Source organism: Saccharothrix sp. NRRL B-16348 (assembly GCF_001280085.1).
Lineage (GTDB): Bacteria > Actinomycetota > Actinomycetes > Mycobacteriales > Pseudonocardiaceae > Actinosynnema.
The window spans coordinates 1-83039 of the sequence record NZ_LGED01000227.1 but is presented as its reverse complement, the minus strand read 5'-3'; the positions used below and the strand labels follow the sequence as shown (position 1 = coordinate 83039).

Sequence of the window (83039 nt, the reverse complement as noted above, 5' to 3'; positions counted from 1 at the left end):
GCGTCGCGTCGCCGACTCACGGTCAGGCCCGGGCTCGTCCTGGAGCAGTCGTTCGACGCTGTACGCGTTGAGCAGGTCGTGCCGTGTGTATCGGTCGTGCGCCACCTGCTCGATCAACCGCACCGATACCAACTCGTCCAGCGACCTCCCCGCTTCGTCGACCGGGACGCCGGACAGCGCCGCGGCGACGTGCGGACCGAAGGCGGCACCGGTGTGCAGCCCCAGGAGACGGAACAGCTTGGCGGCGCCGTCTGTGAGCGCCCGGTAGGACCAGGAGAAGACCGCCCGCACCGTCTCGTCCTCAGACGACAGCGCGTCCAGACGCTTGTCCATCGCGGACAGGTCGTCGGCGAGTCGGTCGAGCGAGAGGTGCGGATGCGCCGCCACCCGCTCCGCCGCCACCCTGATCGCCAGCGGGAGGTAGGCGCACAACGTCGTGATCCGCCCGGCCGCGTGGAGTTCCCGGTCGACGCGCTCCTCGCCGAGCGTCTCCCGCAACAGGCTCACCGCCTCGTCACACGTGAACGGCTCGACACCCACCAGGCGGGCACCTTCGCGCATCGCCAGACCCGACAACCTCCGACGACTGGTGACGATCACCAGACAGCCGGCCGTGCCGGGCAGAAGCGGGCGCACCTGCTCGGTGCTGAACGCGTTGTCCAACACGAGCAGCGTCCGCGTCCCCGCCAGCCGCGTCCGCAGCAACGCCGTCCGCCGGTCCAGCGTCGAAGGAAGATCGGCAGGACCGACACCGAGATCGCGAAGAAACGCCTCAAGCACCTCGAAGGGCGCGATCGGATCCACGGTGGGCGCCCAACCGCGCAGGTCGTAGAACAGCGTGCCGTCCGGGAAATCCTCCCGGATGTGATGTGCCCACGAGACTGCCAAGGCCGTCTTGCCGACACCTGCCAGCCCATCCAGCGCGAGCACACCCGCAGACACACCGCGCCTCAGGTCTTCAGTGGCGAGTTCCAGTTGCGCGAGCACTCGACGGCGGCCCACCAGCCGCCCCGATGGCGGTAGCTGCGATGGACCGAGGGCCGGGCGATGACGGCTTCTCCCAGCTTCGTCCCACACCATGCCAAGGAGGGCGCCACCGGTTCCGAGCACCTGGTCGCACGCGCGGGCGAAGTCTTCCGTGGCCGGCTTGACCCCGTTCTCGACGTTGCTCACATGCCCGACGCTGTAGTGGCACCGCTCGGCGAACTGCGTGAGTGTGTGACCCGCTTCGACGCGCAGCCGCCGGAGCTTCTCCCCGATTCTCTGGCTGTTATTCGTTATTCCCTTCAAGCGAATACACCGCCCCCCTTGCCATCCCCCAGACGGCCAGGTCACCGTGATGTCAGCCGGGTTGGAACCGGAACCACCACGAGAGACTGAGGATATGCGGATCAGACGCGGGCCACTGGTCCTTTCGATCCCATGAAGCCCCTATCGAGTGAACAGTGCCGGGATTGATGTACGTGCTGTAGTGACTTCTGTAGACGAGGTGGGCCGCGATGCGGATCGGAGTGGCGTGGGTTTCTTCTTCCAGCGGGCCGGTACGCAAAATCCTCTTTCGGGTTTGTGTCCGACTAGAGGGTGAAGCCGTTCGGCGAGGATTGTCACCCTGCGTACTGAGGGGGTGCTATGTCGCCGGAATGGTGCTGGACGGTCATCGGCTCAGCGTTCGGACCTCTGCTGACCGCGGTAACGGCGCGTGCCGCAGCCGGGCAACGGTTGTTCCCGACGGGGTGGTGGAGAACGGCGTGGTCGAGCGATGCACTGGTGACCACATCGGTCCTGTGTGCACTGCTGGTACTGCTGACCTACCGGTTCGAGGGCTCGCCACTGTTGCCTGCCGTGTGCTGGCTGGCGATCACCGGCACCCAGCTCGTGTTGATCGACCTGACGTGTCGCCGCCTTCCTCACGTGATCACGGGCGCGATGTTGCTCGGCGGGCTGGTCCTGCTCGGGCACGCCGCGCTCCGGATCGGGGAGACCGGTGCGTTGCTGAGGGCGGTGACCGTGTCCGGCGTGCTGTTCGTGGCGATGTTGGTCGCAGCGGTGTTGGTGGCGCCGCGGATCGGGGGTGGCGACGTCGCGCTGGTCGGTGCGGTCGGCCTCTATCTCGGCTGGGTGAACTGGCCGCGCGTTGTGCTCGGGCTGTTGGTCGCGCTGGTGCTGGCGGGCGTGACGGCAACCGTGCTCCTGGCAGTTCGTCGGATCGGCTCCGGAGAGCGTCTCGCGATGGGGCCGGCGATCGTCGGCGGCGCGCTCATGGCACTCAGTCTTCCCTGACCGACCGCTACGGGGGTTCGACATGTGCGTCCCCTTCCGCCATGACGACCACGACTTGAGGACGGACATGCAGATCTTCCACAGCACGGCCACGGCCCTGGTCATCTTGATCGCGGTCGCCGCGTGCAGTGCACCGGGCTCGGGCACGTCTGCCGGACCTGGGGAACCGGTCAGTGTCGACGCATCCGTTCTCCTCGAGGCGTCGAGCCTGCCGTCCGACCCGGCCGGGGAAGCCGGGCGGCTGGCGACGGACGCTTACCGGGGCATGTGGCTCAGTTTCGCCGAAGCCGCCACGACGTCCGATTGGCAGTCGCCGAAGCTGGGTGAGTTCGCGACCGGCACGGCGTTGAACACACTGACTCGTGGGTTGTACGGCGACCGCTACAAGGGTGTGGTTTCGCGTGGCCGGCCGGTCCTCAACCCCGCCGTGTCGTCGTCCGAGCCTGTCGGGGCGCCGACCAGGATCATCGTCACCGATTGTGGTGACTCGACGAACTGGACCAGGCACTACGCCGACAGCGGGCAACCGGCGGACGACGAGCCGGGCGGCAGGCGTCACATCGACGCCATCGTGGAGGAGCAGGCCGACGGCACGTGGAAAGTCGTCGAGTTCGGAGTCCAGGAGGTCGGGACGTGCTGAAGCAGACCGCCGCCATTCTGGCGTTGCTGCTCCTCGGCAGCGCCTCACCGGCCTTCGCGGATCCATGGGGAACCGTCGACTGCGGCCGAGTGCTCGCACCCGTCTGCGACCTCGGTGCGGGCAACAGCCACCAGCCGAACCAGGGCTTGAATCCCGACCACCCGGCCGGCGCGGACCAAGTCGGGGGAGACGACGAGGATCCGTTCGTCGACTGCGGCTACAAGCCGATCGACTACGAGGCGCCCGGCGGGCAGCCGCAGGAGGCAGGCGGTTGGTTCATGGTGCTGTGTTCGCCGGACGGCAAGGACCCGTTGTCCCACGGGCCGGTCTGGGTTCCAGCTGGTGGTGCACAGCCTGCGCTCTCGCCGGAGCAGGTGGCGGAGGTCGCGCGCAACCGCTTGCGCCTGCCGGAGGTGACGATCGCCGCCAGTCCCGCCGAGGACCAGTTGGTCAACCTGCCCACGTGGTTGTGGTTGAGCGGTGGCTGGGAGGAGGTGTCGGCGAACGCGTCGGTGACCGGTGTGTCGGTGACGGCCGTGGCGAAGCCGAGGTCGGTCACCTGGTCGATGGGGGATGGTGGCTCGGTGACGTGCACGGGTGCCGGCACTCCCTACGGGCCGCATGCCGAGCCCACGTCGCCTTCACCGGATTGTGGCCATATCTACCGTCGTTCATCAGCGGACCAATCCGGGCATGCCTTCCCCGTGTCGGCGATCGTGCGCTGGATGGTCACGTGGTCGGGTGCGGGGCAGGGTGGGACGTTCCCGGACATGACCACGACGGGCACTGCGAGTTTCCGTGTGGCGGAGTCCCACGCGCTCAACAACGGCGGCTGACCGGCACCGGTCACCGGCGGTTCTGATCGGGCCGACACCCACCGCGCGACCACATGTTCCGCTCGCTGCTCGCCTTTCGGCGACGCGGCGTACTACTCCTTTGCCTTCTGGAGGTACCGGTATGACCACCAACACCACGAACCGGCCGGTCACCGACCACTCCGCCGGCCCGGCGGACGGTCTCTGGGTCGGGGACGGCACGCGACCGTCCGCTTCCCGCCTGCGGGAAGGCGGTCGCCGCCGCAGCGTCCCGTACCTGTTGCTCGGCGTGCTGTTGGTGCTGGCCTGTGCAGGCGGGTTCGTGCTGGTGTCGATCAGCTCCGGGGACCGGCAGGCTGTCCTGGCGTTGGCCCGCGACATGTCGGTGGGCCGGGTGTTGACCGCGCAGGATCTGCGGCAGGTTAACGTCGCGGTCGATCCCGGCGTCGCCGTGGTCGGGGCGGATCGGGTGGCCGCGGTGGTCGGCAGGCCGATGGCCACCAGCCTGTCGGCCGGGGCGCTGCTCACCCCGGATTCGGTCGGTGGGGCGGTGCTTCCGACCGCGGGGCAGGCGATCGCCGCGCTGGCGCTCAAACCTGGTCAGTTCCCGCCGGAGATCGTTGCGGGGACACCGGTGTCGGTGGTGTTCGTGTCCGGCCAGGCGGGCACCGCGAGCAGCCCGTCGACCGACGGCGGCACGGTGTGGCCGGCGGTGGTCACGGGCGTGACCACGCCGGTGAACGAGCAGACCACGGTGGTCTCGGTGCAGTTGACCGAGGCGGCCGCGCGTCAGGTCGCCGCGGTGCCGGCGGGGCAATTGGCGGTCGTGATGCTGTCGTCGGGCGGTGGTCGATGATGTTGGTCTCGGTGCTGTCGTTGAAGGGCTCGCCGGGTGTGACGACGTTCGCCGTGGCGTTGGCGGCCCGCTGGCCGGCCCCGACCCGCGCGCTCGTGGTCGAGGCCGACCCGTCCGGCGGAGACCTGGCCCTGCGGTTCTTCCTGCCCGCGGCACCGGGCCTGGTCGGCCTTGCCGCCGCCGCACGCCACGGCGGTGACGCGGACCTGGTGTGGCGGCACAGCCACCGACTACCGGGCGGCCTGCCGGTCGTCACCGCCCCATCGGATGCCGACCAGGCGCGCGCGGCGTTGTCCGCTGTGCTGCCGGACCCGGACGGCGGGCTCGGAGTGCTGCGGGCGGCGGCGAACGAACCGGGAACGGTGCTCGTCGTCGACTGCGGGCGGGTGGATCCCGGCTCGCCCGCCCTGTCGATCGTGCGTTGCTCCGACGTGGTGGTGCTGCTGTCGCGGGCGCACGCCGAGGATCTCGCGCATCTGCCCCGTCGGCTGCCGGTGGTCGGTCGGTGGAGCCCGAACCCGGTGCTGCTGTTGGTCGGTGACGGCTTCTCCACCGCCGAGGTCGCCCGTGAGCTCGGTGTGGCGCCGTTGGGCCGGATACCCGAGGACCCGATCGGCGCGGCGGTGCTGTGCGGGCGACCGAACATGGTGCGCTGGGGCCGTACCGGTGACCCGGCGCATTCCGTGTTGGGCCGCTACGCCCACAAGGTCGCCCTCCGGCTCGCCGCACACGAACAACCGCCCGTGGCCGCCTCCGGGGAAGCGGAACCCGCTCCGCCGCCGACGCTGCGCGCGGTCCTCGATGTCCCGCCCGAGCGGCCCTCGCTCGACGGCACCCGACCCGCACCAGGCTCCGGCAGCGACCCGAACGGGCCTCGGCAAGGAGGGCAGGCGTCATGACGTTCCCGACCGAGCACCATGCCGTTGTGCCGCTGCGTCTCCACCAGCGACTCGGTGACTGCACGCCGCGGTCCGGCGGGCCGGGCCAGGAAGTGCCGCCACCGGGCCGGGGCGTAGAGGACGACGACTCGGTGGACCTCTCGGCCGCCGTGACCGGGCTGCACCAATATTTGCGGGAGCGGTTGAACGTGGAACTTCCGCGGCGGGTGGCCGACCGGCAGGACCGCACCGGAACGACCACCACCCGTGAGGCGCGCCGTGAACTGGCCCGCGGCATCATCGAGGAGGCGCTGCGCGCCCACACGGAGAACGAGCTGGCAGCGGGCCGCCGGCTGCTGCCCCGCGAGGCGGAGCAGCAGGTCGTGGGCGAGGTGGTGAACGAGCTGTTCGGCATGGCCGGTTTGCAGCCGCTGCTGGACGATCCGACCGTCGAGACGATCAACGCCAACCGGTACGACCGGGTGTTCGTCCACTACGACGACGGCCGCCGCGCCCAGGTCGGGCCGATCGCCTCCTCGGACGAGGAGCTGACCGATCTCGTTCGCCTGCTCGCCGCGCGCGCCGGCAGCCAGGAACGGCGGTTCGACCACGGCTCGCCGGCGCTCAACCTCCAACTCCCCGGCGGCGAGCGGCTGTTCGCCGTCATGGGACTGACCGCCGGGGGAGTGACGGCGCTGTCGATCCGCCGTCATGGCTATCTCACTGTCGCGCTGCCGCAGCTGCGCCGGCGCGGCACCCTGGACCCCGGCTTGGAACAGTTCCTGCGGTCGCTGGTCAAGGCCCGCAAGAACATCCTGATCACCGGCGGCACCGGGGCCGGTAAGACCACGCTGCTGCGGGCGCTGGCGTCGGAGATGGACCCGTTGGAGCGGATCGTCACCATCGAGGACGCCTTCGAACTCGGCCTGGACCGCGACCCGGACATCCACGCCGACGTGACCGCGTTCCAGGCCCGCGACCCCAACGTCGAAGGCGAAGGCGCCGTCTCCCAGGCCGAACTGGTCCGCTGGGGCCTGCGCATGAGCCCGGACCGGGTCATCGTCGGGGAGATCCGCGGCCCCGAGGTCATCCCGATGTGCAACGCCATGTCGCAGGGCAACGACGGCTCGATGGCCACCCTGCACGCCTCCAGCTCCCGGATCGCGTTCACCCGGCTCGCCTCCTACGCCGCCCAGAGTGTGGAACGGCTGCCCCTGGAGGCGACGAACCTGCTCGTCGCCTCGGCGGTGCACTTCGTGGTGCACCTGGCCCGCGCGCAGGATCGCCGCACCCGAGTGGTGTCCTCGATCCGCGAGGTCGTGGGCGCCGACGGCCCACAGGTGATCTCCAACGAGGTCTACCGCCCCGGCACCGACCGCCGCGCCCGCCCCGTGGCCGGGGCGATGCGCGGCGACACGCTCGACGACCTAATCGACGTCGGCCTCGACCCCGGCGTGCTGGAGAACCCCGAGGGCTGGTGGTCACCGTGACCACCCTCGCGACCATCGCCCTCGGCACGGTCACCGCGACGGCCGCGTTGTTGGGCGGCGGCACCGGGCTCGGCCTGGTGCTGGTGATCCTCGGCCGGCACAGCTCCCGGGCCTACCGTCCGCGTCGCGGTCGAATCCGCGCCGGTGGTCGAGCCGACCGACAGCGCACACTACGGCTCGCGTCCGCCGTGGCGGTCGGGCTGGTGACCGGCCTGCTGACCGGCTGGGTGGTCGGCGCCGTGCTGGCCGGGCTCGCCTGTCGGGCGCTGCCGCGGGTGCTGGGCAGGGATCCCGGGCAGGCCCGCAGGGTGGCGCGCATCGAGGCCGTGGCGACCTGGACGGAGATGCTGCGCGACACCCTGTCCGCCGCCGCGGGCTTGGAGCAGGCGATCCTCGCGACCGCGCCACTGGCCCCGGCGGCGATCCGCCGCGATGTCGGAGACCTCGCCGCCGACATCGGCAACGGCGAGCGCCTGGCACCCGCGCTGCGCAGGCTCGGGGAACGGCTGGACGACCCGGTCGGCGACCTCGTCGTCGCCGCCCTCCTGCTCGCCGCCGAACAACAGACCCGCCGCCTGGCCGAGCTGCTGGGGTCGCTGGCCGACGCCGCCCGCGGACAAGCCTCGATGCGGATGCGCGTGGAGGCCGGACGGGCCCGCACCCGCACCTCGGTACGGGTCATCGTCGGCACCACCCTGACCTTCGCCGCCGCCGTGGTGCTGCTCAACCGCGACTACACGGCCGCCTACGACAACGCGACCGGACAGATCATGCTGCTGGGCATCGGAACCCTGTTCGCAGCCGGGTTCGGCTGGCTTGCCCGTATCGCCCGCGTCACGCAACCCGACCGCTTCCTGACCGAAGTTGGTCAGTTCACGAGAACCGAAGTGTCGGTTGGCCGGAACTCCGGGTGGGGTGAGCGCTGATGGTGTCACTTCACGCGTGGGTTGGGCGAACCGAGGTGGTCGTTGGTCAGGTCTGGATGCTCCAGGACGGTGCCGTAGTGGACGGCCGTTGCCATCGTGACGCCGAAGAAGTCGCACACCCTGCGGAGGTCACCGCCGGTGGAGATCACTTCGTCGACGATGCGGTCCCGGCGGATGGCGGTGGGCGCGGTGCCGAGGCGTTTCCTGGGCCAGTTGGTGTGTACCGGGTCGACCGTGCAGGCGGACTTGTAGTTGACGAACAGGTGCGGGTTGAGGCTGTTGGGCCACCGTCGGTACCGGTGGTCGAGGTAGTCCGCGAGGCGTTGCAGCACGAGCGGTGCCAGGGGCACGGTGCGGTCGGTCAGGTACAGACGACTGTCGCGGAAGTCGTTGAGCTGCAGGGTGCGCAGTTCGGCCGGCCGCAGGCCGTGGAAGGCGGTGAGCGCGGCGAGGGCTGCGGCGGTGGGGTCGGGCGAGTCGAGCAGGACGCGCATCTGTTCCGGGTTGATGGGCAAGGGTGTGCGTCGGGTGTACTGCTCGAATCTCATGCGGGCCATCGGATTCTGGAAGATCAGCTTGCGGCCCTTGAGAATTGTGAAGATCGACCGAAAGGCCCGCCCCGCCTGTGTGCGGGGGTTGCCCGTGGTGGGCAAAGCCTCGAGGACGTCCTGGCGGCCTATCTGGCGAAGCGATCGAGTTCCTGTCGAAGCCCAGGCGTGAAGGATCGGCATCGCCGATCGGGTGTGATAGCGGATGGTGATCTCGGAGCGGTGCCGGCGGCGCGGTGGTGTCGTGCTGCCGTGGCGCATCACGTCGAACCAGATACGGAGCTCGTCGGCCAGGACGTCGGGCAGGTCGCGGATCTGATCGTCGAACCACAGTCGCAGGCTGTCGGGTCGGTCGTCGTGCAGCAGGTCCGCCGAGGTGAGGATGGCGGAGACCGCCTCGACCGGCAGGGCGACGGTGCGCAGTCGGTCGACCTCGTGGGTCGTGATGGGCATGTCGGTGGTGTCCCGCATGCCGAGCAGTACGCGGATGGCCACGCGGGCACGGTAGGTCCGATAGGTGCTCCAGCCATGCAGTACGGCGTGTTCGACGGCCAGACGGTCGAGGTGCGCCGCCTGTCGACCGTCACCCGGGGCTGGGAATCCGTAGCGTCGTGCCGTGTCCACGACCGGCACCCTGGCGAACAGGTCCAGTTGGCCCGGCACTTCCGGCTGGACCGGCTGCTGTGGCAGGAGTTCTGGAACGTCGTCGGATGGCCGGTTGCGTCGTATACGCGGGTGCGGGCGGTGCCCGTTCTTGGACGAGGACATGTCGGCGAACATGAGCTGCTGACCGAACCGGTTGGCGGCGGGAACGTCGACGCGATCGCCGGGTCGCCGGACGCGTTTGGTCTGCAGCCAGCACAGCCGGCACGCCTGGTGCTCGTTGAGCGTCTGGTCCCGTCGGCAGCCGAGGCATCGGCCTGTGCGGGACTGCCACTGTCGCCAGCCGCGGCAGCCCTGGCAGATCCATTTGTGGATGCGTTGGGCGCCCCAGGCGTAGCAGTCTCCGCAGGACTCGGGGAGTTGCGGCGCGTACTGGTGGCAGCGGCGGCACAGCCGAGAGGCCCAGTAGTCCTGTGTGGACCCGCAACGGCGACACGGCCGCGGTCGTCCCTTGCTGCCTGCCTTGCAGTCGTAGCACCATTGGCGCCGCGAGTAGCCTTCGGGTCTGAGGCCGCAACCCTCGCACAGTTTCGGCGGGGTCATGCCGGTGGGACCGATCGTCGCCGTCCGGGCCTCGGCGCGGGCGTCGAGGTGGGCGCGTTTGCGGTCGCGGTCCTGGCCGGTCGGCGGGCGGCGACCAGTTCGGGTTCGCAGATCAGCAGGTCGCTGGGGACGCAGTGGAGCACCGAGCAGATCACGTCGAGGTCGTCCAGGCGGATCGTGGTCGGGGTGCCGGTCCACAATGCGGACATCTTTCCGGCGCTGATCTCCAAGCCTGCCTCGGCGAGCCGTCGGCGCAGCTCGGTGGATTTCCAGATCCCCTGCTCGGCGGCTTTCATCCGCATGTTCCACCGCATGGTCTCAGTGCTCCTTCTCGCTCAGCCGCGCCGTCACCCGTTGGTTGGCCGTCGTCCAGGCGTGGTCGATGTGTCCGCTGTGGACGTGGATGTACGAGGTCGTGGTCGAAAGCCAGGCATGGCCGAGCAATTCCTGGATGGCCTTGAGGTCCATTCCCCTCTCGTACAAGGACGAGGCGCAGAAGTGCCGCAGGCCATGCGGGGTGAGCCGTCCTTTCCACGCCGGAAGCCACGTGGCCACCGCGTCGGACAGTCCCGACCGCAGCGACTCGTGGCCGATGCGTTCGCAGTGCCCGGTCAAGGAGTCGTAGCGTTCGCTGGGGAACAGGGGAGCGTCGGGGTTGGCGTAGTCGTCGTCGAACTGGTGGCGCACTTCGTTCAGCCACCAACCGAGCAGCGCGTCGGCGGAGTTGATCGCGGGCACGAGCCTGATCTTCGGCCCTCGTCGGCGGCTGCCCTTGCCGAACCTGACATGAAGCTTGCCGTGCTCGCCCAGCTCGGGGTGCCAGTCACGGATGTCCAACATCACCGTCTCGCCGATCCGCAGGCCCACCCGGCGCCACAGGGAGGCGGCCACGTAATCCCGTGCGGCGGTCAGGAACTTCCGCTTGTGGGCGAGCGAGTCACGCCAGCCCGTGAACAGCGTGTCCACCTCGCCGGTCGTGGGCGGGACCCGCGGCGAGGCGCGACTGTCGGTACAGGCGGGGCGGTTGAACTCGTCGATCGGATGCGCGAGCACGTGTCCGGTCAGAGCGTGGACGTCGCCCTGGTAGCGGACCGTCAGGAAGTCGAAGAACCCGGTGAGTACCACAGCCTTGTTGTAGATCGTGGAAGCGGCCAGGCCGCGTTTGCGCTGAAGGGCGAGGAAACGGTCGGCGTCCTCCACGGTCGTCGTCCATACGTGCCGCCCCAGAAGGGTGATGAAGTCGAACAACACCGACCGCTCACCGGCGACCACCCGGTCGGTCACACCCGCTCCCACGAGCGCCAGCGCGTACTGATCCACAAGCTCCTGTTCGAAGTCCTCAAGCTCTCCAGGCGCGAGCTGCCGCCTCGCTTGTCCCAACGACCGCACCTCAGCCAGCAACGCCAGCACCTCAGTTCATCGGGAATCACCATGCAGTGCGAATATCGGCAGGCCGTCGGGAATCTCGACCATTGGTCGACGGATTCACACCATCGAGTGCACCCGCGTTCACCTGGGCAAGCCCGCCATCTGGAACTTCGAGGCGATCACGAACTCGGGGCAATGGGGACAGCCCCCGACGCCCAGGCGAACCACACCGTGCCCGTCACCGAAAGGCAGGTGTAGCAGCATGATCACCCCGATCGCGCTGGGAGCCGGTCTCGGTCTCGGGCTGTGGGCGCTGACGGTCGGGATGTTCCCGCCACGCCCGACGCTCGGCGCCGTCCTGGCCCGCGCCACCACACCACCCGCCCCGGCACCGACCCCCGCCACCGACGACACCGGCTGGGCCGCGCGGCTCGGCCGACCCGCCGTCGCCCCGCTGCGCGCCCTGGGCCTTCCCGGCCCACGCCTGGCCCGCGACCTGGCGGTCATCGGCCGGGCGACCTCGACCCACCTGGCGGAGAAAGCCACTCTCACCGTCGCCGGACTGCTACTGCCCGTCCTGCCCACCGTCGCCCTCACCGCGGCCGGCCTCGGCCCCGGCGTCGAAGCGCCGATCATCGCCGGGCTCGTCCTCGCCGCGGCCGGGTTCGTCGGGCCGGACCTGCACGCCCGCACCAGGGCCGCCACACTGCGCGTCGGGTTCCGCCACGCCCTGTCCGCCTACCTGGACCTGGTGTGGATCACCCTCGCCGGTGGCGCCGGGGTCGACAGCGCCCTGGGCGGCGCGGTCACCATCGGCCGCGGGTGGGCATTCGACCGGATCCGCCGCGCCCTGGACACCGCCCGCCTGACCCGCACCACCCCATGGACCGCACTGCGCCGCCTCGGGGAAGAACTCGACGTCACCGAACTCGCTGAACTCGCCGCGTCGGTCAGCCTGGCCGGCACCGAGGGCGCCAAGGTCCGCGCCTCGCTGGCCGCCAAGGCCGCCACCCTGCGCACACACCAGATCACCGAGGCCGAGAGCCAGGCCCAAGCCGCCACCGAACGCATGTCGCTGCCGGTCATGCTGCTGTTCCTCGGATTCCTGACATTCATCGCCTACCCGGCACTGACACAAGTCCTCAATGGACTGTGACGCCGTGCCGTAACACGACAGGGGAGGAGAACGTGATGCACTCGCACATGGAGGCGTTGTGGACAATTCTACAAGCACGCTGGGAGACGTTGCGCCGCGAACCGGACGCCGGGTACTCGACCGAGACCGTCCTGGTGACCGCACTGCTCGTTCTCGCAGCACTCGCGGTCGTCGCGATCGTGGTCGCCAAGGTCACCGAGAAAGCCAACGGCATCACCATGTGAATCCCGTGAACCGCAGAGACAAGCGGTCCGGGTGCGGACGGTGGGCCCTGTGGGGTCGACGTGCCGGACGGACGCTGGGAGGCGAACGCGGTTCGGTCACCGCCGAGTTGGTGATCGCCACACCGCTGCTGTTGCTGATGCTGCTGGCCATCGTGCAGTTCGCGCTGTGGTCGCACGCCACCCACATCGCGCAGGCCGCCGCCTCGCAGGGCCTGGCCGCGGCACGCGTGCAGAACGGGACCGCGGCCACCGGCACGGCACGCGCGCACCAGGTCCTCGACCAGTTCGCCGGCGGACCTCTGACCGGCGCCGAGGTCACCGCCGACCGGGGCGTGTCGGCGGCGTCCGTGCGGATCTCGGGCACGGCCACCACGGTGGTGCCGTTCCTGCGAGGCCTCCCGGTCCGCGCCGAAGCCGCCGGTCCCGTCGAACGTTTCGTCCCCGACACGGCAGGCGGGTGACAACCATGACCTTCCACCGGAGGACAACGGCACCGCGCGGCACCCCGGACCGGCGCCACTGCCGGGAACATCCCACACGGTGCGGGCGGGCGGCGTGGTGGCACGACGACCGCGGCTCCGTGGCCGCCGAAGTCACCATCGCCGCACCGGTCCTGGCCATGCTGCTGGTGTTCGTCGGCGTCGTCGCCCACCGGGGCGTGGACGCCCGCATCCGTCTCGATGACGCCGCCCACCAAGCCGCCCGCGCCGCCAGCATCGAACGCACTCCCGCCGCGGCGACCCTGGCCGCCCAGATCACCGCGACGGGCGCGTTGGCCTCGGCAGGGGTGGCGTGCCGCTCGGTGAGCGTGGACACCGCCACCGGCGGCCTCATACCCGGTGGCACGGTGACCGTCACCGTGTCGTGCGCCGTCGACTTCGGCGACGCGCTGATCCTCGGTGTGCCGGTCGGGAAAACACTCTCCTCCAGCGCGGCCGAGCCCGTCGACGTGTGGAGATCGACCACCGGGATCAGCCCGTGAACCGCCGCGGCCGGTCCAGCCGGTCGGCGTGGTGGAACACCCGGGAGTGTTCCCGACATGGTTGGTGGCGAGCAGACGAGGGACAGGTGACCGCGTTCGTCGTCGTACTCGCCACCGGCATCCTCGCCCTGGCCGGACTCACCCTCGACGGCGGTCTCGCACTGGCCGCGAAAGTACGGGCCAACGGCCAGGCCGAGGCCGCCGCCCGCGCCGGAGCCCAGGCCATCGACCTGACCACCTACCGCGGCAGCGGAACCCTACGACTCGTGCCCGCGCAGGCGGTCGCGAACGCCCAGGCCCACCTGACCGCCGAAGGCGCCACCGGAACGGTGACCGTCTCCGGCGACACCGTCACGGTCACCGTGACCGCGTCCCGACCCACCCAACTACTCGGCCTGGTCGGCATCGGCTCGCTGTCGGTGCACGGCACAGGAAGCGCCCATCCACAACGAGGGGTCACCGCGATCGAACCCTGACCTCCACCATCCCGACCGCATCCGATACGGACGCGTCACCGGAAGGAAGAAACAGCATGGCGACGCCCGAAGAGATCCGGCAGCGCGTCGAGCAAGCCGACACCGCCCGTAGCGCCCGCAGGGCCACCGCGGCGCAGCAGGTCGGCGAACTCGCCCACCGCCGGGCCGCCATCACCGAACGACTCGAGGACATCGAACGTCAACTCGGCGACATCCTCGCCGCCGCCCAGGACGTCATCGACATCGACGAACTGGCCGACTTCACCGACCTCAAGGCCGCTGACCTCACCCACTGGCTCGCCGGTCGCAGGACCACCCGCACCAAACGCAAGAAGCCCACACCCGCCATGCCCGCCACGCAGGGCGACGCGAGCCGAGAACCCACCGGGTCCCGCCCGTCCCCGAACGGCGAAGCACCGGCACCTGGTGAGCCTGCCGCGGTCTCCCTCGGAGCTTCGGCGACCGCCTGATCACCTCGCCGGGTGAATCCGACGCGTCCGCCCCACCGCGACCCCTGTGACGTCGAGCAGTGAACCTCGTACCGGCAAGGAATCGAGCACGCCATGGCCGCAGCACCACGCCAACGGCAGCCCGGTGCGCGCGAGCGTGTCCGGCGCGGTGTCGGGCGCCTCACCGGGTGGGTCGGAAGGTTGCTGCGCGGGGTGCTGGCCACCGTGGTCCTCATCGGGCTGCTGGCGGGCCTGCCGTGGGCCCTCACGCACTTCGTCGGCTGGCCCCTGCCCGACCATCCGCCGTCGTGGGCGGAGATCGAAGGCGTGCTGCTCGGTCCGATGACAACGGGGTTCCTGCTGGACTTCCTCGCCTGCACCGGCTGGCTGGTGTGGGCACTGTTCACCCTCGACGTGGCCGGCTGCGCGATCGAGATCGTCCGCGACGTGCGACCGCCCAACCCCGCGGCGACGGCCGGACCGGTGCACCGGGTCGCAGCCGTGCTCGTCGGCGCCACCCTGATCTCGGTCCTGGGACACCGCGCCGCCCTGACCCAACCGAACCCGCCATCCGCCGGACCCGGCACCGGCTCCGAGGTCGTGGCCACCGCCACAGCCTGGAACCACCCGTCCGACCAGAACGCCGCCACCGTCCGCGCCGCCACCTACGCCGCACCCCACCACACCACACCCGCCACCACCGACCAGCCCGCCTCCGCGAAGGCGGCCGTGGCACTGGCGCCGGACCCCATCACAGGCGTGCACGACTCCCTGTGGCGCATCGCCCAACGCACCCTCGGCGACGGCAACCGCTGGCCCGAAATCTGGGAACTCAACAAGGGCAAACCCCAACCGGGCGGCGGCACCTTCACCCGACCCAGCCTGATCTTCCCCGGCGAGGAGTTCGCACTGCCAGCAGGCGCCACCGTGCCGTCGCCACCGCCCGAGAAGCACGTCCCCCCGCCGCCGGTGCCCGAAGAACCCGCACCGACGACCTCGATGCCGCGACCCGGCGGCACGGTGACGCCGGCTCCGTCGACGCGACAAGCCCCGCAGACCACCCACACACCCCAGAGCACCCCGACGACATCGCCGTCGACCCGGCAGCCGCCACCGACCACCGAGACAACACCCGAGCCGGCGATCGGCTGGGGTGTGCAGCTGTTCGTCGGGCTCGGGCTCGCCTCGGCGGTCAGCACAGCCCTGATGATCGCCCGCCGCCGCCACAACAGCCGCTACCGGCCCGGCAGCGGCGACCGCACCGACCTGCCGGTGGCGCCGGTGGTCTACCAGTTGCGGCTGGCGCACCTGCGCGCCGAACAGCACGACGACGACGGCTGGGAAGAGGGAGAGGAGCGTGTACCACCGCCCGCGGTGCTCGTCGTAGGCGCATCCGGGACAGGCTCCGGCGAGCGGGCCGCGTTCGCTCCGGGACTGGGCATCCGCGACGGTCGTGAGATCGCCCTGGACCTCGCCGCCTCACGCGGTGTCGGCCTGGTCGGCGCCGGTGCGCCCGCGACGGTCCGCGCGTTGGTGGTCGCCACGCTCACCACCTCCGCGCAGCGCCCGGCGACCAGCCTGTCGGGGCCGGGAACCCGCATGTTCATCCCGGCGGTTGACCTGGCCTGGTTGCTCGGGCACGGGATCCGCCGGGCGCGTCTGCCCGCTGCGCTCCGCGTTGTCGCCGACCTCGACGCCGCGCTCGACGCGCTGGAGGCCGAGACCCTCGTGCGGGCCGGGACCGGTCGCCGCCAGGGCACGGCGTCGGGCTCGTGGCCGCCGCTGGTGCTGGTGGCACGAACGCCGGAGCACCGGCGGCAGCGGCTGCAGGCGGTCCTGGACAACGGCGCCCCGTTCGGCATCACCGGGTTCCTGCTGGGGCAATGGCAGCCCGGAGTGACCGCCTACGTCCGCGAGGACGGCACCGTCTCGGCCACCGGCCCCGGCCTGGGAGAGGCCCTGCGGGGAACGCGGATGTTCCACCTCGGCGACGACGACACCACCGAGCTGCTGACGCTGCTGCACCAAGCCCAACCAGACACGCCCGGCGGTGCCGATGTGCCCGTGCCGCCGATACCGCGCTCCCGGATCGTGTCCGCGGAACCGACCGCGAACCACCGCACGGCCTCGCCCGGAGGCGGACCGTCGACGACGAGCGGCGTCGACGGCGACGCCACCGAAGCGGAACGCGATATCCGACCGGAAGCCACGATCGCCGCAGGGATGGTGGGGCCTACTGACACCGAGTTGGAGATCCTCGGCTCGTGCCGCGGCACGACGTCCGGCGTTCGTCTGCGCCCAGCGGCTGTTACGGAACCACAGCTGGCAGTACCGCCTCCGCCCGAGGCCGTCGATGTCCTCGACAGCGGCGACGGCAAACCGGAGCCGACCGGAGACCACATCACGACCGCGACCGACCCGACGCCGGACCCCGACACCGAACCCGCCTGGGCGCCGCCGATCACGGTCACGGTGCTCGGCGCGCTCCGCGTGCACTGGAACCCCGGACCCGACGGAGCGGACACCGATCGGCGAGCGCGGGAGATCACCGGGGCATTGCAGCCCAGGACACGGGAACTACTGGTACTGCTGGCGTTGTACCCCGACGGCGCCACCCGTGACGCACTCGTGTCCGCGTTGTGGAACGACGATCCGCCTGCCCGACCAACCAACGCCCTGCACACCGCACTGGCCCGGATGCGCCACGCAGTGGCCACCGCCACCGACCAGACGGTGACTGACATCGTCGTGGTCGGCAACGGCCGCTACCAACTCGATCCGACGGTAATCACGGTCGACTACTGGCGGTTCGCGGACGCGGTGACCACACGCCGCACGGCGACCACCGCCCAGAAACGCGTCCACGCCTACCAGCAGGTGGTCGACAACTACGGCGGGCCGCTGGCCGACGGAATGTCGACCGCATGGATCGAACCCGCACGCGAGGCGATCCGCCGCGACGCGATCGACGCCGTGGCCGCGCTCGCACGCGCCCTGGTCGAGTCCGACCCGCAGCGGACGCTGGACCTGCTGGAGGTCGCGAGGGCGTTCGACCCCCACAACGAACTGCTCTATCGCGACATCATGCGCCTGCAGGAACGACTCGGACAGCTCGACGCGATCCCTCGAACGCTGAGCCTGCTGACCACCCGGTTGGCCGAGGTCGACGAGGCACCTACCCCGCACGCTCGTGAACTCGCGGCCGGGCTCCGCCAGCGCCGCGACAGCACGATCACCGACACGCCATCTGCAACGCGAGGTCGCCGCACGCGAGTCACACGGCGGTGAGGGACGCGTCCGCGCCGCCCGGTTCCACAGCTGCGGAGGTCCAGTTGGTGACCGCGTGCACGCTTACCCCGACCTGGCAGTTGCCGCGCTTGCCCAACGGCCCGCAGTACATCCAGGTGCCGGCGCGGGGTAGCGGCGCGGGGGTCGGCTTGCGAGATCGGAGGCGGCACCGAAAGCTCTGTAGGTACGAATAGTGCGGCCCTTCGACCGGCAGTCGCGATCTAGCATTGGCCGACTGTGGAGGCGGAGGTGTCCTCGACCTCCCACGCAGCCTTCCTGACGGACGAAGGGCGGATCGAGTGCGCAATGAGGTCGGCGGAGTTGTTAACGGCCCCGTCTTGCAGGCAGGCACCATCACCGGCAACGTGCACGTGTACCCCGGTCCGGGCCCATCGGAAGCACCCTCCGCACATCGCGGCCAGTACTTCACCCTGGGCTGGACCCTCGGTGATCAGCTTCCGCTCATGCCCGGGCACGCCCACGAACACATCACCTGGAGCACGTTCGTCGAGGCCCTGCTGGCAGTGGGCTTCACACAACCCGAGGTCGCGACGGTGCTTGCCACCAAGCAGCAGCTGTCGCCGGATCGGTCCGAGTCGTCGGGCCGGGCCGATCGGAGCGTGGTTCTGGAGGCCTACGCCGGCGCGTTGGACGACTTGCATCGACAGATCGAACGGCGGGCCGACCAGGATCAACACGTGTGGTTCATGATCGGGAAGCTGACCGGCGAGATCCGCATGTCCCGCACCTTCGACGAGCACGGCTACACCGAGTCGACCGGGCGCTACTCGGGGTCGGTCTACGAGGCGCACGCCACGCTGGCGAGCCTGGTCGCATCGGTGGACCTGCCACCCACCGCGAGGGTGGCGCTCGATGGATTTCTCGCCGCGGTCGAGAACGGTGTCGAGCTGAAGGATCTCTACAACCGCGCGGACGCGGTCCAGCGCGCCTGCACGATCGGATCCCTGTGAGGCCGCCGATCCTCAAGCACGCCCCATGAGGCAACCGGTCATGCCGGGTACCTGAGCCGTGACGTCCAGCCTCGCCCGATCGAGCCGCGCAGAACCCAGGCGCGGCCGGTCCGAGCCACCGAGCGCTGCCACCGTCAACGCCGGAGCCGGCCTCCCGCTCGCGCACCGCATCGCCGACCGGGTGATCGGGATGAAGCATGGCGTCGGCGGTCGCGTGTCACGTTTGCGCCACTTCGCCTTCACGGTTCCATCGCGGCCGTGGCAGCCATTACCTGGGCCGGCTCAGGCGCCGACATGCTGGCCGGTTTGAACTAACTGACCCGACCGAACAGCACCTCGGGCAGCATGATCCACAACCAACGTCCCCGAGCAATACAATCTAGTCGCGCGCAGGCGGTGTCGCCCACAGGTGTCGGCGAGGTGGTGCGAACGAATGACTCATCCGATCGGCCTAGACAGGGCCTTCTCGCGAGCCCATACGAAAGAAATCCAATGGATTCGCATCGGCACCGTGTCATGCGGCCCTGAACGCTTCCTGAACCGAACGCTTCCTGAACCGGGCTGAAGTGTTCTTCAGGAAACCGTCGACCGATGGGGCATAGTAGGTTCATGCGAGTCCTAGTTGTGGAGGATGATCGACGCCTGGCCGGCTTGCTCGTCCACGGGCTCAACGCAGAGGGTTTCGCGGTCGATTCGAAATGCGTCGGGTCGGCATTCGCGCTGTACCTGCTGTTGGGCGGCCAGGGTATCGTGCCGCCAGTCGTGGTAGAGCCGGAGGCGTTGCCGGAGTATGACGGTCTTGACGGATTGTGGTGGGCTACTGGGTATCCCTATAAGGTGATCAGGTTGGGTCTGATGCCGCCAGGACTGAATGATCACCGGATACGTCGACAGCGGTGGGCGGCAAAGGTGTCGACGCCGATCCTGAAGCGCACCGCAAAGGGCGGCGAGCGCGGCCAGGCCGAAGGTCTCGCCCACAGTGCCGACGATTACCTGACCAAACCGTTTTCCCGGCCGGTACTGGTCGTACGTTTGCGGGTCCCGGCCCGCCACGGTGGCGTGCCCTTCCCAACGGTTCCGCGTGCCGGCGACCCGGATTCGGACCTCGCCGCCCGACTGCGCTACCGCAGGCGGCATCCAGTGGCGCTGACCGCGAAGGAGTTCACGATGCTGGAGTTTCTGCTGCGCCGAGCCGATCGGGCGGTGCCCAGGATGGAGATCGCCGCCCGGGCATGGGACGAGGCCGGCGACCCCGACCCGAATCTGGTCGAGGTCTACATCAGCATCCTACGCTGCAAGATCGACACACCGCTCCGCCGGGATACCGCCACGACGGTCCGTGGCTACGGCTACCGGCTGTGCTGCGACGGCGGAGTCGGCGCATGACCCGCGGGCGGTGGAGGTCGCCGTCGATGCGCGTCCGGGTGACGCTCCTGGCTGCCGTGGCGATCGGCGCGCCGCTGCTCGCCTTGGCGGCTGGTGCGGGGGTGTTCCTCCACAGCCAGGCAACTCGGCCCGACACGGCGCCCAAGATGTACAGCATCTGCATCGAGGCGAGCGTGCTCGCCCGGCCACCTCGACCGCAGCAGCCTCCGGACCCGCATGCGTCGGACCTCGTGCGGTTGGCGTCCCGGTGCGAGGGTGGCTCGAGCGAGATCGAGATAACGTCCGCGAGGATGGGCGACGTCCTCGTGGTCGGAGCCACCGACGCCGACAAAGTGGTGTCGGCCAAAGCCCACTATTTGTCCCAGGCGTGGGTTGCGGAGTTGTCGCTGTGGCCGTTCACCGACCCCGCCGGCATCGACTACCACCCGGTGTCCGACAACGGCAGGATCGGACCGAGTCGACCCGTCTCGCAGCTCCTCCACCTGGGGGACGACCTGGTCGACGCCCAACGGACGATCAACAGACAGGTGCTCGTATTGGCCGTCGGATGGCTGGCACTGGTCGGCATCATCGCCTCCGTGGTCTGGCTTGCCATGGGGCGAGTGCTACGACCGGTGGAGGCGATCCGGCGGGAAATGGCCGACATCACCGAGCACGATCTGACCCGCAGGGTGCCCGTTTCCCACGCTCGGAACGAGATCACGCTCCTGGCGTCCACGGTCAACGCCACCCTGGACCGGTTGCAGCACGCGGTAGACGAGAACCGACGATTCGTGGCTGACGCCTCGCATGAACTGCGCAGCCCGATCACCGCGCTACGGACGGGGCTGGAGATCGCTACCGCACACCCCAGTATGACCGACTGGCCCGCCGTCGTGGACGCTGCCCTTGCCGACACTGAACGCCTTCAGCACCTGGCCACCGACCTGCTCCTGCTGGCCCGCCTCGACCATGTCCCCACCATGACCGGCCACGATACCGCCGTCGACCTCACCCACCTGGTACGCGAACACGCCGTCCGCCGCCGCAGCGAGCACATCCTGACCGCCACCCTGCCGCATCGCCCGGCCCTCGTGCACGGCAGTCGCGCCCTGCTGGAGCGTCTGCTGGGCAACCTGCTCGACAACGCCGAACGCCACGCCACCACCAGCATCGCCGTGCATCTGGACACCACCGATCGGCACGCGATCCTGGAAGTCGTCGATGACGGCCCCGGCATCCCACCCGAAGACCGCGACCGCGTCTTCGACCGCTTCACCCGCTTGGACGACGCCCGCGCCCGTGACAGCGGCGGCGCTGGCCTCGGACTGGCCATCGCACGCCGCATCGCCACCGCGCATGCGGGAACACTCCACGCCACCAATCACCCCACGGGCGGCGCGCGACTTGTCGCCACCCTGCCCCTGGCCCTATAGGTGTCGAGGGTCCATTCCGCGATCGGCTGCGACACATCTTCGGTGAAGGGGTAATTGATCTAGAGGAGTGCGGGGCGCCGGTTCGATGGCGTGCGGGGCAGGGTGGCGACGAGTCGCGCGCCGTGTCGGTTGGGGTGGTCGGTGGCGTTGAGGGTTCCGCCGTGGGTGGTGGCGATGCGGCGGGCGATGGGCAGTCCGAGTCCGGTGCCGCCGCTGTCACGGGTGCGGGCGTCGTCGAGGCGGGTGAAGCGGTCGAAGACGCGTTCGCGGTCTTCGGGTGGGATGCCGGGGCCGTCGTCGACGATTTCCAACACGGCGTGGTCGTCGGTGGTGGCGAGGCGGATGGTGACGGTGGTGGTGGCGTGGTGTTCGGCGTTGTCGAGCAGGTTGCCCACCAGTCGTTCCAGCGCGGCGTGGCGGCCGGGGACCGATACCGGGTAGTCGGGTAGGTCTGCGATGAGGGTGTGGCGGGTCCGGCGGCGGGCGATGTGGTCGGTGGCGAGGGCGGTGAGGTCGACGGTGCCGGCATGGACGGCTGCGGGCGTGGTGGCGGTCTGGTCCAGGCGCGCGAGCAGGAGCAGGTCGGTGGCGAGGCTTTGCAGGCGCTGGGTGTCGGCCAGTGCGGCGTCGACGATGTTGGGCCAGTCGGCCTGGTCTGGGTGGGCGGTGGCGATTTCCAGTTCTGCGCGCAGGGCGGTAATGGGGCTGCGTAGTTCGTGGGAGGCGTCGGCGACGAAGCGTCGGTTCTCCTCCACTGCGGCCTGCAACCGATCCAGGGTGGTGTTGACCGTGGTCGTGAGGCGTGCGATTTCGTTGTGGGCCCGCGGCACGGGTACGCGTCGGGTCAGGTCGTGCTCGGTGATGTCGGCCATCTGGCGCCGGATCGCCTCTACCGGCCGCAACACCCGGCCGGTCGCCACCCACGCCACCAGTGCGAACAACCCGATCAGCGACAACGCACCACCGCCCAGCGACATGATTTGAAGATTCAGGGTTCGCTGGGCCTGCGTGAGTTGGTTCCGTACTTTCAGCCACCTCGCCTCGTAGACTGGGCCTAGGTCTTTCATCGTCGTTGGGTCGTCTGGGTCCAGGCTTAATCCCAGTCTGGAGAGCGGATACCGGCCTTCCACCGTGCCGTCGGTACGCCATCTTCCAAACTCGATGGAGTCGGTGTCCGTGAATGGCCACAGCGAAAGGTGCGGAATGTACGGACCGGATGTGCGCTGGGCGAACACCGAGATGACCGTTTCCGAGGTTCCGACTCCTGGAAGTCTGAGGTCGTCGACTTTCACCGGCGGCAGCTGCAGACTGTCGCCGTCAGCGACGCACTCACTCGCCCAACTCGGCCCATCAGCTACCAGATTGGTCTCGGGGCGAATGTATACGCCGAAGGCACAGATTTGACTGGCCTGGCCATCCGGTGATACCCCGTATCGCATGGCCTGGTTCTTGAGGAAGACGGCGGCCAGCGCCGCCACGGTGATGATCGGCACGGCGACGACCAGGGTGGCGATCAAGGTGACTCGCCTGCGTAGTGAACGCCGTCTGGGCATCCGCCCGCTCATGCGAGTAACCCTTCCCGGCTACCCAGGCGATAGCCCGTGCCGCGGACTGTGATTATGGTGCGCCGGCCGAAGGGTGTGTCGATCTTGCGGCGCAGGCTGCTGATGTAGACCTCGACCAGGTTGGGTTCCGGCTCACGGGCCTCGTCCCACACGCCGGCGATGATCTCGGCCTTGGAAACCACCCTGTCCCGGTGGCGCAGCAGGAACTCCAGCACCGCGAACTCCTTGGCGGTCAGCATGATCGGCGTGTCGCCGCGGCGGCAGGTCCGCATCGCCGGGTCCAGTTCCAGGTCGCCGGCGCGCAGCACGGCCGGTCGCGGCGTGGCGCCGCGGCGCGCCAGTGCCCGCAGTCGGGCGACCAGCACCAGGTAGGAGAACGGTTTGGTCAGGTAGTCGTCCGCGCCGATGTCCAGGCCCTCGGCCTCGTCCAGCTCGCTGTCCATGGCGGTGAGCATCAGGATCGGCGTCCACACCTGCGCGGCCCGCAGTCGCCCGCACACCTCGTAGCCGTTGAGTCCGGGCAGCATCACGTCCAACACGATCACGTCGTAAGCGTGCTCGCCCGCCCGCCACAACCCGTCCAGACCGTTGTATTCCACGTCGGTGACGAAATTCTCCGCCGCGAGCCCGCGCACGAGCAGCCCGGCCAACCGACGATCGTCCTCCACCACCAGTACCCGCATAGCCGCACTATGCCCTATTGCGATCAATGACCCTGAAAGACGCTTCAGGTTGCTTCAGTCTCCTTTCAGGGACTGCCCGGCACTGTGGCAAACGCATCACAGGTGAAGAACATGCCGATTCAATCACCACACGGAGGAAGAACATGGCGTTGCGTAAAGCGTTGGCTGCGCTTGGCGTCGTCGCGGTCGGTCTCATTTGGATGGCACCGTCGCCCGCGGCCGCCGTGCCGGTCGAGGGCGGCGTGTCGGCATCGGCGGCGTGTCGTCCGCACTCGCACTCGGCGAAGGACACGTTCAACAACGGCTACCCGTCCAAGGGCAGCGTCCCGGTCCGCTCGGCGGGCCCGTACGGGGACTGTCCGATCGACGGCTCTATCGACAGCAGCACGCGGCTGCACTACCACTGCTACACGGTCAACGACTACGGCAACACCTGGACGTGGGTCCGGGTGGTCGGAGAGGGCATCGCCGGCTGGGTCTGGGACGAGAACCTGGAAGGTTACGGCTCAGCCGTGCGCTGCTGACGCGCCTCCCGTGTGGCGTCACCGCACGACCGGACGGAGACGCCACACGGGAGGGATCAACCCATTCACGAGGGAGGACGATGACGAGACCCTTACGATGGGCGATCGCCGTATCCGTGGCCGCCGTGCTGGCTGGGTTCACCACCGCCTCGGTGGCAGATGCGACTCTCGTGAACCCAACGACGACCAGCACGACGGCTGCGCTTCCGCCGAAGGGGGACGCGGACGTCCACGGCGTGTTCGACGGCAACCTCGACCACCCCGAACGCCGAAACTGGCAAAACGATCTGCGCAAAACAGAGGTACTCGCACCCAAAAGCAGATCAGATGTCCTCTTAGGTCTTCCTCCGCAGCCGATCGCGTCGACACGCCGAGACCTACAGCGGCGCCCGCGTCCGTGAACTCCGCAACTTCAATAGCCGGGGTTACCAACACGACCCGACGGGTTCGATGCGCCAACCAGACACCGGCGTGCGCCGAACGTGACGCCAAGCCGATAGCAGGTGACGCCCGGCCGGTCAGCTCCGCCGAACGTCTCGATGGTCCACATCGCGCAGGTCCGCCTTCGTCAGGTCGGCTTTGGTGATGTCTGCGTTGGTGAGTTCCCCGCCGGTCAGGTCCCCGCCGGTCAGGTCCGACCTCGCCAGATAGGCGTGGCCGAGCCTGCTGTGCCTTAAGGAACTCACGCACCCTTGGTGTTCTGATAGTCGCTGGACAGCGCGGTGTGGATCGCGGTGGTCACAGCGTGGGAGTGGCCGAACTGCTCGGTGACGAACCGCGCGTCGTAACCGGCCTCTATCAGCCTGGTCACGTACGTATGGCGCAGGCAATGGACACAGAGGCAGTCCGGCAACCCCCGCCGCAGCGCGCCAGTGCGCGAGCCGGTCGTCGACCGACCGGTTGGAGATCGCCTGCCCCGCCCGGTCGGAAACATCACCCCGTCGTCGGGCCGGTCGTTTAGAACAGCGGCCGGATCTGCGCGACGTAGTACTCCAAGGTAATCACCGCCCACGGCCAGACAGAGACCACCATCCGGCGGTGCGGCGGCTGACCGGGCAACGACTTCCCCACCGCACTGCCAGTTCGGCGAGGTCGCCGAACTGCGCCAGCTCGGCCTGCCGTCGTCAGTCGTGGATCTCCAGGCACGGGGTCAGCGCCGGGTCATATCTGGCCAGGTCAGCGGCGACTGCCCGTATCCCGGCCTGGCGGCCTTCGATCGGGCACAGGCGGGGTGGTTCTTCGGGCGCGAGGGGGTGGTTGCCGACGTGGTCGCGCGCCTGGATCGATGGGTCCGGACCGGTGGTCTCCAAGTGGTCATGGCGCCCTCGGGCGCGGGCAAGTCGTCGTGCTGCGCGCCGGTTTGCTGGCCGGTCTCGACACGGGCGTGCTGCCCGCCTCGAACGAGTGGCCGAAGCTGTTGCGGCCGTTCACGTTGGCCAGGCGGTTCATCGGCTCGGACCGGTCGCCGTGGTGTGCCACACCGGTTCCCGTGCTCAGGTCCGCCCGGCCCGCTGTCGGATGGCCAGCCAGGCCTCGTGTTGGTGGGCGGTCTTCTCCCAGAGCGTGGTCAGGTGTCCGGGTTCGATGTCGTCCAGCGGGATTCGGAACTCCGTCAGCGCCGCGGCGAATTCGTCGAGGGTGGACAACGTGCGTTGGTCGGTGCGGTAAGGGCCGGTGCGGGTGATCGTGCGTGCGCGGAGGGCCAGTTCGTGGTCGTCGCGGTGGTGTTGAGCCACGAGCACCCTGGCGAACGGGGAGTCGGCCGGCTTGTCCGCCGCCCTGTTGGCGTACTCGGCGAGTTCGCGTGGCGCGGTGCGGAAGTCGTAAGAGGAGACCGTGCCCTCCGGGTGGTGGTGCACACGCCACGTTCCAGTGTCGAGACGTTCCATCCGGTAGGCCAGCCTCTCCTGGCGGTGCGTGCCCTCCCGCAGCGGCAGCGGTTCGAGGAACGCGTCTCCGATCCCCGTGTCGGCCAGCCACCGCTGTCCCTCGACGTCCACCAGCAGGGCGATGTGGTTGCCCCACTGCCCCTCGCCGCGGGTGGCGCGGAGCACCGCCGCCTCCACGATCGTCACAGTGAACCCGACCGCCCGTAGCAGCAGGGCGAGCGCGCCGTTCATCTCGTAGCAGAGACCTCCGCGCCCTCGACGCGCGAATTTGTCCACCAGCGCGTCCGTTGTGAGCAGGACCGGCCGGGCGAGCTGGATGTCGATGTTCTCGTACGGAACCCGCAGCCGCCACGCCCGGTGCAACCCGCGCAGCGTGACCAGATCGGCCCGGACGGGCTCGCGGTACTCCAGTCGCCTCAGAAACGCCTCGATCGCCATGTCCGCCCCTCGCTACATGAACTCCAGATTTAGAGTGACTCTAACATTACGGTCACTCCAGTACCATGACCGCATGACCGAACCGACGGGGTTGCGAGAGCGGAAGAAGCAGCGCACCCGGAGGGCGCTGGTCGAAACGGCGTACCGGCTCTTCGCGCAGAAGGGCTACGACCGGACGACCACCGCCGAGATCGCCGCCGCCGCCGAGGTGTCCAACGCGACGTTCTTCAACCACTTCGCGACCAAAGAGGACCTGGTCCTCACCGAGGACGGCGAGCACATCCTGCGCGCCGGGCTGGACGTCATCGCGGAGCGCCACTCCGGCGACACGGCGCTCGACGTCCTGCGGCGCGCGATGCTGCGGATGCTGGCCGAGGCCGGGGCAGGACTCCGCGACCCGGCCGGCGACCTGGAGATGATCCGGCTGGACCTGATCACCTCGGTGCCGGCGCTGCGAGCGACCATGCTGCAACGGGCATTCGACGCCCAACAACAACTGGCCGCCGCACTCCGACACACCTGCGCCGACGAACTCGACGACATCGACGCCGCCGCGATCGTCGGCGGCGTCACCGGAGCCGTTCTCGCCGCCGGACAGGCAGCTCTGCGGACCGGCCAACCCCTCGGGACGGCAATGCGGCGTGCCATCGACATCGCAACCAGGCAACCGAAGTGACCACGCAGGCAACGGCGACGTCCGAACCCCACGTCCTGACTACTGCGATCCCCGAACCGAACGTCCGCTTCTGCCGCTGATCGGGTGCTCCGGGTTGCGCGCTCATGTCGATGTCCGGTCGTCGGCGGCGTTGTCGAGTCGGTTGGTGTTGCATGTCCCTGTGGTCGGGGAGGCGTGCTCAGTCGTCCGTGACGGCGTTCAGTTTCTGGCGGACGATCCTGGTCTTGGGGTGCTCGGGCCCAGCACCCGCTCGCAGTCCGCGAGGGTGGCTTCGTACAGCGGGATGACCCGGCCCAGGTCACCCGCCGCCTGGCAGGCGTAGGCCGGGAGGTCAGCGTGCAGGGGTGGTCGGGGCCGTGGAGGCGTTCGCTGCTGCGGGCGTCGCGTGTCGTGTAGGCGATGGTGGTCGAGGTGTCGCCTTGGTCGTCGAGTTGGGATCGCGATCTGGCTGAGCAGTAGGCAGGTCTGTGGGGTGTCGGTCGCTCGGTCCACGAAGTGGCGACACGGGATGGTGTTCAACCATCAGAGTTGCCCGCGAGGGCACCTCCTCCCTACCGGCCTTGGACTCATGCCGCCGAAGCGGGCGGAAACATCCGCTTGACCCGGTGACTCCGGGCACACGGCAGCGCGAAGCCGGTTTACTGCTCATCGCACGCGGCGGAGGAGGAACATGGCGGAGCGGTTCGGGCCCTACCTGGTCGGGGAGTTGTTGGGCCGTGGTGGCATGGGGGTGGTGCACCGGGCCCACGACACCGTCAACGACCGCACGGTGGCGCTCAAGCGGCTGTTGTCCGACGACGAGGAGTTCGAGGCCCGGTTCCGACGGGAGTCCCGGATCGCGGCAGGGCTCTCGCACCCGCACGTGGTCCCGGTGCACGCGTACGGCGAGATCGACGGCACGCTCTACCTCGACATGCGGCTCGTGGAGGGCGTCCACCTCAACCGGCTGCTGGCCGACGGCCTGACGCCGGACGCCCTGCTCGCGCTGCTGCGGCAGGTCGCCGAAGCGCTCGACGCCGCGCACTCCGCCGGGCTCGTGCACCGGGACGTCAAGCCCTCCAACGTCCTGGTGGACCGGTTCGGGCACGCCTACCTGGCCGACTTCGGCATCGCCCTACCCACGGCGGCCACCGCGATCACCCGGACCGGGCAGTTCATCGGTTCGCTGGACTACATCGCGCCCGAACGGCTCGGCGGCGAGGTGGACGGCCGCGCGGACGTCTACTCGCTCGCCTGCGTGCTGTTCGAAGGGCTGACCGGCCGGCTGCCGTTCGACGGGGTCGAGCCCGCCGCGAAGCTGGCCGCTCACCTGCTGGAGCCGCCGCCCGTCCCGTCCCGGCTCGACCCGCGCATCGGGCCCGGTCTGGACGCGGTGCTGGCCCGTGGCCTGGCCAAGGAGCCGGACCACCGCTACCCGACGGCGTCCGCGCTGATCTCCGCCGCCGCCGAGGCCGCCCGGCTCAACGGCACCATGACCGTGGCCGCCGACACCGCCGAGCGCGAGCTGTTCGTCCAGGCGGTCATCCGCTCGGCCGCCGGCACGGTCACCCGCGCGCCGGGTGAGGGCTGCCCCTACCCGGGGTTGCGCGGGTTCACCGAGCAGGAGGCCGGTTGGTTCCACGGCCGGGCGCACGTGGTCACCGAGCTGGTGGTGCGGCTGGCCGAGCAGGCCGTCCAGCCGGAGCCGACGATCGTCGTGGGCGCGTCGGGCGCGGGCAAGTCGTCGCTGCTGCGCGCGGGGCTGCTGCCGGCGGTGCCGGACTGGCCGCACGTGGTGCTGACCCCCGGCGCGGACCCGATCGGTGCGCTCGCCGGCGCCGTCGCGGGCGTCATCGGAGCCGATCCCGCCGTGCTCGCGGACGGCATCCGGGCCGGCAGGCTCGCGCTGACCCGGCGGGTGCTGATCGTGGTGGACCAGTTCGAGGAGCTGTTCACGCACGACATCGGCGACCACGAGCGCGTGGCGTTCACGTCGGCCCTGGCGGACGCGGGCTCGGGTCTTGTGGTGCTGTCCGTGCGGGCGGACTTCGTGGACCGCTGCATCGGTCTGCCGCCGCTGCGCCGCGCCCTGGCCCGCGCGGTGATCGTGGGGCCGCTCGGCGTGGACGAACTCGGCCGGGCGATCACCGCGCCCTCCGAGGCGGTGGGCACGTCCGTCGAACCCGGGCTGCCCGCCCGGCTGATCGCCGACCTCGGCGGCGCCGACTACGACCCGGGTGCACTGCCCCGCCTGGCGCACGCGCTGCGCGAGACCTGGCACCACCGCCAGGGCGACACCCTCACCCTGGCCGCCTACCTGGCCACGGGCGGGATCGACGGCGCCGTCGCGCGCACCGCCGAACAGGTCTACGCGCAGCTCTCTTCCTCCGACAAGCACGCCCTGCGCACGATCGTGCTGCTCATGACGAGCGTGCACGACAGCGGCGCGGTCACCCGCAGACGCGCGGTGCTGCCGCCGAGCCCGGTGTTGGACCGGCTCGTCGAGGCCCGGCTGGTCACCGTCGACCGGAACGGCGCGCAGCTCAGCCACGAGGCGCTGCTGTCCGCTTGGCCCCGGCTGCGCACCTGGGTGGACGAGGACCGCGACGTCCTGGTGGCCCACCGCAGGCTCGCGGACGCCGCCCGGCGCTGGGTCGACGCGGGCCGCCATGCCGGTGACCTGCCGCGTGGGCCGCGCCTGGTGACGACCCTGTCGTGGGCCTCCGGGCACCCCGCCCTCACGCCCGTCGAGCGGGACTACCTCGACGCGATCCGCCGGGCGCGCCGGCGGTCCCGGACCGCCCGGGTGACCACCGCCGCCGCGTCCACCGCGCTGGTGGTGGTCGTCGCGATCGCCGCCACCATGGCGGTACTGGCCCGTGACGAGTCGGCGCAGCAGCTGTCCCGGCAACGCGCCACCGAGTCGTTGACCACCCTGGACCCGGTGCAGGCGATGCGCGACGCCCTGCGCGCCCAGCACGCCGCCCCGACCCCGGAGGCGCGTTCGGCGCTGCTCACGGCGCTGACCCGGACCGCCCCGCTGACGTTCACCGGGCAGGACCACCCGACCTTCGCCACCGCGCGGGCCATCGCCGTGGACCCGGAGGGGCGGCGCATCGCCGTGGGTGGGTACCGGGGCGAGTTCCTGGTCTGGGACGTCGTCGAACGGCGGGCGCTGATCTCGGTCGAGGACAGCGGCAACAGCGCCGACGAGGACGTGGCCGGTCTCCGGTTCTCCCCGGACGGTGCGCGCCTCGCGGTCTCCGCCGGCGACACCACCGTGTGGAACCTCGGCTCGAAGTCGAAGGAGTACGGTGGCCCGCGCACCGGCGGGTGGCCGTCGGGCGCGGTCGACTGGAGCCCGGACGGGACGCTCGCGGTCGCCGTCGGCGGCGGGCTGGAGTTGTGGCGCGACGGCACCCGCATCCGGTCGGCGTTCGCGCACGGTGCGCTGGTCAGCGACGTGAAGTTCCGCCCGGACGGGCGACGGCTGGCGGTCGGGCGGTCCGATGGTGTGCTGGAGGTGTGGGACCCGACCGGGGAACGGATCGCCCTGCGCACCGAGCACCGCGACGCGCAGCCGGACTCGAACCACCTCGTGCGCCTGGACTACGCCTCCGCGTTCCTGGCGTCCACCCGCCACCACGGCACCGTGCGGCTGTGGAACCCGGACACCGCCGAACCGCTCGGCTCGCTGGCGACCGGCGACGGCGCGATGGCCGTGCTCGGCGACGGTGAACGAGTGCTGGTCACCGACACGGGAAAGGTGACCGCGCACTCGCCCGTCGACGGTGCCGTCATGGCCGAGTACCCGGCCGACGTCAGCCCTGTCTCCGTACTGGCCTCCTCCGGCGGCACCATCGCCGCCAGAGCGACGGACAAGGCGGCGGACACGGCGACGGCGAGGGTGACGCCGGTCGACATGGTCGTGGTGTGGCGGCCCACCCCGCACCGCTACGACGGCCTGTACGGCGCCGCCCAGAGTCTGGCCGTCGATCCCGCCGGCACGCCGTGGGTCGCCGACGAGCACCGCGTGGTGCCTGTCCGGAAGGGCGAACCAGTGACGGGCGTGGACGTCCGGTTCGGCCCGCGCGGGCACCGTGCGGTGACCCGCGAGCTGACCACGGGAAAGGAGATCGCGGTAACCGACCCGGACGGCGAGGAGCGGACGGTGCCACTGGCGGCGGGCACCGAGGTCAGGGACGTCGCGGTGGCGGCGGACCTGATCGCGGCCGTACTGCGTCCGCCGGGGGCGAAGGACTACTCCGAGATCCGGGTCTGGACGCTGGACACCTTCGCCGAACGCGCCCGCGTCGAGACGCCCTACCCGGCGCGAGACCTGCTGTTCTCACCGGATGGAAGGTGGCTCGCCGGCGAGATGCTCGGCGACGTCAGCGTGTGGTCACAGGCGTGGGACACCGGATCGTTCACCCGCCAGGAGGGCCGTGTCGAGGACAAGGATCTGCTCGCCGTCACCTTCCACGGCGGATCGCTGGTCGTCGCGGCGGGCGGGACCGCGAAGTTCACCGACCCCGCCACGGCGCGCGTCGAACGGGAGATCGCGATCGGCCCCGACGTGACCGACCTGGCCATCGCCCCCGACGGCAAGACCATGGCGACCGCCTCCTCCGGCAGCGCCGAGGTGCAACTGTGGGACGTGGCGACCGGGGAGAAGCTGGCCGGCGTCCAAGGCCACAGGTCGAGCCCGCGCCCGAACCCACCTCGCCTCGCCTTCACCGCCGACGGGCTGGTGAGCGCCGGTGACGAGGTGCTGATGATCCCGACCGACACGGACACGGCCGTCACCCGACTGTGCGCGCTGCTGACCGCCGTGCCCAGGGCCGACACCACCGACACCGGCTGCACGTGATCCGGGATCACCCGCCACGGTGGAACGGGCCAACGGAGGCACCCGGCAGGCGCGCGGGTCCACGTCCACCAGCACGGCAACGACGAGCAGCCTGGCGGGCACCGCCTGCGCCCTGTCATCGGTACCTCCGCGTGATGCCATGCTCGAGCAGCGGTGGACGCAGCACCTGGACGACGTGGTCGCCGCCGTGCAGGCAAATGCGTCGGTCAACGGCGACACCTCGATCGAGCTGTACCGACTGGCGTGGCAGGCGCTGCCCGATGACATGTCCGGGCTGGGCCGGTCGGCCTCGGTGAGCTTCCGATGGGCCGGGACAGGATGTCGAGGGCTGTGGCGGACGCCGGGCAGGAACGACGTGTGGTGTGCCGGGCCCAGGGAAACGGGCCGGACAGCGCGGTCTGGCTGGCGACCGCCGACACCGTCGGACGCGACCTGACGAACATCCGCTTCTGCCGCGACCGGTGCGGCCGGGCTCGCGCCGTGGGGATCGTGGCTCATGGATGTCGTATCGGATGTTGATGATGTTGTAGTGCGGTTGGCGACCTCGGCCTACCTCGGGCGGTTCACCGGGGCGTCGCGGGTCCACTCCGAGTCCGACCTGCGGCTGTTCTTCGCTTGGTGCACGGAGCGCAGGCCAGCCCCACTGTCGGTCGAGCGGGCGCAGGTGGAGCTGTACGTGCGGTGGATGCAGGAAGTCCGCCGTTTCAAGCCCTCCACCGTGCCCTGGCGAGTCCCCTCGCTGCCGGGGCTGTATGGACGGGTTTCGGCGGGCACTACGCCTATCAGGACAACCGGCTGCGCAACAGCACGAGGTTGCTGCGGGTTATCAGCGTGTCCGGGTGTTGGGGCCCGAGGACCCGGTTCCGTTCTGACAGCACCGCCTCCAGATCCGCGACCGCCTCTGCGACGTCACCGGCCCGGCCGCGCCAGTGAGCGAGGTTCGCCCGGGTGAGCAGAGTGTCGGGGTGGTCGACTCCCAGGACCCTCGTGTCGTCGGCCAGCACGGTGGTCAGGTCGGCGACGGCGCCAGCGATGTCGCCCGCTGTGCCGCGCCACACTGCGAGGTTGTGTCGGGCGGTGAGCGTGTAGGGGTGATCGGGTCCGAGCGCCCGGATGTGCTCGGACAACAGTTGCTCCAACTCGACGACGGCATCGCCGGGCGTCGAGCCGGTTGTCGTGCGCCATCGGGCGAGCGTTCCGCGGGTGGCGAGTGTGCTGGGGTGGTCGGGGCCCAGCACACGCTGCCTGCCTGCCAGCACGGCCTCGAGATCCGCGACTGCGCCCTGTGGGTCGCCGGCCTCCCGCCGCCAGCGCGCGAGGCTGCTGCGGGTGGCCAGCGTGTCGAGGTGGTCGGGGCCTAGGATGCGGACCTTGGCTCGCAGGACGCCTCGCAATGCGGCCACAGCCCTGTGGGGTTCTCCGGCTTCGCCTCGCCAGGACGCCAGGTTGCCGCGGGTGCCGAGTGTGTCGGGGTGGTCGGGGCCGAGTAGGCGGGCTTGGTCGGTCAGCAGGGTTTCGAACTCCCGCACCGCATCGTGCAGGCCGCCGTTCTCGGCCAGGAGCGCAGCGATGTTGTGCCGGGTGACCAGCGTGTCGGGATCGTCGGTGCCCAGCACGTGTCCCTGGTCGGCGAGCAGGGCCCGGAACTGGGCGAGCGCTCCGATCGGGTCTCCTGCCTCGCCGCGCCATGTCGCGTAGTTGTGGCGGGCGTTGAACACCGCGCGGTGTCGCGGCCCCAGGTGCCGCGCGGCGGCATCGTGCAGCCGGAGGTACCAGTCGCGGGCCTGCACGACCAGGCCGCCGTTGCCGAGGCTCTGTCCGGCGCGGAACAGCACTTGGTGGCCACCGTCGTGCCACAGGTGCACACCGGCTGCGTGATGGAGCGCCTCGGTGTTGGCCCGCAGGACTTGGGAGAGCACGCTGTCGCCCTCGATAGCTGGCCACACCTCCAGCAGGGCCTCGGCGACAGTTCGAGTGACGGTGCGATGCAGGTCCTCGGGCATGTTGTCGCGTGTGGCGCGCTGCACCAGTGCGTGCACCCGCACCGCGCGGTGCGGTTCGGCTGGATCAAGCGTGACCAGGCTCAATCGGCGCAGGCAGTTCAGCGCGTCACGGGTGTCGTCCGTCGTGACGGACCGGCCGGTGGTGTGCGACAGCCACCGTGTCACGGCGGCGGAGGCGAAGATGTCGATCGGAATGCCGTTGGCGTCCATCTGGGCGGCCGCTTGTAGCAGCGGCTCGGCCAGCCCGGCGGGTTCGAGGTGATTGGCCTGCTCGATCGACAGCGCCCACGTGGCGGCGACCGTCACACGGTGCCCGTCAGGCAGGGCCTCGTTGTCCGGAAGCAGCGCCGCAAGCCGTCGCCTGGCCGCCCATCGTGCCTCGTAGGCCGAACAGGTCAGGTCGCGGTCCAGCATGTAGGCGGCGGCTTGGGCCAGCGCCAGCGGGAGATAACCCAAGTCCTTGGCCAGGTCGTCGACATGGTCGAGCAGTTGCGGTTGGTCGACCAACGCAGACCGCAGATACATCCCGGCTTCCTCCGGGGTGAACACGCCGACCTCGACGACCTGGCGGTCGTGTCCACGCAGAGCGGCGTCCTGGCGGCGCGTTGTCACCAGAACCTTCCCGGTCGGATTGGGCGGCGGCCACAACCCGTCGATATCCCCGGGCCGGCACACGTCATCAAGCACCACCAACCAGTTGGACCGGGTGCGCGCCAGCCACTCCAGCAGCCGCCGCGCGCCCACCTCGGAGTCCGGCTCGTCGAGGCCCGTCAGATCCGCGGCGACTCGCGCGTACTCCGAGACGACCGCATCACGCGACGCCGCGGTGATCCACACCAACAGGTCTATCTTGCCTGCGCCCCACAACCGTTCCGCGTGGTCTATCGCCAACTGGGTCTTGCCGACCCCGCCAAGGCCCGACAACACCCGCACCGCTGTCGAGGCTCCGGTCGCCCTCCCAACGGCCCCGAGCACCGGAAAAGTCACACGGCGAACCTGGAACGCCCCGGCCCGCGGCGGCACCACACCCGCACGGTAAGGCAGGGCGACACGGCGAGTCGTACCATGGTGGTGTTGATGGACACCGCCCTCGATCGTGTGCGCCTGCACCATGGGCGCGGCGACGACACCGAGGATGGCGTTGGACACCACCGATGGTCCCTCACGCCCCGACGTCATGGGACCGAGTATGCCGATCCCCCATTGTGCGGAGGGCGCACAAATGCGGCGATCATCCTCCTACCTGCTTCCTACCGGGCCAGAGGCGACCGCTGCGAGGATCGAACGCGTACATCCTGCTCAGCGGGATATTCTGCTCGCAGAGCGGGCTGCCCAGGTCATCTGAACCCCACTCGGGCCGTGACACTCGGCCGCGGTACGTGTGTGAACGTCCGGTCATGCCGCTGATCGGGTGCTTCGGGTTGCGCGCTCATGTCGATGACGCTGCTCATGATCGGTGTCTGGGATGATGGAGCGGTGAACGGGACGGCCCGGAGCCTGTGGGTACTGGCTCGGTCCGAGGTGCCCAGGTGGCCTGACGTTCGGTCGTTCGTCGATTAATCTTTCGATTCGGCGCTGCGCGATCGAGTGGTGGTATACCTCCGCAGCGGGAGCGTGTTCATCGCGGCCGCCGGCACGTCACCGTGTCGCCTCTGCGGGAAGGCGAACGGTTGTGCGGAGCTGACCGACGGCGTTCGGTTTGTCTGGCGGAAAGGGTTGCGGACTACGTCGAGGCGCACAACGTCAGGCGGCCTGGGCCTGCCGGAGTCACTGCCGCGATGGACGTCGCCCGCCGCCGGTGGACGTCGCCGGGTTCGAGCGCCGCATGCTCGATACGAACGACACGCGCGTTACGATGCTATTGTTCGGCATAATGTGCTACCGAATGACGTCGCTGGTTGAATGTAGCCGCTCACGAAAGGCTATTTCTCGTGCAAGTCGATCCAAGCGACCCTCTGCGCCGCTGCGGTCGTACGGTGCGGACTCCTGCTCGCCGGTTGCCCGGATCGGGAGGCGGAGTTCCGGCCGTTGCTCTGCGCGAAACGTCCAGCCTTGTTTCCCTCGACCATGGGCATCATTACGATGCGTGACAAAGAAAGAGATCGTCTGCACGTACAGCCAGTTCCGTCGGGGGTTCACACGGGGGTTCAGAATGGGGTTCACACGGGGGATCACGTTAGACGACCACCCCTTACAAGTCATGTAAGACCAGCTCGCGGGGGTGGAACGGGATCCGCTGGTGTCCCAGACTCGCTTGCCCGCAAGCCGGTGGACACATCGGGACGGATCGCTGGGTCATGGCCCCCCAGATCCCTGTGGTCACCGCTGTCCGCATCTCCTGCCCCGTGTTCGCATACCCGGGTTTCTGGCCTCCGGCTTTATTCCGTGATTATCCTTTCCTTGTCCTCGTGCTTTCCGTCTCGTCGGGCGTAATTGTTGCATAGTGCGCGATCGTCGGGCTCACGGCTGGGCGGCCGACCTGCACGAACGGCGCCTGCCGCCGTGCATCTCGACCGGTCTGAACGATCCTCGGCTCATCGGTTGCGACACGCGATCGAATAAAGCGGCGAAAGAGTCTTGAAAAACTGCGTGTTTCGCATAGCGCGCACCGTGCGGCAGAGTTATCTTTGAATTGTCACAAGGGATTGAAAACGCCGCGAATGCCACCCCCGGCGTGAGTAATGTCCGATGAACGGAGCCGATCATGCAGATCATCGAATTGCGGAACTCGGCGGCCAAGTCCGAATACGCCACGACCGGACGCGGGCCGCCTTCGTCGACGCCTACGGCGGAAATCCGCACGCCGAGCCGGTCATGCCGCCGCGCTTCGTCACCGCCTACCGCACTGCCGCCCACTCCGACGGCGTGACCGCCTGCGCCGACGACGTCAAGTGACGACACCGCCCGACCGACGACCTCGACCAACCGGAAGGACCACCACCGTGACCGCCACGACCACCTCACCCGCCATCACACCGGCCGCCGCCGTGTCCGCCTCCGGAGCGACCTCCCGGTTGCGCAACGGGGAGCTGCGCGCGATGGTCGCGCGGATCCTCACGGACCGGGCGGGCACCGCCCTGACCCCGCGTGCGATCGCCGCCGAGCTGAACGGACGGTCCTCGGGCGCGGTGGGCAACGCGCTCAAGACGCTCGCCGGGCGCGGCGAAGCCGAGGTGGCGTCGACCACGCCGCTGAGCTACCGGGCCACCACGACCACCGCTGCCGCCGCCGGGCCTGCCATCGCGCCGGCCGCGCCCCGACCATCCGGTACGTCCCACCGGAAGAAGACGCCCGCGTCCGCCTCGGCCGGTGCCCTCCCGCCTCGCACGACCGGACGAGCCGAGCCTCCGGCCACCGCGACGCCCGACCCCGCCCCGGCGTCGGGTTCGGTGGTGGTGACCGGTCCGGTGATGCGCCCCAACGGCACGGCCTACCACCCTCGCCTGTTGTCCGGAGTGCCGGACGTGACCGCGCTGCGGCGGTTGCGGGACGCCGGTGTCGCCGCCCTGTTGTACGGGCCTCCCGGCACCGGCAAGACGTCGGTGGTGGAGGCGGCATTCCCGGACTGCGTCACGGTGCAGGGCGACGGGGACACCGTGGTGGCCGACCTCGTGGGCGACTACACGAAGACTCCGGACGGCGAGTTTGTGTTCGTGCACGGCCCGCTGGTCCGCGCGATGCGCGAGGGCGTGCCGTTGTTCATCGACGACGCGACCCTGATCCCGCCGACCGTGCTCGCCGTGGTCTACCCCGCGATGGACGGCCGCCGCCAGATCGTCGTCAAGGCCAACGGGGGAGAGGTCGTCGACGCCGCCCCCGGCTTCTACGTGGTCGCCGGCCACAACCCCGGTGTGCACGGCGCGGTGCTCACCGACGCCCTTTCCAGCCGGTTCTCCGTACAGGTCCAGGTCTCCAGCGACTACGACCTCGCCGACCAGTTGGGCGTGGACGGCAAGGCGGTCAGGGTGGCGCGCAACCTCGCCAGCCGGCAGGCCAGGGGCGAGGTCGGCTGGACACCGCAACTGCGCGAGCTGCTCGCGTTCAAGAAGATCGCCGCCGTGCTCGGCACGGATGCCGCCGCCGCGAACCTGGTGGGCATCGCGCCGGAAGAGGACCGGGACACCGTCGCCACCGTCGTGCGCACCGTCTTCGGCCGCGCCGTCACCCCACTGGCCCTCGGTGCCCGCATCACCCCGACCAATCCCTGACACCCGGATCCCGTCCCGACCCGCGACCATCGCGAAAGGACAGTCACCATGAGCACCCACCTCACGACCGACCCCGATGCCACCGGTGCCGTCGTGTTTCCCGCCCTTCCCGAATGGCTGACCTTGTCCGTCGCCTTCGCCGACGAGGTCCCCGTGATCGCCGAGCGGGATGATCTCGTGGTCACCGTCGCACCCGGCGCGGGCGGCGGTGCCCCGGCGTGCTTCTACCCGGCCCGCGCCCTGATCGAAGTCGACGGCACCCACCTCGGCGTCGACCCCGCCACCGTCGATCCCGCGAACCTGTCCGACCGGTCCCGCTACGCCCCGACGTGGGGCGCGCTGACCCACGAGTGCGGACACGCCAAACACACCGCCTGGGAACCACTGCCCGACGCCCCGCCCGGCGTGGTCGCCGCCGCCATGCTGCTGGAAGAGCCCCGCATGGAAGGCCGCCACATCCTGCGCCGCCCCGACGACCGGCACTGGCTGCGCGCCTGCGTGCACAGCATCGTCGCCGCCGACCTGCACCTGTTCGCCGGCCCCGCCACCGCACCGAAGATGACCAAGGCCGACGCCGCCCGCAGCGCCGCGCTGCTGCTGGGACGGGCCGACGCCGGCGTGCTCACCGAGATCGAGGTCGGCCCGGTCACCCGAGTCGTGCAGGACGTACTCGGCGTCGACACGCTGATCAAGCTGCGGGCGGTGTGGACCACGGCCGTGCGCACTGCCGACGACGACGGCGACACCATGCTCACCCTCGGACGGCAGTGGTGCGAGATCCTCGGCACCGACCCCGACGCCCCGGACCCCGGCGCGGCACCCGACCCGTCCGCCACCTCCGACCCGTCCGGCGGCCGCCCCGGCACTCCCGGCGTGCCCGGTGCCCCGTCGCCGTTGGCGGGCGCGGTCGCCGCCGTGCTCAACGGCGTGGCGGCGAACGTGGCGCGTGAGCAGACACCCGAGGACCCCGCCGCCATTACCGCCGCCGAGAAGGCGCGCGAGGCCGCCGCCGACAAAGCCGCACAGAAGGCGGCACGGTCGGTGTTCGTCCTCGGCGGTCCCCGCACCGGAACCACCGCCACGGCGGGCACCCGTCGGCCCACACCCGCGGAGCGGACCGCCGCGCGGGCGTTGGCGAGGGCGTTGGACACCGCCGGAGTCCGGGAACGCGTCGCGGTGAAGTCCACCTCCGACGTGCCGCCGGGACGGTTGCGGATGCGCGGCGTGCTCGCCGCCGAAGCCCAACGCGCCGCCCGTGCGACCGTCACCGCCGAACCGTTCACCCGCATCACCCGCACCCCGGTCACCACCCCACCGCTGCGGGTGGCCGTGGCCTGCGACGTGTCCGGCTCGATGGACTGGGCACGCGCCCACGTGGCCTCGGCCGCGTGGATCCTCGCCGACGCCGCCCGCCACACCAGGGTCCCCACCCAGACCGCGAGCGTGATCTTCGGCCGCCACGTCCGCCCGCTGACCCGCCCCGGCAAGCACCCCGCCGAGGTCACCGAGTTCGCCTCCCGCGACAACTGGGAGGACATCCCCACCGCCATCGACGCCCTCGACGGTGCCCTCGGACTGGCCCGTCCTGGAGCGGCACGGCTGCTGGTCGTGGTCTCCGACGGCCGGTTCCGCGATCAGCCCCGTCGCGCCGGGCAGCGCAAACTCGACCGGTTGTGCGCCGCCGGTTGTGCGGTGCTGTGGCTCACCACCGACACCGACGACACCCCCCTCGACGGGGCGACCGTGCACCTGTTGACCGACCCCACCACCACCGCCCAGGCCATTGGACGCGCCGCCACCGCCGCCCTGCGCGCAGCCCGCTGACCGGGGCGGACAACCCACCCGGACCTTTCCCACCGCCACCACACCGACCACAACGCACGAAGCGAACCACGATGACCAACACCACCGGACTCGCGACCGTGGGCGACGCGATCGCCGCCCTGTCCGCCTACGATCCGACCACGCCCCTGCGGGTCGCCGTCCAGCCCGGCTACCCGATGCGACACCTCCTCGCACGGGTGGTGTGCACCCCCGACGACGCCGAAGCCGACGGCACCCCGCCCACCGACCCGCCCATGGTGTGGCTCGGCGTAGGCGAACAGGTCGGTCACCTGCCCGAGTCCGCCGCCGACGCCCTCGGATGGTCGCGATGACCACCATGACGCACGGACTCGCCGAACGCGCGGTACGCGCCGCGCACGCCCACCGCGCCTCCGACCCCGACGGATTCCACCGCCGCCACGACAACCCCGAGACGTGGAACCGGTGGGCACGCCGCGCCCGCGTCGCCCGCACCGTCGCCACCGCCCTGCACGTACCCGCCGACGCCGTGCTCGTCACCGACGACCCCCACCGCCCCTATCCCACCCGAAGCGGACCGGTTCCCGGCGACCTGATCACCGTCACCGACCCCACCACCGGGCGGGCGTGGCGGTTCATCCCCGACCACACCACCCCCGGACAGGCATGACTGCTGCTCGACCACTGCCCCGACTGCGCCGCCCGAATCCCCGCCTTCCGCATCGCCACACTCGCCGACCTCGGCGAGTACCTCCAACCCCATCACGACATCCGCCTCACCGACGAGGCCCGAGACGAGTCCAACCACCGACCCGACTGCACCATGGACCACGTCACCACACCGGTACACCGCCGATCCCCGTTCGACCGGATCGGCGACACCGACGAACAGTGCACCGTCTGCGGCGCGACCAACACCCAAGACAGGGACTCGTCCCGGGCTTCGCCGGCACCACCGAACGATAGGAACGCTGCACCGTCTGCGGCACCTCCGCCGGCGGCCGCGACACGTCCGCCGTGCGCTGACACCCCATCGCGCGGCACACGCGACACGCCCTGGTAACCCGCCAATCGCTACACCACCTGGCGGACATCCGTCCGACTCAAAGGAGCCCGGTGATGAGCACTTCCGTGATCGAACGCGACGAGTCCGCGGGAGCCTCCGCGTACCGCTACCACCACACCCGCGTCGTGGAGATCGCCGGGCGCACCGTCCGAGCCCGTGTCGAACGCGACTACTACCTCGACTACCAGCTACGGCTTCGACGCCGAACACCGCATCGACCCCGACGACATCGCCTGGGCCTACACGTGGGGCGGCGCGCTGCACGTCATCGAGCACCCCGACGGCAGCGTCACCTTCACCAAAGCCCACCGCGACGACTGCCCGTTCATCACCAGCGCAGGCACGCAGGACTGCGACGTGGACTGCCGCTTCCCCCACCCCGCCGACCGGAACCAATGGCTCGACGGGTGAGTGCAACCACCGACGACCGCGAGGTCATGATCAGCGACGAAGACAACCCGAACTCGAGCCCGCAGCCCGCACTGCCCCTCTGATGGATTCCCGGGGCGGTGCCCTTACTGCGATGCGGCGGTGGGCGAAGCCCACGAAATCAACGAGCGCGACGGCGGGTGCGATGTCGCGCGCTGCCTCGTGACCGATTACCAGCGGTTGATGTGCAATGTCGACCACGATTGCGGCGAGACGGCCGGCCGGTTGGTGACCAGGCCACACGTTCTCTGAACCAAGGCCCCTGGGGAAGGGTTGACATCGAGCGTTGCCTGCCGCCTGCGGGACGTGCTCCCAGCGGCTGCTGAGACGTCGAAACGCCTGTTGGTCGATCGACGCCGGTGTTCCGCATCGCGGTGACGGTCGCGCGGGCACCGTCCGAGTAGAGGCCGAGGGCTTTGCGCCCGGCGGGTCCGATGACGGACACGACTGCGTCGTGTCCGTCGATGACGTCTGCATGCTGTGGGAGTCGCGGACGTCGGCGCGGACGACTCGCAGTCCGAGCCCGACTACGAGTCCCGCGGCGGCGAAGGCCCGTGGTCGTCGCGCTGGGTGGCGACGACGACGGCGAGCCCGGCGACACCAAGGAGTTCCACGTCGAGGCCCGCCTGCAGCAGTGCACGGCCCAACCGGCCCGCGAGGGCGGGTTCTCGGTCCATTGTGGACTTGAACTGCGGTGCGAGTACGGGTGGCTTGGTATTGCAGGCCGTGGGTCCGCCTTTCTGCGGAGTGGGTTCAGGCGGGCGGGTGAACTCCACCGACACCCGCCGGTGGTCCGGTCGTGTGGTGCAACGCTGGGACCCCCAGTACCACCGGATCGGGGAGGTGTCCAGACGGTGACGCCCGAGCCTGAACAACCCGATGACTCCGCGCCCTCGGCCCGCCACCGTGGAGGCGAACTGCGGGTGCGCAACACGGTGTCCGGTGCCACGGGCGGAGCGGTGCAGGCCGGTGTGGTGCACGGTGACGTGCACCTGCACGCGGCACCGCCGCCGCCCGCGCCGGTGATGCCGCGCCAACTGCCCGCCGCGCCGGGGGTGTTCGCCGGCCGGGTGGCGGAGTTGGCAGAGCTGGACGGCGCCCCGTCCGCCGCCGCACCGGCCGGCCGGGACACGGCCGCGCCGGGAATCGTCTCCGGCGCCCCGGCGGTGGGCACGGCGGTGATGATCTCTGCGATCGGCGGGACGGGCGGAGTCGGCAAGACCTGGCTGGCACTGGCCTGGGCGCACCGCAACCTGCGCCGGTTTCCCGACGGGCAGTTGTTCGTCGACCTGCACGGGTTCAGCCCCACCGGCATGCCGGCCGAACCAGGCGACGCGGTGCGCGGCTTCCTCGGAGCCCTCGGCGTCGATCCCGGCGGGTTTCCACCGGATCTGGACGCGCAGGCCGCGCTGTACCGCAGCCTGGTCGCCGGGCGGCGGATGCTCATCGTGCTGGACAACGCCGCCACCGCCGAACAGGTCGTCCCGCTGCTGCCCGGCAGCCCGACCTGCACGGTGCTGGTCACCGGCCGCACCACACTGCCCTCACTGATCGACAGGTACGGTGCCCGCCACGTGCAGCTGGACGTCCTCACTCAGGTCGAGGCCCGCGCCCTGTTGGCCGCACGCCTCGGCGACCACCGGGTCGACGCCGAACCCGATGCGACCGACGAGCTGATCGAGCTGTGCGGACGCCACCCGCTGGCGTTGGCGATCACGGCCCGACACGCCGCCACACGCCCCACCCTCCCGCTCGCCGAGTTCGCCGCCGAACTACGCGACCTGGGCCTGGAGGCGCTCGACCACGACACCGACCCCGCCGCCAGCCTGCCCACGGTGCTGTCCTGGTCCCTGCGTCACCTCACCGACGACCAACGGCGGGTGTTCGCGCTGCTAGCGATCGCTCCCGGCCCGGACATCGGCCTGTCCGCCGCCACCTCCCTCACCGGCCTACCCGAAGCGCAGACGCGCCAAGCCCTGCGCGTCCTGGAGGATTCCTCCCTGCTCGACCGGCGCCCGCACGGCCGCTACTCGATGCACGACCTGGTCCGCGCCTACGCTGCCACCACCGCCCACGACAACCTCCCGGAACCGGTGCGAAGGGCGGCGCTGGAACGAGTGGTGGACTTCCATCTGCACACTGCCCACACCGCCGACCAACTCCTGAACCCCCATCGCCCGCCGATCCGGCTCGACCCGCCCACCTCCGGCGCGCGCCCGCACCCGCTGCCCGATCTTCCAGCCGCGCTGACGTGGATGGACACCCACCACCCCCATCTGCTGGCCGCCCAACGCACCGCCGCCACCCACCGCCGCCATCACGTCGTGTGGGACCTGGCCTGGACACTGCACACCTTCCACACGTGGCGGGGGCACCGCCAAGACGAGCTGGCCGTGTGGCAGGCCGCCGCCGATGCCACCGACCACCTACCCGACCTCACCACCCGTACCCTCGCCCACCGGCTCCTCGGTCGTGCCCACGCCGAGATGGGGCGGCACGAGCAGGCCACCGAACACCTGGGCCGGGCCCTCACCCTGGCCGAACAGCACCACGACCCCACCCAGCAAGCCCACACCCACCGCATGCTCACGCGGGTATGGGAGCGGCGGGGGGACGACCGACGGGCCTTGGAGCACGCCCACCACGCCCTGGACCTCTACCGCGCCCTCGACCGGCCGGTGTGGGAAGCCGCCGCGCTTAACAACGTGGGTTGGCATGCCGCCCGGCTCGGCGACTACGACACCGCCCGCCTGCACTGCCAGATTGCCCTCACCCTGCACAGACGCCACCACAACGCCGCTGCCGAAGCGGCCACCCTGGACAGCCTCGGCTACATCGACCACCACACCGGCCACCACCACCAGGCCATCCACCACTACCAACTGGCCGTCAGCCTGCTCCGCACCCTCGGCAACATCACCGAGACCGCCGACACCCTCGACAACCTCGGCCACCCCCACACCGCCCTTGGCCAACACCCCCAGGCCCGCATGGCCTGGCGGGAAGCGTTGGAGCTGTACCGGCAACAAGGCCGCGAAACCGACGCCGAACGCATCCAACGGCAACTCGACGGCCTCGATCCAGAGCAGACATCGGGCACGACGTCACAGAACACAGGTGGACACGAGACGAGCGGGCAAGGCGGCGAATGAACCTTGGCCCGATCAAGCTGGGCGACAGAGCCGTCCAAGACGATCGTCTTCAAGACCCATGAGCGTGCAGTGGATCACCCCAGGTAGCCGGAGTCTCCAGAAGGGCTGTCTCGCCAACAACGTCGTCCCATAAAGAGGTGTTGGGCGAGTTAGGAGACTCGTATCGCGCGGTACGGACACGCGCGGGCATCCACCGCGACAGAATCCGATCCCAGGTCGACGCGCTGCTCGCCGCCGACGTGCCCGAGGAGAACCTGTTCACCGAGAAGGTCTCCGGCAAACCTCGCCTCCCGCAAGAAGCTCGACGCGATGCTGGCCGAGCTCCAGACCGGGAACGAGGTGATGGTCACCCAGCTGCGCCGCATCGGCCACTCGCACCAGCACCTGCTCGAACTGGTGCGCGGCTTCGGTGAGACCGGTGTGGACTTCGTCGTACTGGAGGAAGGCATCGGCACCACTACCTCCGGTGGCCTACTGGTGCTCCATTTCCTCGCCGCGATGGCTGAGTACGACCGCGAACTGATCGTGGATGGCCGCTCGGCGCCCGAGGTAGGGTCGGCGGACGCCTGAGGCGCTCATCCAACGCCAGCTCGACCAGGCCCAGATGATGTACGACCCCGGCGAGCACACCGTGGACGAGATCGCCCAGGCCTTCAAGGTCGGCCGTGCCACCCTCTGCCGGAGGCTCAACGCCTACGCCTACACCTGGGCCTGACCCGTTCTGACGGACATCCTGATCCTCACCCCGTTTGGCGGAGTCGGGTTGCTGGAGTTCAGGCTACTGGAGCGATCCTGGCGTGTCGGAGTTCGTACTCGATCGGTGTGAGCATGCCGAGTGCGGTGTGGCGTCGGCGGCGGTTGTGGAACATCTCGAGGTACTCGAACAGGGCGTTGGCCAACTCGAGGCGGGTGCGCCATCGTCGGCGGTCGAGCAGCTCGGTCTGCACGCGTCCCCAGAACGATTCGATCATGGCGTTGTCGTAGCAGTCACCGATCGAACCCATCGAGGGTAGAAGGCCGGATTCCTTGGCACGCCTGGTGAAAGTCCACGATGTGAATTGGACTCCGTGGTCGGAGTGGATCACCGTGTCCGACAGCGGGGACCGGTTCGAGATCGCCATGCCGAGCGCGTTCGTCGCCAAGGCGGCGGTCTGGCTGGAGTCGATCGACCAGCCGACGACGCGACGGGAGTGCACGTCGAGCACGACCGCGCAGTACACCTTTCCCTCCCGGGTGGGATGTTCGGTGATGTCGGTGACCCACAGCTGGTTCGGCGCAGGTCTGGCGAAGACGCGGTCGACCAGGTCCACCGCGGTGGGCGTGTCGTGTTTCGGCCGTGGTCTGCGCCGGTTGGGCAGGCCCTTGATTCCGTTGCGGCGCATGAGAAGCGCGATGGTGTTGTGTCCGACCGTGATCCCGCGGCCGAGGGTGAGTTCGGCGTGCACTCGTGGGGCGCCGTAGACCTGGAACGACTCGACATGGATCTCGCGGATCAGGTCGACGAGCCAGGCCTGACGGATCGCCCGTGGTGAGGGCGCGCGGCCTCGCCAGTCGTAGAAGCCGGATTCGGACACTCCGAGCACGCGGCAGGCGAGTTGGATCGACCGCCCTTCGGAGGCGATCACCGTGACCGCCTCGTACCGTCTTTTGGGGTGCTGCCCTCCTTGAGCAGTTCGGCGGCGCGCCGGTGGACGGCGATCTCGGCCTCGAGTTCGGCGATCCGCCGACGAGCGGCGATCAGCTCGGCGTTGTCGGTGCTGGTGGTGCCGGGTAGTTGCCCGGAGTCGATGAGCTCCTGGCGGCGCCAGGCGTAGATGGTCTGGTCACTGACGTCGAGGTCCGCCGCGACTTGTGCGACGCGGCGGCCGGACGCGACCAGGTCGAGCACCTTGCGCCGGAACTCGGGTGGGTACCGCTTGGGCATCGTGGGTTGTCCTCCGGGCTACTGAGATGAGTGATCATCCAGTAACCCGACTCCGTGCAACCAGGGGAGGATCACCCTGTCCGTCAAAACGGGTCAGCCCCAACCTACGTCGGCGACTGCGTGTTGGTGGTGTACCGCAACACCCGTTATCCACCTGATCTACGAACATAAGACCCGATGGTCTGCCCTCCCGACGAGAGAGTCGGTGATTTCCGTTCGGTCGCCCGCGCGGTCGCCACGCCATGGCCCGGCCCATATCGCGGGTGCGAACGCGGTTGTGCCCCAACGACCTACCGTTGGGGCACGAACCACCTCGCCCATCGGAGTCCGGCTAGCTCGTGGCTGTGTGGGATGACGTCTGCTCCGCCGTGGCAAGCGTGAAGCGCCTGGGCGACTCCTTGGTCTTCACAGCGGTTCCGTCTCCTGTCAACTTGTCGAGTGCGTTGCTCACCGCGCCCGATGACTTCCCGCCTAGGGCCTTGGCGATCGCGGTGGGACCGAACTCCTCACCGGGGTGGTCGCGCAAGTAGTCCTCGACCATTCCGCGCAAGGACCCTGATGCCAACCGGGCCGCCTTCACGTACCCGCCGCGCTCGGCTTCCGTCCCTGGGTCGGTCGCCACCCTCTCATCGACGGGCTCGGTCATCTCGGTACCGGTCGTCGCCGGCGTGCGAGCTGCAGTGTCGGTCGGTGTGGGGTTCGTCGGCTCGGCCGGATCATCGTCGATGGGCGCGGCGTCGCAGGTGCCGGACGTGTTCTGTTCGATCGGTGCAGGGGGATCCGGCTGCGCGGCGTCCTCCACGTCGACGTCACCGGTCGGAATCTGGTGGTCCGCGTCGGTCGGGTCGGTGTCGGCTTCGGTGATCGCCCACAGGTCGGCGGCGCGCCGACCACCCTTGGCGATGCCGACGGTGCGTGTGAGGCTGCCGTCGCTCGCCCACTTGACGAGAAGCTTCTGCGCTGTCGACCTTCCGATCTCCGCTGCCTCGGCAAGGTCGGTGGCGGTGCTGTTCGGGGCTGCGTGCAACGCCGCCCACAGCTTGTCCTCCGCGTCCGTGCGGACCTTCACGACGGTCGTGTGATCGGGAACCGATCGCAGGATCGGAGTCGAGCCGGACCCAGGGGTGGTACGGGTTTCGCGCGTGCGAGTCTTGCTGGACACGACTACCTCGATTCGAGTGCGTGATCGATATGGCGGTCATGCCCCGGCCGGAGCGGGTACGGCCCCCGGTGCGCATCCGATGGGTTCAGGGCCGCACGACTATGAACGCTTCCTTCGCGCCCTGAAGTCAAGCCGGCCCCGCGGAGAACCATGACCGTCTCGTGTGGACACGCGTCCACCGACTTATCGCACCCACACCGGTCAATTCCACCGGAAATCCCGCACACCGGGTTGACACGATCGGCATACCCAGCGTCCATACACACGGGCACCACAGCCAGTGACCACAGAACCGAAGGGGCGCCGAACAAATGTCGACCAGTGAACCGCGCCGACGTACACAGATCCCAATCCGACCGCCCGTCGGGCAGAGGCCCGTCAACGCCCAGACAGCTCCGACACGGCCGGACCAACCCGACGGCGGGCCGTCACGTCACGACGAGTCGTCGGCGGACGCCGGAGATGCGCAGCCGGACGCTGCTGTCATCGATCCTCTCGGACGCCGCCGCACGCATGCGGATGCCGCCGGGAAACAGGGCGATATCAGCGACGGCAGTAAACCCCGACCAGTACCCGACCCGGCAGGAACGGCCACCCCGCCAGGACTCGCCGAACGAGCGGTTCGCGCCGCACGCGCCTACCGCGCCGTCGACCCCGACGGATTCGACCACCGCCACGACGACCCCCTCCGATGGGCACGGTGGGCCCGCCGCGCCCGTGTCGCCCGCACCATCGCCGCCGCACTCCAGATCCCCGCCGACTGGGTGATCGTCACCGACGACACCCACCGCGACCACCGCACACGGGACGGACAAGTGCCCGGCGACCTCGTCACCGTCACCGACGCCACCACCGAACAGACATGGCTGTTCATCCCCGACCCCACCGCCCACGGCAACGGCTGGCTCCTGATCACACCCTGCCCCGAATGCGGCATCGACGTACCCGCCACGCCCGTCGCCACACTCAGCGACCTCGGCGAACACCTCGACCCCGACGCCGGCATCCACCCTTGCGCCCAGTTCCGCCACGACCCGGCCCACCTACCGGGCTGCACCCTCGGCCCCCACACGACCCGACCCGACACCATCCGCTGACCACACCGGACACCAGTCGCCCTCTCCCGGGACAGGCCCACGACGCGCCACCGGAACCCGCCGAGCCATGGAAGGACCGTGCGATGCCCACCGACCGCCCCGTCGACGACCACGCCGTACTCGGCCAACGCGCCGCATTCGGCCCCGGCCACACCCTCGAAGCCACCGCCACCCGACTGGTCGACAGCATCGGCGAACTGCGCGCCGACGGCTGCCTGCCGCCGGCAATCCGCACCACCGTCACCGTCCTGCCCCACCAACGACGCCTCGACATCCGAGTCGAAGGACTGTCGCCCCACACCGACCCTGACCGCACACAAATCCGCACCGTCATGAACGTGCTGTTCGAACTCGCCAGCTTCCACAACATCGTCGTCCTCGACGACCACACCCCTCCGCTGTTCACCCAACGCATCCTGCTGATCGGAACCGACGGCCTGCCCTTCGCCGGACTGATCGGTGCAGCCGTCGGCGACGTCGAACCCCTGGCCGGCCTCATCTTCGACGATCCCCACGACACCGCTCGCGACCCGTCGTCAGACCGCCCACCCACCACCGGACACCAATGACGACGGCGGCCAGGAGTGTCATAGGCTCCGTCTTCAGTTCCGCGCCAGCGGACAAGCCGACGGGAAAGGCGGCTCCCGGCACACGCGAGCAATTTCTGCACCCGCTCGAAACAGCAGGGCTCCCGTAACCGCGCGACCTACCCGGCTGCCCGCAAGCGGACACCGCCGCCCACGTCCCCCGCAGCGTTGCGGCACGACACCCCACCCGGCGAGCCAGTGAAAGGCGTACTCCTGAAGCGCCGGAATCGGGTCGAACGGGTACCTGGTGGCAAGCCCGACGCGGATGCGGAAAGCTACGCGTGATCGGGTCTGACCGCCTGGAGCGGCCCGGCACGCCATGGCGTGCAAAGCTGCGGCACACGGGCGTGCGACGACGGGCGCAGGCATCGGAGGAAACGCGATGACGACCGGGAAGGCGGCCACGGTGACGGTGGCGCACGTGCGAGCGCTGTGCGCCGGCTCGCAGGGGCGCACCGTCCTGGTGCTCGCTGCGGAAGGCGACCCGAAGGTGGTGACCCCGATGGCTGCGTTCCACGGCCTGTTCGACGGGATCTACACCGCGGTGCTGTGCACCAGCAGCGACCTGCTCGATGACGGACTGCGCTTCCACCGCGACGGCTCCGGCCGGCTGGTCGGGCCCACGATCGAGGTCTGCACGCGTGTAGCCGACGAACTCAACACACTGCTGCTGGAAACCGCATGAACGAGATCCTCCAGGCCGCGTCCGCGTTTTGCGGTGGAACTCGACCCGACCCGGCGACGGTCGTGACGCTCGTCGATCAGCTTCGCGGCCGCTTCGGGGTCGATTTCGTCCTCCGGGTCCTGTGCATTGCCTCCTCCACCTACCACGCCTGGATGGCCCGACAGGCCGACCCGTCCCGCCGCGAGCGCGAAGACCGGGCGATCACCTCCGAGATCACCGACATCGCACCGCCCTCGGGCGGCACTACGGCAGCCCGCAGGCACACCAGGTCCTGCGGCGTCGGGCATCCGCGTGTCGCGCAAGCGGGTCGAGCGGCTGATGCGCCAAGCCGATTTGCAGGGCGCCTTCCTGCGTAAACAGTGGCGCACTCAGTCGGCCAGGCGGGATCCGCGAGCCGCACCGGCATGCCCGATCGGGTGAACCGGGACTTCATTGCGTCGGACCCGTTGTGGGTGGCCGACGCGACCCGCATCCGCACCGGCGAGGGCGCCTTCTGGCTCGCGGTCGTGCGCGACGCATTCTCCAACCGCATCGTCGGCTGGAAGACTTCCGACCGCTGCGACACCGACTGGTCCTGGGCGCCCTGGGAGTACGCCATCTCGTCCCGCGACGTGCGTGACGGACAGTTGATCCACCACCGTGACCGCGGCTCGGCCTACACGCAGGTCCTCACGTGTTCGTGAACAAGTGGGCAGCGTTCCGAACACATTCGAACGATCTCGAACGGTGTTGTGGCTTGTTCCCGATGCCCGATGGTCGACACGCTGACACCGTCGACATTTCATCGACTTCAGGGGGACGAACCATGGCAGCATCCGTTCTGCGTAGACCGGCAGCATGTGCGGCTGCGCTCGTCAGCGTCTTCGCCGTGATCGTCGCGGCACCTGCGGGTGTAGCGGCGCCGCGACCCGGGGTGGAGACCTCGAAAGGCACGCTGGCGATCATATTGGCCGCGGAGGACCGGCCTGCGGTCAGTCGGCCGACGCTGAACCGGTTGGAGATGGACGCGTGGGCGAAGGGTGTGCCTTTGGCTGACGCGCTGCGCACTTACGCGGAGACCGTAGTCAGGAACAACCCCGCCCTCGTGGCGAAGTTGCCCGACGGGCCGGTCTCCGACCCGGATATCACGATCGACGGAATACGCTACGCCGAACTGATCGACCTCCAGCGCGTGGCGGAGTCGAAGAAGATCTCGTTCGAGGAGGCCATCGCCAGGTACGCGTGGACCCCGGCGATCAACGCAGTGGCAGCGCGCCTGCGGGCCGAATACTCCGGCGACGTGGCGGACATTGCCATCGTGGACGGCGGACGCGGAGTCCGGATCGGATTCAAGAACGGCATCCCGGCCGGAGTGGTCGAACTGGCCAGGAAACTTCCGGTCGAGGTGCGACTGTTCCGAGACCGGGGGTTCTCCGAGGCCGAATTGCAAGCCACTCTCAAGGTGGCGCGTGACAACGTCGAAGGCCAAGGGCTCGCCGCTCTCATCGTTGCCAGGTACGACGCGGAACACGGCCGGGTGAAACTCGCCGTGCGACCGAAGACGGCACTACGGTCCGACACGGAACGGGCGAACCTGGTCTCGCGCCTACGTCCCGCACCGCCGCGCAATGCGGCGATCGATGTCGTCGTGGAAGTCGACGAGCGCCTCGGATTGGCCAAGTACGATGGCTACCTTCGAGGTGGTGGGCTCCTCGACGGCGACCACATCCTCTGTACGAACGGCTTCAACCTCATCAAGGCGTCCACCAATGAGAAGGGCACACTGACCGCCCGTCACTGCGCCGACAAAGACCAGTACTTCCTGTACCGCAACCATTCGAACTACGCTACGGACATCACCACGGTGTCCCGCTGGGCGCGCGCTGTCGACTTCGACATCGCCCGGTTTTCCGGCGGCAGCATGACCTACACGCGCACATTCTACTACGACTTGAATAAACCACGATACGTCCACGACGTGGGCACTTCACCGGTGATCGGGCAACCGGTCTGCAAGTTCGGCAGGAAGACCGGCGCAACCTGTGACGACATCGTCGACGTCAACGTGGACATCACGGACATCATCGACAACGGGAAGCGCTACCTCGGCAATATCGAGACCGACAACATGGCCGATCACGGCGACAGCGGAGGCCCGCTGTACTACGGAAACCGTGCATGGGGACTGACCTCGGCCGGCCTTGACCCCGTGATCGGCGACACCACCACCTGGTTCGTAGCGGCGGACCGGGTCAACGACGCGGGCGGACTGGGCGGCAGTTGGAACATCTGGACCTGCACCACCTGCTGAATCGTGCTGAACCAGTCGCCTCCGACCCCCGCGAGGAGTCGCAATTCTGCGGTAAGACTCCGGAGGGCCGGGGGGAGGTTGTAACGGTTCAGGGCACGTACCTCGGGAGGCGACCACGTGGTGAGGCACGAGCCGGATCGCAGCACGAGTCGGACGCCAACGGGACACCGTCGGAGGTGCTCACGCCAATACCGGTGGCGGGCCCGCTCTGCGGCGGGAGGGGCCCGAGCAGGCCCGCGCCGGGTCTCGCGTGGCTGCAACGGCTCAACCTCGCGGTCACCGCGGCCTGAACCGCGCGGCCCGCGCTACGAGCAGGGCAGGGTCAGTCCCACGCGGCATGTAGACACCTTTCGACGATCTCGGCGCTCATCACAGGCAGCCCCACCCGTCGTCACAAAACCCGATTACACCCTGCCGGGACCAACCATGCCGCGATGCAGGGAACGACGACGAACCCGGCCACGGACCGACCCCTTGACATAAAAGACTTACGCTACGTCCCTACGGCGTCGTGAGCGCCACCGACCGCTGAGTGGTGTTCATCGACGATGTGAGAACGGGCCCATGGTCGTGCCGTACAAGCCCCGGGATTCCAGATTTGTCCCAGAGCCCAGTGGCAATATCGCCTCGGCTACGGACGACTTCGCGGCGAGCATCAGGCGATGCCGTCGATCGGTGCGTCGCTCGGGTTCGTGGTGAGCACATTGACAACGGATGAGATCAACCGGGAGAAGCGTGCCGGCTGTCCGGTTGATCGACACCAAGAGGAGGACAAGTGCGGAGAGCACTGCAGATGAGCGCGTTCCTTGCCGCGCTCGCGACGGCGAGCCTCGTGGCGTCGCCGACAACGGCTGCTGCGGCGGTCGACGCGCCGAAGGCGATTCCGGATGCCGCCAAGTTCGCGCTCACCGTGGACTTGACGAGTATGGCGGAGCAGGTGGCGCAGTTCGAGCGGCGGCTCGGTTCGGCTCCGGTACCGGTGAGCCGGTTGGTGGCGAGCACGGGCACACGTAGTTGTGACACCAGAGTGGAACGCAGCGTGGTGCGAAGCATCACTCCGGCTCCGGTCGCCCTGCGGTGCTGGAGTGGGCGCAACCGGACCGAAAACTTCATGCCCCAAGGCATTACCAGCACCTCTGACGCCTCACCGACCAACTTCTACGACGGCCGCCAAGCACTCGCGGTTACTTCTTACCAGCGGGGGACGAACGAGGCCCGGGTCTCGTTCCTGCCCAACTTCGGCAACGAGAGCCACCTGAACATCCGCCTCGTCACGCCGACCGGCCCGGGCGGCGGCAACGCCCGGTGCCACGCCGGCGGCTCGGTCTGGTACCAGCACCACCTGATCGTCGCGTGCACCGGCACCATCAAGGTGTTCGACTGGCGCAAGATCTACCAAGTCGGCAACCAGCACATCATGGTGCAGGTGGGCACGATTACCGGCGGTGCGGTCGGCCGATTCTCCTCGGTCGGGCTGGATCGCGCGTCCGACCCGGACCTGTTGGTGGTCTCCCGGTGGAGCACGAGTTGCGCATCGCTGGACAGTCCCCAGGGCAACCGATGCTCGGTCTTCCGCTTCGCGTTGCCGGATTCCGGTGCGTTGACAAGCGGAACCCTGCCCACCTACGACGCTTTCAACACGGCGTTCACGTCCATGCAAGGAGCTGTGAGCAGGGGCGACTTGCTGTGGTTCTCCAGCAGCGCCGGCGAACAGGGGACGGGCACGTTGCGCTCCTGGACCAGGGGCGACGGCCGGCCCGTCCGAGAGAAGCCGTGGACCGTCGGGGCGGAGAGTGTGTCCTACTGGAACCGCGGCGATGGGACCGGTGTGCTGCTCAACGTCACCGAGTACCCGTCCAGGCGTGTGATCCTCGCGGTGGAGGCATCGAACTACCCGTAATCGGCGCGAGGATGGGCCGGGCGCTCAGGAGTCCGGCCCATCCCGGAACTTGTCCTGTTGGCCGGAACGAATCGTCCAACAGGCAGGCAGGTTACGGCGAGCGACTCGATTTCGACCCGATCGCCGACGGCCGGTCATCGGCAGAAGCAGGCGTTCTTCGCCTTCCCTCTCGTTCATTTCGCACCCCTACCGGACTGCAATCGGCCGCGCGTTGTCCGGCGATCGGGATGGCAGTGCGTTCGTTTTCAGCCGACTGGTGGCATGCGCTCACCTCGCTGTAGGAGCTGTGACAGCACGGGAGGCCGCGGGGCGGGTTGCCCCGGCGTAGTCGTCGCCGTTGTAGCGGTGGTTGTCGATCTGTACGGGTTGGTCGAAGGTCGGGGCGTTGATCATGAGTCCGGCGCCGATGTAGAGGCCGACGTGGTGGATGTTGCCGGGTGTGCCGTAGAAGATCAGGTCGCCGGGCAGTAGCGGCTGCCCCGGTGGGACCTGGGGGCCTGCGTCGAACTGGGTTTGAGCGGTACGGGGCAGGTTCATTCCGGCGGCGGCGTAGGCGGCCTTGGTCAGCCCGGAGCAGTCGAAGCCTGTGTGGCCGCTGTCCGGGCCGTCGCCGCCCCACACGTAGGGCAGGCCTCGCATGCCGCAGGCGTAGTTGATCGCCGCCAGCGTGACGGGGTTGGGGGCCTGGATGGTGTTGCAGTCGCCGTTGCCGACGCTGGTAGTGGCGGCTTCGGCGTACTCGGCGGCCTGTTGGAGGACTATGTCGACGTACCAGTCGGCGTGGTTGTAGGCGAAGATCGCCGCATGTAGATCACCTTGTTGAACGCCTTCGTCGCAGAGGAGGAAGGCGGCGGCGTGGATGGCGTCGTGCGGGTTGTACCGCGAGGGTGGGGTGGCGCCGCCGGGCGGGATCCGGTGTGCGGCGATGACGCCGTCGAAGGTCGGGGCGAGGAACTGCATCGGACCGCCGGCCCCGGCGTGGTTCTCGCCCTCGGTCACGCCGGGTGCCTGTAGCCGGCCGTGGTCGGTTTCGACCTTGCCGATGGCCGCGAGGATCGTCCAGTCCAGGCCGGGGCAGTTCGGCGCTGCGGTGACGTAGAGCAGGCAGTACTGGTGCGGGATATCGGCGATCGAGTTCGCGCAACCGGTCGAGGTCTCGGAGGAGTCACCGAACACGGCCGAGATCGCGCCGGTTGCTCCGGCGGTGATCAGCAGCAGGATCGTTGCGATCGCGGCGGCGCCCTTCGCGGTCATGGGTACTGCCGGCTCGCTGCGACGGGTGTCCGTGTGGTGGCTGGTGGCATCGGCTGCGGCGCCGGGGCCATCAGGGACGGGACGTCCGGCTCTCGGTCGGGGTCGTTGTCGGTGGTTGTCGTGAGGTGCGGCCAGGCGTCGAGCAGTCGGTGCAGTGCCCTGCGGGTTCCCGTTGCGCCGCCGGTGACGTCCAACGGCAGCCATACTGCGTCGGCAGGGCTGGGGTGAGGTGCGGTGGGGTTGAGCAGTTCGGCCGTGGCGGTCGCGACCGGCACCGTGTGGGGGTCGTCGAGTTCGTGCCAGGCGCGGTGCAGGAGTCGGCGGGTGGTGGCTTCGCGGCGTGAGGTGGGCAGCCAGACCAGGAGTGGGGTGGTGATGCCGGTGGCGTGGGCGAGGGCTGCGTAGCCGGCGAGTTTCCCGGTGAGTTTGGCGAGGACCTCGGTGCCGAAGTCGTATTCGAGGAAGAACTCGATCTCGGTGCCGTGGGTGGTCCAGCGGCCGTAGGCGTCGGGTTTGATCAGGTCGCCGAAGTGGCGGGCGCAGCGGGCTTCGGACCACCAGGCGCTCAGGGCGGTGTGGTGCTCGGGGTTGCTGTGGTGGGCGTGGTCGACCAGGGCGGTGAACCATTCGGCGACGCCGACGGTGTGGGCGAGCCGCAGGGAGTGGGCGACGCCGAACGCGCGGTCGTGTCGGTAGCCGAGTTCCTTGACGTCCAGGCCGTCCTCGCTGGCGAGGACGGCGGCTCCGGCGGGGGCGAGGACGTAGTGCATGGGGGCGGTGCCGACGGTGACGTAGGGCTGGAACCGGTCGACGACGCCCCACAGGTACAGCTCGCGCAGTCGCATCCGGCCGGATCGGAAGGAGGGGAAGGCGAGGGTGGTGATCTGGTGGGCGGTGAGCACGCGGTGTTCGTGCACCATGCGGATGATCCACCGGTCGCGTGGGGTGAGTCGCCAGGCGAGGGCGGCTTGGTGGTCGGCGGTGTTGGCGGCGCGAGGTGTGGGTCGGGTGGGCTTGTGGCCGCGCAGGGTGCGTTGCCGGGTCGGGTTGGTGATCACGGCGAACCTCCGCGAGTGGAGTGGTGGAAGGGGCACCGTCGGGTGGGTCTGTCAGCGGCGGCGCGGGTCGGCGCTGTGCCGCTGCCCGGCGGGTCCGGTGTGTCGATCGCCGGCGGTGGGCGGCGGGTCTGGCCGGTCTTGTGGGCCGGACGTGGATGGGGCGGTGCGGGTGGCGGGGTTGTGCAGGGCGCGGCGGGCGGTGCTGCGGATGTCGCGGGCGCGGCCGGGGATCGCGGGTGGCAGGGGAGTGGTGAGCAGGGTGAACGGTTGGGCTTGTTCACCGGCCAGGACGAGGCGGGCGGCGGCGTGGTAGGCGCCGAGGTGGGCGAGGTCGTGGTCGGTCAGCCGTGGGGCGGTGTGGCGGGACAGTTCGCGGGCGTCTTCGGGGGATGCGTTGAAGAAGATTTTGCTGCGGGCGTTGGTGGACATGCCTTCGCGTAGTTCGCGGGGGAGTTGGCCGAGGTGTTGGTGGGCCAGGGTCATGGCGACGCGGAAGCCGCGGGCTTCGGCGAGCATGTCCTCGATGGGGTAGGGCAGGTTGAGGAAGTTGTGGCACTCGTCGATCACCAGGCTCGCGTCGCGTCGTTGGCGTTGCGGGGTGCGGGCGCGGGCGGTGGTGGCCTGCCAGGTGCCGGCGACGACCAGCGATCCGACCAGCCGGGTGGTCTCCTCGCCGAGTGAGCCTTTGGGGATGCGCACCAGGCAGATCCCGCCGTCCAGGACGCTGCCCATATCCACTGTGGAGGGGCCGCCTGCGATGGCGTCGCGGACGAACGGGCGGAGCAGGAACGCGCGCAGCTTGTTCATCAACGGCGAGATGACCTGGGAACGCGACGAGTCGGTCAGTTCCTCGTACCAGGACCAGAAACCGCGCAGAACAGGGTCGGCGACGGCGGCGGTGACCCGCGACCGGAAGGCCGGGTCGCCCAGGAGTTTGGGCAGGTCGTCGAGGGTCGCGACGCCTTGCTGGGTGCGCAGGGTGAGGCAGGCGGCGCGCATGACGTCGTCGGTGCGCGGCCCCCAGAACGCGGAGTACACCCGCCGGAACACCGACACGAGGTTGTCGACGGTCAGGTCGGTCTCGCCGCCGTCGAGGGGGTTGAGGCAGGGCGGTCGGCTGCGGCTGTCGGCGTCGAAGAGCACGACCCGGTCCCGGGCCGCGGTCGGCAGGCGGGACAGGACGTCGGTGACGAGGTCGCCTTTGGGGTCGATCAGGACGATGCCGCGGCCGGCTTCGGCGTCGGCCAGGATCATGTTGCCGAGCAGGGTGGACTTGCCGGAGCCGGTGGCGCCGATGACGTGCAGGTGGTGCCGGGCGTCGGGCACGCGCAGCGCGACGGGACGTTCGTGGCCGGTGTCGGTGATCCCGAGCGGCTTGGCCTCGGGGCCGGGTGTGGCGATGCCGGGTGGTGGTGCGATGGCGCGGGCTCCGGCGCGTTGGATGCCGGGGATGGCCTCGTCGGTGGGCAGGTGCGCGAGGGCGGCCAACTCTGGCACCGACAACAGGTCCCCGCGCCCGAGCCGCCGTGAGTCGATCACCGTGCCGGGGTCGCGGAGGCGGTGGCGGGTGTAGTGGTTGTGCTCGGTGTAGGAGGCAAACGACGCGGCGAGGGCGTGGGCCCGTCCGCGGGCGACATCCCGCGCGGCCCGCACCTCACCGTCGGCCATGTCCGCGGGGAGGAGGGTGGCGACGGCATAGCGGATCACCGTCTCGTACTGGCTGCCGCGCTGTTTGGTGACGATCGCGCGGTTCTGCGCCGCGTACTCCAGCGACGTCTGCGGATCGCTGTGCACCGAGCCCTGCGCCGCCGCGCGCCGGGACCCACCGGTCCTCGCACCGGGCGTGACGACGTCCAACAGCTGGCCGACCAGGCGGGGCGACCTGCCGGTGTGCACGCGTCGGGCGGCGCGGCGGGCGCGTTGGACGCGGTGGCCGGTGACCGGGCGGGCCAGGATCTGCACGCAGGCGTGCTCGTCCCGGCCCAGCCCGACCGGCGCTCCGATCAGGGCGCGGAGCGGGTCGGCGTCGAACACCGACCGGATGGGCAGTGCTTCGGGGCGTGCCAGGCGCAGCTCGCCGCCGACCACCACCCGCCTTCGGCCGTCACCGGCTGCGGGTAGCGGCGGGTGGGCGGGGCCGACGCGGGTGTGGGAGCCGGGCCAGGCGGCCTCGACCGCGCGCTCGACCAGGCCGGGCGGGATGACACCGGGCACCCACAGCCGGATCGCGACACCGGCTTCGGAGAACGCGTACTCGCAGGCGATGTGCGGTTGGCCGGTGAATGCCCGCCGCCAGCCCGGCCGCAGCAGGCCGACGAGGTTGGACCACAGCGCGGCGCCGCCCGCGGGATCCACCTGCGGTGGGGCGAGCACGGTGACCTGGCGGGCGTCGGCGAGCAGCAGCTCGTGGCAGCGCCGCGCCCACCAGCGCCGGCCGGTCACGATCGCGACGGCGAGGACCGCGAGTACCGGCGCCACGAGCGGGCCCCAGCCCAGTGCGAGGTCACGCAGCCGTTCCAGCAGCGCGAGCACGACGCCGCCAGGGTCGCGCAGATAGTCCTCCATCCACCCGACGGCCTGGACAGCGGACGAGCGTGCCGGGCGGCAGTCCTTGTGCGGAAGCGGTTCCGGCGGCTGATCGACGGCAGCCTGTATCCAGGGCAGCATCACGGATCCTTCGAGAAAGCCGCGACGAGGCGCGGAGAGTGGACGAGCGTTGATGGTCAGGCGGAGTCGGCCGCGACTTGGTCGTCGGTGTCGGACTCGTCGGCGACGGCGTGGGGGACGTCGTCGCCGGATCCCAGGTCGACGTAGGCGGCATCGGCCTCGTCCGTCGGATCGGCCGCGTCCGCGTAGGCGGCGAGTTCGGCCGGGTCGCTGGTGACGAGATGGTGCTCGGTCGGTGAGGCGATGGCGTGGAACGCCACCCGTTGCGTTCCGGCAGACAGCAGGCCCTGCCCCCGGTCGGCCGAGAGCAGGAACGCCCGTTCCCCTGCCGAGAGGTCGAACGTCCGGGTGATCTCGTCGATCGCCTGCGACGCCTGCCGCAGCAGAATCTGGGTCGCCGCGTTCGCCACGACCGCCTTGCCCAGATCGCTGCCCAGCACGTCGGCCGTGTCCTGGGTGGCCACCGTCAGGCCGGCCCAGTGTTTGCGGGACGCCTTCGCCATGCGGAACAGGAACTCGGCCCCGGAGGGCTCTTTCATGAGCAGCCACGCCTCGTCGACCACGACCAGCCGCGGGCGGCGGATCGCCGGGTTGGACACCCGCCGCCACACCGCGTCCAGAGTGAGCAGCGTGCCGATCCCTTTCACCTCGTCGGGCAGGTCGCGCAGGCTGAACACGACGAGATGACCCTCGGGATTGACGCTGCTAGGCCCGTCGAACAGCTGCTTGAACGCGCCTTCCACGTAGGGGTGCAGCCTCGCGGCCAACTCGGCGGCAGCCGGGTCACCGGCCTGTCCCGCGTCCGTGAGCTGGTCGCGCAGGACGCGCAGAGTGGGGGAGGGGCGCGTCCAGGTGCGGGCGTCGGCGGTGATCCCGACACTCTGGTAGGTCGCGGCGATCGCCCGGTCCAACGCCGCCCGCCCTGCAGCGGCCGGTTCGCCGCCGGCGAGTACGGCGATGACGGTGTGCAGGAACAGGCTGCGTCGCAGGAGTGCGTCCTTGGGTGCGGTGCGGCGTCCGTCGGCGCGGGTGTGGATGGGCAGGTCGAACGGGTTCAACCGGACACCGTGTGCGCCGAGGTGGACGTAGGTGCCGCCCACGGCGGCGGCCAGGCGGGCGTACTCGTCCTCGGGGTCGACGACGGCGATCTCGATGCCCCGGTACAGGTTGCGCAGGAGTTCGAGTTTGACCAGGTAGGACTTGCCCGCCCCGCTCCGGCCGAGGATCACCGAGTTGTGGTTGTGCATGGCCTCGCCGAACCGGTCCCAGTGCACCAGGCCTTGGGAGCCGATGTTGTAGCCGTAGAGCACCCCCGACGGCGCGGCGACCGAGGCGGGGTCCGGGGCGGGCAGGTCGGGGCTGGTGAACGGGAACGCCGCCGCCAACGCCGAGGTGTCGAAGGTCCGGCGCATGCCGATCAGGTCCAGGCCCATCGGCAGCGTGGACACCCAGCCCTGCAGCGACCGGTATGTGGTGTGCTTGGCGTCGAGCAGCAACGACGCGCACAGCGACCGCAGCGCCGCCACCTCGTCGGCCAACCCCTGCTCCGTGCCGGCGTGAACGGTCAGGTACAGGCCGACCCGGAACAGTTTCCCCTCGCCGCGGGCGACCCGGGAGGACAGGTCGTAGGCGTCCTCGGTCGCGGCCTCGACCTGGGGGTCGAACAGGCGGCCGTGCTCGGCGGTGTGGCGGCGCCCGGCCTCCAGCTTCGCCAGCTGCTTCCTGAGTCGGGAGGCGGCGGTGGCCGGGTCGATCGGCTCCACGTGCAGCGCCACGTCCAACCGACCGGGGTAGGTCAACAACGGCGCGAGCCAGCCGGGGTGCACCTCGCGCGGGAACCCGACCACGGCGAACGAGGAGACCCAGTCGCCGCCGACCTCCAGGTGCCGCGCGCCGACCGACAGGGCGTCCGGGGTGAACGCCGCTGCCCCGGCCGAGGCCGCGGTGACGGCCGGGCGGCGGTGGCGCCGTACCCGCAAGGCAATCAGGACCGCACCCTTCCATCCTCGTCGTCGAAGTCGGGGTCGTCGTAGTCCTCGTCCTGCCCGAACGCATGGCCGACGGGCCGGCGCAAGATGCCGGCGGTGTCCTGCTCGGACGGGTCGGGGTGGGACGTGGTGATGACCTCGTCCGCGCCGGCCAACCGGGCTGTCGGCGGCAACAGGCTGTCGGGGTTACATGCCGAGGCCAGCACCGCCGTGGCCTGCCCGGCGTCCAGCGGGGTCACCGCGATCCCGGCCGGGGACAGCAACTCGATCGCCTCGCTCAGGCGGCGCACCAACCTCGACTCCGCCGCCCACCGGAGCCCACCGTCGACCTGGCCGGCCGCGTGTTTCCGCTGGCGTCTGCTGGCCATTGAGCCGAGCACCGCGAGCGGGCCCGGACCGCCCAGGCCGTCGGTCGGGGCGGCGACACCGTAGGGCTCGCGCAACACCAGCAGCACCTGGCGGCGCAGCAGATGCGATTGCCCGCCCAGCTGGACCAGGTAGTCGGCGTGCTCCAACGCGGCGGCCTCCAGCGCCGGGTGCGGCAGCCCGCCCGCCCGCTCGCGCAGCTGCGCGATCTGCCCGGACAGGTCCAGACGTTCGGTCCGGACGAGCACCTGCACCGGGGCGGTCAGGGAGTGCAGGTAGCGGCCGAACCCGGCGACGAGCGCTTCCTGCTCGTTCGGCGTGCGCAGGGCGAAGTTCACCGTGCTCGCGACCGCGACCACCGCCAGGCCGTCGCCGCCCAGATCGACCACACCGGTGTCGGTGACGGCCTCGGCGGGCAGCCGCAACGCCGACGGCGACACCTGCTCGGACCGTGATGCCCGTCGCCCGTCACGCGGGCGACCGCCGGCCGGTTCGCCCGCGGCGGCGGTGAGCCAGGCCGGGGCCGGGCGCACACCTTCCGGCGCGGCGACACGGTGACGCGGAGCCAAGCGCTGCCGGATCGCGGCGAGCAGCAGCTTGTCCATCGCGACGCCGTCACGACGGCCCAACGCGAGCATCATCGCGGCCGCGCCGACCGGGACTGCGAACACGGCGAACACCGGCGTCGGCAGCAGCGTGCGAGTGGCCGCCCAGAGCAGGTAGAGCACCGCCCCGGTCACTGCGAGGATCGCCAGCTGGCGCGCGGTCAGCGGCCCCAGCACACGGTCGTCCATGTCGACGTCGGCCGGGATTCGCACCGCATAGGACCCGCCCGTCCGGGTCTCGTGGTAGCTCACGACCGCTCACCTTCCGATCGAGTAGGCACTGCCGGCGCAACGCCCCGAGCCGGAGGAACCGACGCCGGAGGCGGTGTGGGTGGTGACGTATCGGGACGACGCGGCGGCTGGAACAGCACCGGCGCCGGCGTGTGGGTCCTGGTCCGCCTGCCGTGCACACCGGTCTGCGGTGACACCGATCGGAACACCGGCACCTCGGCCCGCGCGGCCGCCCGGACCGGGCGCACGGGAGCGTCGCCGGTGGCCGGTCGGAACCGCAGCTCCGGCGGCACCGATGCCGTGCGCATCGGAGGCACGGGCGTGGACCGGGACGACACACGCGGCGCCGCCGCGCCGAACACCGGTGGCGCCGCAGTACCGACCGGATAGGGCAGAGGACTCGACGACGAACCTTCTTCGGACGCGCCGGCGGTCCGGAACTCGGGCACGGTGGTGCTGCCCGCGGGTTTCCAGGCGGCGAGGTCGTGCGTCGGTGCCTGGGGTGTGGGTTGAAGGAACCGCAGGTGCTGTCGACCGGACACCGTGCGCCGCCGCGCGGACTCCTGCGCCCGTTGAGTGTGCAGGCGGCGTCCGACCGCCTCCGGGGTCGCCGCGCCGCCGATGCCGCCCCACTCGCGGATCGGCGCCGGCCACGGCGGCTCACGGCGCGGCGCGCCCCCGGTGCCGAGACCCGGACCAGTCGACCGCCCGGCAGTCGCCGTCCGGGTGCCTCGACCGCCGAGTACACCCATCGTCTTGCCGATCACGAAGGCGCGGGCGAGTCCGCCGACGAAGGTCCGGCGTCCGCCGCCGAGTTGGACCTGTCGCATCACCCAGCCGGGGATCTTGACCAGGATCCACACCAGGGCGATCAGGACGATGAGGTTGACGAGTCCGTCGGTGGTCGGGGCGCCGAAGAAGTGGAACCCTCCGGGCTCCAGGAAGACCTTCAGGGCGCAGATCAGTGCGAGGCTTTGGCCGACCTGGATGCCGAGCACTCCGGCTCCGGTTCGCCAGAACCAGTGCGCGAGCCCTTCGGTCTGGGGCAGGCCGTGCCACATCAGCGCCAGCGGTGCCCCGGCCAGCAGGATCACGGTGAGCGCGACCCGCACGATGTAGCCGACCAGCAACGCGACCAGCAGGACGGTGAGCACCACCGACAACACCCCGGCGAACAACCCGCCCGTCACGAGTGAGTTGGCCACCAGACCGACGAACAGTTCGGTGACCGCCTGCCCGGAGGTCTGGGGGTCGAGCCCGTCGCCGAGCACGGCCAGACTGGCCGCGTTGGCCAGCCGGATGGCGTGGTCGCCGACGAGCAGGCTGAGGTTGGCGGCCAGGAACCCGACCGCGACGCGCGGCGCGATGTCGCGGATCGAGTAGCGGGCCTGCACGGTCTCGTGCCCCATCAGCAGGAGCCCGGCCAGCATCACCACCAGCGAGTAGACCGCCACCACGACCAGCCGCGACTTCTCCCACAACTCCCCGACCCGGGGCAGGTCGGCGAGCGTCGGCGTGGACAGCAGCGTGCCGCCGACCCAGCCCAACAACACGTTCAGCGACTCGCCGACCAGCAGGTGCAGGAACCCGGCGATCCCCTCCCCGACACACGCGCTCGGGTTGAGAATCCCGCACTCCGGGCCCTCCGGACGTGCCGGTGGGGTGCCCGTCGGGGTCGTGGACGGTCGGGACAAGGTGGTCGTCGGGCGCGGTAGACATCCGGGCGGAACTGGTCGGCCGGGTTGTGGTGTGAGGCAGGGGTTCGACGGCGCCGTGGTCGACGGCACCGCTGCTGTCGGCGAGCTCGTCGTCGACGGTGGGCACGGCACAGGGTGTGGACCCGGACCGGCACACGGATCGGAAGGTTGAGCGGCAGGCGCCGTGGCCGGTGTCGTCGGCTGCGCGGACGCCGACAGCACCAGGGTGCAGCCCAGTACCGCGACCGCACCGGCCAACAACACCGACACCGTGCGGCGGCGGCGCCCGATCGTCGGCTGCACGAGGCCGCCACGGTCGCCCGGCGACATCGGGGCCGGGACGGTGGTGGGGGACTCGTTCCACGGTGGCTGCCGGTGTCGACACACGGTGGACGTGGTGGTGGCCATGGCTAGGCGCCCACGATGCCCTTGAGCACCGAGACGACCAGCGGTGCGAGCGCGGCCAGTCCATAGCCGATCCCGGCGGACTTGAACGCGGTCTTCGCCTTCTCCTGCTCGCCGGGATCACCGCCACCGAACACCCGACGCACACCACCGACGGTCAAAAACACCGTCGCCAGCCCGGCGAGGATGCCCATCAACCAGTTGCGGATGTTGGTGAGAACCTCGTCGACGCTGCCCGCGACCGCGAGCACCGCGGTGTCCGCATGAGCCGACGACACGGGCAGGACGACGACGAGCCCGACCACCAGCTCGGCTATCACCACGAACCGCCGGGCGACGGTGGTGCGACGGCGCACCGACGCGGTACACATCGGAGGTATGGACGGTGTGCCGGCGGTCGATCGCGACGCACCCGACCGGGCTCGGCGAGTAGTCGCGGAAGGACCGGCGACGGGGCCGCGGCACAGCCGGTGGCCGCTGTCTCGGCGGTCGGGCGGGCAGTTGCCGGGCAGATGGGTCAGGCGCATCGGGGTTCCTCCGGAGTCGTGCCCGACGTCCGCCGCGTGGTCCCGGTCGGACGGTCGGGCGAGGTGGTGTGCACGGCAGCGACCGCTCGTCTCCCGCAGCCCTCGACTCCGGATTCCGCAGCGTTTTTCAACACGCTTCGCCGGACTTCTTTCGCCGACCTTCCCCGACGAGCGGTCACCATGCGTGACTTCTCGGGTGTGCCGGTCGACGGGTGCGCGGTCCCGTGGGCGGCGGCGGTGATCGTGACCGCGTTGACCGCACGGATCTCCACATCGCGTTCGCGGCGATCGCCGGGGTCGTCGTACGGGGCCTGGTCGGCGAGCCAGGCCACCAACCTGCGCTCCGCGCGGCGACGGACCTGTTCGATGGCCTTGTAGCTCACGCCCCGGTCCGCGGCGGCCTGGCGCAGCGTGTACTCCGGCTCCAGCCGGGTGGAGCCGATCAGCTCGGCCTGCGCCCCGGTGATCACACCCTCGGCCACCGCGCGGGCAAGCACGAAGTCCTCATGCCCCCACGGCCGGGTCGGCTCGCCGGAGTGGAAGTCCTCATCCGACGGGGTCGGGCTCTCCAACGCGTCGCGGATGAACAGGTGTCCCGCGCGCAACGCCGCGCACCGCAGCCGCCACATCACCCACGGCCTGTCCAGGTCCGCACGGGCCAACTCGGACAGGAACCCGGTCAGCACCGCGGCGTGGATGTCGTGGTGGTCATCGGCGAACGGCGCGCACAGCTCGGCCGCGATGGCGAACAACGCCGGCAGCGCGACCCCGACACAGCCCACCGTCGCCGCACCGCCCTCGTCGCGTGAACGCGCGACCAGATGCACCCAGACCGGGTCCACCGTCGACATCGGCAGAGCGGGATCCAACAGCAGATCCCGCAGCTCGTCCAGCGGCACCCGCCGCCGCGGCAGACCGGCGAAACACCGACCCTCGACCGAGATCGGATCCGGGCCGGTGACCAGCCACTCGAATGCCGTCCTCGCCGCATCCAACGGCAGACAATCACGCCCAAGAGGAACACAATTCAACATGTGACGTTTCGCCATGGCGAAGCTCCTTGCGCGATCGGCGAACAACGACCAGGCAAGGAAGCCAGGTCACGTCCACCGCAATGCCACCGAACCGCATCCGGAAAGCCACCGAACCGCCACCGGGCACCTCGAAAACGTCATGTCGAGTCGCCGTCAAGATCGCCAAGGGTGCCTTCTCCCGGCCTCACGGCCGGTGCTCAAGATCACCCGATGACCAGCAGTGACCGCACTCGACCTGGTGGAACAGGGAATCGGTGGCGATCCGGTGGCCTTCCGGTGGCGCGGGTCGCCGGCTCAAGCCGCACCGCGGTGGTGAGTCTCCTGCCCGGACGCGAGCAATCGAGCCGCTCGGCGACTTTCTCCCGACTGCGCCCTGCCTTGGGTATGGGTGCACATGCGAACCTCTGCCGTGCGACTACCCATGGGTGTCGAATAGGTTTCTCTGAAAAATCGGGTACAGGCTGTTGAAAAACGGTCCGGATTTCGGAGTCGAGGGCGTACGAGTGTGCCGCGTTCGCCGCGCACCCCGACTGCTCTGCGAGGAATCCATGACCCAGCCCGACCACCCCTCACGTCGCGGTCCGACGCGCCGCGACGACGCCACCCGCCCGGCGGGCACCAGTTCGCGCCGACACCTGGATGGGAACCGCCGCCCCTACCCGACCGCCCCGACCACCACCAGGATCAGCCCCGCCAAACCCGGCTCCGAACGCACCCGGTCGCGGTCACGTGATGCGGCAGCGTCGCCGACACCGGCAACGGTGTGGACGGCCGGCCCGGTCCCGATGGACCTCGACACGTCCTGGCCCACACCGATCATCGGCAAGATCGTCCGCGCGTTCAGCAAGCCCGGCGGACAGGTCGTGCTGCTGCCCTGGCCGACCCCAGGCGACACTTCCCCGCACATGCCGGCAGGCGATGACCGGACGGTCGACAACACGCCATCGGCGGAGCCCGACGGTGTGTTGGCCGACGCGCTCGCCGCCGTCGAGGGCCTCCGCCGGACCGGCCGTGTGGTGCGCGTGACGGCGGGTCCGGCCGCCACCGGTCCGGCGTCGCGACCGTTCTGGGACGACCTCGTCGGCGACCCCGGCGCCTCACGCTCGACCGTCTCGGCGTCGCCGCGTTCCGACATCGGCGACGGAGTGTCCGATGACCTCGGTACCCCGCAGGCGAGCACGGACCTGATCATCACAAGCCTGCGTCCCCAGCACGGCGGAGACCACGCCGGCGACCTCGTGGCACTGGTCGCGGCACGACTGCTGAGGGTCGGAGGAATCCTCGCCGTGCTCACGCACTGCGACTGGACGAGCGGTGAACTGACCGACCCGACCGGAGCAGTGGTGGCCGCGGCGCAGAACGCCGACCTGCTCTACCTCCAGCACATCGTCGCCCTGCACGCGCCGGTGCACGCCGGCCGGTTCGCCTCCGACCAGCTCACCGGACTCGACAGTCCGACGGCCGAGGACGACATCCGCGCCCGACACCGCGCAGCCGTGCGCGGGCTGCCCACGCCGCACCGCCGAATCCACTCGGACCTACTCGTGTTCGGACAGCAGCACGACTACGAACCGCCCCGCCAGGCCGCCGCGGGCACCGCGATGGTCGCGACCGGAGTCATCCGATGACCAGCGGCCCGATTCCGAACCCTACGCAGACCCCGACCGCCTGTCAGGAAGGTACGCCCGTGGCCGACGTCCACCTCGTCCGCACCGCCTCGGACACGCGCGTCGGCCCGGCCCGGGCCTGCATCGGGAGCGCGGTCGACGGGCCGACCCGGCGCGTCGCGCGCGCCGTCGTCGACGGCGTCGACACCACACCGGACCGGTCCGCCGAGTGCGCCGTGGCGGAGTCCGCGGTGTCGGTGTGGACGACCGCGCAGACCTCACCGGGAGCGCAGCGCAAGGGCCGCTACACGGCCGAGTCGACCGCTCATCCGGCCAAGATGCTCCCCGCCGTCGCCGCCTACGCGATCGGCCACTACACCGCGCCCGGCGACCTGGTGCTCGACCCGATGTGCGGGATCGGCACCACCCTCGTCGAGGCACTGCACGCCGGACGCCGTGCCGTCGGTGTCGAGTACGAACCCCACTGGGTCGAGGTCTCCCGCGCCAACGTCGACCTCGCCCACCACGCCGGCGTCACCCACGAGGGCCGTGTGTTCCACGGCGACGCCCGCCGGATCACCTCACTGCTACCACCGGAATACCTCGGGCAGGCCGCGCTGGTGGTCACCTCGCCGCCGTACGGGCCCTCCACCCACGGACAGGTCTCGGCGATACCGGGCGTCGGAGTGCAGAAGTACCACCACCTCTACGGCAACACCCTCGACCGCGGCAACCTCGCCAACATCGGCCACCACCGCCTACTCGCCGGGTTCACCCGCATCCTCACCGGACTCACCGCCTTCCTGCGCCCCGGCGGACACATCGCCATCACCATCCGCCCCTGGCGCGAACACGCCGAACTCATCGACCTGCCCTCCCAGATCCTCGCCTGCGGACGCGCCGCCGGACTCATCCCCGTCGAACGCTGCGTCGCCCTGCTCGCACGCGCGGCCGAACACGACCTCGTACCCAGGGGCTCGTTCTTCCAACGCGACTTCATCCGCAAACAACGCGAAGCCGGACTGCCACTGCACCTCATCGCGCACGAGGACGTACTGGTCCTCAGGACGCCCCTCACAAGCACGAGTTCGCCATCCGCGGGCGCGGCGGATCTCAAGAATTCCCGAGGTTCCGTCACCGGAACGGTACGGCACGCCGCGAATCCGAGGACCGCCTCGGATGTGTCGGAGAGCAGGGCGGCATGACCGGCCGACCACGTCAGTCGACACGCGAGCAGACGGCTCACCCGCTCGCGGTCGCCCCAACCCGCAAGATGCCGCCGGGCGCGGGACGGCCGACGCGACCGACCGTCGAACGCGGTCCCCTGATTGGGTCGTTGTGCACCGGCCACGGCGGCTTGGACCTCGGCGTGCTGGCCGCTCTCGGCGGCGGCCGGATCGCCTGGGTCGCCGACCCCGACCCGCACATCGCCCGGATCCTCGACGCCCGGATGCCGGGCATCCCGAACCTGGGCGACCTGCGGCGCATCGACTGGGCCGCGGTCGAGCCCGTCGACGTGCTCGTAGCCGGGTGGCCGTGTCAGGACATCTCCGCCGCGGGCAAACGCGCGGGCATCGAGAAAGGGCGCCGCAGTGGCCTGTGGACCGACATCGTGGCGGGCGTTCGCGTACTACGACCCGCGCTCGTCGTGCTGGAGAACGTCGCCGCGCTTCGCTGGAAAGGCGGAGGGCTCCACCGTGTACTCGGCGACCTGGCCGAAGCGGGGTATGACGCGTTCTGGCGTAGCGTCCGCGCCGCCGACGTCGGAGCCGCCCACCGCCGCGAACGCGTGTTCCTGCTCGCCTGGCCCCGCGACACCACCCACGCCATCCTCGGATGCGAAGAACTGCACGCACCGGACGCAGACCGGTGGGCCGTCGCTGCCGGACGAGGCGAGGCTGCTGCCGACCCCGCGGGCCTCGGACACCGGAACGGCGGGACGCGCGGCGGGAACGGGGTTCCGGCCGCCACTGTCACAGCAGGTGCTCCCGCTGGCCGACCCGCAGTGGTTGTTGCTGACACCGCGCGCCACGGACGGCACGAAAGGCTGCCCGGCCCAGCGAGGCTCCAAGGGCGACCTGATGCTGCCCTCCGCGGTGATCAGCCTGCTCAACCCAGCCACGAACCACAGCGGCGACGCCAGCTCGTAACAGCGCCCTCAGAGGACGGCGGACCCACCGACGGCCCGGCCAGCCGGCTGTCCTTGCTGTCGGTGGACTGGGGCGTCTACGAGGCGGCGATCGGCCGCTGGGAGACCGTGCTCGGCCGCCCGACACCCCACCCGACCCAACCCGGCAACCACGGCCGCCCGGTACTCGCCCCGGCCTTCGTCGAGCACCTCATGGGCCTCCCGCCCGGGTGGGTCACCGACCTCCCGCTGCCCCGCACCGCACAGCTGCGGGCGCTGGGCAACGGCGTCGTCCCCCAGCAGGCCGCCCACGCGGTGTCGCTGCTGCTGCACGACCTCGCCGAACTCCTGCACGCCGACCACCGGACCGGGACCGGCACGGAGGTGCTTGCGGCGCCCCGCAAGACGACGCGGCACCCGCGGTCGCTCACGCTGGCGCCGACGCACGACGACGGCAGCGACCCGGACGGCTGCTCACCCTGGTCGTGCCGCTCCGGTGAGCCGGTCACCGACACCGGGCCCGGGGAGCGTGCGGCGTGAACACCACGACGATCCCGCAGCTCCGCACGACCGGGCCGGGGGCGGTGGTCGGTCCGGTGCCATCACCGTGTCGCGTGGTGTCCGTTGTCGCGGTGCTGGCCGGATACCTGGTGGCGGTCGTCGCTGCCAACATCGCCTCGGTCCACTGGCCGCCGTTGATTGTCGGCGGGATGCTGCTGCCGGCGGGCACGCTGTTCGTCGGTGCCGGTCTGACCCTCCGCGACCTGGTGCACGACCGGTGCGGAGCCCTCGGGGTCACAGCGGGCATCCTCGCCGGCGCCGGACTGTCAGCCCTGTTTGCCTCGCCGCGGATCGCCGTGGCCTGTGTCGTCGCGTTCACCGTCTCCGAAGTCCTCGACACACTCGTCTACACCCGGCTACGCCACCGCACACGAACCACGGCGGTCGCGGCGTCCAACGCCGCGGGGCTGGTGGTCGACAGCGTGCTGTTCGTCCCGCTGGCCTTCGGCGGCGTCGCCGCCCTGCCCGGTCAGATCACGGGCAAAGCCGTCGCCACGATCCTCACCCTGACCGCCCTGCACACCGCCCAGCGGCGCCGTCGGACGGCACGGACATGAAGTTCTACCTCGGCACCCACCAACCGGCCTGGCTGGCCCGCGACCTCGGCGTGCCGCTCCTGGTCAGCCACCGCCGCCTGGCCGACCGCCGAACCCTCCCACGCGCCACCACAGGATGGGCACTGGACTCCGGCGGCTTCACCGAACTGTCCCTGCACGGCCACTGGCGCACCGACGCGACCACCTACGCCGCCGCCGTCCGCCGCTACGCCACCGAGATCGGCCACCTCGACTGGGCCGCACCCCAGGACTGGATGACAGAACCCCACGTCCTCGCCCGCACCGGACTGAGCCTGCGCACCCACCAACACCGCACCGTCACCAACTACCTCCGACTACGCGACCTCGCACCCGACCTCCCGATCATCCCCGTCCTGCAAGGACAATCCACCGCCGACTACCACCGCTGCGCCGACCTGTACGAACGACACGGCATCGACCTCGCCACCCTGCCCCTGGTCGGCGTCGGCAGCGTCTGCCGACGACAACACACCACCGACGTCGAACACATCATGCGCTCACTGGCCACACGCGCACTCCGCCTGCACGGCTTCGGCGTCAAACTCACCGGCCTCACCCGCTACGCCGACACCATCACCAGCTCCGACTCCGCATCCTGGAGCCTCACCGGCCGCTACACCACCGGCTGCACACCCAGCCACCGCAGCGAATCCAACTGCCTCCGCTTCGCCCTCACATGGCACAACCGCGTCCTGCGCACCCTCACACCCCACACCGACCCACGGGAACCGGACTCGGATCCCACGCGAGGACTCCATGAACACGCCACGACGCGTCCCCGGACGTCTACGCCCGCTCGCCCCGCCGACGCTCGCCCCGCCGACGCTCGCCCCGGCGACGACCGACCCGCCACCGGCCCGCATCCGCCCAACGGAGAACCCCGAACCGGTCGAACCCGTCGACCCGGCCGCCGCCCGGAACACCCCGCAACCCGACACCGGTGACACCACACCGATCCTGTACACCCCCGAACAAGCCGCCACCATGCATCTGCGGATGCACGATCAACCCCATCACACGATGAAATACGCGTCCGGGCAAGAGAGCAGCCCTCGGCACGGGGTCACGGTCGGGGAAACGAATCACCGCACGCCGAGGGCCGACAGCGAGACACCCTATCTCCGACACCACCTCCATGCCACGACGGCGCGGCGTTGGACACAGTGGCGCCCGAGGCGATCAACCATCGGCTCCACGCCCCTTCACCATCGGGTGGAACCTCGTTCGCTGTCAGGCGGCCACAGGGTGCCGCCGCTACTTCTGGACGCATGAGGTCCGTTCACGGCGAAGGAACACGATGAGGGCATCTTGGCGAGTGTCGGCGACGATCGCGTTGATCTGCACCGTGCTCACGACAGTAGCCGGACAGGCAGCATCGGAGACCGACACGGCACGGGCCGAGGCGGTGCCGCTGCGCGAGGCGATCACCCGCCTGGCTGTGGCCGACGAGGTACGTGACGGCTACGACCACGCCGAGTTCCGCCACTGGATCGACGCCGACCGCGATGGCTGTTCCACTCGCGCAGAAGTCCTGCTGCAGGAGGCGAACACCGCCCCGCAGGTCGCACCGCACTGCGACCTGTCGGGAGGCCGGTGGTACTCCTACTACGACGACACTCACGTCGACGGCCCTCAAGGGTTGGACATCGACCACATGGTGCCGCTGGCCGAGGCGTGGGACAGCGGCGCCTTCGACTGGACCGCGCAGCGCCGTCAGTCCTACGCCAACGACTTGGACGAACCCGCCGCGTTGGTAGCGGTGACCGCACGCTCCAATCGCGGCAAAGCCGACCGGGATCCTGCCTCGTGGCTGCCACCGCACGCGCCTGCGGTGTGCCGCTACGTCGCCGAATGGGTCACGGTGAAGCTGCGGTGGGGCTTGACGGTCGACACGGTGGAACACGACGCACTGATCGCCGCAGCGGCACAGTGCCCGAACGACCCCATCACCGTCCGACCCGCCTGACGTCACGCCACCTGGACCGCCCGTGACCCAAGGCCCACCTTCAGCTCACGCAATGCCAAGACCGTCCGGAAGCGGCCGAATCCAGTCGATGCGCACGTCGGAAGCTATATGCACTATCGCTTCAGTGCAAACTGATAATGTGTAGTGCATCGTGTGGTGATGGACGGTCGTGCTCGCCCTTAGATGGCGACGGCGGGCGGTGTGCGCCAATCTCGCGGACGTGAACAACGATCTCTATGCCGATGCTGCTCGTGCCGAGGCCGACTACTACGCCCACGCTGCGGATCTCGGGTTCTCATCGGAGTACGCCGAGGGAAAGCTGCGGCGGGCCGTGTTCGATACGGGGAGGGAAGGGCGTACCGAACCCCTCGACCTTGCCCGTTCGCGCCTTGCGGCCGAGGCTCAGGCTGGCGATTGATGCTCTACCTCTGCCCTCACCCCGGGCTACCGCCCATGCACTTGGCTGAAGGGCTGACGACGTGGCCAGCTCGGCTTCTCCGGTGCCGATCACGTCCCTGGCCTGTATACCAGGCTCCCCCGTCCGGGTTGTGTGGTGTTGGAGGTCTGGGTCGGCGACGAGATGGACCGATTTCGATACCACCTCTAACGGGTGAATGGCCGTAACGCTTCCGGCGTTACCTGGATTCCAGGTATGAGGTGTCGCGTCGGAGGTGATCGGCAATGATTCCGAGTTGGCGTGTGGTGACCGTTGCGGCGGGTGCAATTGTCCTGGTCGTCGCCTGTGGTTCGCAGTCCGGCCCGAACGGCGGAGCGACGACCAACACCGAGGTCACCCGGGCGGAGTTGGACACGCTCGGCACCGAACCGCCCGACACCACCGAGGTCACCCGGACGAAGGACGGGTCGACCGCGATCAACGTGGGCGGCGCGCGGCTCAACGGCAAGACCGACCACAGAAACTGGCCGTTCGTGTTCGCGCTGGCTGAGGACGAACCGAAGCAGACCTGGTGCAAGGTGTTCGAGATCAGCGCGGACTCGTCCGTTCCGATCACCGTGGACGTCTCGCTTTCCGGCTCCCGGCTCCTCCGACTCGCCTCCGACCAGGTGTCGTGTACTTACGATGTTGGTGACTGCCGCGGCTTCACGTTCCAACCGGGGAAAAAGGATCAGGCCTGTCGGGTCGAGATCGAGGCGTCGAGGCCCGCCAGTGGTCGTGCCCAGGCTACCGTGACGTTCACCTTCCAGAGCCGGTGCCCGTCCACGTCCGGGAAGCCGTGCGACGATCCGAGGGTCGCTGCCGAGTCGCCGGAGCCGGGCAAGCCGGTCCTGGTCACCTGGACGTCGCAGCAGGACCTCGTGACCGTGGTGGCCCTCCCGTGCACGAGCGACGAAACCGAGTGGCCGGGCACAGGGCGGATCTGCCGCGCGGTGAAGACAACCGCGCCGGAAACCGACCTATCGGAGACCACCAGGACCAAGACCGCCACGACGAACCGGACGACGACACCGCCCACGTCATGACCGCGCACGGTCCGCTGGACGAGCCCGGGAGCATCCTCGCCCGGGTCCAGTCGTTCGCCGCGATCGCCGCGCCGACCACGCTCGTGGCCGCGTTGTTGTTCTACTTCGGCTACGTGTCGACGCTGGTGCGGTACGAGTACTTCGGGGTCGACCTGAATGCGCTCGACCTGTCGACCACCGAACTCCTGCTGCTGGGCACGGAGGTCATCTTCCCGCCGGTGGCCGGTCTGCTGGTGTTCCTCGTGCTGAGCCTGGTCGCCCACCGCGGCGTGCGTGCGCTGCTGCGGCGGCGTGGGGCACGGGCGCCGAAGGCCGTCGGCACCTTGCTGGCGGTGGTCGGCGCGGCGCTGTTTGTGCGGGCCGTGGTGGGCATCCTGGTGGTGAGCGTGTCGCGGGACGAGTTCCCGGGCGTGACGGCGATATCGCTGGGCCTGGGTCTGCCGCTGCTGGCCTACGGGATCTGGGTCTTCCGCAACGCCGACCGCCGCAACGCGAGCCGCAACCCTGGCCGACGCGGCACAGGCCGAAACGCCACCCGGCCGCGGCGCGAACGCGCGCGTTCCGGCGACGTGCTGCTGGTGACGACACTCGGCGCGATCGTCGTGCTCGGCCTGTTCTGGGCGACGAACAACTTCGCTGCGGCGTACGGGCGCGGCAGAGCCGCCGAACTGGCCGCCGAACTGCCCACCCGACCGATGGTGGTGCTGGACCTGGAACAGCAACTCTATCTGCCGGAGGGCATCAAGGGCGTCCACCAGTTCCCGCTGCCGAACTCGGAGGGCCAACGCTTCCGGGTGCGGTGCCAGGGCTTGCGCCTGCTGACCGAGGCCGGCGGCCGACTCTTCCTCGTCCCCGACCAGTGGGCGGGAACGAGGAGAACGGTGGTGGTGCCCTACGACGAGTCGGTCCGCGTCCAATTCCTGCCCGGCTAGTGTGAAGGCCGTTCAATTCAGGCGGTTTGAAGTGGTGTCGAGGGCAGGCTGATCATGGGACAGCGGAGCCCTGGTGAACAGGCTTGTCCTCGCAAGACAACAGTACTCGGCTTGAGACAGTGAAGATCGCCGCCAGTGTTGCAGCTGCGACTGGAGGCTTCGGGCGACGCCGGCTATCCGACGAACCGTTCCGGGTAAGCGGCGAGTACCGTTCAAATATTCCCGGCGGGCGCGGCCGCCACCCACCGTCGAGGGAATTCATGCGTCGATTTCCAGTTACGGCCGGTCGCTGGGGCGCCTGCCGCGCGGAACGTCGTACACGTCGGTGTTCGAACGCCGCGCCGTTGTCCAGGACCGCCGCCGCCCTTTCGGCTCTTGTGAACGGATCTGCCACTCAGCGTCGCGTTTCCTAATGCCAGATGGGTTGTCAAGTACCGGGTTTAATGGAGGGTTTGATCACCCGCTCGGTGTCGGTACGGGTGCGGTTGTCTGGTGGTGGTTGGTCTCGTGTTCGACGGGCGGGATCAGACCGAGCTCGCCGTGCAGTCGGCGGTGGTTGTACCAGTCGATGTACTCGGTGACGGCGATTTCGAGGTCGTCGATGCCGCGCCAGGGTCCCTTGTTGCGGACAAGCTCCGCCTTGAAGATCGAGTTGAAGGCTTCCGCGAGGGCGTTATCGTAGGAATCTCCTTTGCTGCCAACGGATGCGATCGCGCCGGCCTCGGCCAGGCGCTGGGTGTAGCGCACGGCGTGGTATTGCGTCCCGCGGTCGGAATGATGAATCAGATCGCCGGTGTCCTGTCCGGCGCGGGTGCGGGTCCACAACCCCATCTCGAGTGCGTCGAGGGCCAGGTCGGTGCGCAGTGACGTGGACAGCTGCCAGCCGACCACGCGGCGGGAGAACACGTCGAGCACGAACGCGGCGTAGACCCAGCCGGTGAAAGTGCGGACGTAGACACCTCACGCGGGTCAGGTGTCAAGCGGGTTTGTTTGGTGGTTGGGGTTGGGGCCAGGCTGCGTCTTCGCGCCAGGGTTGGTTGTGGGTGTGGCACCACCAGAGGCGGCCGAGGAGTTTGTTGGCCAGGTTGCGTAGGGCGGCGTTGTGGCTGTCTCCGGTGGCGCGGCGTTGGTCGTAGTGGGCTCGGGCGCCGGTGGACTTGGTGATCGAGGCGAAGGCCCACCAGTGGCAGGCGTCGCCCAGGCGCCGGTTGCGGATGTGGCGGGCGCGGACCACCGTGGACTTGCCGGAGGCTTTGGTGATCGGTGCGGTTCCGGCGAAGGCGCGCAGGTTCTGGGCGGTGGCGAAGCGGTTGGTGTCATCGCCGATCTCGGCGAGCACGCGCGCCGCCAGGATCGGTCCCAGCCCGGGTACCGAGCGCAGTAGCTCGGCGGTCGGGTGCCGGCCGAGTTCGGTCGCCAACGCGGCCTCGAGGTCTGCGATACCGACTTGCATCACGGTCACGATGGCCAGCAGTGCCGCGACGGCGCGACCGTAGCCTGCTTCCACCGGTGGCGGTTGGCGGAGGGCCGGCGTCTGCAGCTGTGCGACGATCCGCTCGGCCAGGCCGGGGTCGTTGCGGCGGCCTGCTCGGCGGAGCAGGGTCGTCGCCCGTGTCCGGGTCAGCCTGGCCGCGGCCGTCGGTGTCGGCGCGGCAGTCAGGACGTGCAACGCCGCGTGGTGGGTCAGGATCGGGAAGGCGGTCAGGGCGTTGGGGTAGTACTCGATCAGCAGGGAACGTAGGCGGCTCACCGTCGCCTGTCTGACCCAGATCGCCTCCTGATGTTGGCGGGCAAGGACTTTGACCGCTTGTCCTGTCTCGCTGGTCGCGGGTAGTAGCCGGTGCAGGTGGCGGTCGGTGCGCAGCACGTTGGCCAGAACCAGAGCGTCACCGCGGTCCGATTTCCCGCCCGCCTGGCCCCACCGTTCCCGATAGCGGGCCACCGCACGGGGGTTGATCGCGTAGACGTCGAACCCGGCAGCGCGTAGTGCCGCGACGATCAGCACCTTGTCGGTCTCGATCGCGACCGACACGCCGGTCGGGTCGGCGGCGTGCTCGGCGAGCAGTGCCATCAGCTCGGTGAACCCGGTCAGCCCGGTGTCGATACGTAACTTCGCGATCCGCCGGCCGTCGGCGTCGACCAAGGCGACGTCGTGGTGTCCCTCAGCCCAATCGATCCCACAGGTGATCGTCATGTGCCCTTTCGAGGGTCGTGATCGCGGACAGGGTGGGACGAGCCCGAGGGCCTGCGCGGCGACCTAATGGACAGTGCTCGAGGCACGACACCTCACCAGCCGGCTGCAAGCCCAGCGACTGGCAGGGCCACCGTCTACCTAGAGACCTCATGGTCGGTGGAACAGGAGTGGTCACCCGTCAGCGGCTCGACGAGCACACCCTCCCAGACCTCGGGTCGGTGATATCTCAGTGGACACCTGCCAATCGCTCGACCCACAGACGATCCACCGCCCCAGGTCTCACCCACCCATTAGGTGATGTCGGCGACCCACAGCCGGTTGGGCGCCGGGGCGGCGAACTCCCGCTTGACAAGGTCCGGACGCGGGTCGCCGCCCTTGCCGCCGTGGGTGGTGCGCGGGGTCTTCAATCGTGAGATCCCCTGCAGGCCAACGGCTTTCATCAGTCGGGCGACGGTGCAGCGAGCGACCGGACGACCCTCGACGCCGCCTTGGCGGACCAGCTCGGCGTAGATCTTGCGGATCCCGTAGACGCCGTAGCTTCTCGCGCACCTCCGTGATCTTCTCGGTGACCACCGCGTCGCGGACCGCGCGTGCCGAAGGCGGACGGGAGCGGGCGGCGTAGTAGGTGCTCGGAGCGATCTTGGTGCTGGCCGCGGTCAGTACGGCACAGATCGGCTCGACTCCGAACTCGTGTTTGTGGGCGTCGGTGTAGGCGACGATCAGCGGGAGGGGCGGTCCAGCTCCGCCGCGAAGAAAGCGGACGCGGACTTCAGGATCGCGTTGGCACGGCGCAGTTCCCGGTTCTCCCGCTCCAGTTGCGCGATCCGTTCCGCGTCGCCCGTGGTGGTGCCCGGCCGGTCACCGGCATCGATCTCCGCACGCTTGACCCAGGTCCGCAACGCCTCCGGGTGGATCCCGAGCTGATCGGCGATCCGCTTGATCGCCCCGGTCGCCGCGGCCGGATCCCGCCGGGCTTCCACAACCATCCGGGTCGCCCGCTCACGCAGCTCGTCAGGATATTTCTTCGGTGGTGCCATGACCCCTCATCATCCAGGCTTGATGGTCTCCATCAAACCCGGCACGAGACAGAGTGAAGCAATGTCCATTCAAGGGTCAGGGTCATTGCCGTTATGTGCGGTGATCTACTGCCGGTAGGAGATCATTTGGGCGTAGTGACCTGTCCGACGTGCCGCTTGCCGACCGTTCGACCGCTTGTCGTCAGGGGCGATCCGCTCGGCGCGGACGACCGTCTGTCATGTATCTACTGGCCGGTTGCGGTTGGAGGGCCGGACCGGCGTCACGCCCGGTACGCGGCTCGTGCTGTCGAGCGGCCGAGTCGTGCGAGGAATCCCCCAGATTCGCCCAAGGGTCGCCGTGCAGGGTGATCTCCACTCACAACGAGAAGGGGAACCATGATCGGACGTTGGCTTGGGGTGCTGACCGCCGTGGTGTTGCTGACCGCAGTAGCGTCGCCGGCGCATGCGCGGATTGCGGCCGATGAGGACAAGGCCGACTTCACGCTGGAGTTCAAACCCGCCGCAGGGAAGCTCACCTCGAAGAAGGTGACCATGGAGGAACTGTTCGCCGATCTGAATCACGACATGGTGCGCAACGATGAGGCGTGCGACGACGCGATCAAACGCGGCGTCGTGCTCGACACGTGGTACTGCTTCGATCCTGACGACAAGAGCAGCCGGGGGGCGTGGATTCCACAGGGTGTGTCACACGCGTCCGACGCGTTCGAGGACGAGAAGTGGAACGGGCGCTCGCCGCTCATCGTGAGTTGGTACAACGGCGCGTCCACCCGCGTCACCTTCATCGACCAGGACCTGCAGTACCGCCACGTCCGGCTGGTCGTGCCGAACGCCTCGGGGACGGGGTACCGCAACGTCTCGGTCCACGCGGGCGGGGTGCTCTGGTACGAGCAGTACATCTACCTCGTCGACACCAAGAACGGCCTGCGGGTGTTCGACACCCAACAGATCCACCGCGGCTCGGGGTCGGACAAGTACGTGTTGCCGCAGATCGGGGTGTGGAAGACCAAGACGGCGAGCAAGTCGGAGAACTTCTGCACGAACAACCCCGACGCCAGGTTCTCCTACATCGGGCTCGACCGCTCGTCCCACCGCATCCTCGTGGGCGAGTACTGCAGGAGCAGGGACAGCAGCAACGGCAGACTCGTCGCCTACAGCGCCTCGGCCGGCAGGCCGAGTGTGCCGGGGACGCCCGCAGTCCCGAGCGACGTCTGGGACCTTCCGGTCCCCAACATCCAGGGGGCGGCCTCGGACGGAACGTACTTCTACCTCAACCAGACCGGGAACGCCGAGGAAGGCCCCAGCACACTGCACCGCGTCACCGCGAGCGGGAGGGGGATGACCTCTGTGAAGACGAAGCCGGCACCGACCGGGGCCGAGGACCTGTCCCTCGAACGCAGCCGCGGCCTGCTGTGGTCGGTGACCGAGTACCAGAAGCCGGGCCGGATGCTGTACCGGATGGCGAAGACGTTCTGAGGCCGTGCCATCAGCGCACAGACGACCGGGTGGTCACCAGTCGGCTCTGGCCGGTCGGTGACCACCCTCTGGTTTGGTCCGAGCGTGCCCCGGTGTCAGGTGCGAGTCGCGACGACCGCCGAATAGAGCCGGTATTCACTGTCTGTCAGATTTCAAAGACACAGGGATCGACCCTGCACCCGAACGCACCTCGACGACCTGGACCGTCTTCCTCCGCTCCCAGCCCGACGCACTCCTGGCCTGTGACTTCTTCGAAGCCTCCACGTTGACCGGCACTCGGCTGTACGTACTCGCGGTGATCGAGCACGCCAGCCGCCGGCATCAAAGTCGTCCTCAGCGGAGTCCGCATCCCGCGCATGAACGCGATCTTGGAACGCTGGATCCGCAGCTGCCGCCGTGAGCTCCTCGACCGCACCTCATCCGGAACCAACAGCACCTACTCCATGCGCTACGTCAGTACGAGCACTTCTACAACACCCACCGACCCCACCAAGGCATCGCCAACGCCGACCACTACACCCCCTGCCACCAACCGTCACCGACCAAGCAGCGGTCGCCCGCCTCGATATCCGCCGACGGAAACGACTGGGCGGCATCCTCAACGAGTACCACCAAGCCGCCTGAGCTGCATGGATGCCATTTTCGGCATGCACTGATGGTGCTCTCTGAAATGGGCTCTGGCACACATTCGGTGACCAGGACGCGGCGTCGGAGCAGGTCGAAACTCGCTCGACCGAACATCGCGCGCTTGATCAACTTCAACCGGTTCACGTTCCCCTCCGTCGGACCGTTGCTATGAGACAACGTCAACCCGGCCACCACCGCGTCCCAATCACGCCGCAGGGCGGTGGCAAAGCCCCGCATCTCGGTGACGTCGCTCGTCTCGGCTTGCCTGACCCAGGCTTCGAGTTCGTGCCCGCGGCGTTGACGTAGTAGCAAGGCGAACTCCGCGGCGAGTCTGCCGGTGACGGCGACGTGGTCGGAACGGCGGAGGATCCGGTCCAGGTGCTCCTGTTCCCGGTCGGTGAGCTCCTCGGGTCGTCTCATGATCCAACCGGTCGCCTTCCTGGGGGTGACCGTGGGCGGTGGCTCGGCGGGGACGCCTGCGACGCGCCAGTGCTGTATCCGGCGGCGCACGAGTTGGCGGCTGCCGCGGAAGCCCTGGGCTGTGATCTCGGTGTAGAGGACTGCGGCGTTGACACAGCCCTCGCCCCAACGTCGTCGCAGATAGGGCACGAAGGCGTCGATGAGGCTGCCGCGGTCGGTCGCCGTGCTCATCAGGTCGTCGAGGTCGCGGCGGGCGTAACGACGCACGGTCTTGCGATCCAGATTCAGCTCTCGGGAGATGGCGGAGATGGTCCAGCCTTTGGCGATCATTCGCTGGATCTGCGGTTGGAGGGCCCGGATCCGCTGCGCGAGCGGGCCCGGGGTCGACGTCGCCTCGGGGGTCGGCAGGACCCGGACCTTATCGTCGGGCTTGTCGCGCAGACAGGAGCGGCAACGGCTGATCACCCGTTCGACCACGGCGGAGAGGTTCGCGAGCAAGTGCCATCTGTCCGCGACCTGGATCGCGTCGGGTGCTCCGCGGCGGGCGCCGTCGGCGAAGTAACCGGCGCGGTCCCGGCAGACCACCTCGACACCGGGGTGCCGTAACAGCCATGCGGCCAGGGCGTCGGAGGTCGCCTCCGGCAACAGGTCCACCGGTCGTCGAGTAGCCATGTCCACCAGGATCGTCCCGTAGTTCCGTCCTTTGCGGAACGCCCACTCGTCCACCCCGACCACCCGTAACCGCCCGACATCGGGTTCGGGCAGGGCACGGAGGAGCCGCAGCAGCGTCATCCTGCTCACCGCACTGGCGAGTCCGACGCACAACCGCGCCCCGGGACGACCTCCCAACGCCAATGCCAACCTCACCAGCACGTCGCGGAGTTGGACACTGTGCCGTCCGTAACGGACGGTCAGACCGTCGACCTGTTCGGCGAAGATCCGACGCTCGCACAGCTCGTTGCGACAGAAGAACCGGCGTACCTCCAGGCGCAGCACCGTCTCCTGCCCGGACACCGCCATGTCCGACACCGTGCGCGGATAGCGGCTGTGCACCCGCGCCGAGTCGACTCCGCAGCATGGACACGCCGCTGTCCGCGATGTCGGCCTGGCATGCAACGCAACCGACCCGCCCGCACGGGCGACCTTCTCCACGCGCACTACGGAGAGATGCGGGAACATGACGGCGAGCAGATCGGCGACGAGCATACGACATGATCAACAGGCGAGATGCGGGGCTTTGCCACCGCCCTGCGGCGTGATTGGGACGCGGTGGTGGCCGGGTTGACGTTGTCACACAGCAACGGTCCGACGAACGTGAACCGGTTGAAGTTGATCAAGCGCGCGATGTTCGGTCGAGCGAGTTTCGACCTGCTCCGACGCCGCGTCCTGGCACGGACCTGACCCGCCCCGGCGACGTCACCGAATGTGTGCCAGAGCCGCGCAGGTCTTGAGCAGGTCGAGGAACTCGCGGTGGCGTTTGCGGCGCCGGATGCGGTAGTGGATCTTTCCGGTGGTCAGGTCGAGTGCGGCGAGCATGTGCATCACGCCGTGGTGGCGGTTGTAGGTGGCCCGTAATCGGCGCGGCGACCCGGCGGGTCGCCAGGCTCTGCCCTTGCGCGGCATCAGGTTGAGCGGTCCGAACTCGTCGACGCAGACCACCCGTCCGTCGCCGGGCGGATGGTCGTAGAGGTCGAGGATCCGCTGCATCTTGATGACGAAGTCCGGGTCGGTGGAGGCCTTCCAGGTGGTGGTGGCCTGCCAGGAGACCCCGGCGTCGCGCAGGATGCGGCGCAGCGTCTCCCGGCTGATCGCGGCGACCGTGCCGCGGTCGAGCAGATGGTCGCGCAGCTTGGACAACGACCAGGTGGAGAACGCGGTGATGCCCCAGTCGGCGGGCGCAGTGCGGGCGATCAGGCAG

General features: G+C 69.7%; 72 protein-coding genes, 7 pseudogenes and 1 other annotated feature. Of the genes and pseudogenes, 51 read left to right on the top strand and 28 right to left on the bottom strand.

Annotated elements, in window-relative coordinates; all coding sequences use genetic code 11:
* Positions 1-1335 (bottom strand): helix-turn-helix domain-containing protein (locus tag ADK67_RS33955; RefSeq protein WP_231648476.1); only part of this gene is annotated, 1335 nt, incomplete at its 3' end.
* A gap of 432 nt (positions 1336-1767) precedes the next feature.
* On the opposite strand from ADK67_RS33955, the gene ADK67_RS33950 reads away from it, so the two are divergent.
* From ADK67_RS33950 to ADK67_RS33920, 7 genes are all read left to right on the top strand, one after another.
* Positions 1768-2280, top strand: coding sequence for a prepilin peptidase (locus ADK67_RS33950; protein ID WP_053720646.1), 513 nt, complete (start codon positions 1768-1770; stop codon positions 2278-2280).
* A 67-nt stretch (positions 2281-2347) separates the two neighbouring features.
* The gene (locus ADK67_RS33945; RefSeq protein WP_231648475.1) at positions 2348-2920 is read left to right on the top strand and encodes a hypothetical protein; all 573 of its coding nucleotides are present in this window, start codon (positions 2348-2350) and stop codon (positions 2918-2920) included.
* Positions 2914-3756: a hypothetical protein gene (locus ADK67_RS33940; protein WP_053720645.1), complete on the top strand. Its 843-nt coding sequence runs from the start codon at positions 2914-2916 to the stop codon at positions 3754-3756. Before ADK67_RS33945 ends, ADK67_RS33940 begins: the two co-directional genes overlap by 7 nt.
* A gap of 121 nt (positions 3757-3877) precedes the next feature.
* Positions 3878-4591 carry an SAF domain-containing protein gene (locus ADK67_RS33935; RefSeq protein ID WP_053720644.1) on the top strand — a complete coding sequence of 238 codons (714 nt, stop codon included), beginning with the start codon at positions 3878-3880 and terminating at the stop codon, positions 4589-4591.
* A complete protein-coding gene (locus ADK67_RS33930; protein ID WP_231648474.1) occupies positions 4588-5490 on the top strand; it encodes a chromosome partitioning protein in 903 nt (300 codons plus the stop codon). Before ADK67_RS33935 ends, ADK67_RS33930 begins: the two co-directional genes overlap by 4 nt.
* Positions 5487-6959 carry a CpaF family protein gene (locus tag ADK67_RS33925; protein WP_082404236.1) on the top strand — a complete coding sequence of 491 codons (1473 nt, stop codon included), beginning with the start codon at positions 5487-5489 and terminating at the stop codon, positions 6957-6959. Before ADK67_RS33930 ends, ADK67_RS33925 begins: the two co-directional genes overlap by 4 nt.
* Positions 6947-7885 carry a type II secretion system F family protein gene (locus ADK67_RS33920; RefSeq protein ID WP_442974218.1) on the top strand — a complete coding sequence of 313 codons (939 nt, stop codon included), beginning with the start codon at positions 6947-6949 and terminating at the stop codon, positions 7883-7885. Before ADK67_RS33925 ends, ADK67_RS33920 begins: the two co-directional genes overlap by 13 nt.
* Positions 7886-7890: 5 nt before the next feature.
* Here ADK67_RS33920 and ADK67_RS33915 read toward each other — a convergent pair whose 3' ends face one another.
* The 3 genes from ADK67_RS33915 to ADK67_RS33905 all read right to left on the bottom strand — a co-directional run bounded on the left by ADK67_RS33915 (position 7891) and on the right by ADK67_RS33905 (position 11049).
* The gene (locus ADK67_RS33915; RefSeq protein WP_197289746.1) at positions 7891-9201 is read right to left on the bottom strand and encodes a hypothetical protein; all 1311 of its coding nucleotides are present in this window, start codon (positions 9199-9201) and stop codon (positions 7891-7893) included.
* A 434-nt stretch (positions 9202-9635) separates the two neighbouring features.
* Positions 9636-9953, bottom strand: coding sequence for a helix-turn-helix domain-containing protein (locus tag ADK67_RS33910; protein WP_053720641.1), 318 nt, complete (start codon positions 9951-9953; stop codon positions 9636-9638).
* A 4-nt stretch (positions 9954-9957) separates the two neighbouring features.
* Positions 9958-11049: a tyrosine-type recombinase/integrase gene (locus ADK67_RS33905; RefSeq protein ID WP_053720640.1), complete on the bottom strand. Its 1092-nt coding sequence runs from the start codon at positions 11047-11049 to the stop codon at positions 9958-9960.
* Between the two features lie 220 nt (positions 11050-11269).
* Here ADK67_RS33905 and ADK67_RS33900 point away from each other — a divergent pair, with 220 nt between their 5' ends.
* The 10 genes and pseudogenes from ADK67_RS33900 (at position 11270) to ADK67_RS33855 (ending at position 21354) form a co-directional block, all read left to right on the top strand.
* Positions 11270-12163: a type II secretion system F family protein gene (locus tag ADK67_RS33900; RefSeq protein ID WP_053720639.1), complete on the top strand. Its 894-nt coding sequence runs from the start codon at positions 11270-11272 to the stop codon at positions 12161-12163.
* Between the two features lie 35 nt (positions 12164-12198).
* Entirely contained in the window at positions 12199-12387 is a 189-nt protein-coding gene (locus ADK67_RS33895; RefSeq protein WP_053720638.1) for a hypothetical protein, read from the top strand.
* A gap of 5 nt (positions 12388-12392) precedes the next feature.
* Positions 12393-12848 carry a TadE/TadG family type IV pilus assembly protein gene (locus tag ADK67_RS33890; protein ID WP_442974217.1) on the top strand — a complete coding sequence of 152 codons (456 nt, stop codon included), beginning with the start codon at positions 12393-12395 and terminating at the stop codon, positions 12846-12848.
* 119 nt (positions 12849-12967) lie between these two features.
* Positions 12968-13369, top strand: a complete 402-nt coding sequence (locus tag ADK67_RS33885) for a hypothetical protein (protein WP_053720637.1) — start codon at positions 12968-12970, stop codon at positions 13367-13369.
* 86 nt (positions 13370-13455) lie between these two features.
* Positions 13456-13845, top strand: coding sequence for a hypothetical protein (locus ADK67_RS33880; RefSeq protein ID WP_053720636.1), 390 nt, complete (start codon positions 13456-13458; stop codon positions 13843-13845).
* Positions 13846-13901: 56 nt separating this feature from the next.
* Positions 13902-14315 (top strand): hypothetical protein, encoded by a 414-nt coding sequence (locus ADK67_RS33875; RefSeq protein ID WP_053720635.1) that lies wholly within the window; start codon positions 13902-13904, stop codon positions 14313-14315.
* 93 nt (positions 14316-14408) lie between these two features.
* Positions 14409-17432, top strand: a pseudogene (locus ADK67_RS55150) (BTAD domain-containing putative transcriptional regulator); the annotation flags it as partial.
* A gap of 449 nt (positions 17433-17881) precedes the next feature.
* Complete coding sequence (locus ADK67_RS33865) at positions 17882-18553, top strand: hypothetical protein (protein WP_157621077.1); 672 nt, start codon at positions 17882-17884, stop codon at positions 18551-18553.
* A gap of 624 nt (positions 18554-19177) precedes the next feature.
* Positions 19178-19939: a winged helix-turn-helix domain-containing protein gene (locus ADK67_RS33860; RefSeq protein ID WP_231648472.1), complete on the top strand. Its 762-nt coding sequence runs from the start codon at positions 19178-19180 to the stop codon at positions 19937-19939.
* A gap of 26 nt (positions 19940-19965) precedes the next feature.
* Positions 19966-21354, top strand: coding sequence for a sensor histidine kinase (locus ADK67_RS33855; RefSeq protein ID WP_053720632.1), 1389 nt, complete (start codon positions 19966-19968; stop codon positions 21352-21354).
* A gap of 59 nt (positions 21355-21413) precedes the next feature.
* On the opposite strand, the gene ADK67_RS49680 is transcribed toward ADK67_RS33855, so the two are convergent.
* Positions 21414-22871: a sensor histidine kinase gene (locus ADK67_RS49680; protein WP_082404234.1), complete on the bottom strand. Its 1458-nt coding sequence runs from the start codon at positions 22869-22871 to the stop codon at positions 21414-21416.
* A 44-nt stretch (positions 22872-22915) separates the two neighbouring features.
* On the bottom strand, positions 22916-23602 hold the full coding sequence (locus ADK67_RS33845; protein ID WP_053720630.1) for a response regulator transcription factor: 687 nt from the start codon (positions 23600-23602) through the stop codon (positions 22916-22918).
* Between the two features lie 200 nt (positions 23603-23802).
* On the opposite strand from ADK67_RS33845, the gene ADK67_RS33840 reads away from it, so the two are divergent.
* On the top strand, positions 23803-24126 hold the full coding sequence (locus ADK67_RS33840) for a hypothetical protein (protein WP_053720629.1): 324 nt from the start codon (positions 23803-23805) through the stop codon (positions 24124-24126).
* 518 nt (positions 24127-24644) lie between these two features.
* Here the strand turns inward: ADK67_RS33840 and ADK67_RS49675 are convergent.
* Positions 24645-24812, bottom strand: a complete 168-nt coding sequence (locus ADK67_RS49675; RefSeq protein WP_082404233.1) for a pentapeptide repeat-containing protein — start codon at positions 24810-24812, stop codon at positions 24645-24647.
* Positions 24809-25060 (bottom strand): tyrosine-type recombinase/integrase, encoded by a 252-nt coding sequence (locus tag ADK67_RS54850; protein WP_157621083.1) that lies wholly within the window; start codon positions 25058-25060, stop codon positions 24809-24811. The genes ADK67_RS49675 and ADK67_RS54850 overlap by 4 nt, the downstream gene beginning before the upstream one ends.
* A gap of 196 nt (positions 25061-25256) precedes the next feature.
* Between ADK67_RS54850 and ADK67_RS55475 the strand changes: the two are divergent.
* Positions 25257-25463: pseudogene (locus tag ADK67_RS55475) on the top strand (nSTAND1 domain-containing NTPase); the annotation flags it as partial.
* Between the two features lie 156 nt (positions 25464-25619).
* On the opposite strand, the gene ADK67_RS33835 reads toward ADK67_RS55475, so the two are convergent.
* Complete coding sequence (locus tag ADK67_RS33835) at positions 25620-26453, bottom strand: arylamine N-acetyltransferase family protein (RefSeq protein WP_053720628.1); 834 nt, start codon at positions 26451-26453, stop codon at positions 25620-25622.
* A gap of 73 nt (positions 26454-26526) precedes the next feature.
* Between ADK67_RS33835 and ADK67_RS33830 the strand changes: the two genes are divergently transcribed.
* From ADK67_RS33830 to ADK67_RS51520, 3 genes are all read left to right on the top strand, one after another.
* Complete coding sequence (locus tag ADK67_RS33830; RefSeq protein WP_053720627.1) at positions 26527-27129, top strand: TetR/AcrR family transcriptional regulator; 603 nt, start codon at positions 26527-26529, stop codon at positions 27127-27129.
* Between the two features lie 670 nt (positions 27130-27799).
* Positions 27800-31978: a serine/threonine-protein kinase gene (locus ADK67_RS33825; protein WP_053720626.1), complete on the top strand. Its 4179-nt coding sequence runs from the start codon at positions 27800-27802 to the stop codon at positions 31976-31978.
* Between the two features lie 139 nt (positions 31979-32117).
* On the top strand, positions 32118-32414 hold the full coding sequence (locus ADK67_RS51520) for a hypothetical protein (RefSeq protein ID WP_157621075.1): 297 nt from the start codon (positions 32118-32120) through the stop codon (positions 32412-32414).
* A 346-nt stretch (positions 32415-32760) separates the two neighbouring features.
* On the opposite strand, the gene ADK67_RS33820 is transcribed toward ADK67_RS51520, so the two are convergent.
* The gene (locus tag ADK67_RS33820) at positions 32761-35130 is read right to left on the bottom strand and encodes a tetratricopeptide repeat protein (RefSeq protein ID WP_197289744.1); all 2370 of its coding nucleotides are present in this window, start codon (positions 35128-35130) and stop codon (positions 32761-32763) included.
* A 1539-nt stretch (positions 35131-36669) separates the two neighbouring features.
* On the opposite strand from ADK67_RS33820, the gene ADK67_RS54060 reads away from it, so the two are divergent.
* The 7 genes from ADK67_RS54060 to ADK67_RS51510 all read left to right on the top strand — a co-directional run bounded on the left by ADK67_RS54060 (position 36670) and on the right by ADK67_RS51510 (position 41739).
* A complete protein-coding gene (locus tag ADK67_RS54060) occupies positions 36670-36876 on the top strand; it encodes a hypothetical protein (protein ID WP_157621074.1) in 207 nt (68 codons plus the stop codon).
* A gap of 47 nt (positions 36877-36923) precedes the next feature.
* Entirely contained in the window at positions 36924-38189 is a 1266-nt protein-coding gene (locus ADK67_RS33815) for an AAA family ATPase (protein WP_053720624.1), read from the top strand.
* A 48-nt stretch (positions 38190-38237) separates the two neighbouring features.
* Complete coding sequence (locus ADK67_RS33810) at positions 38238-40013, top strand: vWA domain-containing protein (RefSeq protein ID WP_053720623.1); 1776 nt, start codon at positions 38238-38240, stop codon at positions 40011-40013.
* Positions 40014-40084: 71 nt separating this feature from the next.
* Positions 40085-40345 carry a hypothetical protein gene (locus tag ADK67_RS33805; protein ID WP_053720622.1) on the top strand — a complete coding sequence of 87 codons (261 nt, stop codon included), beginning with the start codon at positions 40085-40087 and terminating at the stop codon, positions 40343-40345.
* On the top strand, positions 40342-40662 hold the full coding sequence (locus ADK67_RS33800) for a hypothetical protein (RefSeq protein WP_231648470.1): 321 nt from the start codon (positions 40342-40344) through the stop codon (positions 40660-40662). Before ADK67_RS33805 ends, ADK67_RS33800 begins: the two co-directional genes overlap by 4 nt.
* Before the next feature lie 552 nt (positions 40663-41214).
* Positions 41215-41469, top strand: a complete 255-nt coding sequence (locus ADK67_RS33795; RefSeq protein ID WP_053720621.1) for a hypothetical protein — start codon at positions 41215-41217, stop codon at positions 41467-41469.
* A 120-nt stretch (positions 41470-41589) separates the two neighbouring features.
* A complete protein-coding gene (locus ADK67_RS51510; RefSeq protein WP_157621072.1) occupies positions 41590-41739 on the top strand; it encodes a hypothetical protein in 150 nt (49 codons plus the stop codon).
* Between the two features lie 275 nt (positions 41740-42014).
* Here ADK67_RS51510 and ADK67_RS54055 read toward each other — a convergent pair whose 3' ends face one another.
* Positions 42015-42164 carry a hypothetical protein gene (locus ADK67_RS54055; RefSeq protein ID WP_231648469.1) on the bottom strand — a complete coding sequence of 50 codons (150 nt, stop codon included), beginning with the start codon at positions 42162-42164 and terminating at the stop codon, positions 42015-42017.
* A gap of 177 nt (positions 42165-42341) precedes the next feature.
* Between ADK67_RS54055 and ADK67_RS33790 the strand changes: the two genes are divergently transcribed.
* The 3 genes from ADK67_RS33790 (at position 42342) to ADK67_RS51505 (ending at position 45354) form a co-directional block, all read left to right on the top strand.
* Complete coding sequence (locus tag ADK67_RS33790; protein ID WP_231648468.1) at positions 42342-44639, top strand: ATP-binding protein; 2298 nt, start codon at positions 42342-42344, stop codon at positions 44637-44639.
* Positions 44640-44801: 162 nt separating this feature from the next.
* Positions 44802-45209: a recombinase family protein gene (locus ADK67_RS54845; RefSeq protein ID WP_269436095.1), complete on the top strand. Its 408-nt coding sequence runs from the start codon at positions 44802-44804 to the stop codon at positions 45207-45209.
* Positions 45210-45216: 7 nt separating this feature from the next.
* Positions 45217-45354, top strand: a complete 138-nt coding sequence (locus ADK67_RS51505; protein ID WP_269436094.1) for a helix-turn-helix domain-containing protein — start codon at positions 45217-45219, stop codon at positions 45352-45354.
* Between the two features lie 58 nt (positions 45355-45412).
* Here the strand turns inward: ADK67_RS51505 and ADK67_RS33780 are convergent.
* The 3 genes and pseudogenes from ADK67_RS33780 to ADK67_RS51500 form a co-directional block, all read right to left on the bottom strand.
* Positions 45413-46563, bottom strand: a pseudogene (locus ADK67_RS33780) (IS3 family transposase).
* Positions 46564-46894: 331 nt separating this feature from the next.
* Entirely contained in the window at positions 46895-47725 is an 831-nt protein-coding gene (locus ADK67_RS33770; RefSeq protein ID WP_053720618.1) for a hypothetical protein, read from the bottom strand.
* Positions 47726-48153: 428 nt separating this feature from the next.
* Positions 48154-48402, bottom strand: coding sequence for a hypothetical protein (locus tag ADK67_RS51500; RefSeq protein ID WP_157621067.1), 249 nt, complete (start codon positions 48400-48402; stop codon positions 48154-48156).
* A 138-nt stretch (positions 48403-48540) separates the two neighbouring features.
* Here ADK67_RS51500 and ADK67_RS51495 point away from each other — a divergent pair, with 138 nt between their 5' ends.
* The 8 genes from ADK67_RS51495 (at position 48541) to ADK67_RS33740 (ending at position 54284) form a co-directional block, all read left to right on the top strand.
* Positions 48541-48822, top strand: a complete 282-nt coding sequence (locus ADK67_RS51495) for a hypothetical protein (protein ID WP_157621065.1) — start codon at positions 48541-48543, stop codon at positions 48820-48822.
* 83 nt (positions 48823-48905) lie between these two features.
* A complete protein-coding gene (locus ADK67_RS33760; protein WP_063797816.1) occupies positions 48906-49391 on the top strand; it encodes a hypothetical protein in 486 nt (161 codons plus the stop codon).
* A 400-nt stretch (positions 49392-49791) separates the two neighbouring features.
* On the top strand, positions 49792-50094 hold the full coding sequence (locus ADK67_RS33755; protein ID WP_053720617.1) for a hypothetical protein: 303 nt from the start codon (positions 49792-49794) through the stop codon (positions 50092-50094).
* Positions 50091-50450: a hypothetical protein gene (locus tag ADK67_RS54050; protein ID WP_231648467.1), complete on the top strand. Its 360-nt coding sequence runs from the start codon at positions 50091-50093 to the stop codon at positions 50448-50450. The genes ADK67_RS33755 and ADK67_RS54050 overlap by 4 nt, the downstream gene beginning before the upstream one ends.
* On the top strand, positions 50410-50514 hold the full coding sequence (locus tag ADK67_RS55470; RefSeq protein WP_442974219.1) for a hypothetical protein: 105 nt from the start codon (positions 50410-50412) through the stop codon (positions 50512-50514). Before ADK67_RS54050 ends, ADK67_RS55470 begins: the two co-directional genes overlap by 41 nt.
* Positions 50511-50777 carry a DDE-type integrase/transposase/recombinase gene (locus ADK67_RS51485; RefSeq protein WP_197289742.1) on the top strand — a complete coding sequence of 89 codons (267 nt, stop codon included), beginning with the start codon at positions 50511-50513 and terminating at the stop codon, positions 50775-50777. Before ADK67_RS55470 ends, ADK67_RS51485 begins: the two co-directional genes overlap by 4 nt.
* Before the next feature lie 185 nt (positions 50778-50962).
* Positions 50963-52384, top strand: a complete 1422-nt coding sequence (locus tag ADK67_RS33745; RefSeq protein WP_157621061.1) for a S1 family peptidase — start codon at positions 50963-50965, stop codon at positions 52382-52384.
* Between the two features lie 775 nt (positions 52385-53159).
* On the top strand, positions 53160-54284 hold the full coding sequence (locus tag ADK67_RS33740; protein WP_157621059.1) for a hypothetical protein: 1125 nt from the start codon (positions 53160-53162) through the stop codon (positions 54282-54284).
* A 267-nt stretch (positions 54285-54551) separates the two neighbouring features.
* On the opposite strand, the gene ADK67_RS33735 is transcribed toward ADK67_RS33740, so the two are convergent.
* The 8 genes from ADK67_RS33735 to ADK67_RS33700 all read right to left on the bottom strand — a co-directional run bounded on the left by ADK67_RS33735 (position 54552) and on the right by ADK67_RS33700 (position 66131).
* Complete coding sequence (locus ADK67_RS33735) at positions 54552-55538, bottom strand: C40 family peptidase (protein WP_053720613.1); 987 nt, start codon at positions 55536-55538, stop codon at positions 54552-54554.
* Positions 55535-56596: a replication-relaxation family protein gene (locus ADK67_RS33730; protein WP_053720612.1), complete on the bottom strand. Its 1062-nt coding sequence runs from the start codon at positions 56594-56596 to the stop codon at positions 55535-55537. Before ADK67_RS33730 ends, ADK67_RS33735 begins: the two co-directional genes overlap by 4 nt.
* A gap of 51 nt (positions 56597-56647) precedes the next feature.
* Complete coding sequence (locus tag ADK67_RS33725) at positions 56648-59161, bottom strand: type IV secretory system conjugative DNA transfer family protein (RefSeq protein ID WP_231648466.1); 2514 nt, start codon at positions 59159-59161, stop codon at positions 56648-56650.
* Positions 59162-59319: 158 nt separating this feature from the next.
* Positions 59320-61248, bottom strand: coding sequence for a VirB4 family type IV secretion system protein (locus ADK67_RS33720; RefSeq protein ID WP_053720610.1), 1929 nt, complete (start codon positions 61246-61248; stop codon positions 59320-59322).
* Positions 61248-62411, bottom strand: a complete 1164-nt coding sequence (locus tag ADK67_RS33715; RefSeq protein WP_053720648.1) for a PrgI family protein — start codon at positions 62409-62411, stop codon at positions 61248-61250. The genes ADK67_RS33720 and ADK67_RS33715 overlap by 1 nt, the downstream gene beginning before the upstream one ends.
* A gap of 59 nt (positions 62412-62470) precedes the next feature.
* Positions 62471-64147: a hypothetical protein gene (locus tag ADK67_RS33710; RefSeq protein ID WP_053720609.1), complete on the bottom strand. Its 1677-nt coding sequence runs from the start codon at positions 64145-64147 to the stop codon at positions 62471-62473.
* Between the two features lie 413 nt (positions 64148-64560).
* On the bottom strand, positions 64561-64926 hold the full coding sequence (locus tag ADK67_RS33705) for a pilin (protein ID WP_053720608.1): 366 nt from the start codon (positions 64924-64926) through the stop codon (positions 64561-64563).
* 146 nt (positions 64927-65072) lie between these two features.
* A complete protein-coding gene (locus ADK67_RS33700) occupies positions 65073-66131 on the bottom strand; it encodes a hypothetical protein (RefSeq protein ID WP_053720607.1) in 1059 nt (352 codons plus the stop codon).
* Between the two features lie 746 nt (positions 66132-66877).
* On the opposite strand from ADK67_RS33700, the gene ADK67_RS33695 reads away from it, so the two are divergent.
* The 9 genes from ADK67_RS33695 (at position 66878) to ADK67_RS33655 (ending at position 75370) form a co-directional block, all read left to right on the top strand.
* Positions 66878-67744, top strand: coding sequence for a hypothetical protein (locus ADK67_RS33695; RefSeq protein ID WP_157621057.1), 867 nt, complete (start codon positions 66878-66880; stop codon positions 67742-67744).
* Positions 67741-68928 (top strand): TRM11 family SAM-dependent methyltransferase, encoded by a 1188-nt coding sequence (locus ADK67_RS33690; protein WP_053720605.1) that lies wholly within the window; start codon positions 67741-67743, stop codon positions 68926-68928. The genes ADK67_RS33695 and ADK67_RS33690 overlap by 4 nt, the downstream gene beginning before the upstream one ends.
* Positions 68925-70391, top strand: a complete 1467-nt coding sequence (locus tag ADK67_RS49655) for a DNA cytosine methyltransferase (protein WP_231648465.1) — start codon at positions 68925-68927, stop codon at positions 70389-70391. Before ADK67_RS33690 ends, ADK67_RS49655 begins: the two co-directional genes overlap by 4 nt.
* A 77-nt stretch (positions 70392-70468) precedes the next feature.
* The gene (locus tag ADK67_RS33680) at positions 70469-70969 is read left to right on the top strand and encodes a VUT family protein (protein WP_231648464.1); all 501 of its coding nucleotides are present in this window, start codon (positions 70469-70471) and stop codon (positions 70967-70969) included.
* Positions 70966-71934, top strand: a complete 969-nt coding sequence (locus ADK67_RS33675) for a deazapurine DNA modification protein DpdA family protein (RefSeq protein WP_231648463.1) — start codon at positions 70966-70968, stop codon at positions 71932-71934. The genes ADK67_RS33680 and ADK67_RS33675 overlap by 4 nt, the downstream gene beginning before the upstream one ends.
* Before the next feature lie 353 nt (positions 71935-72287).
* A complete protein-coding gene (locus ADK67_RS33670; RefSeq protein WP_053720604.1) occupies positions 72288-72956 on the top strand; it encodes an HNH endonuclease family protein in 669 nt (222 codons plus the stop codon).
* Positions 72957-73176: 220 nt separating this feature from the next.
* Entirely contained in the window at positions 73177-73374 is a 198-nt protein-coding gene (locus tag ADK67_RS33665) for a hypothetical protein (RefSeq protein WP_157621055.1), read from the top strand.
* 284 nt (positions 73375-73658) lie between these two features.
* Complete coding sequence (locus ADK67_RS33660) at positions 73659-74438, top strand: hypothetical protein (RefSeq protein WP_157621053.1); 780 nt, start codon at positions 73659-73661, stop codon at positions 74436-74438.
* Entirely contained in the window at positions 74435-75370 is a 936-nt protein-coding gene (locus ADK67_RS33655) for a hypothetical protein (protein ID WP_053720601.1), read from the top strand. Before ADK67_RS33660 ends, ADK67_RS33655 begins: the two co-directional genes overlap by 4 nt.
* 456 nt (positions 75371-75826) lie before the next feature.
* On the opposite strand, the pseudogene ADK67_RS33650 reads toward ADK67_RS33655, so the two are convergent.
* From ADK67_RS33650 to ADK67_RS33640, 4 genes and pseudogenes are all read right to left on the bottom strand, one after another.
* A pseudogene (locus tag ADK67_RS33650) lies at positions 75827-76315 on the bottom strand (IS3 family transposase); the annotation flags it as partial.
* A gap of 31 nt (positions 76316-76346) precedes the next feature.
* On the bottom strand, positions 76347-77564 hold the full coding sequence (locus ADK67_RS33645) for an IS110 family transposase (protein ID WP_053720600.1): 1218 nt from the start codon (positions 77562-77564) through the stop codon (positions 76347-76349).
* 413 nt (positions 77565-77977) lie between these two features.
* A pseudogene (locus ADK67_RS55465) lies at positions 77978-78100 on the bottom strand (transposase); the annotation flags it as partial.
* Positions 78101-78194: 94 nt separating this feature from the next.
* Positions 78195-78323 (bottom strand) — a sequence feature (AL1L pseudoknot).
* On the bottom strand, positions 78284-78601 hold the full coding sequence (locus ADK67_RS33640; RefSeq protein ID WP_053720599.1) for a transposase: 318 nt from the start codon (positions 78599-78601) through the stop codon (positions 78284-78286). Its footprint overlaps the feature before it by 40 nt.
* A 375-nt stretch (positions 78602-78976) precedes the next feature.
* On the opposite strand from ADK67_RS33640, the gene ADK67_RS33635 reads away from it, so the two are divergent.
* Complete coding sequence (locus ADK67_RS33635) at positions 78977-80074, top strand: hypothetical protein (protein WP_157621051.1); 1098 nt, start codon at positions 78977-78979, stop codon at positions 80072-80074.
* A 513-nt stretch (positions 80075-80587) separates the two neighbouring features.
* Here ADK67_RS33635 and ADK67_RS33630 read toward each other — a convergent pair.
* On the bottom strand, positions 80588-82327 hold the full coding sequence (locus ADK67_RS33630) for an ISL3 family transposase (protein ID WP_053720597.1): 1740 nt from the start codon (positions 82325-82327) through the stop codon (positions 80588-80590).
* Positions 82328-82345: 18 nt separating this feature from the next.
* Here ADK67_RS33630 and ADK67_RS54045 point away from each other — a divergent pair.
* Positions 82346-82522 (top strand): annotated as a pseudogene (locus ADK67_RS54045) (ISL3-like element ISMdi2 family transposase); the annotation flags it as partial.
* Positions 82523-82537: 15 nt separating this feature from the next.
* On the opposite strand, the pseudogene ADK67_RS52880 reads toward ADK67_RS54045, so the two are convergent.
* Positions 82538-83039 (bottom strand): annotated as a pseudogene (locus ADK67_RS52880) (IS630 family transposase); the annotation flags it as partial.

Bases quoted from the DNA above. Each gene is read 5' to 3' on its own strand.
- ADK67_RS33945 (WP_231648475.1), top strand. From the start codon at position 2,348: ATGCAGATCTTCCACAGCACGGCCACGGCCCTGGTCATCTTGATCGCG.
- ADK67_RS33725 (WP_231648466.1), bottom strand. From the start codon at position 59,161: ATGGAGGACTATCTGCGCGACCCTGGCGGCGTCGTGCTCGCGCTGCTG.
- ADK67_RS51520 (WP_157621075.1), top strand. From the start codon at position 32,118: ATGCTCGAGCAGCGGTGGACGCAGCACCTGGACGACGTGGTCGCCGCC.
- ADK67_RS33895 (WP_053720638.1), top strand. From the start codon at position 12,199: ATGCACTCGCACATGGAGGCGTTGTGGACAATTCTACAAGCACGCTGG.
- ADK67_RS33630 (WP_053720597.1), bottom strand. From the start codon at position 82,327: ATGCTCGTCGCCGATCTGCTCGCCGTCATGTTCCCGCATCTCTCCGTA.
- ADK67_RS33810 (WP_053720623.1), top strand. From the start codon at position 38,238: ATGAGCACCCACCTCACGACCGACCCCGATGCCACCGGTGCCGTCGTG.
- ADK67_RS33840 (WP_053720629.1), top strand. From the start codon at position 23,803: ATGGCACCGTCGCCCGCGGCCGCCGTGCCGGTCGAGGGCGGCGTGTCG.
- ADK67_RS33735 (WP_053720613.1), bottom strand. From the start codon at position 55,538: ATGACCGCGAAGGGCGCCGCCGCGATCGCAACGATCCTGCTGCTGATC.
- ADK67_RS33700 (WP_053720607.1), bottom strand. From the start codon at position 66,131: ATGGCGAAACGTCACATGTTGAATTGTGTTCCTCTTGGGCGTGATTGT.
- ADK67_RS33855 (WP_053720632.1), top strand. From the start codon at position 19,966: ATGCGCGTCCGGGTGACGCTCCTGGCTGCCGTGGCGATCGGCGCGCCG.
- ADK67_RS33800 (WP_231648470.1), top strand. From the start codon at position 40,342: ATGACCACCATGACGCACGGACTCGCCGAACGCGCGGTACGCGCCGCG.
- ADK67_RS33645 (WP_053720600.1), bottom strand. From the start codon at position 77,564: ATGACGATCACCTGTGGGATCGATTGGGCTGAGGGACACCACGACGTC.
- ADK67_RS33915 (WP_197289746.1), bottom strand. From the start codon at position 9,201: ATGTCCTCGTCCAAGAACGGGCACCGCCCGCACCCGCGTATACGACGC.
- ADK67_RS33910 (WP_053720641.1), bottom strand. From the start codon at position 9,953: ATGCGGTGGAACATGCGGATGAAAGCCGCCGAGCAGGGGATCTGGAAA.
- ADK67_RS33900 (WP_053720639.1), top strand. From the start codon at position 11,270: ATGATCACCCCGATCGCGCTGGGAGCCGGTCTCGGTCTCGGGCTGTGG.
- ADK67_RS33670 (WP_053720604.1), top strand. From the start codon at position 72,288: ATGAGGGCATCTTGGCGAGTGTCGGCGACGATCGCGTTGATCTGCACC.
- ADK67_RS54050 (WP_231648467.1), top strand. From the start codon at position 50,091: ATGAACGAGATCCTCCAGGCCGCGTCCGCGTTTTGCGGTGGAACTCGA.
- ADK67_RS33755 (WP_053720617.1), top strand. From the start codon at position 49,792: ATGACGACCGGGAAGGCGGCCACGGTGACGGTGGCGCACGTGCGAGCG.
- ADK67_RS54850 (WP_157621083.1), bottom strand. From the start codon at position 25,060: ATGTTTCCGACCGGGCGGGGCAGGCGATCTCCAACCGGTCGGTCGACG.
- ADK67_RS33715 (WP_053720648.1), bottom strand. From the start codon at position 62,411: ATGGACGACCGTGTGCTGGGGCCGCTGACCGCGCGCCAGCTGGCGATC.
- ADK67_RS33640 (WP_053720599.1), bottom strand. From the start codon at position 78,601: ATGGCACCACCGAAGAAATATCCTGACGAGCTGCGTGAGCGGGCGACC.
- ADK67_RS33690 (WP_053720605.1), top strand. From the start codon at position 67,741: ATGACCAGCGGCCCGATTCCGAACCCTACGCAGACCCCGACCGCCTGT.
- ADK67_RS33835 (WP_053720628.1), bottom strand. From the start codon at position 26,453: ATGGCGATCGAGGCGTTTCTGAGGCGACTGGAGTACCGCGAGCCCGTC.
- ADK67_RS33655 (WP_053720601.1), top strand. From the start codon at position 74,435: ATGACCGCGCACGGTCCGCTGGACGAGCCCGGGAGCATCCTCGCCCGG.
- ADK67_RS33635 (WP_157621051.1), top strand. From the start codon at position 78,977: ATGATCGGACGTTGGCTTGGGGTGCTGACCGCCGTGGTGTTGCTGACC.
- ADK67_RS33845 (WP_053720630.1), bottom strand. From the start codon at position 23,602: ATGCGGGTACTGGTGGTGGAGGACGATCGTCGGTTGGCCGGGCTGCTC.
- ADK67_RS33805 (WP_053720622.1), top strand. From the start codon at position 40,085: ATGACCAACACCACCGGACTCGCGACCGTGGGCGACGCGATCGCCGCC.
- ADK67_RS54060 (WP_157621074.1), top strand. From the start codon at position 36,670: ATGAACGGAGCCGATCATGCAGATCATCGAATTGCGGAACTCGGCGGC.
- ADK67_RS33925 (WP_082404236.1), top strand. From the start codon at position 5,487: ATGACGTTCCCGACCGAGCACCATGCCGTTGTGCCGCTGCGTCTCCAC.
- ADK67_RS33935 (WP_053720644.1), top strand. From the start codon at position 3,878: ATGACCACCAACACCACGAACCGGCCGGTCACCGACCACTCCGCCGGC.
- ADK67_RS54055 (WP_231648469.1), bottom strand. From the start codon at position 42,164: ATGGACCGAGAACCCGCCCTCGCGGGCCGGTTGGGCCGTGCACTGCTG.
- ADK67_RS33875 (WP_053720635.1), top strand. From the start codon at position 13,902: ATGGCGACGCCCGAAGAGATCCGGCAGCGCGTCGAGCAAGCCGACACC.
- ADK67_RS33705 (WP_053720608.1), bottom strand. From the start codon at position 64,926: ATGTGTACCGCGTCGGTGCGCCGTCGCACCACCGTCGCCCGGCGGTTC.
- ADK67_RS33760 (WP_063797816.1), top strand. From the start codon at position 48,906: ATGCCCACCGACCGCCCCGTCGACGACCACGCCGTACTCGGCCAACGC.
- ADK67_RS33830 (WP_053720627.1), top strand. From the start codon at position 26,527: ATGACCGAACCGACGGGGTTGCGAGAGCGGAAGAAGCAGCGCACCCGG.
- ADK67_RS49655 (WP_231648465.1), top strand. From the start codon at position 68,925: ATGACCGGCCGACCACGTCAGTCGACACGCGAGCAGACGGCTCACCCG.
- ADK67_RS33675 (WP_231648463.1), top strand. From the start codon at position 70,966: ATGAAGTTCTACCTCGGCACCCACCAACCGGCCTGGCTGGCCCGCGAC.
- ADK67_RS33825 (WP_053720626.1), top strand. From the start codon at position 27,800: ATGGCGGAGCGGTTCGGGCCCTACCTGGTCGGGGAGTTGTTGGGCCGT.
- ADK67_RS33930 (WP_231648474.1), top strand. From the start codon at position 4,588: ATGATGTTGGTCTCGGTGCTGTCGTTGAAGGGCTCGCCGGGTGTGACG.